This window comes from Pseudomonas frederiksbergensis (assembly GCF_001874645.1).
Lineage (GTDB): Bacteria > Pseudomonadota > Gammaproteobacteria > Pseudomonadales > Pseudomonadaceae > Aquipseudomonas > Aquipseudomonas frederiksbergensis_B.
Genome location: NZ_CP017886.1, coordinates 4009261 through 4124603, shown reverse-complemented (window position 1 = coordinate 4124603; position 115343 = coordinate 4009261). Strand labels below are relative to the sequence as shown.

At 58.7% G+C, this 115343-nt stretch carries 99 protein-coding genes and 3 pseudogenes (2 of these 102 only partly in view); 52 read left to right on the top strand and 50 right to left on the bottom strand.

The window, feature by feature from the left end; genetic code table 11:
* From BLL42_RS19780 to BLL42_RS19770, 3 genes are all read left to right on the top strand, one after another.
* On the top strand, window positions 1-350 hold the 3' portion of the coding sequence (locus BLL42_RS19780) for an Rnf-Nqr domain containing protein (protein WP_071553585.1). The gene continues 241 nt to the left of window position 1, outside the view; 350 of the gene's 591 nt are visible here — the last part of the coding sequence; the start codon falls outside the window, past its left edge; its stop codon occupies window positions 348-350.
* Window positions 351-374: 24 nt separating this feature from the next.
* Window positions 375-1013, top strand: a complete 639-nt coding sequence (gene nth / locus BLL42_RS19775) for an endonuclease III (RefSeq protein ID WP_071553584.1) — start codon at window positions 375-377, stop codon at window positions 1011-1013.
* 107 nt (window positions 1014-1120) lie between these two features.
* A complete protein-coding gene (locus BLL42_RS19770; protein ID WP_071553583.1) occupies window positions 1121-1303 on the top strand; it encodes a PA3496 family putative envelope integrity protein in 183 nt (60 codons plus the stop codon).
* A 186-nt stretch (window positions 1304-1489) separates the two neighbouring features.
* Here BLL42_RS19770 and BLL42_RS19765 read toward each other — a convergent pair whose 3' ends face one another.
* Entirely contained in the window at window positions 1490-2116 is a 627-nt protein-coding gene (locus BLL42_RS19765; protein WP_054593803.1) for a response regulator transcription factor, read from the bottom strand.
* Between the two features lie 484 nt (window positions 2117-2600).
* Here BLL42_RS19765 and BLL42_RS19760 point away from each other — a divergent pair, with 484 nt between their 5' ends.
* The gene (locus tag BLL42_RS19760) at window positions 2601-3308 is read left to right on the top strand and encodes a hypothetical protein (protein WP_071553582.1); all 708 of its coding nucleotides are present in this window, start codon (window positions 2601-2603) and stop codon (window positions 3306-3308) included.
* 197 nt (window positions 3309-3505) lie between these two features.
* Here the strand turns inward: BLL42_RS19760 and BLL42_RS19755 are convergent, their stop codons facing one another.
* Window positions 3506-4723, bottom strand: coding sequence for an argininosuccinate synthase (locus BLL42_RS19755; RefSeq protein WP_019693354.1), 1218 nt, complete (start codon window positions 4721-4723; stop codon window positions 3506-3508).
* 129 nt (window positions 4724-4852) lie between these two features.
* Entirely contained in the window at window positions 4853-5761 is a 909-nt protein-coding gene (locus BLL42_RS19750) for a flagellar protein MotY (protein WP_071553581.1), read from the bottom strand.
* 156 nt (window positions 5762-5917) lie between these two features.
* Here BLL42_RS19750 and pyrC point away from each other — a divergent pair, with 156 nt between their 5' ends.
* Window positions 5918-6964, top strand: a complete 1047-nt coding sequence (gene pyrC / locus BLL42_RS19745; RefSeq protein ID WP_054593806.1) for a dihydroorotase — start codon at window positions 5918-5920, stop codon at window positions 6962-6964.
* Window positions 6961-7635, top strand: a complete 675-nt coding sequence (gene rnt, locus BLL42_RS19740; protein WP_071553580.1) for a ribonuclease T — start codon at window positions 6961-6963, stop codon at window positions 7633-7635. The genes pyrC and rnt overlap by 4 nt, the downstream gene beginning before the upstream one ends.
* Window positions 7636-7707: 72 nt before the next feature.
* Here rnt and BLL42_RS19735 read toward each other — a convergent pair whose 3' ends face one another.
* Entirely contained in the window at window positions 7708-8310 is a 603-nt protein-coding gene (locus BLL42_RS19735; RefSeq protein WP_019693358.1) for a peroxiredoxin, read from the bottom strand.
* A gap of 316 nt (window positions 8311-8626) precedes the next feature.
* Here BLL42_RS19735 and BLL42_RS19730 point away from each other — a divergent pair, with 316 nt between their 5' ends.
* Complete coding sequence (locus BLL42_RS19730; RefSeq protein WP_071553579.1) at window positions 8627-8845, top strand: bacterioferritin-associated ferredoxin; 219 nt, start codon at window positions 8627-8629, stop codon at window positions 8843-8845.
* A 199-nt stretch (window positions 8846-9044) separates the two neighbouring features.
* Window positions 9045-9518, top strand: coding sequence for a bacterioferritin (gene bfr / locus BLL42_RS19725; protein ID WP_071553578.1), 474 nt, complete (start codon window positions 9045-9047; stop codon window positions 9516-9518).
* A 197-nt stretch (window positions 9519-9715) separates the two neighbouring features.
* Here bfr and grxD read toward each other — a convergent pair whose 3' ends face one another.
* The 3 genes from grxD to plzR all read right to left on the bottom strand — a co-directional run bounded on the left by grxD (window position 9716) and on the right by plzR (window position 12678).
* Window positions 9716-10057: a Grx4 family monothiol glutaredoxin gene (gene grxD / locus BLL42_RS19720; RefSeq protein ID WP_071553577.1), complete on the bottom strand. Its 342-nt coding sequence runs from the start codon at window positions 10055-10057 to the stop codon at window positions 9716-9718.
* A gap of 97 nt (window positions 10058-10154) precedes the next feature.
* Window positions 10155-12263 (bottom strand): molybdopterin oxidoreductase family protein, encoded by a 2109-nt coding sequence (locus BLL42_RS19715; protein WP_071553576.1) that lies wholly within the window; start codon window positions 12261-12263, stop codon window positions 10155-10157.
* 124 nt (window positions 12264-12387) lie between these two features.
* Window positions 12388-12678: a PlzR type 4 pili assembly inhibitor gene (gene plzR, locus BLL42_RS19710; protein ID WP_071553575.1), complete on the bottom strand. Its 291-nt coding sequence runs from the start codon at window positions 12676-12678 to the stop codon at window positions 12388-12390.
* Between the two features lie 414 nt (window positions 12679-13092).
* Between plzR and argF the strand changes: the two genes are divergently transcribed.
* Together argF and BLL42_RS19700 are read left to right on the top strand one after the other, a co-directional pair.
* A complete protein-coding gene (gene argF, locus BLL42_RS19705; protein ID WP_071553574.1) occupies window positions 13093-14013 on the top strand; it encodes an ornithine carbamoyltransferase in 921 nt (306 codons plus the stop codon).
* The gene (locus BLL42_RS19700) at window positions 14010-15119 is read left to right on the top strand and encodes an ABC transporter ATP-binding protein (RefSeq protein ID WP_071553573.1); all 1110 of its coding nucleotides are present in this window, start codon (window positions 14010-14012) and stop codon (window positions 15117-15119) included. The genes argF and BLL42_RS19700 overlap by 4 nt, the downstream gene beginning before the upstream one ends.
* Before the next feature lie 104 nt (window positions 15120-15223).
* On the opposite strand, the gene BLL42_RS19695 is transcribed toward BLL42_RS19700, so the two are convergent.
* Complete coding sequence (locus tag BLL42_RS19695; protein ID WP_071553572.1) at window positions 15224-16006, bottom strand: PhzF family phenazine biosynthesis protein; 783 nt, start codon at window positions 16004-16006, stop codon at window positions 15224-15226.
* A 98-nt stretch (window positions 16007-16104) separates the two neighbouring features.
* Window positions 16105-16575, bottom strand: coding sequence for a Cys-tRNA(Pro) deacylase (gene ybaK / locus BLL42_RS19690; RefSeq protein ID WP_071553571.1), 471 nt, complete (start codon window positions 16573-16575; stop codon window positions 16105-16107).
* 370 nt (window positions 16576-16945) lie between these two features.
* On the opposite strand from ybaK, the gene BLL42_RS19685 reads away from it, so the two are divergent.
* From BLL42_RS19685 to BLL42_RS19625, 13 genes are all read left to right on the top strand, one after another.
* Entirely contained in the window at window positions 16946-17797 is an 852-nt protein-coding gene (locus BLL42_RS19685) for an MIP/aquaporin family protein (RefSeq protein WP_071553570.1), read from the top strand.
* Window positions 17798-17874: 77 nt separating this feature from the next.
* Window positions 17875-19380 (top strand): glycerol kinase GlpK, encoded by a 1506-nt coding sequence (gene glpK, locus BLL42_RS19680; RefSeq protein ID WP_071553569.1) that lies wholly within the window; start codon window positions 17875-17877, stop codon window positions 19378-19380.
* Window positions 19381-19475: 95 nt separating this feature from the next.
* Window positions 19476-20231, top strand: coding sequence for a DeoR/GlpR family transcriptional regulator (locus BLL42_RS19675; protein WP_071553568.1), 756 nt, complete (start codon window positions 19476-19478; stop codon window positions 20229-20231).
* 241 nt (window positions 20232-20472) lie between these two features.
* Window positions 20473-22011, top strand: coding sequence for a glycerol-3-phosphate dehydrogenase (gene glpD / locus BLL42_RS19670; protein WP_071553567.1), 1539 nt, complete (start codon window positions 20473-20475; stop codon window positions 22009-22011).
* Between the two features lie 396 nt (window positions 22012-22407).
* Entirely contained in the window at window positions 22408-23322 is a 915-nt protein-coding gene (locus BLL42_RS19665; protein WP_071555801.1) for a glutamate/aspartate ABC transporter substrate-binding protein, read from the top strand.
* A 193-nt stretch (window positions 23323-23515) separates the two neighbouring features.
* On the top strand, window positions 23516-24262 hold the full coding sequence (locus BLL42_RS19660) for an amino acid ABC transporter permease (RefSeq protein WP_071553566.1): 747 nt from the start codon (window positions 23516-23518) through the stop codon (window positions 24260-24262).
* On the top strand, window positions 24262-24933 hold the full coding sequence (locus BLL42_RS19655) for an amino acid ABC transporter permease (RefSeq protein WP_071553565.1): 672 nt from the start codon (window positions 24262-24264) through the stop codon (window positions 24931-24933). The genes BLL42_RS19660 and BLL42_RS19655 overlap by 1 nt, the downstream gene beginning before the upstream one ends.
* Window positions 24930-25664, top strand: a complete 735-nt coding sequence (locus BLL42_RS19650) for an amino acid ABC transporter ATP-binding protein (RefSeq protein ID WP_071553564.1) — start codon at window positions 24930-24932, stop codon at window positions 25662-25664. Before BLL42_RS19655 ends, BLL42_RS19650 begins: the two co-directional genes overlap by 4 nt.
* Window positions 25665-25833: 169 nt before the next feature.
* On the top strand, window positions 25834-27735 hold the full coding sequence (aauS, locus tag BLL42_RS19645; RefSeq protein WP_071553563.1) for a two-component sensor histidine kinase AauS: 1902 nt from the start codon (window positions 25834-25836) through the stop codon (window positions 27733-27735).
* Complete coding sequence (gene aauR, locus BLL42_RS19640) at window positions 27732-29060, top strand: two-component response regulator AauR (protein ID WP_071553562.1); 1329 nt, start codon at window positions 27732-27734, stop codon at window positions 29058-29060. Before aauS ends, aauR begins: the two co-directional genes overlap by 4 nt.
* Window positions 29061-29219: 159 nt before the next feature.
* The gene (locus tag BLL42_RS19635; RefSeq protein ID WP_071555800.1) at window positions 29220-30140 is read left to right on the top strand and encodes an arginase family protein; all 921 of its coding nucleotides are present in this window, start codon (window positions 29220-29222) and stop codon (window positions 30138-30140) included.
* The gene (locus tag BLL42_RS19630; protein WP_071553561.1) at window positions 30137-30511 is read left to right on the top strand and encodes a DMT family transporter; all 375 of its coding nucleotides are present in this window, start codon (window positions 30137-30139) and stop codon (window positions 30509-30511) included. The genes BLL42_RS19635 and BLL42_RS19630 overlap by 4 nt, the downstream gene beginning before the upstream one ends.
* Window positions 30512-30521: 10 nt before the next feature.
* Entirely contained in the window at window positions 30522-30926 is a 405-nt protein-coding gene (locus tag BLL42_RS19625) for a DMT family transporter (protein WP_174553368.1), read from the top strand.
* 51 nt (window positions 30927-30977) lie between these two features.
* On the opposite strand, the gene BLL42_RS19620 is transcribed toward BLL42_RS19625, so the two are convergent.
* The gene (locus BLL42_RS19620) at window positions 30978-31748 is read right to left on the bottom strand and encodes a MipA/OmpV family protein (RefSeq protein ID WP_071553560.1); all 771 of its coding nucleotides are present in this window, start codon (window positions 31746-31748) and stop codon (window positions 30978-30980) included.
* A gap of 226 nt (window positions 31749-31974) precedes the next feature.
* Here BLL42_RS19620 and BLL42_RS19615 point away from each other — a divergent pair, with 226 nt between their 5' ends.
* The 6 genes from BLL42_RS19615 to BLL42_RS19590 are packed head-to-tail and all read left to right on the top strand — an operon-like array spanning window position 31975 to window position 39236.
* Complete coding sequence (locus BLL42_RS19615; RefSeq protein ID WP_071553559.1) at window positions 31975-32685, top strand: MtnX-like HAD-IB family phosphatase; 711 nt, start codon at window positions 31975-31977, stop codon at window positions 32683-32685.
* On the top strand, window positions 32678-34072 hold the full coding sequence (locus BLL42_RS19610; protein ID WP_071553558.1) for an aspartate aminotransferase family protein: 1395 nt from the start codon (window positions 32678-32680) through the stop codon (window positions 34070-34072). Before BLL42_RS19615 ends, BLL42_RS19610 begins: the two co-directional genes overlap by 8 nt.
* On the top strand, window positions 34069-34932 hold the full coding sequence (locus BLL42_RS19605; RefSeq protein ID WP_071553557.1) for an alpha/beta hydrolase: 864 nt from the start codon (window positions 34069-34071) through the stop codon (window positions 34930-34932). Before BLL42_RS19610 ends, BLL42_RS19605 begins: the two co-directional genes overlap by 4 nt.
* 14 nt (window positions 34933-34946) lie before the next feature.
* Window positions 34947-36071: a GNAT family N-acetyltransferase gene (locus BLL42_RS19600; RefSeq protein ID WP_071553556.1), complete on the top strand. Its 1125-nt coding sequence runs from the start codon at window positions 34947-34949 to the stop codon at window positions 36069-36071.
* Window positions 36071-37849 carry a sensor histidine kinase gene (locus BLL42_RS19595; protein ID WP_071553555.1) on the top strand — a complete coding sequence of 593 codons (1779 nt, stop codon included), beginning with the start codon at window positions 36071-36073 and terminating at the stop codon, window positions 37847-37849. The genes BLL42_RS19600 and BLL42_RS19595 overlap by 1 nt, the downstream gene beginning before the upstream one ends.
* Window positions 37839-39236 carry a sigma-54-dependent transcriptional regulator gene (locus BLL42_RS19590; RefSeq protein ID WP_071553554.1) on the top strand — a complete coding sequence of 466 codons (1398 nt, stop codon included), beginning with the start codon at window positions 37839-37841 and terminating at the stop codon, window positions 39234-39236. Before BLL42_RS19595 ends, BLL42_RS19590 begins: the two co-directional genes overlap by 11 nt.
* A gap of 123 nt (window positions 39237-39359) precedes the next feature.
* Here BLL42_RS19590 and BLL42_RS19585 read toward each other — a convergent pair whose 3' ends face one another.
* Complete coding sequence (locus tag BLL42_RS19585) at window positions 39360-40394, bottom strand: alpha/beta fold hydrolase (RefSeq protein WP_071553553.1); 1035 nt, start codon at window positions 40392-40394, stop codon at window positions 39360-39362.
* Between the two features lie 170 nt (window positions 40395-40564).
* The gene (gene metE / locus BLL42_RS19580; protein ID WP_071553552.1) at window positions 40565-42877 is read right to left on the bottom strand and encodes a 5-methyltetrahydropteroyltriglutamate--homocysteine S-methyltransferase; all 2313 of its coding nucleotides are present in this window, start codon (window positions 42875-42877) and stop codon (window positions 40565-40567) included.
* Between the two features lie 107 nt (window positions 42878-42984).
* Here metE and metR point away from each other — a divergent pair, with 107 nt between their 5' ends.
* Window positions 42985-43902: a transcriptional regulator MetR gene (gene metR / locus BLL42_RS19575; protein ID WP_071553551.1), complete on the top strand. Its 918-nt coding sequence runs from the start codon at window positions 42985-42987 to the stop codon at window positions 43900-43902.
* A gap of 116 nt (window positions 43903-44018) precedes the next feature.
* On the opposite strand, the gene BLL42_RS19570 is transcribed toward metR, so the two are convergent.
* Genes BLL42_RS19570 through nosR form a run of 3 tightly spaced genes read right to left on the bottom strand, consistent with a single transcriptional unit; the run spans window position 44019 to window position 46354 of the window.
* On the bottom strand, window positions 44019-44516 hold the full coding sequence (locus tag BLL42_RS19570) for a GNAT family N-acetyltransferase (protein WP_071553550.1): 498 nt from the start codon (window positions 44514-44516) through the stop codon (window positions 44019-44021).
* Between the two features lie 5 nt (window positions 44517-44521).
* A complete protein-coding gene (locus tag BLL42_RS19565; protein WP_071553549.1) occupies window positions 44522-44956 on the bottom strand; it encodes an NUDIX hydrolase in 435 nt (144 codons plus the stop codon).
* 57 nt (window positions 44957-45013) lie between these two features.
* The gene (gene nosR / locus BLL42_RS19560; protein ID WP_071553548.1) at window positions 45014-46354 is read right to left on the bottom strand and encodes a response regulator c-di-GMP phosphodiesterase, NosR family; all 1341 of its coding nucleotides are present in this window, start codon (window positions 46352-46354) and stop codon (window positions 45014-45016) included.
* A 263-nt stretch (window positions 46355-46617) separates the two neighbouring features.
* On the opposite strand from nosR, the gene BLL42_RS19555 reads away from it, so the two are divergent.
* The 7 genes and pseudogenes from BLL42_RS19555 (at window position 46618) to BLL42_RS19525 (ending at window position 57060) form a co-directional block, all read left to right on the top strand.
* Window positions 46618-48924, top strand: a complete 2307-nt coding sequence (locus BLL42_RS19555) for a GGDEF/EAL domain-containing response regulator (RefSeq protein WP_071555798.1) — start codon at window positions 46618-46620, stop codon at window positions 48922-48924.
* A complete protein-coding gene (locus tag BLL42_RS19550; protein ID WP_071553547.1) occupies window positions 48921-50798 on the top strand; it encodes a putative bifunctional diguanylate cyclase/phosphodiesterase in 1878 nt (625 codons plus the stop codon). The genes BLL42_RS19555 and BLL42_RS19550 overlap by 4 nt, the downstream gene beginning before the upstream one ends.
* A gap of 44 nt (window positions 50799-50842) precedes the next feature.
* A pseudogene (locus BLL42_RS19545) lies at window positions 50843-51801 on the top strand (cytochrome-c peroxidase).
* The gene (locus BLL42_RS19540; RefSeq protein ID WP_071553546.1) at window positions 51798-53609 is read left to right on the top strand and encodes a DAHL domain-containing sensor histidine kinase; all 1812 of its coding nucleotides are present in this window, start codon (window positions 51798-51800) and stop codon (window positions 53607-53609) included. The pseudogene BLL42_RS19545 and the gene BLL42_RS19540 overlap by 4 nt, the downstream one beginning before the upstream one ends.
* Entirely contained in the window at window positions 53606-54991 is a 1386-nt protein-coding gene (locus BLL42_RS19535; protein WP_071553545.1) for an ATP-binding protein, read from the top strand. The genes BLL42_RS19540 and BLL42_RS19535 overlap by 4 nt, the downstream gene beginning before the upstream one ends.
* Window positions 54992-55101: 110 nt before the next feature.
* The gene (locus BLL42_RS19530) at window positions 55102-56718 is read left to right on the top strand and encodes an FMN-binding glutamate synthase family protein (RefSeq protein WP_071553544.1); all 1617 of its coding nucleotides are present in this window, start codon (window positions 55102-55104) and stop codon (window positions 56716-56718) included.
* A gap of 57 nt (window positions 56719-56775) precedes the next feature.
* A complete protein-coding gene (locus tag BLL42_RS19525) occupies window positions 56776-57060 on the top strand; it encodes a putative quinol monooxygenase (RefSeq protein ID WP_071553543.1) in 285 nt (94 codons plus the stop codon).
* Window positions 57061-58249: 1189 nt separating this feature from the next.
* On the opposite strand, the pseudogene BLL42_RS31105 reads toward BLL42_RS19525, so the two are convergent.
* The 4 genes and pseudogenes from BLL42_RS31105 to BLL42_RS19505 form a co-directional block, all read right to left on the bottom strand.
* Window positions 58250-58852 (bottom strand): annotated as a pseudogene (locus BLL42_RS31105) (glycosyltransferase family 39 protein); the annotation flags it as partial.
* Between the two features lie 306 nt (window positions 58853-59158).
* Window positions 59159-60664, bottom strand: coding sequence for a glucosyltransferase domain-containing protein (locus tag BLL42_RS19515; protein WP_071553541.1), 1506 nt, complete (start codon window positions 60662-60664; stop codon window positions 59159-59161).
* 39 nt (window positions 60665-60703) lie between these two features.
* The gene (locus tag BLL42_RS19510) at window positions 60704-61645 is read right to left on the bottom strand and encodes a glycosyltransferase family 2 protein (RefSeq protein ID WP_071553540.1); all 942 of its coding nucleotides are present in this window, start codon (window positions 61643-61645) and stop codon (window positions 60704-60706) included.
* A complete protein-coding gene (locus tag BLL42_RS19505) occupies window positions 61642-62022 on the bottom strand; it encodes a GtrA family protein (protein ID WP_071553539.1) in 381 nt (126 codons plus the stop codon). The genes BLL42_RS19510 and BLL42_RS19505 overlap by 4 nt, the downstream gene beginning before the upstream one ends.
* Window positions 62023-62315: 293 nt before the next feature.
* On the opposite strand from BLL42_RS19505, the gene BLL42_RS19500 reads away from it, so the two are divergent.
* The gene (locus BLL42_RS19500; protein ID WP_071553538.1) at window positions 62316-63440 is read left to right on the top strand and encodes an OpgC family protein; all 1125 of its coding nucleotides are present in this window, start codon (window positions 62316-62318) and stop codon (window positions 63438-63440) included.
* Window positions 63441-63588: 148 nt separating this feature from the next.
* On the opposite strand, the gene BLL42_RS19495 is transcribed toward BLL42_RS19500, so the two are convergent.
* On the bottom strand, window positions 63589-65007 hold the full coding sequence (locus BLL42_RS19495) for an amino acid permease (protein WP_071553537.1): 1419 nt from the start codon (window positions 65005-65007) through the stop codon (window positions 63589-63591).
* A gap of 563 nt (window positions 65008-65570) precedes the next feature.
* On the opposite strand from BLL42_RS19495, the gene BLL42_RS19490 reads away from it, so the two are divergent.
* From BLL42_RS19490 to BLL42_RS19480, 3 genes are all read left to right on the top strand, one after another.
* Window positions 65571-68717, top strand: coding sequence for a transglycosylase domain-containing protein (locus tag BLL42_RS19490; protein ID WP_071553536.1), 3147 nt, complete (start codon window positions 65571-65573; stop codon window positions 68715-68717).
* Window positions 68718-68851: 134 nt separating this feature from the next.
* A complete protein-coding gene (locus BLL42_RS19485) occupies window positions 68852-69430 on the top strand; it encodes a PadR family transcriptional regulator (RefSeq protein ID WP_071553535.1) in 579 nt (192 codons plus the stop codon).
* Window positions 69427-70212 (top strand): siderophore-interacting protein, encoded by a 786-nt coding sequence (locus BLL42_RS19480; protein WP_071553534.1) that lies wholly within the window; start codon window positions 69427-69429, stop codon window positions 70210-70212. The genes BLL42_RS19485 and BLL42_RS19480 overlap by 4 nt, the downstream gene beginning before the upstream one ends.
* 171 nt (window positions 70213-70383) lie before the next feature.
* Here the strand turns inward: BLL42_RS19480 and BLL42_RS19475 are convergent, their stop codons facing one another.
* Window positions 70384-71004: a Pr6Pr family membrane protein gene (locus tag BLL42_RS19475; RefSeq protein WP_236721915.1), complete on the bottom strand. Its 621-nt coding sequence runs from the start codon at window positions 71002-71004 to the stop codon at window positions 70384-70386.
* A 42-nt stretch (window positions 71005-71046) separates the two neighbouring features.
* Window positions 71047-71277: a VF530 family protein gene (locus tag BLL42_RS19470; protein ID WP_071553532.1), complete on the bottom strand. Its 231-nt coding sequence runs from the start codon at window positions 71275-71277 to the stop codon at window positions 71047-71049.
* A gap of 350 nt (window positions 71278-71627) precedes the next feature.
* Between BLL42_RS19470 and BLL42_RS19465 the strand changes: the two genes are divergently transcribed.
* The 8 genes from BLL42_RS19465 (at window position 71628) to cmoB (ending at window position 82409) form a co-directional block, all read left to right on the top strand.
* Window positions 71628-73010 carry a carbohydrate porin gene (locus tag BLL42_RS19465; protein WP_071553531.1) on the top strand — a complete coding sequence of 461 codons (1383 nt, stop codon included), beginning with the start codon at window positions 71628-71630 and terminating at the stop codon, window positions 73008-73010.
* Between the two features lie 102 nt (window positions 73011-73112).
* Window positions 73113-75524, top strand: a complete 2412-nt coding sequence (locus BLL42_RS19460; protein ID WP_071553530.1) for a glucose/quinate/shikimate family membrane-bound PQQ-dependent dehydrogenase — start codon at window positions 73113-73115, stop codon at window positions 75522-75524.
* A 307-nt stretch (window positions 75525-75831) separates the two neighbouring features.
* Window positions 75832-76203: a DUF6124 family protein gene (locus BLL42_RS19455; protein ID WP_071553529.1), complete on the top strand. Its 372-nt coding sequence runs from the start codon at window positions 75832-75834 to the stop codon at window positions 76201-76203.
* 630 nt (window positions 76204-76833) lie between these two features.
* Entirely contained in the window at window positions 76834-79254 is a 2421-nt protein-coding gene (gene lon / locus BLL42_RS19450; RefSeq protein WP_071553528.1) for an endopeptidase La, read from the top strand.
* A 181-nt stretch (window positions 79255-79435) separates the two neighbouring features.
* Window positions 79436-79828, top strand: coding sequence for a protease inhibitor I42 family protein (locus BLL42_RS19445; RefSeq protein ID WP_071553527.1), 393 nt, complete (start codon window positions 79436-79438; stop codon window positions 79826-79828).
* 2 nt (window positions 79829-79830) lie between these two features.
* Window positions 79831-80466 carry a lysoplasmalogenase gene (locus BLL42_RS19440; RefSeq protein ID WP_071553526.1) on the top strand — a complete coding sequence of 212 codons (636 nt, stop codon included), beginning with the start codon at window positions 79831-79833 and terminating at the stop codon, window positions 80464-80466.
* A 246-nt stretch (window positions 80467-80712) separates the two neighbouring features.
* Window positions 80713-81456, top strand: a complete 744-nt coding sequence (cmoA, locus tag BLL42_RS19435; protein WP_071553525.1) for a carboxy-S-adenosyl-L-methionine synthase CmoA — start codon at window positions 80713-80715, stop codon at window positions 81454-81456.
* Window positions 81453-82409 carry a tRNA 5-methoxyuridine(34)/uridine 5-oxyacetic acid(34) synthase CmoB gene (gene cmoB, locus BLL42_RS19430; RefSeq protein WP_071553524.1) on the top strand — a complete coding sequence of 319 codons (957 nt, stop codon included), beginning with the start codon at window positions 81453-81455 and terminating at the stop codon, window positions 82407-82409. The genes cmoA and cmoB overlap by 4 nt, the downstream gene beginning before the upstream one ends.
* Window positions 82410-82489: 80 nt before the next feature.
* Here cmoB and tadA read toward each other — a convergent pair whose 3' ends face one another.
* The 7 genes from tadA to BLL42_RS19395 form a co-directional block, all read right to left on the bottom strand.
* The gene (gene tadA, locus BLL42_RS19425) at window positions 82490-82984 is read right to left on the bottom strand and encodes a tRNA adenosine(34) deaminase TadA (RefSeq protein ID WP_071553523.1); all 495 of its coding nucleotides are present in this window, start codon (window positions 82982-82984) and stop codon (window positions 82490-82492) included.
* Window positions 82984-84360: a multicopper oxidase family protein gene (locus BLL42_RS19420; protein ID WP_071553522.1), complete on the bottom strand. Its 1377-nt coding sequence runs from the start codon at window positions 84358-84360 to the stop codon at window positions 82984-82986. Before BLL42_RS19420 ends, tadA begins: the two co-directional genes overlap by 1 nt.
* Before the next feature lie 165 nt (window positions 84361-84525).
* Window positions 84526-87225, bottom strand: a complete 2700-nt coding sequence (locus BLL42_RS19415) for an AAA domain-containing protein (RefSeq protein ID WP_071553521.1) — start codon at window positions 87223-87225, stop codon at window positions 84526-84528.
* 200 nt (window positions 87226-87425) lie between these two features.
* On the bottom strand, window positions 87426-89003 hold the full coding sequence (guaA, locus tag BLL42_RS19410) for a glutamine-hydrolyzing GMP synthase (protein ID WP_071553520.1): 1578 nt from the start codon (window positions 89001-89003) through the stop codon (window positions 87426-87428).
* A 96-nt stretch (window positions 89004-89099) separates the two neighbouring features.
* Window positions 89100-90569 carry an IMP dehydrogenase gene (gene guaB, locus BLL42_RS19405; RefSeq protein ID WP_071553519.1) on the bottom strand — a complete coding sequence of 490 codons (1470 nt, stop codon included), beginning with the start codon at window positions 90567-90569 and terminating at the stop codon, window positions 89100-89102.
* Between the two features lie 264 nt (window positions 90570-90833).
* The gene (locus BLL42_RS19400; protein WP_071553518.1) at window positions 90834-91382 is read right to left on the bottom strand and encodes a sugar ABC transporter ATPase; all 549 of its coding nucleotides are present in this window, start codon (window positions 91380-91382) and stop codon (window positions 90834-90836) included.
* A 120-nt stretch (window positions 91383-91502) separates the two neighbouring features.
* Entirely contained in the window at window positions 91503-92270 is a 768-nt protein-coding gene (locus BLL42_RS19395; protein WP_071553517.1) for a sulfite exporter TauE/SafE family protein, read from the bottom strand.
* Window positions 92271-92477: 207 nt separating this feature from the next.
* Between BLL42_RS19395 and xseA the strand changes: the two genes are divergently transcribed.
* The 3 genes from xseA (at window position 92478) to leuA (ending at window position 96693) form a co-directional block, all read left to right on the top strand.
* A complete protein-coding gene (gene xseA, locus BLL42_RS19390) occupies window positions 92478-93857 on the top strand; it encodes an exodeoxyribonuclease VII large subunit (RefSeq protein ID WP_071553516.1) in 1380 nt (459 codons plus the stop codon).
* Window positions 93858-93860: 3 nt separating this feature from the next.
* Window positions 93861-94682: a M23 family metallopeptidase gene (locus BLL42_RS19385; RefSeq protein WP_071553515.1), complete on the top strand. Its 822-nt coding sequence runs from the start codon at window positions 93861-93863 to the stop codon at window positions 94680-94682.
* Window positions 94683-95013: 331 nt separating this feature from the next.
* Window positions 95014-96693, top strand: coding sequence for a 2-isopropylmalate synthase (leuA, locus tag BLL42_RS19375; protein ID WP_071553513.1), 1680 nt, complete (start codon window positions 95014-95016; stop codon window positions 96691-96693).
* Between the two features lie 161 nt (window positions 96694-96854).
* On the opposite strand, the gene BLL42_RS19370 is transcribed toward leuA, so the two are convergent.
* From BLL42_RS19370 to trmJ, 21 genes and pseudogenes are all read right to left on the bottom strand, one after another.
* On the bottom strand, window positions 96855-97646 hold the full coding sequence (locus tag BLL42_RS19370; RefSeq protein WP_071553512.1) for an amidohydrolase: 792 nt from the start codon (window positions 97644-97646) through the stop codon (window positions 96855-96857).
* Window positions 97634-98782 (bottom strand): pyridoxal phosphate-dependent aminotransferase, encoded by a 1149-nt coding sequence (locus tag BLL42_RS19365; protein ID WP_071553511.1) that lies wholly within the window; start codon window positions 98780-98782, stop codon window positions 97634-97636. Before BLL42_RS19365 ends, BLL42_RS19370 begins: the two co-directional genes overlap by 13 nt.
* A gap of 202 nt (window positions 98783-98984) precedes the next feature.
* On the bottom strand, window positions 98985-100454 hold the full coding sequence (der, locus tag BLL42_RS19360; protein ID WP_071553510.1) for a ribosome biogenesis GTPase Der: 1470 nt from the start codon (window positions 100452-100454) through the stop codon (window positions 98985-98987).
* Between the two features lie 260 nt (window positions 100455-100714).
* On the bottom strand, window positions 100715-101866 hold the full coding sequence (gene bamB / locus BLL42_RS19355) for an outer membrane protein assembly factor BamB (protein WP_071553509.1): 1152 nt from the start codon (window positions 101864-101866) through the stop codon (window positions 100715-100717).
* Window positions 101859-102500 carry a tetratricopeptide repeat protein gene (locus tag BLL42_RS19350; protein WP_071553508.1) on the bottom strand — a complete coding sequence of 214 codons (642 nt, stop codon included), beginning with the start codon at window positions 102498-102500 and terminating at the stop codon, window positions 101859-101861. The genes bamB and BLL42_RS19350 overlap by 8 nt, the downstream gene beginning before the upstream one ends.
* A gap of 40 nt (window positions 102501-102540) precedes the next feature.
* Complete coding sequence (hisS, locus tag BLL42_RS19345; protein WP_071553507.1) at window positions 102541-103830, bottom strand: histidine--tRNA ligase; 1290 nt, start codon at window positions 103828-103830, stop codon at window positions 102541-102543.
* Window positions 103831-103867: 37 nt separating this feature from the next.
* Window positions 103868-104977 carry a flavodoxin-dependent (E)-4-hydroxy-3-methylbut-2-enyl-diphosphate synthase gene (ispG, locus tag BLL42_RS19340; protein ID WP_019693460.1) on the bottom strand — a complete coding sequence of 370 codons (1110 nt, stop codon included), beginning with the start codon at window positions 104975-104977 and terminating at the stop codon, window positions 103868-103870.
* A 3-nt stretch (window positions 104978-104980) separates the two neighbouring features.
* Entirely contained in the window at window positions 104981-106015 is a 1035-nt protein-coding gene (locus tag BLL42_RS19335) for a RodZ domain-containing protein (RefSeq protein ID WP_071553506.1), read from the bottom strand.
* Window positions 106015-106773 (bottom strand): type IV pilus biogenesis/stability protein PilW, encoded by a 759-nt coding sequence (gene pilW, locus BLL42_RS19330; RefSeq protein WP_071553505.1) that lies wholly within the window; start codon window positions 106771-106773, stop codon window positions 106015-106017. Before pilW ends, BLL42_RS19335 begins: the two co-directional genes overlap by 1 nt.
* 12 nt (window positions 106774-106785) lie before the next feature.
* Window positions 106786-107934: a dual-specificity RNA methyltransferase RlmN gene (gene rlmN, locus BLL42_RS19325; RefSeq protein ID WP_071553504.1), complete on the bottom strand. Its 1149-nt coding sequence runs from the start codon at window positions 107932-107934 to the stop codon at window positions 106786-106788.
* Between the two features lie 28 nt (window positions 107935-107962).
* Window positions 107963-108388: a nucleoside-diphosphate kinase gene (gene ndk / locus BLL42_RS19320; RefSeq protein ID WP_007916882.1), complete on the bottom strand. Its 426-nt coding sequence runs from the start codon at window positions 108386-108388 to the stop codon at window positions 107963-107965.
* A 90-nt stretch (window positions 108389-108478) separates the two neighbouring features.
* Entirely contained in the window at window positions 108479-108679 is a 201-nt protein-coding gene (iscX, locus tag BLL42_RS19315; protein WP_071553503.1) for a Fe-S cluster assembly protein IscX, read from the bottom strand.
* 14 nt (window positions 108680-108693) lie between these two features.
* Entirely contained in the window at window positions 108694-109035 is a 342-nt protein-coding gene (fdx, locus tag BLL42_RS19310; protein ID WP_071553502.1) for an ISC system 2Fe-2S type ferredoxin, read from the bottom strand.
* A 3-nt stretch (window positions 109036-109038) separates the two neighbouring features.
* Window positions 109039-110901 (bottom strand): Fe-S protein assembly chaperone HscA, encoded by a 1863-nt coding sequence (hscA, locus tag BLL42_RS19305; RefSeq protein ID WP_071553501.1) that lies wholly within the window; start codon window positions 110899-110901, stop codon window positions 109039-109041.
* Window positions 110902-110952: 51 nt separating this feature from the next.
* Window positions 110953-111473, bottom strand: a pseudogene (hscB, locus tag BLL42_RS19300) (co-chaperone HscB).
* A gap of 8 nt (window positions 111474-111481) precedes the next feature.
* Window positions 111482-111805 (bottom strand): iron-sulfur cluster assembly protein IscA, encoded by a 324-nt coding sequence (iscA, locus tag BLL42_RS19295; RefSeq protein WP_019693468.1) that lies wholly within the window; start codon window positions 111803-111805, stop codon window positions 111482-111484.
* Window positions 111806-111839: 34 nt separating this feature from the next.
* Window positions 111840-112226: a Fe-S cluster assembly scaffold IscU gene (gene iscU / locus BLL42_RS19290; RefSeq protein WP_003443374.1), complete on the bottom strand. Its 387-nt coding sequence runs from the start codon at window positions 112224-112226 to the stop codon at window positions 111840-111842.
* 94 nt (window positions 112227-112320) lie between these two features.
* Window positions 112321-113535 (bottom strand): IscS subfamily cysteine desulfurase, encoded by a 1215-nt coding sequence (locus BLL42_RS19285; protein ID WP_071553500.1) that lies wholly within the window; start codon window positions 113533-113535, stop codon window positions 112321-112323.
* Window positions 113536-113585: 50 nt separating this feature from the next.
* Window positions 113586-114077: a Fe-S cluster assembly transcriptional regulator IscR gene (iscR, locus tag BLL42_RS19280; RefSeq protein ID WP_071553499.1), complete on the bottom strand. Its 492-nt coding sequence runs from the start codon at window positions 114075-114077 to the stop codon at window positions 113586-113588.
* 290 nt (window positions 114078-114367) lie between these two features.
* Entirely contained in the window at window positions 114368-115144 is a 777-nt protein-coding gene (cysE, locus tag BLL42_RS19275; RefSeq protein WP_071553498.1) for a serine O-acetyltransferase, read from the bottom strand.
* A gap of 2 nt (window positions 115145-115146) precedes the next feature.
* Window positions 115147-115343: the 3' portion of a tRNA (cytosine(32)/uridine(32)-2'-O)-methyltransferase TrmJ gene (gene trmJ, locus BLL42_RS19270; protein WP_071553497.1), read on the bottom strand. 574 nt of this gene lie beyond the right edge of the window; only the last 197 of its 771 coding nucleotides appear in the window; its start codon lies off the right edge, out of view — the gene reads right to left on this strand; the stop codon is at window positions 115147-115149.

Sequence of the window (115343 nt, the reverse complement as noted above, 5' to 3'; positions counted from 1 at the left end):
AACTGCATCAGCAGTTGGGAATTTATGCAGGCCTGATTGCTCTGCAATGCGTTGCGCTGGAGCACAGCGGCTTTTTCACCCAGGCAAGAATGATGGAGCGGGTTCGCCAGTCCGGCCTGTTTATTGGGCTAATGGTTGCTCTGGGTGTGTTGCGTGAAGGGATTGGCAATGGGTCATTCGCCAGCCATCTGTCCTGGTTGACCGGGTTTGCCGACGCTAACGGGCAAGGCTGGCTGTTTGCCGCTGACGGCGGCATACGACTGACCATCCTCGCCCCCGGTGGGTTTATCCTGCTGGGACTGCTCATAGCCGCCAAACAAGCCTGGCCTGGTGCCTCAACCTCACATTGACCGCCTCAAGGAACTGCTCTACTCATGAATGCCGCAAAACGCCTGGAAATTTTCCGCCGGCTTCACGAAGACAATCCAGAACCGAAAACCGAACTGGCCTACTCATCGCCCTTCGAATTGCTGATCGCCGTGATCCTTTCCGCGCAATCCACTGACGTGGGCGTCAACAAGGCCACCGCCAAGCTGTTTCCGGTGGCCAATACCCCGGCAGCGATTTATGCGCTGGGTGTAGAAGGATTGTCCGACTACATCAAGACCATCGGCCTGTTCAACAGCAAGGCCAGGAATGTCATCGAAACCTGCCGAATGCTGGAAGAACATCATGGTGGCGAAGTACCGCAAACCCGCGAGGAACTGGAAGCGCTGCCCGGGGTAGGTAGAAAGACCGCAAACGTGGTGCTCAACACGGCTTTTCGTCAGTTGACCATGGCCGTTGACACGCATATTTTCCGTGTCAGCAACCGCACAGGGTTAGCGCCAGGCAAGAATGTCGTCGAGGTGGAACAGAAACTGATGAAGTTTGTACCCAAAGAGTTTTTGCTCGACTCCCATCACTGGCTCATCCTCCACGGGCGCTATGTTTGCCTGGCTCGCAAGCCCCGCTGCGGCAGCTGTCGAATCGAAGACCTGTGCGAATACAAGCAAAAGACCTCTGACGATTGAGGTTCTATTGCTTTTATTGATTGACCGATTGAAAAAATCTTTTTTACCCGCCGGGAGAATGTCGATATAAGAGGCGCCAATGGCAGTCTTAGCCTGGAGTTAACCTTATGAGCACTGGCAAAGAACAACTGGACACAGAAGACGACTTCATCTCTGTTGAAGCCGATGATGCCGAGCCTGTGGTAGAGGTAGCGAAGACCAACCTGAGCAAACGTCGCACCATCGATAATCTCCTGGAGGAGCGCCGCTTGCAAAAGCAAATAGCCGACGATTACGATTTTGATCTTTAACACCTGAAAGCCTCCCGAAATGGAGGCTTTTCACCAAGCCCTCAGCCGCTGGGCAATGCCCTCTGATTCAATGAGTCCAGAGCGGCCGGGACATCAGGGCAAGCCATCCTGCGACTCAAAATCCGACCAGACTTCGCTTACCTTCAAGCGCTTTCCATGCGCAAAGCACTGCTCGCCCCGAGCGATTCAAACCAGACCATTACGCTGCGCAAGCTCGATCAGGTCTACCAGCGAGCGAGCATTGAGTTTTAATAGCAGACGCGTTTTGTAAGTACTGACGGTTTTATTGCTGAGGAACATTCCATCGGCAATTTCCTTGTTGGTCTTGCCTCGGGCCAACTGTTGTAAAACCATCATCTCCCTTCCAGACAGACGATCCACCATGTCTGCTTCACTCGCATTCCCCAAACTTGAGCGAACCGAGTGCAAGGCTTGATTCGGAAAATAGCTATACCCGGACAATACAGCCTTGATTGCACTGAGCAGCTCGGTGAGGTCCTGCTGCTTACAGACATACCCGGCTGCCCCTGCCTGCATGCAACGCATTGAAAAGTGACCGGGGGCCTGCGACGTCAAGACCAGCACTTTCAAAGGCATGGTGGTCGAGGTCAAGCGTGCAATAACTTCCAGGCCATCCAGTTTCGGAATACCAATATCCAGTATCACGATATCCGGCATCTGTTCGCGGGCAAGTTGCAGGGCATCTACACCATTGTCCGTTTCGGCAATGACTTCGTAGCCATGACGCTCCATTAGCATACGTACAGCAAGACGAATGACGGGGTGATCATCCACGATCAGCACTTTATTCATGGGCAAGTCCAATTTTCGCTGTTCGAATTTTTAGAGACCGCACAATAGCGTAGTCGTTTCGACCTTGGGATGCTGCCCACCCCAACCACCCGCACCGAGAGACAATCCCTACAAACAACAAGGATTCCCCCTACAGGTTTTCATAAAAAACAATGTCGCTTAAAGTTTACTCGAGGCTTTACCCTCCTCCGATCAACTGCTTTCTTCAGCGGACATCAAAAAAACACGCTGACAATACACACTCCATCCCGGCCAATCTGGAACATGAACCCACTGTCAAAAAACAACCAACTCTCGCCCCCCCTTACATAAATCACACCAAAAGAAAGCTATTGATCCGTTTAAAACAGTGATAAAACTGCAAAGCAGACCGATCTACAACTCCCTTACAAACAGCCATTGATTGATACCAGACAATAACTATTACTTAACATTTTCGCCCACAAGGAACCCACTATAGAACTCTACTTAACGAGCAATAAAAATGAAAAAAACTCAAAAAAAAATATCCAACCCGATGACCATAATTGCGATATTTGCGACACTCTCCGAAACCTCGGCGGCCCTATCGCTACCCTTCCTTGACAACGAGGAGCGCCAGACTTACATCTGGTTCCTGATCAGCTTCCCTTTTTACCTGCTCTTTCTATTTTTTATCACGCTAAACCTTAACTACAAATCACTGTATGCACCTTCTGACTTTCAAAAGAGCAAGCAATTTGTAAAAGTCATCGACGATGCTGCTCGACCCCAAAAAAACAGAAACACCGCCACCAACGACTCTGTTGAGGAGGACAATCAACCGATTTCAATCAAAGGCGGTAAACCCGACTATCTACTCCAGAGCGCGCCCGCGCCACCCGCCTATATAACACTCATCGCGAACCTGTCGAGCCAACACCAAGTGTCTTTACCTGCGTCGATATCGATATACGGCATGCAAATCATTGATACACGGTGGATTCGTAAAAAGAAAGATTTCGACAGTTTGATGAGCACTCTCTATTTAAGGAAACACCACCACCGTGACATGATCATCTTTCTGACGAGCGACGAGTCGGAACATCTGATTAACGAAAGAGCACTCAAAAAATCAGATGCAAAAGCCAAAGAGTCCAAAGAGTCCAAAGAGTCTTTTTACATGATTTATAACTTGAGCACGCTGGCGATGACCGTCGTCAGCCAGCACTGACACCCACCCTGTATCAGTGGCCGGGCAAATAGTCTCTGACACCGACAGAACAGAAAGGAGGTACAGACAATCCAGGAGGTCAAAGCCACCGGACTTAGTGACGCAGATTCAGGAGACAAACATCCACACACGATTTCTTCGATCACATTGTGGCCCCATTACAAACGGGGCCACAATGGCTGATCATGCCAACAGCATCAGAACAGCTTGCGGCCTTTGTTTGCGGCGATGCGCATACGCAGAGCGTTCAGCTTGATGAAGCCAGCGGCATCAGCCTGATTGTAGGCGCCGCCATCTTCTTCGAAGGTGGCAATGTTGGCGTCGAACAACGACTCATCAGACTTGCGACCGGTGACGATCACGTTGCCCTTGTACAGTTTCAGACGAACCACGCCGTTTACATGCGCCTGGGAAGCATCGATCATCTGTTGCAGCATCAGACGCTCAGGGCTCCACCAGTAACCGGTGTAGATCAGACTGGCGTATTTCGGCATCAGCTCGTCTTTGAGGTGAGCCACTTCGCGGTCCAGAGTGATCGATTCGATCGCCCGGTGAGCACGCAGCATGATGGTGCCGCCAGGTGTTTCGTAGCAACCACGGGACTTCATGCCCACGTAGCGGTTCTCGACAATATCCAGACGGCCGATACCGTGTTCGCCACCGATACGGTTCAGGGTCGCCAACACGGTAGCCGGGGTCATTTCGACGCCGTCCAGTGCAACGATATCGCCGTTGCGATAAGTCAGCTCCAGATACTGCGGCTTGTCGGGAGCGTTCTCCGGGGAGACCGTCCAGCGCCACATGTCTTCTTCGTGCTCGGTCCAGGTGTCTTCCAGCACGCCACCTTCATAAGAGATGTGCAGCAGGTTGGCATCCATCGAGTACGGAGATTTTTTCTTGCCGTGACGTTCGATCGGGATCGCGTGCTTCGCGGCATAATCCATCAGCTTCTCGCGGGACAGCAGGTCCCACTCGCGCCAAGGGGCGATTACTTTCACGCCTGGCTTGAGTGCATAAGCGCCCAGTTCGAAACGAACCTGGTCGTTGCCCTTGCCGGTCGCGCCGTGGGAAATGGCGTCAGCACCGGTTTCGTTGGCGATTTCGATCAGGCGTTTGGCGATCAACGGACGAGCGATGGAAGTACCCAGCAAGTACTCGCCTTCGTAAACGGTGTTGGCGCGGAACATCGGGAAAACGAAATCACGCACGAATTCTTCGCGCAGATCGTCGATGTAGATTTCTTTTACGCCCATGGCTTGTGCCTTGGCGCGGGCCGGCTCGACCTCTTCACCCTGACCCAGGTCAGCGGTAAAGGTCACCACTTCACAGTTATAAGTATCCTGCAGCCACTTGAGGATCACCGAAGTGTCCAGGCCGCCGGAATACGCCAGAACGACCTTGTTTACGTCCGCCATGCCATCACTCCACGGGGTTCTACGGAAAGCCAAGAAGTCTACCGCTGCGAGAGGATAAATTACAGAGGCGCGACAGCTTATGATGATGAAGCGACAGATTATGTCGAGCGAGCGACGATTTCAGCCGGTTCAGGAGGTCGTCGCGGCACCGCTTGCCGAGCTGACTTGCGGAGCCGGTTTGTCGGTAGGTGCAACGCGCTCGAGATGAACGTTGACCCGGCGATTCCTGGCCCGATTGGCGGTGTTGGTGTTAGGGGCCAACGGATAACGTTCGCCGTGAAAACGCATCGTGATCTGTGATTCTTGAACGCCATTGGCCTTGAAGAAGTCCATCACCGCCAGCGCTCTGCGCCGGGACAGATCACGATTGGTCAGGCGATTGCCGCTGTTATCGGAATGGCCGTCGAGTTCGATGTGATTGACCGTCGGGTCGGCCTTCATGAAGCTCAGCATGACCTGCAGCTTGGCTTTGGCTTGCGCGTCCAGATCGATACCACCACCAGGAAAACCAACCTCAGCCTGCTTCACCTGCTCGTAATTCATCGGCAACAACTTGGCGACACACGCCTGATAATCGGCGTAGGCCTTGCTGAAACTGACCGGCAGCAAACGAACTTCCGACACACCGCCATCGCGCGAATAATGGCGAATCAGCGGACTGCGACCGTCCATCAAACCACCGATAAGGCGTCCGGCCTGGAGTTGCGAACTGTTGAACAGCACATCACCGCTGCCGACTTTGACCGAACCCAGATTGATATCGCCGCGCCCCGGTTGCCAAGGCGCCTCGGCGGCCAGCAACGTCGCCGAACCACCGGCGATCATCGGGTTGTAGGCCTTCAGACGAAAGGTTGCCTGCTCGCCTGCTCGTCGCACGAACTCGCCCGAGCCGAAATCAGCAATCGGTTGGGTCAGGCGGCATTCGAACTTGTCGCCTTCGACCGTCCACTCGATGCTCTCCAGACGCGTCTGGAAAGTGAGCGCCATCGCAGGAAGGCTGGCAAACACGCTGAGCAAGGCTAAATAACGCTGGCGCACGGGAGGCTCCACTGGCTTCTACAACAAAAAGACCGATACATATAATTACGGCATACCTTTGTCATATCGGAAGCTTGCTGCAAAACTTGATAGCGAGTGCCTGGATGAGTCTTTTCCGGTAGCATTCCCTTGAGTTTGACCCGCCTGGAATCCCCAATGTCCGACCGCCTGACCCTGCTGCGTCCCGACGACTGGCATATTCATCTTCGCGATGGTGCTGTGTTGCCCAATACTGTCGCGGATGTCGCGCGCACCTTTGGTCGCGCCATCATCATGCCTAACCTGGTACCACCGGTGCGTAACGCCGCTGAAGCCGACGCCTATCGCCAGCGTATTCTCGCTGCGCGCCCGGCCGGCAGCCGTTTCGAACCGTTGATGGTGCTCTACCTGACCGACCGGACTACACCCGATGAAATTCGCGAGGCCAAGGCCAGCGGTTTCGTTCACGCCGCCAAGCTGTATCCGGCTGGCGCGACCACCAACTCGGATTCCGGTGTTACCAGCATCGACAAGATATTCCCTGCGATCGAGGCCATGGCCGAAGTCGGGATGCCCTTGCTGATTCACGGTGAAATCACCCGCGGCGACGTTGATGTCTTCGACCGCGAAAAAATCTTCATCGACGAGCACATGCGCCGGGTCGTGGAACGTTTCCCAACGCTCAAAGTGGTGTTCGAACACATCACCACCAGCGATGCCGTGCAGTTCGTCAACGAGGCTTCGGCCAACGTTGGCGCAACCATTACCGCTCACCACCTGCTGTATAACCGCAACCACATGCTGGTGGGCGGGATTCGTCCGCACTTCTATTGCCTGCCGATTCTCAAGCGCAATACCCATCAGGTCGCCCTGCTTGACGCCGCCACCAGCGGCAGCGAGAAGTTCTTCCTGGGCACAGACTCGGCCCCGCACGCCCAGCATGCCAAAGAAGCCGCGTGTGGCTGTGCCGGTTGCTATACCGCTTATGCAGCGATCGAGATGTACGCCGAGGCCTTTGAACAGCGTAATGCGCTGGACAAGCTCGAAGCCTTCGCCAGCCTCAACGGTCCGCGTTTCTACGGCCTGCCGGCGAACACCGATCGCATTACCCTGGTCCGCGAAGAATGGACCGCCCCAACCAGCCTGCCATTCGGCGAGCTGACTGTCATCCCGCTGCGCGCCGGTGAAAAACTGCGCTGGCGCCTGCTGGAGGAACACGCGTGAGTGAAGACCATTTCGACGACGAACAGGAAGGTTCAGGCGGAGGTGGTTCACGTCACCCGATGGCAGCCAGGTTCCGTGGATACTTGCCAGTTGTCGTCGACGTTGAAACCGGTGGTTTCAACTGTGCCACTGACGCCTTGCTGGAAATTGCCGCCACGACCATCAGCATGGACGAAAAAGGTTTTGTGTACCCTGATCACACCTACTTCTTCCGTGTAGAACCGTTCGAAGGCGCCAACATCGAAGCCGCTGCGCTGGAGTTCACCGGGATCAAGCTCGATCACCCCCTGCGCATGGCCGTCAGTGAAGAGACTGCCCTGACTGACATCTTCCGTGGTGTGCGCAAGGCTCTGAAGGCCAACGGCTGCAAACGGGCGATCCTGGTCGGCCACAACAGCAGCTTCGACCTGGGCTTCCTCAATGCCGCCGTTACGCGCCTGGACATGAAGCGCAATCCGTTTCACCCGTTCTCCAGCTTCGACACCGCGACACTGGCCGGTCTGGCTTATGGTCAAACTGTCCTGGCCAAGGCATGCCAGGCGGCCGACATCGACTTCGACGGTCGCGAGGCCCACTCGGCTCGCTACGACACCGAGAAGACTGCCGATCTGTTCTGCGGCATCGTCAATCGCTGGAAACAGATGGGCGGCTGGGAAGATTTCAACGACTGATTCAGTCGCAGGATTTATCCCACCCATAAAAAACCGGCCTCAGCAGCCGGTTTTTTATGCCTGACGCGTGGCTTACAGCTTGCCAGCGTTCTCGGTCAGGTAAGCGGCAACGCCTTCTGGCGAAGCAGTCATACCCTTGTCGCCTTTTTTCCAGTTGGCCGGGCAAACTTCGCCGTGCTCTTCGTGGAATTGCAGGGCATCGACCAGACGAATCAGCTCTTCCATGTTACGGCCCAGCGGCAGGTCGTTGACGATCTGCGAGCGAACAACACCTTTGTCGTCGATCAGGAATGCGCCACGGAACGCCACGCCGCCTTCGGACTCAACGTCGTAGGCCTTGGCGATGTCATGCTTCATGTCAGCAGCCATGATGTACTGAACCTGACCGATGCCGCCGGCATTGATCGGGGTGTTGCGCCAGGCGTTGTGGGTGAAGTGCGAGTCGATCGAAACAGCGATCACTTCAACGTTGCGTGCCTTGAAGTCAGCCATGCGGTGGTCCAGAGCGATCAGCTCGGACGGGCAGACGAAGGTGAAGTCCAGTGGGTAGAAGAACACCAGGCCGTATTTGCCTTTGATGGCCGAGGACAGGGTGAAGCTGTCAACGATTTCGCCATTGCCGAGTACGGCCGGTACGGTGAAGTCAGGGGCTTGTTTGCCTACGAGTACGCTCATTGGATATCTCCTGGTGTGGTGGCGTGAAGAACGGTATCGAACCAGTCTGTCGCGGATAAACGACAGGCTCATGAATCGAGTGCCGTTCGCAAGGACCGACCATCATACACCGCGTTTTTGAGCATTCCTTAGCGCTTTTTGCAACGACATCAAAAACCCCTGGGTAGATTTAATGACACGATCCCGGGCCGCCTTATGCCGTTCGTCTGGCAGTCGCCGCTCTGACGCAAAGCCTGCCGAAACCACTTTGACAATCATTCTCGTTAACATTAAGATCCGTCGCAATTGAGCCATAACCCACGACGGTTCTCACTTTATGTATGTCTGCCTCTGCACTGGTGTCACCGACGGAAAAATCCGCGATGCGATCTATGAAGGTTGCTGCAGCTACCGCGAGGTACGCCAAGCCACCGGCGTTGCCAGCCAATGCGGTAAATGCGCCTGCCTTGCCAAGCAAGTGGTACGCGAAACCCTGTCCGAATTGCAATTGGGCCAGGCGGCGATCCCCTACCCTGTAGAATTTTCGGCAGCGTAAATAGAACATTCCAAAGAACCGGACTTAGCGTCCGGTTTTTTTATACCCGTAATTCAATCGCTTAGCGCAAGGATGCGGAACACAAACATTCTTATTCCGATTAATTTTCATATACTATTCAATAACTTAGGTTTGACACTAACAACTGCTCAGCTCAAACTCCGCTGGATATAGGGCAATTAAAGGGCAGGACCCCATCATGAAAGGCGACATCACAGTCATCCAGCACCTCAACAAGATTCTTGCCAATGAGCTGGTCGCAATCAATCAGTATTTCCTGCATGCGCGCATGTATGAAGATTGGGGCCTGAACAAGCTCGGCAAGCACGAGTACCACGAGTCCATCGACGAGATGAAACACGCGGACAAGCTGATCAAGCGCATCCTGTTCCTCGAAGGCCTGCCAAACGTCCAGGACCTGGGCAAGCTGCACATCGGCGAGCACACCAAGGAAATGCTTGAGTGTGACCTGCGCATCGAGCGCACCGGCCATGCCGACCTCAAAGTGGCTATCGCTCATTGCGAAACAGTCGGTGACTTCGGCAGCCGTGAACTGCTCGAAGATATTCTCGAATCCGAAGAAGAACATATCGACTGGCTGGAAACTCAACTGAGCCTGATCGATAAAGTGGGTCTTGAGAACTATCTGCAATCGCAGATGGGCGACGAATAACTTCTACGGCGCTAATCTGGACTCAATAAAAAGCCCCGCTCTCTTACGAGAAGCGGGGCTTTTTGTTACCTGAAGATCAGAAGATCGTCCGATCGCGGCCCGAACCTGCGGCAGCTCCTACAGGAGTCGGATACATCCACGACTTTATTGTGAATGTCAGTCCGTAGGAATGGGTAATGCCTGCAAGCTTATCCTGATCAGGCTTCGGTCTTGCCAGCAGCGGCTTTTGCCGCAGCTTCTTTGATCAGGGCCTGCAACGAACCGTCAGCGGCCATTTCAGTCATGATGTCGCTACCACCGACCAGCTCACCAGCGACCCACAGTTGCGGGAAGGTTGGCCAGTTGGCGTATTTTGGCAGGTTGGCACGGATTTCCGGGTTCTGCAGGATGTCCACGTAAGCGAACTTCTCACCACAGCCCATGACGGCCTGAGCGGCTTTCGCGGAGAAGCCACACTGCGGGGCATTCGGCGAGCCTTTCATGTAAAGCAGAATAGTGTTGTTAGCAATCTGCTCTTTAATAGTTTCAATGATATCCATGGAGCACCTCGGCTGAACTTTCCGACTCAGTTGTCGGCACGGTGACGCATTGTAACGGAAAGCCAAGCGCCATGCTCGGTCTCCCCGACAGGCATTCTTACGCCGCCGCGACAGTCACCGGCACACCATTGAGCGCGGCATTTCCGGACAACTCATCGAGCTGGCGCTCATCAGTCAGGTCATTGGCGCTGGAGCCCGGCTGCCCCATGGCAATGGTCATCTGCACTCCCGGCCGGGCATGGCCCCAACCGTGCGGCAGGCTGACCACGCCTTTCATCATCTCGACGCTGCTCAGCACTTCGACTTCGATCACCCCGACCCGCGAGCTGACCCGCACCCGTTGCCCATCGCTGAGCCCACGACTGGAGAGATCGTCCGGGTGCATCAGCAACTGATGACGCGGCTTGCCTTTCACCAGTCGGTGGTAGTTGTGCATCCACGAGTTATTGCTGCGCACATGGCGACGGCCGATCATCAACAGCTCATCGGCAGGCGGTGCTTGCAACGCGGCAAATCGTGCCAGGTCGGCCAGGATCGCCGGTGGCGCCGCCTGCACGCGCTGGTTGGCGGTTTTCAGACGCGGTGCCAGATTTGCCTGAAGAGCCCCCAGGTCGACCCCGTGAGGATGATCGAACAAGCTCGCCACCGACAGCTTGTGCGGCGACGCATCTCCATAGCGTCCGGTTCGCAAACCAAGGTCGATCATCTTCGCCGGGGCCATCGTCGGTTTCAGCTCTTTGCCAGTCTTTGCCGCAAAGGCCTGCGCCAGGCCGACGAAAATTTCCCAATCGTGCAGCGCACCCTCGGGCTTGGGCAGGATTGCCCGATTGAAACGGCTGACATTGCGCACTGCGAACATATTGAACGTGGTGTCGTAGTGATCGTTTTCCAGCGCCGAAGTCGACGGCAGAATCAGGTCGGCGTAACGCGTGGTCTCGTTGATGTACAGGTCGATGCTGAGCATGAATTCCAGCCCGTCCAGCGCCTGCTCCAACTGTCGGCCATTGGGTGTCGACAACACCGGATTACCGGCCACGGTGATCAACGCCCGCACCTGCCCTTCGCCTTCGGTGAGCATCTCTTCGGCCAGCGCCGACACCGGCAACTCACCGGCGTATTCCGGACGGCCAGACACTCGGCTTTGCCAGAGATTGAAATGCCCGCCCGAGGTCGACGCCACCAGATCGACCGCCGGCTCGGTGCACAGCGCACCGCCGACCCGATCAAGATTGCCGGTAACCAGATTGATCAGTTGCACCAACCAATGACACAACGTGCCGAACGCCTGGGTAGAAACGCCCATACGGCCATAACACACGGCGGTCTTCGCCGCCGCGAAGTCCCGCGCCAGCTGACGAATCTGCTCGGCGGGCACAGCGCACAGCGGGCTCATGGCCTCGGCACTGAAGGATGCGACGGCCTGACGAACCTCCTCCAGCCCGTCGACCGGCAAATGACTGTCACGGGTCAAGCCTTCAGCGAACACCGTATTGAGCAACCCGAACAACAGAGCCGCGTCACCACCCGGACGGACAAATACATGTTGATCGGCAATCGCTGCCGTTTCGCTGCGACGCGGATCGACCACCACCACCTTGCCGCCTCGGACCTGAATCGCCTTCAAACGCTTTTCGACATCCGGCACGGTCATGATGCTGCCGTTGGAGGCCAGCGGATTGCCGCCCAGGATCAGCATGAAATCGGTGTGATCGATGTCCGGAATCGGCAACAGCAAACCATGGCCATACATCAAATGACTGGTGAGGTGATGGGGTAACTGGTCGACCGAAGTCGCAGAGAAACGATTGCGGGTTTTCAGCAAGCCGAGAAAGTAATTGCTGTGGGTCATCAACCCATAGTTGTGCACGCTGGGATTACCCTGATAAACCGCAACGGCGTTTTGGCCATGGCGCTGCTGAATCGCCGACAGGCGTTCAGCCACCAGAGCGAAAGCCTCGTCCCAGGCAATCGCTTGCCACTCGCTGCCGACCCGCAGCATCGGCTGTCGGAGGCGGTCGGGGTCGTTCTGGATATCTTGCAGCGCCACCGCTTTTGGGCAGATATGACCGCGACTGAAGCTGTCCTGCGGATCACCCTTGATCGAGGTGATTTGCACGCCAGCGTCGTCGGTTGCGGTGGTTTCGATGGTCAAGCCGCAAATGGCTTCACACAGGTGACAGGCACGGTGATGAAGAGTCTTGGTCATGGCCATTCTCAGTTTTATTCGAGGCAACCGGCATCAGGTTGCGGGAACAAAACTATGGGCCGTGACTGAGCGCTGCGCCAGCGATGTTCGTCTTGTGAATCGAGGGCCATCAGGCCCGCCGATATCAGCCCTGCGGAAGCCTGGGCGGCGCTTGCAGCTGGATTTCCTGGATGGTTTCGATCTGCTCCTGGGCAATGTGCACCCCCGTGAGCTCGCCGATCAGGCGCCAGTGCTCGTCGATTCCGGCGCTGATGGTGGCCATGCGGTCGATCATCCGTCGACCCGCTGCCTTGGTCACTTCGTCCTCGCTGCGCATCAACTCAAAGGACATAGAGGTCATGGAGGCGGTCAGGTGGGTCAGGGAGCGCGCCGTAAGGCCCAGCAACTCCACCAATAGCTGTTCTTTCGATTCCATTCCAAAGGCTTCCTGTCTTGCTCGTCACTTAGTTATAACCCAGCACTTTGCATTAGCAAATGTTTCAAGCGAAGGCTGGCGGGATCCTGCGGGCAAACACCCTGGCCGACAGGTCAGAAACCGACCGAGACTGTGCGTTGCCCGCCCCGCTTGATTGCCAAGGCGCGCGAGGGCAGTGTACAAAGAGGTCGCTGCTGTCAGGAAACAGGCTTCAAAAGCGCTACTGCGGTTATCCCGTAGCCCCTCTGAAATCCCCTAAAAACCGTAGCCTATTGGTAAGACGCGACATTTAATGTCAATATCGCGCCTCCCCCTATTTCGTCGCCCCGTGCGGCTTTCGCCGCAGGTCTCGCCCGTTTTTCAGTTAAACAAGGCTTTGAGTATCTGCGGTCTGTTGCAAAAAGGTAGTCAATGATGAGCGCAAGGCACTTTCTCTCCCTGATGGATTGCACGCCCGAAGAGCTGGTCAGCGTGATCCGTCGAGGCATTGAGCTCAAAAACCTGCGTAACCGCGGCGTACTGTTCGAGCCGTTGAAAAATCGTGTACTCGGGATGATCTTCGAGAAATCCTCGACGCGCACCCGGCTGTCGTTTGAAGCCGGCATGATCCAGCTTGGCGGCCAGGCGATTTTCCTGTCGCCCCGTGACACCCAACTGGGTCGTGGCGAACCGATCGGCGACTGCGCCATCGTCATGTCACGCATGCTCGATGCGGTGATGATCCGTACCTTTGCCCACAGCACCCTGACCGAATTCGCCGCCAACTCTCGCGTGCCAGTGATCAACGGCCTGTCCGATGACCTGCACCCGTGTCAGTTGCTGGCCGACATGCAGACCTTCCTCGAACATCGCGGCTCGATCCAGGGCAAGACCGTGGCCTGGATCGGCGACGGTAACAACATGTGCAATAGCTATATAGAAGCCGCCATCCAGTTCGACTTCCAGTTGCGTATCGCCTGCCCTGAGGGCTATGAGCCAAACCCTGAGTTCGTGGCCAAGGCCGGCGATCGCGTAACCATCGTCCGCGATCCTCGGGATGCGGTGCTCGGCGCTCATCTGGTCAGCACCGACGTCTGGACGTCCATGGGTCAGGAAGAAGAAACCGCCAAGCGCCTCAAATTGTTCGCGCCGTTTCAAGTCAATCGTGCCTTGCTCGATCTGGCCGCCGAGGATGTGTTGTTCATGCACTGCCTGCCCGCCCACCGCGGCGAAGAAATCAGCCTCGATCTGCTCGACGACCCCCGTTCGGTTGCCTGGGATCAGGCCGAGAACCGTCTTCATGCGCAAAAGGCCCTGCTCGAGTTTCTCGTTGAGCCTGCGTACCACCACGCATGAGTCATTCATTACTGCTGAACCTGCGTAATCTGGCCTGCGGGTATCAAGACCAGCGGGTCGTCCAGAACCTCAACCTGCACCTCAATGCCGGTGACATCGGTTGTCTGCTCGGCTCCTCCGGCTGCGGCAAGACCACCACCCTGCGTGCGATTGCAGGCTTTGAACCGGTTCACGAAGGGGAAATCCAGCTGGCCGGTGAAACCATCTCCAGCGCCGGTTTCACCCTCGCGCCGGAGAAACGCCGAATCGGCATGGTGTTCCAGGACTACGCGCTGTTCCCGCACCTGAGCGTGGCCGAGAACATCGCCTTTGGCATTCGCAAGCATCCACAGAAAGACCGGGTCACGGAAGAGATGCTTGAGCTGGTCAACCTGAAGCCCCTCGGCAAGCGCTTTCCCCACGAACTTTCCGGCGGCCAGCAACAGCGTGTTGCACTGGCCCGAGCGTTGGCACCGGAGCCGCAACTGCTGTTGCTCGACGAACCGTTCTCCAACCTCGATGGCGAATTACGCCGCAAGCTCAGTCATGAGGTCCGGGACATCCTCAAGGCCCGTGGCACCAGTGCGATTCTGGTGACTCACGACCAGGAAGAAGCCTTTGCCGTCAGTGATCAGGTCGGCGTGTTCAAGGAAGGTCGACTGGAGCAGTGGGACACGCCTTACAACCTGTACCACGAACCGCAAACACCGTTTGTGGCGAGCTTTATCGGTCAGGGTTATTTCATTCGCGGTCAGCTGCAGACCCCGGAATCGGTGCAGACCGAACTCGGTGTGCTACGCGGTAATCGCGCCTATACCTGGCCTACAGGTGGCGCAGTGGATGTATTGCTGCGCCCGGACGATATCGTTTACGCGCCCGACAGCCCACTGAAGGCACGGATTGTTGGCAAGATCTTTCTGGGTGCATCGACGTTGTATCGCCTGCAGTTGCCGACCGGCAGCCAACTGGAATCGATCTTCCCGAGCCATGCCGATCATCTGGTCGGCGCCGATGTCGGCATTCGCGTGGCCGCCGAACACCTGGTGCTGTTCCAGGCCTCCGGCAGCACGGCGGCGCATATTCCGGCGGTAGAGTCCGGGGTTCGTCGGTACAGCACCGCCAGTTGAACTACCGCTAAAAGATCGCAGCCTGCGGCAGCTCCTACAGAGACGGTGTACATCCGTAGGAGCTGCCGCAGGCTGCGATCTTTTAAGGTTCACGCAGCTTAACGTCAACCCAACATCAACGTTCCGCTGGCCACCAGCGTCGCATGACCCCCGATCTTCACCCGATCCCCTTCCAGACGGCAGAACAACGCCCCTCCCCGCGCCGAGCACTGATACGCCGTCAGACTTGATTTGCCCAATCGCTGCGACCAATAAGGGATCAGCAGGCAATGCGTCGAGCCGGTGACCGGGTCTTCATTGATACCGATGGCTGGCGCGAAGTAGCGCGAGACGAAATCATGCCGCGTACCGCGCGCCGTAATGATTGCGCCAAGCCAGGGCAGTTTCGCCAGCGCGGCCATGTCCGGCTGGCAATCGAGCACCGCCTGCTCCGACTCCAGCACCACGAACAACTCGTTGGAGCCCAGCACCTCAACCGCCCGCACGCCCAGCGCCCGCTCCACATCGAGGGTCACGTCCACTTCACGCGGTGTGATCGCCGGAAAATCCAGCCATAGCCGCTCGCCTTCCCGACTCACACTCAAAGGACCGGACTTGCTGATGAAGTCCAGGCGCTCGACCGGCTCTTTATAGACCTCGAACAACACATAGGCGCTGGCCAGTGTTGCATGGCCACACAACGGCACCTCGGTGGTCGGTGTGAACCAGCGGATATGCCAACCTTGCGCCTCACGTACCACAAACGCGGTTTCGGCGAGATTGTGTTCGGCGGCGATTTTTTGCATCAGCTCATCGGCGAGCCACGCATCGAGCCGATAGACCATTGCCGGATTGCCACTGAACGGTTGGTCGCTGAATGCATCGACCTGATGAAACGCTAGCTGCATGAGTGCTCTCCTTCTTGTTAGGCGAAGACGAGCATGCATCAGCCGTTACCTGGCAACCAGAGACAGACCCCACCGATTTTCACCATACAGCGCGGCGATCAGGCCCGACCGATATCGGCGAATTTGGCTTGGGTATGCTCGGCCAGCACCGTCGCCGCCAATTCGACCTCAAGACCACGTCGGCCCGCACTGACGTAAATGCTCGCGAAAGGTTGAGCCGTGTTATCGATAAAGGTGCGCAAACGCTTCTTCTGCCCTAACGGACTGATGCCTCCCAGCAAGTAACCAGTCGCCCGTTGCGCGGCTGCGGGATCAGCCATTTCGACTTTCTTCACCCCGGCGGCATGCGCCAGCGCTTTCAAATCCAGGCTTCCGACGACTGGCACGACCGCCACCAGCAACTCCCCCTTCTCACTCGCCGCCAGCAGCGTCTTGAACACTTGCGCCGGATCCAGGCCGAGCTTTTCCGCTGCCTCCAGACCGTAGGAGGCCGCCTTCGGATCATGTTCATAACTGTGCACGCGATGTTCGGCACGAACTTTTTTCAACAGATCCAATGCGGGGGTCATGGCAGCTCCAAGCCTGGCGATAGAAGAAAAATACTGCGCTGGATTCTAGGTCATCACAACGCAAAAGGCTCTATTACCGGGCCCTACTCACCTAAGGACAGGCAAACACAGGAGAAAATCCAGCGACCTCGCGAGGTCACTCAGATGATCATCCATCTGACTAATAGTTTAAATATGACCACTGGTTCACTTTCGACCTTTGACAGCAGTGTTTCTTGTCTATATTTTTTCGAATCTGAATAATGCGCAAACGTTTCTGCGCAGCACCCGGCAGCAGGCCGAGACCAGGATGGGGATCCTGCCTCGGTGAAAATCGCGCTCTGACCATTTCGAAAAGAGCGCCCAACAACAACAAAAAACGAGGTTTTCAATGACAACTGCATCACAACAACCATCGCTCTCGAGCCAATGCATGGCCGAATTCCTGGGTACTGCCTTATTGATCTTTTTTGGTACTGGCTGTGTTGCCGCGCTCAAAGTCGCTGGCGCCAGCTTTGGGCTATGGGAAATCAGCATTATCTGGGGGATCGGCGTCAGCATGGCGATCTATCTGACCGCGGGTGTTTCCGGCGCTCACCTGAATCCGGCCGTCAGTATCGCGCTGTGCATTTTCGCCGATTTCGAGAAGCGTAAACTGCCGTTCTATATCTTCTCCCAGGTCGCTGGCGCCTTCTGCGCAGCGTTGTTGGTTTACACGCTTTACAGCAACCTGTTCTTCGATTTCGAACAAACTCACCAGATGGTTCGCGGCACACAAGCCAGCCTTGAACTGGCCTCGGTGTTCTCCACGTTCCCGAACCCTGCCCTGTCGACGGGCCAGGCGTTTCTGGTGGAAGTGATCATCACCGCCATCCTGATGGGCGTGATCATGTCCCTGACCGACGACAACAATGGCCTGCCTAAAGGCCCACTGGCGCCGCTGTTGATCGGCCTGCTGATCGCCGTGATTGGTAGCTCGATGGGCCCGCTGACTGGTTTTGCGATGAACCCCGCACGAGACTTCGGTCCTAAACTGATGACTTTCTTCGCTGGCTGGGGTGAAATTTCCTTCACTGGCGGCCGTGATATTCCGTACTTCCTGATTCCGGTTTTTGCACCGATCGTCGGTGCCTGCCTCGGCGCGGCAGCTTACCGCGGGCTGATTGCCCGTCACCTGCCAAGCCCCGTAATTGCTACAAAGGATGCAGAACAGGCCATTGACGGCAAAGCACGAATTTCCTGAACGCGGTAGCGCGTGATCCTGCCCACCATTGATCACGCGCCCCAACCCACTCCTTTTTTTCGTCCAAGGCAATCGACATGACCGACACTCAGAATAAGAACTACATCATTGCCCTCGATCAGGGTACGACCAGCTCCCGGGCGATCATTTTCGACCGTGACGCCAACGTGGTCTGCACCGCACAACGTGAATTCGCCCAGCATTATCCACAGGCCGGCTGGGTCGAACACGACCCGATGGAAATCTTCGCCACCCAAAGCGCCGTAATGGTCGAGGCGCTGGCACAAGCCGGCCTGCATCACGATCAGGTGGCGGCCATCGGCATCACCAACCAGCGTGAAACCACCGTGGTCTGGGACAAGACCACCGGACGGCCGATCTACAACGCGATCGTCTGGCAGTGCCGCCGCAGCACCGAAATATGCCAGCAACTCAAGCGCGATGGCTTTGAGCAATACATCAGCGAAACTACCGGCCTGGTCACCGACCCGTACTTTTCGGGCACCAAGCTGAAGTGGATCCTCGACAACGTCGAAGGTAGCCGCGAACGCGCACGCAAAGGCGAACTGCTGTTCGGCACCATCGACAGCTGGCTGATCTGGAAATTTACTGGCGGCAAGACCCACGTCACCGACTACACCAACGCCTCGCGCACCATGCTCTTCAACATCCACACCCTGGAGTGGGACGCGAAGATGCTCGAGGTGCTGGACATCCCGCGCGAGATGCTCCCGGAGGTCAAGTCGTCCTCAGAAATCTATGGCCACACCAAGAGCGGCATCGCCATCGGCGGTATTGCCGGCGACCAGCAGGCTGCACTGTTCGGCCAGATGTGCGTGGAACCGGGCCAGGCGAAAAACACTTACGGCACCGGCTGCTTCCTGCTGATGAACACCGGCGACAAAGCGGTGAAATCCAGACACGGCATGCTCACCACCATCGCCTGTGGCCCACGCGGCGAAGTCGCTTATGCGCTGGAAGGCGCGGTGTTCAATGGCGGCTCCACCGTTCAGTGGTTGCGCGACGAACTGAAGATCATCAACGACGCTCACGACACCGAATACTTCGCCAACAAGGTCAAGGACAGCAACGGCGTGTACCTGGTGCCCGCCTTCACCGGCCTCGGCGCGCCGTACTGGGACCCGTATGCCCGTGGCGCACTGTTCGGCCTGACGCGCGGTGTACGCGTGGATCACATCATTCGCGCAGCACTGGAGTCGATTGCCTACCAGACCCGCGACGTACTCGACGCCATGCAACTGGACTCCGGCGAACGCCTCAAGGCCCTTCGCGTCGACGGCGGCGCAGTCGCGAACAACTTCCTGATGCAATTTCAGGCCGACATCCTCGGCACCAAGGTCGAACGCCCGCAAATGCGTGAAACCACCGCACTGGGCGCCGCCTACCTGGCCGGCCTGGCCTGCGGTTTCTGGGGCAGCCTGGAAGAGCTGCGCGGCAAGGCGGTGATCGAGCGCGAGTTCGACCCGCAACTGGACGAAGCCGCGAAGGAAAAACTCTACGCCGGTTGGAAAAAGGCCGTCAGCCGTACCCGCGACTGGGAACCGCACGAGGGCGCTGAATAAGCCAAGTACCGGATTCGTATCCGGTTGTAACTGGCAGGGAGCTGATTCGTACGGCATCATGGGCAAATTTTGCACGGCAGCCCAAAGGAAGCCCCATGAATCTGCCTCCCCGTCAGCAGCAAATCCTCGAACTGGTCCGCGAACGCGGCTACGTCAGCATCGAGGAAATGGCTCAGCTGTTCGTCGTTACACCGCAGACCATCCGCCGCGATATCAATCAATTGGCGGAAGTGAATTTGTTGCGCCGCTATCATGGCGGCGCAGCTTACGACTCCAGTGTCGAAAACACTGCCTACGCCATGCGTGCCGATCAAATGCGCGATGAGAAACAACGCATCGCCGAAGCCATCGCCGCACAGATCCCCGATCACGCCTCGCTGTTCATCAATATCGGCACCACCACCGAATCCATCGCCCGAGCGCTGCTCAATCACAGCCAGCTCAAGGTGATCACCAACAATCTGCACGTCGCCTCGATCCTCAGCGCCAAGGATGACTTCGAAGTCCTGCTGGCCGGTGGCAACGTACGCCGTGATGGCGGTGTAGTCGGTCAGGCCTGCGTCGACTTCATCAACCAGTTCAAGGTCGACTTTGCGCTGGTTGGTATCAGCGGTATCGATGAAGACGGCAGCCTGCTCGACTTTGACTACCAGGAAGTGCGGGTCTCCCAGGCGATCATCGCCAACGCCCGGCAAGTCTTGCTGGCAGCTGACTCCAGCAAGTTCGGCCGCAACGCCATGGTTCGCCTGGGACCGATCAGCCTGATCGACTGCCTGGTGACCGACCACGCGCCAGTGCCGGCATTGGCGCAACTGCTGAGCCAGCACAAGATTCGGCTGGAAGTGGTTTAACCCTCCACCCTCAAAAGATCGCAGCCTGCGGCAGCTCCTACAGTAGGTCATGTACCCGTAGGAGCTGCCGCAGGCTGCGATCTTTTCATTTCTGCCGTTCGAAAATGTTCGCTTCGCCCCCCCCTTCGATCAGTTTTTTCAATCGAAGCCGGCTGGTCGCGCCTGTATTTATGCGCTACCATTTTCGCAAATGAACATTAATGTTCGAATTCAAATATTAAAAGAACCCCGAGGCCAGCCGATGCCCACTTCAACCTTGCCCATGCCCCCTCTTGCCGAGGTCTACGATATCGCCGTCATTGGCGGTGGGATTAACGGCGTGGGGATTGCAGCAGATGCCGCCGGCCGCGGTCTTTCGGTGTTCCTTTGCGAAAAGGACGATCTGGCCAGTCACACCTCATCCGCCAGCAGCAAGCTGATCCACGGCGGCCTGCGCTACCTCGAACATTACGAATTCCGCTTGGTGCGTGAAGCCCTGGCCGAGCGTGAGGTGCTGCTGGCCAAGGCCCCGCACATCGTCAAGCAGATGCGCTTCGTGTTGCCGCACCGCCCGCACCTGCGCCCGGCGTGGATGATCCGCGCAGGCCTGTTCCTCTATGACAACCTTGGCAAACGGGAGAAACTCGCCGGCTCCAAAAGCCTGAAGTTCGGTGCCGACAGTGCGCTGAAAAGCGAAATCACCAAAGGCTTCGAGTACTCCGATTGCTGGGTCGACGACGCCCGCCTGGTGGTGCTCAATGCTATGGCCGCCCGCGAAAAAGGCGCCCACGTTCACACCCAGACCCGCTGCGTCAGTGCCCGTCGCAGCAAAGGCCTGTGGGAGCTGAACCTGGAACGCGCCGATGGCAGCCTGTTCTCGATCCGCGCCAAGGCGCTGGTGAATGCCGCCGGCCCATGGGTCGCCAAGTTCATTCGTGATGACCTGAAGATGGAATCGCCTTACGGTATCCGCCTGATCCAGGGCAGCCACCTGATCGTGCCGAAGCTGTACGAAGGCGAACACGCACATATCTTGCAGAACGAAGATCAGCGCATCGTGTTCACCATTCCGTACCTCAATCAATTCACTCTGATTGGCACCACGGACCGCGAGTACACCGGCGATCCAGCGAAAGTCGCGATCACCGAAGGCGAGACCGATTACCTGCTGAAAGTGGTCAACGCGCACTTCAAGAAACAAGTCAGCCGCAGCGACATCCTGCACACCTATTCCGGCGTTCGCCCGTTGTGCAACGACGAATCCGACAATCCTTCGGCCGTGACCCGTGATTACACCTTGGCGTTGTCTGGCAGCGCTGAAGAAGCCCCGCTGCTGTCGGTGTTCGGTGGCAAGCTGACCACCTACCGCAAACTGGCCGAGTCGGCCATGGCTCAGTTGGCGCCGTACTTCAAGGACATGAAGCCGAGCTGGACCGCGTACGCGACCCTGCCGGGCGGTGAAGGCATGACCACGCCGCAGGCGTTGAGTGCATTGATTCGCGACAAGTTCGACTGGGTGCCGACGGAAATTGCCCGACGCTGGGCCACCAGCTACGGCAACCGCACCTGGCGCATGCTCGAGGGTGTGCGGAGCCTGAACGACATGGGCGAACACCTGGGTGGCGGTCTCTACACCCGCGAAGTTGATTACCTGTGCAACGAAGAATGGGCAACCACCGCCCACGACATTCTCTGGCGTCGCAGCAAACTGGGCTTGTTCACCACCCAGGCGGAACAAGAGAACGTGCGGCTGTACCTGAACAAGGTCGAGCAGAACCGCAGCAAGATTGAAGCGGCCTGATCGGTAATCCGGCTCAACAAAAGCCCCTGAGTCGTGAGACTCAGGGGCTTTTGTTTAGAAGATCAAAAGATCGCAGTCTGCGGCAGCGCCTACAGGGGGTCGCATTCCAATGCAGGAGCTGCCGCAGGCTGCGATCTTTTGCATTCGGTTTTCCGAACACGACCCATCGGTCGATTCGGTAAACCGGATAATCTGCCCTGAAAGTCAACGCCATAAATATCTAATCTCTTTTAAAATCAGTAGCTTGATCAAGCAAGCCCGGCCTGGCACGACTCATGCTCTACACTTTGGGACGAATGTCCGATGTGCCAACACTTCAGGAGCCGTCAAGGCATTCCGCAGTACAAAAGGGCCGACGAACTGGCTCCATATAAAAACAATGTCGAGGAAAATTTGATGCGTATCGTTCCCCATATCCTGGGCGTAGCCATTGCTGCCGCACTGATCAGCACGCCAGTTTTCGCCGCCGAACTCACCGGCACCCTGAAGAAGATCAAAGAGTCCGGCACCATTACTCTGGGGCATCGCGACGCTTCTATTCCGTTTTCCTACATTGCAGATGCTTCCGGTGTACCGGTCGGCTACTCCCACGATATTCAGCTGAAAATCGTCGAAGCCATCAAAAAAGACCTGGACATGCCGAACCTGAAGGTCAAGTACAACCTGGTCACCTCGCAAACCCGTATTCCACTGGTGCAAAACGGCACCGTGGACGTCGAGTGCGGCTCCACCACCAACAACACCGAGCGTCAGCAACAAGTTGACTTCTCCGTTGGCATCTTCGAAATCGGCACCAAGCTGCTGTCGAAAAAAGACTCGACCTACAAAGACTTCGCTGACCTCAAAGGCAAGAACGTCGTGACCACCGCCGGCACCACGTCCGAGCGCATTCTGAAGTCTATGAACGCCGACAAGCAGATGGGCATGAACGTCATTTCCGCCAAAGACCACGGCGAATCCTTCCAGATGCTGGAATCGGGTCGTGCTGTCGCTTTCATGATGGACGACGCCTTGCTGGCCGGTGAAATGGCCAAGGCCAAGAAGCCGACTGACTGGGCCGTGACCGGTACTCCACAGTCCTACGAAATCTATGGCTGCATGGTCCGCAAGGGCGACGAGCCGTTCAAGAAGGCTGTCGACGACGCCATCGTTGCGACTTACAAGTCCGGCGAGATCAACAAGATCTACGAAAAGTGGTTCATGCAGCCAATCCCGCCAAAAGGCCTGAACCTGATGTTCCCGATGAGCGACGAGCTCAAGGCCCTGATCGCCAACCCGACCGACAAAGCGGCTGAAGAAAAGAAATCCTGATTTCTGACTAAGTCTTACCTCCTGACAGGGCCTGCGCCCTTTCAGGAGGCTGTCACTACCTGCTGGCATTTTCTGGAAACACTCGAACCGGTGGTTGTCGAGCCGATCGTGTGTGCCCGACTTTCAGTCGGGGCGGGAACGGAGTTTCCCCAGGCGGGCACTTGTACATCGATCGATCTGAGGGGAGACCCTAATGAATTACAACTGGGATTGGGGCGTGTTCTTCAAGTCCACCGGTGTGGGCAGCGAGACCTATCTCGACTGGTTCATTACCGGCCTGGGCTGGACCATTGCCATCGCCGTCGTGGCCTGGATCGTTGCGTTGCTGCTGGGCTCCGTGCTCGGCGTCATGCGCACCGTGCCGAATCGCCTGGTATCGGGTATCGCCACCTGCTACGTGGAACTCTTCCGTAACGTACCGCTGCTGGTTCAGCTGTTCATCTGGTACTTCCTGGTACCCGACCTGCTGCCCGAGAACCTGCAACAGTGGTACAAACAGGACCTTAACCCGACCACCTCGGCCTACCTGAGCGTTGTCGTGTGCCTGGGCCTGTTCACCGCCGCCCGAGTGTGCGAACAAGTGCGCACCGGCATCCAGGCACTGCCGCGTGGCCAGGAATCTGCCGCCCGCGCCATGGGCTTCAAGCTGCCGCAAATCTACTGGAACGTGCTGCTACCCCAGGCGTATCGGATCATCATTCCGCCGCTGACCTCGGAATTTCTCAACGTCTTCAAGAACTCGTCCGTCGCCTCGTTGATCGGCCTGATGGAACTGCTCGCGCAGACCAAACAGACCGCCGAGTTCTCCGCCAACCTGTTCGAAGCCTTCACCCTGGCGACCCTGATCTACTTCACCCTGAACATGAGCCTGATGTTGCTGATGCGCTTGGTCGAGAAGAAAGTCGCGGTGCCCGGCCTGATTTCTGTGGGAGGTAAATAATGGACCTCGATTTCAGTGGGATCGTCCAGGCCGTCCCCGGCATGTGGAACGGCATGGTCATGACCCTGCAACTGATGGTGCTCGGCATCATTGGCGGGCTCATCCTGGGCACTATCCTGGCGTTGATGCGTCTGTCTCACAGCAAGCTGCTGTCGAGCATTGCCGGCGCCTACGTGAATTACTTCCGCTCGATCCCGCTGCTGCTGGTGATCACCTGGTTCTACCTGGCAGTACCGTTCGTGCTGCGCTGGATCACTGGCGAAGACACACCGATCGGTGCCTTCACCTCGTGCATCGTGGCCTTCATGATGTTCGAAGCGGCGTACTTCTGCGAAATCGTCCGGGCCGGTGTGCAGTCGATTCCCAAAGGTCAGATGGGCGCAGCCCAGGCGTTGGGCATGAGCTACGGCCAGATGATGCGCCTGATCATCCTGCCGCAAGCGTTTCGCAAGATGACGCCGCTGCTGCTGCAACAAAGCATCATCCTGTTTCAGGACACCTCGCTGGTCTACACGGTCGGTCTGGTGGACTTCCTCAATGCTACGCGGGCCAGTGGCGACATCATCGGCCGCGCCAATGAGTTCCTGATCATCGCAGGTCTCGTGTACTTCACCATCAGCTTTGCCGCCTCGCGGCTGGTCAAGCGTCTGCAAAAAAGGTTCGCCGTATGATCTCTATCAAGAACATCAACAAGTGGTATGGGGACTTCCAGGTGCTGACTGATTGCAGCACCGAGGTCAAAAAAGGTGAAGTGGTTGTGGTGTGCGGACCGTCCGGCTCCGGCAAGTCGACCCTGATCAAATGCGTCAACGCCCTGGAACCGTTCCAGAAAGGTGACATCGTGGTTGACGGTACGTCCATCGCCGACCCGAAAACCAACCTGCCGAAACTGCGTTCGCGCGTCGGCATGGTGTTCCAGCATTTCGAACTGTTCCCGCACCTGACCATCACCGAAAACCTGACCATCGCGCAGATCAAGGTGTTGGGCCGCAGCAAGGAAGAAGCCACCAAGAAAGGCCTGCAACTGCTTGAGCGTGTCGGCCTCTCGGCCCACGCCCACAAGCACCCGGGCCAGCTCTCCGGTGGTCAGCAACAGCGCGTGGCAATTGCCCGTGCGCTGGCGATGGACCCGATCGTCATGCTGTTCGACGAACCGACCTCGGCGCTGGACCCGGAAATGGTCAATGAAGTACTCGACGTGATGGTGCAACTGGCCCACGAAGGCATGACCATGATGTGCGTGACCCACGAAATGGGCTTTGCCCGTAAAGTGGCAAACCGGGTGATCTTCATGGACCAGGGCAAGATCATCGAAGACTGCAACAAAGAAGAGTTCTTCGGCGACATCAACGCTCGCTCCGACCGTGCGCAGCATTTCCTCGAGAAGATTCTGCAGCACTAAAAGCTTCACGGCCGCCCCTGTAGGAGCTGCCGGAGGCCGCGATCTTTTGATACTGGCGCCAGTTCAGGCAACGATTTGCCTGCTGAACAGATCAAAAGATCGCGGCCTCCGGCAGCTCCTACACGGGATCCTCAGGGCTTGTAGTTGTGGTTGACCCAAGGCATCTGTGATGAAATGCGACCCCACTCTCTATCGCGCAGCGCCGCCATCACTCGCCGTGAAACCCCGTCTGATTCGCCATCTGTTTCTGCCGCCGCTGGTCATCTTGCTGATGGTCGGCCTGGGTTACGTTGGCTTCTGGGCCAGCGAGCACTACGGAATTCGCAGCCTCAGCGAGAACGGTCAACGTCAGCTGGAACTGCACGCTCGCGCGGTCGAAAGCGAGATCAGCAAATACACCTACCTGCCCAGCCTTCTGGAACTCGAGTCGAGTGTTTCCGAACTGCTGGCCGACCCGTCGCCAGAACACCGGCAAGCGGTCAATGATTACCTCGAAGGCCTGAACCGGCGCAGCCGCAGTCGGGCAATCTACGTGATGGACACCACCGGTCGGGTACTGGCGACCAGCAACTGGCGCGATGTCGACAGCTACCTCGGTGAAGACCTGTCCTTCCGTGCCTATTTCCAGAATGCCGTCCGTGGCCAGCCTGGACGTTTCTACGGCATCGGCAGCACCAACGGCGAACCCGGTTACTACCTGGCCCATGGCCTGGAAGAGCAAGGCAAAATCATCGGCGTCGCGGTGGTCAAAGTCCGCCTCGAAGCCATGGAAGAGCGTTGGCAGCGTGCCCGCCTGGAAGCCTTCGTCAGCGACGAGAATGGCATCATCATTCTGTCCAGCGACCCGGCGCGGCGGCTCAAATCGGTTCGTCCGCTCAGCGACGACACCAAAGAACGCCTGGCCCGCAGCCTGCAATATTACTGGTACCCACTCAACGAACTGGAACCGCTGGCACGCGAGCGGCTATCCGAAGGCGTGGAGAAAATCACCTTTCCGGCCAACGCCGAGCTGGTCTCCGATGAACAGGAAATCAGCTACCTGTCGCAGACCCGACCGCTCGCCGATACACCCTGGAACTTCACCCTGCTCACACCGCTCGAGGATTTGCGTCGTGAAGCCATCAACCAGGGCATTCTGGTCGCTGTAGCCTTCGCACTGTTGGCGTTCCTGCTGATCGCCTGGAACGAACGGCGCAAAGTCATCGCCACCCGTCTCGCCGCCCGTGAAGCGCTGCAAGAAGCCAACAACCAGCTGGAGCGCAAGATCACCGAGCGCACCACCGACCTGCGGGCCAGCAACGAGCGCCTGAAAAGCCAGATCCGCGAACGTCGCCAGGCCGAAGAAACACTGCGCCGGGCTCAGGATGAACTGGTACAGGCCGGCAAACTCGCGGCCATCGGTCAGATGTCCACCAGCATTGCCCATGAATTGAACCAGCCGCTGGCCGCGCTGCGTACCTTGTCCGGCAACACCGTGCGCTTTCTTGAGCGCGGTCAGTTGGACATCGCCAGCGCGAACCTGAAAACCATCAATGAACTGATCGACCGCATGGGCCGGATCACCGCCAGCCTGCGCTCCTTTGCCCGACGCGGCGACGACCAGGGCCAGGCCAGCCTCGGCAAAGCGGTAGACGCCGCCTTGCAGCTGCTCGGTGCACGCCTTGAAAGCGCTCGCTTACTGTTGCACCGCGCGTTCAGCGATGTGCAAGTACAGATCGACCAGACCCGCCTGGAACAGATCCTGGTCAACCTGATCGGCAACGCCCTGGACGCCATGCAAGCGCAGCCATTGCCCGAGCTGTGGCTGGAAGGTGACGTTGTCGAGGGCAAATATCGCCTGCGCGTACGCGACAACGGTCACGGTATTGACGCCGAAGCCCGCAAGCATTTGTTTGAACCTTTCTTTACCACCAAACCCGGCGAACAGGGCCTGGGCCTTGGCCTGACCCTGTCAGCGAGCCTGGCGGCCGCCACCGGCGGTCACCTCGGTGTCGAACACCCGGCCAGTGGTGGTACCGCTTTCGTCCTCAGTTTACCGTTGGTAAGCCCCCTTCCCGCCGAGCCGATATGAACAACGATCTTAGTGTGCTGATCGTCGAAGACGATCCCCATGTCCTGCTCGGTTGCCAGCAGGCCCTGGCTCTGGAAGACATCCCCTGCGAAGGCGTTGGCAGCGCTGAAGAGGCCCTGGCACGAGTCGGCGACAACTTTGCCGGGATCGTCATCAGCGACATTCGCCTGCCGGGCATCGATGGCCTGGAACTGCTAAGCCGCCTCAAAGCCCGTGACCGTAGTCTGCCGGTGGTGCTGATCACCGGCCATGGCGACATTTCAATGGCGGTCGGCGCGATGCAAAAAGGCGCCTACGACTTCATGGAAAAACCGTTCTCCCCCGAACGCCTGGTAGACGTCGCGCGCCGCGCCCTTGAACAACGCAGCCTGGCTCGCGAAGTGACCTTGCTGCGCCGGCAACTGGCCGAGCGTGATTCCCTTGAGGGGCGGATCATCGGCCGCTCGCCCGCCATGCAGCACCTGCGCGAGCTGATCGCCAACGTCGCCGACACCTCGGCCAACGTGCTGATCGAGGGCGAGACCGGCACCGGCAAGGAGTTGGTCGCGCGTTGCCTGCACGACTTCAGTCGCCGTCAGTCGCAGCCATTCGTCGCGCTGAATTGCGGTGGCCTGCCGGAGAACCTGTTCGAAAGCGAAATTTTCGGTCATGAAGCCAATGCTTTTACCGGCGCTGGAAAGCGACGGATCGGCAAGATCGAACACGCCAACGGCGGCACGTTGTTCCTCGATGAAGTGGAAAGCATGCCGCTGCCGTTGCAAATCAAATTGCTGCGGGTCTTGCAGGAACGCACGCTGGAGCGGCTCGGCTCGAACCAAAGCGTTGCGGTCGACTGCCGGGTGATCGCGGCGACCAAGTCCGATCTCGACGACTTGAGCCGCGCCGGCCAGTTTCGCAGCGACCTGTATTACCGCTTGAACGTAGTGACCCTGGAACTGCCGCCGTTGCGTGAGCGCCGCGAAGATATCCTGCAACTGTTCGAGCATTTCCTGCAGCAGTCGTCCCTGCGCTTTGACCGTGCGCTGCCTGAGCTGGACAACCAGACCCTGTCGAACCTGATGAGCCACGACTGGCCCGGCAATGTGCGCGAACTGCGCAACGTCGCCGAGCGTTTTGCCCTGGGTTTGCCGGCCTTCAAGAAATCCGGCAGCGGTGGCGCCGCCCAAGGCCTGGCGTTCTCCGAAGCGGTGGAAGCCTTCGAACGTAACCTGCTCAATGATGCCTTGCAGCGTAGCGGCGGCAACCTGACCCAAGCCAGCCTGGAACTGGGAATGGCCAAGACCACGCTGTTCGACAAGGTCAAAAAATACGGCCTGAGCCACTGACCCACCTGAATCGGGATTTGATCGTTCCCACGCTCCCGCGTGATAACGATCTGATCGCGGCTGGCCCGCCCCTTGCATTTACCCGCTAAAGCCCGCCCTGCCTGCGTTGGTGATTAATCGCACAGGCCTTGGAGGGGCGCTGCCATGGGTAAAATACGTTTGAATATTCTGGATCTCGACCACAGCCTGACAGCCCAGGCACCGATTGCCCGACTGCTGGAAAGCGGTCGCGCCAAGCGTCTGGACCTGCTCGACCTGGGCCCCAAACTGCGTTTGTGGTCCAGCGAGAAAAACTATCGACGCTTTTCCGAACGCCTGCGCGAACGGTCCCGCCATACGGGGCCGCAGCCGGAGATCTTCTTTATGGGTTCCGGCGACTACCACCACCTGACTCCGGCCCTCCTCGCCGAGATTACGGAGCCGGTCAGCCTGATCCATTTCGATAACCATCCCGACTGGGTACGCTTCGCACCGCGTCGGCATTGCGGTTCATGGGTCAATCGGGCGCTGAAGCTGCCGAACATCAAACGCATCATCACCCTCGGACCGTGCAGCGATGACCTGCACAACCCGCAACTGCGCGGTGGCAACCTCGGCGCGCTGAAGCGTGGTGACTTGCAACTGTTCCCCTGGCAGCACCCGCCGTCCCAGGTCTGGGGTTTGATCGGCGATGGTGCCGGGCATCAACAACTGGAAAACATGTTGCACTGGCGCAACTTGGCGGACCTCGATTGGCCAGTGTTTCTCAAGCAAATGATCGAGAGCCTGCCGACCGAAGCGGTGTGGATCACCATCGACAAGGATGTGTTGGCCAGTGAAGACGCCGCGACCAACTGGGATCAGGGTGGCATGCGTCTGACACACTTGCTGCAAGCCTTGCGTGCGCTGGCCGCGAGCAAACGGATCCTGGGCATCGATGTCTGCGGCGAGTTCGCCCAACCGGCCTTCAGCAACGCGCTCAAGCGCTGGGAAGCCAAGTCCGACCAACCGCCTCCCGATCGCTGGAGCGAAGACGATCTGCTGCGAAATGCAGCAACCAACCAGGCACTGATCAGCCTGTTCGAGGAGTTATTCCCGTGACCCTGACCGTGGTGTTACTGGTGGCGTTTTCGATTGTCCTGGACGTCATCGGTCAGCTCTGTTTCAAGCTGGGCCTGGACCGTTTACCAGAGCTCGAAGGTGGCTTTCGACTGAATGCATTCTGGGGCCAGGTGTTCAACGCGCCGTTGCTCTGGTGCGGGATCGGCGCCTACGCCATCGAATTCTTTGTATGGCTCGAAGCCCTGTCCCGCGCGCCACTGAGCCTGTTGTTTCCGGCGGCGGCATTGGCGTATTGCGGCGTGGTACTGGCGGGCAAAGTGGTGTTGGGCGAAACCGTCAGCCGCAGGCGCTGGCTCGGCACCCTGGTCATTACGGCGGGCGTGATGCTCGTGTGTGTCGCCCATGCCTGAAGCTCAATCGATGATGGAAAGGAACAACACGATGGGTTGGTTGCACGGACGTCTGGGCACCGTGGTGCTTTGGATACTGCTGATCGGTTTTGAAAGTAGCGGTCAGATCGCTACCAAAGTTGGCGGTGATCAACTGGGGCAGATGGACTTCAACCTCCAATGGCTGGCGGCTGTGGCCGGTAATCCTGGGGTGCTGACGGCCATCGCCTGCTACATCGGGGCATTTTTCGTCTGGATGTTGATACTGCGACGCAGCAGCCTGTCGCTGGCGTTCCCGCTGAGTTCGCTGGTGTTTGTCGGCGTGTTGCTCGGCTCGTGGCTCGGCCTCGGCGAACAGATCAGCCTGCTGCACTGGCTGGGTGTTGCGGTGATCGTGGGCGGGATAGCGTTACTGGCTGAAGGCGAAGAGACGTAGAACAAATAGCGTTCCCACGCTCTGCGTGGGAACGCTCGGACAACGCTCGACTCAATCAAACTTGTAGCTGATCGCCGCCTGAACCTGGCCCTGGTTCACGCGGCCCTCTTGTTTGACGATGCTGCTGTCCGCCGCGGAATTGGTCAGGTGAATCCAACTGGCACTGGTCACCACCGACCACTGTGCTGCCAGCGGGAACTCGAAGCTCTGGGTCAACGCCACATTCTGCAAGCCGCCACTGGCGTTGTACGGACGGAACCCCGACGCGCGGGAGTCTTTTTCAGAAACACCAAAGAACGTCTGAGTCTGCCGGTCATTGGCAAAATTCGCGGTCAGTTCGCTGCTGCCAATGATCCCCAGCCCGAGCGGATAACCGACTTCCCCACCCACACGACCGAGCACGCCGTCCTGGCGGCGATTACCGCCCACGGTCTGGCCGACGAAAGCGAAAATTCGCCAGAAATCAGCCGGGCTGTACTGGACGAAGCCACCGACCTCCCCCATGTCCGACACATTGCGCAGGCCCCGCAGTGTGCCATTGGAGTTGCGTCCCGGAATGTAGTTGAAAAACGGCCCGGCACTGAAACCATTGGTTTTCAAGGCGCTCCAGGTCAGGCCTTCGTCGGTGCTGAGGCTGACATCGCCCCAATCCAGATCAAAGTAAGGCACCGGCACGGCTTCATAACGACTACCCGTGGGCTCATAGGGCTGATAGCTCATGCCGAGACCGGCCTCACCGGTTATTCCGGTCGCCTGGGCGGTGGCACAAAAGCCGCCAAGGCACAGCAAGGCAGCGAATACAGCAGAGGTAATCCTGAACATAAAGCGATTCCTTATCAGTACAGGCGCGCATCAACCCCCAGGTCGATTTCCTGCGCAAGCACTCATGTTGTTTGTAGCGACCTACAAAATTTGTAGCTTCGCGAACACATTTCCCGCACAGCATACCTCAGAGCCCCAGCTTATAGGGTCTGAAACAACTTGGCACAATCCCTGCTCTACCTCGATGCAAGCGCATCAGCGCGCCCCTGCCCAATAGGTAATGCAGATGATTGATTGGCATATCGTGTGTGATTTCGACGGGACCATCACCCGAACCGACGTGATCGACAGCATTCTCCAACGTTTCGCCGACCCGAGCTGGGAAGCGATCGAAGACGAGTGGCTGAGCGGTGCTATCGGTTCGCGTGAATGCCTCAGCCGCCAGCTTTCGCTGGTCAAGGCAACCCCTAACGAGCTGCTCGGGTTCTTCGACAGCGTCGAAATCGATGCCGACTTCCCGGATTTTGTCGACCACGTAGTCGGCCTGGGCGCCTCCATCGAAGTGGTCAGTGACGGCATCGAGCAAGGCATTGCGCGGATTCTGGCGCGCAACTACGTAAGCCTCCTGCCGATCCTCGCCAACCGCCTGCGTCAGGTCGACCACAACAGCTGGCGCATCGACTTCCCGTATTCGAGCGACGCCTGCCGTGCGGCCTCCGGCAACTGCAAATGCAAATCCACCCCCAGCAGCAAGCGTGTGCTGGTGATCGGCGACGGCCAGTCCGACATGTGCGTGGCGTCCACCGCCGACTTCGTATTTGCCAAGGACCGCCTGGCCGAACACTGCGAACGCAATGGCATCGCCTACGCTCGCTTCGACAGCTTCGCCGAACTTCCGGCCTTGCTGGCCAAACTGCCTTCCGGCAGCGCGGCCAACGCCGCTGCCTTCGTGCTTGAAACCTCTTCTGAAACACAGGAACTCTTCCACCATGTCTGATATCCGAATTGCTACCCCAGAAGACCAGATCCTTCTGGAAAAAGAAGCCAAGTATTGCTCCTACGGCGACACCGTTCACTACATCGAACCACCGCGCATTTTCAGCCGTTGCGAAGGCTCGTACGTGTGGGACACCAGTGACCAGGCCTACCTTGACCTGCAAATGTGGTACTCGGCGGTCAACTTCGGTTACGCCAACCCGCGCCTGAACAACGCCCTGAAACAACAGATCGACACCCTGCCGCAAATCGCCAGCCAGTACCTGCACAAAGGCAAGATCGAGCTGTCGGAAATGATCGCGGTCGACGCCAAGAACAAATTCGGCCTCGACGGTCGCGTGCACTTCAACGTCGGCGGTTCGCAGTCGATCGAAGACTCGTTGAAAGTCGTCCGTAACGCCAGCAACGGCAAGAGCCTGATGTTCGCCTTCGAAGGCGGCTACCACGGCCGTACTCTGGGTGCATCGTCAATCACCTCGAGCTTCCGCTACCGTCGCCGCTACGGCCACTTTGGTGAGCGCGCCAACTTCATCCCGTTCCCGTACCACTTCCGCGGCCCGAAAGGCATGACCAAGGAAGAATACGGCAGCCACTGCGTGCAGCAGTTCGCCCGTCTGTTCGAAACCGAATACAACGGCGTCTGGGACCCGAAAACCGGCCAGTGTGAATACGCGGCCTTCTACGTCGAGCCGATCCAGGGCACCGGCGGCTACGTCATTCCGCCAATGAACTTCTACAGCGAACTCAAGCAAGTGCTGGATCAGCACGGCATCCTGATGGTCGTCGACGAAATCCAGATGGGTTTCTGGCGTACCGGCAAGCTGTGGTCGATCGAACACTTCGACGTCAAACCGGACGTGATCGTCTTCGGTAAAGCGCTGACCAACGGCCTCAACCCACTGGGCGGCATCTGGGCTCGCGAAGAGCTGATCAACCCGAAGGTCTTCCCGCCAGGTTCGACTCACTCCACCTTCGCGTCCAACCCGCTGGGTACTGCGGTCGGTCTGGAAATGTTCAAGATGACCAGCGAAGTCGACTACGGCGCCATGGTCATGGCCAAGGGCAAGTACTTCCTCGAAGGCCTGCAAGAGCTGCAGAAACGCTTCCCGATCATCGGCGACGTCGACGGCCTGGGCCTGGCCCTGCGCTGCGAAATCTGCACCACTGACGGCTTCACCCCGGACAAGGCCACCCTGGACTACATGGTCGAGGAAGGCATGAAGGGCGATATGGTGGTTGACGGTCAGAAACTGGGTCTGATCCTCGACGTGGGCGGCTACTACAAGAACGTCATCACCCTGGCTCCGTCGCTGGAAATCAGCTACGCAGAAATCGACCTGGGCCTGAAACTGCTCGAGCAGTTGCTGAACCGGGCCATGAAACGATGAACGAAACAGAGATCGATCTCGGCGAAGGTAGTACCGGTTTCGTTCTCGGCAGTGGCGAGGTCGCGGTGTTGTTGATCCACGGCCTGACCGGCACCCCGACGGAGTTGCGTCGGGTTGCCATCGGCTTGGCCAAATCGGGTTGCACGGTGTACGTGCCAACCCTGGCCGGGCACTGCGGTGACAACGCCGACCTGCAAGCCACTGGCTGGCAGGACTGGTACGAAGGTGTACGCAAGACATTCGTGGGCATCCGCCAGCGGCACGAACAGGTATTCGTCGGCGGTCTGTCCATGGGCGCGGTCATGTCCATGTATGTCGCGTCCGAGCATCCAGGACAGGTCGCCGGCCTGCTGATGTATTCAACCACCCTGCGCTACGACGGCTGGAGCATCAACAAGTTGGCGTTCCTGACGCCTTTGTTGATGAAGATTCCGTTCGGCGTGCACGTCTGCAGCTTCGAAGAGAAGCCACCTTATGGCATCAAGAACGAGCGTCTGCGGGCGATCGTCGAACGTCAGATGAAAGACGGCGAAAGCAGTAATGCCGGGCTGTTGACCATGGAAGGCGTCACCGTGCGCGAATTGCACCGGATGAATGCCGTGGTCAAGAAGCGCATGCCATCGATCAAGACACCGGCCCTGGTGCTGCACTCTATCGAGGACGACATCACCAGCCGTTGGAACGCCGATTACGTCGAACGCAATCTCGGCGGCCCGGTCACCAAGATCCTGCTGGACAACTGCTATCACATGATCACAGTTGACCTGGAATACCGCCGCGTCGTGGAGTTGAGCACGGACTTTGTCCACCAGCTGTCCATGAAGTCGAACGAGCGCGAAGAGTATCGACAGCTGGCGTAGTTTAAGGAAAAGACGTGATCACTGCCCGTGCCTACTCAACCATCAAGGCCATCGAACGCTGCGCCTGGAATGACTGCTTCCCCGCGGAATTGGAGGACTGGGATTATTACCGGGCTGTTGAACAGGCAGGGGTCGCCGACTTCCAGTGGCGCTACCTTGCACTCTATGAAGGCAGCACGTTGATTGCCGCGGCGGCGGCGTTTACCACCCAGTACTCGCTCGACACCACGGTGCAGGGCATCGGCAAACGCATCACCCAGCGCTTGCGCCATTGGCTGCCGGGTGTGCTGGATATTCGCTTGTACGCCTTGGGATCGCCAGTGACCGAGCAATGCCACGCAGGCACCGCCAGCCACATCACCGAGGAACAGCGTCCGGCGCTGCTGCGTCAGTTACTGACGTTGGCACGTAACGATGCCAACGAGGCGGGTATCGGCCTGTTGGCGGTCAAGGATGCACCCAGCCACGATCAGCAATGGATTGACGTCTGCCGCGAATCCGGGCTGCAAACCATGCCCGGTTTACCGAGTGCAATACTGCCGATCGCGTTCGGGTCACTCGATGCCTACCTCGGCACGCTGGGCAAATCTACCCGCAAAGATTTACGCCGCAAACTTCGGGCCCAAGGTCCGCGGATCGAGTGGCGTCGTTCGATCGACGATGTGTTGCCAGAAATGATGCGCTTGTATGAAGCCACCCTGGCGCGCAGTGATCTGGAGTTCGAACGCCTGTCAGCCGAGTATTTCACCAACATCCTCGAACACCTCGACCAACGCGCCGCGTGCGTGCTGTATTGGGTGGACGAGCAACTGGTGGCGTTCAACCTGGTGCTGCTGGATGAACATCGACTGGTGGACAAGTTTTTTGCCCACGACCTGGAACAGACGCGCGAGTACAACCTGTACTTCAGAAGCTGGCTGGCCAATGTCGACTACTGTATTCAACACAAAATCCCGCTGTATGAGTGTGGCCAGGCGGGCTATGCCAGTAAGCTGCGGCTCGGCTGCAAGTTCGAAGGCAATACGCTGTTTTTTCACCACCGTAACGCGCTGTTCAACGCCTTGCTCAAACTCGTGAAACTGTTTGTCCGACCGGATAAATCCGACCCTGCCATGGCTGCTGCGATAAGCGAAACCTGATGATCAAAGACCGACGCCGTAAAGCCCTGCCCTTCGCCATCTCCCGCTGGAGTGTCCAACGCAAGCTGGTACTGGCGTTCTGGCTGGTCAGCGTGATTCCGACCATGATTGCCGCCGAACTTGCGGCCACCACGCTCTCGCAGATTTTCGATAGCAACGTGCGGATCTGGTTGCAGGAATCGACCAAGATCGTCGAGGACGAAATTGGCGAGATCGTGCACGGCAACGCCCGGATCGCACATTTGTTCCTGCGCTTTACCCGGCCACCGACTGACCGCTTGGCCGCCAGGCGCGACAAAATGACCACCGAAATCGCTGATGCCATGGGCATTGATCTGGTGGCACTGGTTCGTCTCAGCGATAAGAAAGTCGTGTTCAGCACGGCAGACGAAAACATCGTCGAACAAATCAGCACTGCCCCGAATGCGGTGCTACAGACTATTCAGATGGGTGGGGTTTCGACCGGCACGGTGGTCTCGACCTTCCGCACCACGCTCGATGGCGTGGACTACCAGATGCTGATAGCGACCTATCTGGACAGCAGCTTCCTGACCAGCATTGCTGACGTCCACTCCCTGGACCTGCGCCTGTACCTGGCCAAGGGCGATACTTTCTCCGAGATTTTCTCCAGCCAGCGCTTCGATGAGCGTCCGGCTCACATGCCCGAGAATATCGAAGAAGCACTGAAACAGACCAAGCAGCCCATCGAGCAATTTACCAACAACTACAGTGGGCTCTATCGACCGATTCTCAATAACAACGGTGAGCTGCAAGGGGTTATTTTCAGCGGTTTGCTGCGCCACAACAGCCTGGTGGGTCTGGTCAACCAGACCAACCTGTTCCTGGCGATCTTCCTGCTGGGTTCGGCCCTGTCTCTGTGCGCCGGCTGGCTCGTCTCGCAACGCCTGACCCAACCCTTGCGCAACCTCTCCCAAGGCGTACGAGCGGTGATCGACGGTGATTATCGCCAGCGGATACCGGTCACCGGCAGCGATGAACTGGCCGAACTGAGCAGCACCTTCAACCACATGACCGAACGTCTCGGCGAGTTGCAACATCTGGAGTCGCAACTGCGCCGCCGCGATCGCTTGCACGCCCTTGGTGAAGTGGCCATGGGGCTGGCCCATGAAATCCGCAACCCGCTGGGCATCATCAAAACCGCGACCCAGTTACTGCACCGTCGCGCCGACCTGCCCGAGACCGACAAACGGCATCTGGAATACGTGGTCAGCGAGGTCAGCCGGATCAACGACCTGATCACAGAGTTTCTCGACTTTGCCAAGCCCAACGCACCGATGCGTTCGACACAATTGGTGCGACCGCTGGTCGATGAGCTGATCGGTTTCTGCGCCCCGGAACTGGCAACTCACAACATCGACGCGCGGATCGAAGACTACGCCCCCGCCGCGACCATGCATGCCGACGCACGACAGCTCAAACAGGCCTGCCTGAACCTGGTGCTCAATGCCATTGACGCGATGCCCGAGGGTGGTCGCCTGACCCTTGGCATTGCCAGCGACAAGGAATACACCGTCATCAGTGTTTCCGACACTGGCCAGGGCATCGAACCGGACATGCTCGAACGGATTTTTACACCGTTCGTCACCACAAAGGCTTCAGGTACAGGTCTTGGGCTAGCCAAAGTCTTCTCCATCATGGAAAACCACGACGGACGGGTCGAATGCGTCAGCGAAAAAGATGCTGGTGCAACATTCAGCCTGTACATTCCGGCCAACGGTGAAGACAACAGCGACGACGAGGACAGTGATGACGCATAACATTCTGGTGGTCGATGACGAGCCCAAGCTCTGTGACTTGTTGACGTCAGCCCTGAGCCAGAACGACCTCCAGGTGTTCACCGCCAGCAATGGCCTGCACGCGCTCAAGGTGCTGGAACAGGAAGACATTGACCTGGTGATCAGCGACTGGCGCATGCCCGGCATGGACGGGCCGCAGTTGCTGGCGGAAGTCAAAGTACGCTATCCGCAACTGCCGGTGATCGTCATGACGGCCTACAGCACGGTGAAAAACGCCGTGCAGTCGATGCGCAATGGCGCCTTCGACTACATTGCCAAGCCGTTCGACATTGATGAGTTGGACATCACCGTCAACAAGGCCCTGCAATTTCGCGACATTCTCAAAGACAACCAGCGCATGCGCGCCGAACTTGAAGAACACCAGCAGATCGACAGCCTGGTGGGCGACAGCCCGACCTTCCGCCAAGTGCTGCAAGCGGTGGATTCGGTACGCGAAAGCACTGCGACCATCCTGCTCACCGGAGAAAGTGGCACTGGCAAGGAAATGGTCGCCCGGGCCATCCACAAACACGGCAACCGTGCCGACAAACCCTTCGTCGCAGTGAACTGTGCGGCGATCCCCGAAGGGTTGCTGGAAAGTGAGATGTTCGGCCATCGCAAAGGCGCATTCACCGGCGCCGTGGCGGACCGGGTCGGGCGTTTCATGCAGGCCGACAAAGGCACGCTGTTTCTCGATGAGGTCGGCGACATGCCGCTGGCCTTACAGGCAAAAATCCTCCGTGCCTTGCAGGAGCGAGTGATCGAGCCGGTGGGCGACCCGCGCGAGCGCAAAGTCGATGTGCGAGTGATCGCCGCCACCAACAAGAACCTGCTGGAAGCGGTGGCTAACAAAGAGTTTCGCGAAGACCTTTACTATCGCCTCAACGTGTTCCCGATCCCCCTGCCCGCCCTGCGTGAACGGGTCGAAGACATCGCGCCATTGGCCCGACACTTCGCTCACACCCTGGGCGCGACCGCCGGCAAACGCATCACCGGTTTCAGCCCGGAAGCCTTGCAGGCCATGACCAGTTATTCGTGGCCGGGGAACATCCGCGAACTGCAGAACTGCGTTGAACGAGCCACCATCGTGGCCTCGGGTGCGGTGATCGAGGAAGACGACCTGCCGGCGTATCTGTTTGCCTCAAGACCCACCGTCGACGGCGCCAGCGCGGCCCTCAGCGAAGGCACTGGCGTGCCGCCGGACCTCGATGCCGCGCTGGTGGAAGTCGAAAAGTCCTACATTCTTGCCGCCCTGCAACAAAGCAATGGCGTGCAAGCGGCCGCCGCTCAACTGATCGGTATCTCGGAGCGCAGCTTCTGGTATCGGCTGAAGAAACTCGGGATTCATGTGGACAAAATCGTCCGCTGAACGCCACGTTTGAAAAAGATCGCAGGCTTCGCCAGCTCCTACGCCGACCGCGTACATCCGCGTAACTCCTGGGCACTCCTCCGTGTAGGAGCTGCCGCAGGCTGCGATCTTTTGATCCTCTCGTTACAACAGATTCGGCGCCTGCACCGGATCGATCTGCGCCCAATGCGAGGTGTCTTCACGGTGGGTTCGCAGGTACGGCAACACCGCCGCCAGTAATGGCGCCTTGAACGCTTCCTGAAAACGGTGGGCCAGCCCTGGAATCAGCTTCAACTGACTGCCCTGGATATGCGCCGCCAGGTGAATGCCATGCATCACCGGCAACAGCGGATCGGCGGTGCCGTGCACCACCAGAGTTGGCACTCGTAGCTGGTTGAGCAACGCCACCCGGCTCGGTTCGGCGAGGATCGCCATGATCTGGCGTTTCACACCGTCGGGATTGAACGCCCGGTCGTACGCCACCGCGGCCTGATGCAACAGCGCCTGACGATCATCAGTCACCTGCGGACTGCCCAACGCCGCCAACAGATCGGCCTGTTGTTCCAGTGCGACCTCACGATTCGGCGCACTGCGCCGTGAGAGCAATTGCACCAGCGCCGCGTTCGGCGCCGGCAGCCCTTCAGCGCCGGAGCTGGTCATGATCAGCGTCAGGCTCTCGATCCGCTGCGGTGCCATGGCAGCCAGGTGCTGGGCGATCATGCCGCCCATGCTCGCGCCCAGCACATGGAATTGCTCCACATGCAGCGCATTCATCAGGCCCAGCGCGTCGTCGGCCATATCGGTCAGGGTGTACGGCGCCGCTACGGGTAAACCGAGTTTGTAGCGCAGCACCTCAAAGGTCAGGTTGGCGTTGGCAGGTGCCTGACGCCAGGTCGACAGCCCGACATCGCGATTGTCGTAGCGAATCACCCGAAAACCCTGCTCGCACAGCGCAACCACCACCTCGTCTGGCCAGTGAATCAACTGCCCGCCCAGGCCCATCACCAGCAGCAATGCCGGATCGGACGCACGACCGATGCTCTGATACGCCAGGCTGACCTGCGCCAGATCGACACGTTCGGTCGGAACATTGACATCGCAACGCGACGCCGCCAAAGACGGGAGGCCGAACAGCAGCGCGGCCAGAAACACCGCAGTAGAAAAAAATCGTACCCGCATGAAAAACACCGAAACGCAGAACCCCAGTAGAGCGCGAGTCTGATGAAGTTTGTTCAAGCGCGCTGCCACAGTTACGTGACAGTTTGATGAAGAGTGCTCAACGGTCGATTTGCAGACCGCTGATCGTTCCCACGCAGACGGTTCGACGTGGGAACGATCAAGAAAATGGGTCAGGCCAACTGATTACGCAATTGGCGAGCAGCCGCCACCATGTTCACCAGCGCCGCTTCGGTCTCCGGCCAGGCGCGGGTTTTCAGGCCGCAGTCCGGGTTGACCCACAGCCGCTGCGCCGGGACCCGCTGCACCGCTTTGCTCATCAACTTGACCATCTCGGCCGTGTCCGGCACCCGTGGCGAATGGATGTCGTAGACCCCTGGACCGATATCGTTCGGGTAGTCGAAAGCCTTGAAGGCTTCCAGCAATTCCATGTCCGAACGCGAGGTCTCGAGGGTGATCACGTCAGCGTCCATGGCGGCGATCGACGTGATCACGTCGTTGAATTCGCTGTAGCACATGTGGGTGTGGATCTGGGTTTCATCCCGAACACCCGACGCGCTCAAACGGAACGCCTCCACCGCCCAGTCCAGGTACTCCTGCCATTGCGCCCGGCGCAGCGGTAAGCCTTCGCGGAACGCCGCTTCGTCGATCTGCACGATTTTGATCCCGGCCTGCTCCAGGTCGACCACTTCATCACGCAGGGCCAGCGCCAACTGTTGTGCCTGGACTTTGCGCGACACGTCTTCACGCGGGAACGACCACATCAGCATGGTCACCGGACCGGTCAGCATGCCCTTCATGACCTTGTCGGTCAGGCTCTGGGCGTAAGTAATCCAGTCGACGGTCATGGCCTTCGGACGGCTCAGGTCACCATAGATGATCGCCGGTTTCACACAGCGCGAACCGTAGCTCTGCACCCAGCCGAAACGCGTGAACAGGTAGCCGTCGAGTTGCTCGGCAAAGTATTCGACCATGTCGTTGCGCTCCGCTTCACCGTGCACCAGCACGTCGAGGCCAAGGCGTTCCTGGACTTGCACCGCGTGGCGGATTTCACTGTGCATGGCGTCGGTGTAATCGTTGACCGAGAGCTTGCCCTGCTTGTACGACTGGCGCGCCAGACGGATCGATGCAGTCTGCGGGAACGAGCCGATGGTGGTGGTCGGGAAGGCCGGCAGTTTCAGGCGTGCGCGTTGCAATTCGACACGCTTGGCAAACGCTGAATGGCGTTGGCTGTCGGTGTCGCGTATGGCCCTGACGCGCGCCTGCACCTCGGCTTTGTGGATGCGTGGCGATTGCGCACGGCTGGCCTGCACGGCGCGGCTCTGCGCCAGCGCAGCCTGGACCTTCGGCGCTTGCGGATCGTTGAGCGCATCACGCAACACGGCGATTTCACCGCACTTTTGTACGGCGAACGCCAGCCAGCTCTTCAGCTCGGCGTCGAGCGTGTCTTCACGGTCCAGGTCCACCGGACTGTGCAAAAGCGAGCACGAGCTGCTGACCCACAGGTTGTCGCCGTAACGCTCTTGCGCCGGTTTCAGCTGTGCCAGCGCCTGTTCCAGCTCGCAGCGCCAGACATTGCGGCCGTTGACCAGGCCAACCGACAGCACTTTGTACGTTGGCAGGCGATCGAGTACCTGGCCCAGTTGTTCCGGCGCTCGCACCGCGTCGATGTGCAAGCCGTCCACCGGCAGGCTCACGGCCAGCCCGAGGTTGTCTTCCAGGCCACTGAAGTAGGTGGCCACGAGTTTCTTCAGTGGCGAGTACTGGAGGATGTGATAGGCGCGTTCGAAAGCATTTTTCCAGGCTTGTGGCAGGTCGAGGGTCAGGATCGGTTCGTCGATCTGCACCCATTCCACGCCTTGGGCCTTGAGGCGATTGAGGATCTCGCCGTAGAGCGGCAGCAGACGCTCAAGCAGGTCGAGCTTGTCGAAGTCATTGCCTTTAGCCTTGCCCAGCCACAGATAAGTCAAAGGGCCGATGATCACCGGCTTGACGGTGTGACCCAGGGCGTGGGCTTCCTCGACTTCGTCGAACAGCTGTTCCCAGCTCAATTTGAACGGCTGGTCAGCGCTGAATTCCGGGACCAGATAGTGGTAGTTGGTGTCGAACCACTTGGTCAGTTCCTGCGCATATTGCGCCTTGGCCGGCTCACTGCCGCAGCACCCCGTACTGGCGCCACGGGCCATCGCGAACAACGTGTCGAGGGTCGGCAGACCCAGGGCATCCTTGGCGTTGTCGAAGCGTTCGGGGATCACGCCAAAGGTCAGCGAGTGCGTCAGCACCTGGTCGTACCAGGCGAAGTCGCCCACGGGCAGCAGGTCGATGCCGGCGTCTTTCTGCACTTGCCAGTGTTTGGCCCGCAGTTCACGGCCGACGATGTGCAACCCGGCCTGATCGAGGTCACCCTTCCAATAGGATTCGAGGGCTTTTTTCAGTTCGCGGTTGGCGCCGATGCGTGGAAAACCGAGTGTGTGGGCCAAGGCCATGGTCTGTTGCTCCCTGTAATTGATGGCCCTATTGTCGACAGCCAACCCAACATGAGACAAACTCAACCTTTTCGTGTTGAACACAAAATTTACTCATGGAGACCCCGGTGCTCGAAATCCGTCACCTGAAGACCCTGCACGCCTTGCGCGAGGCCGACAGCCTGGTCGAAGCCGCCGACCGCCTGCACCTGACCCAGTCCGCCCTGTCCCACCAGTTCAAAGAGCTGGAAGAGCGCATGGGCATGCCACTGTTCGTGCGCAAAACCAAACCGGTGCGTTTCACCAGCGCTGGCCTGCGCCTGCTGCAACTGGCCGATGCGACCCTGCCGCTGCTGCGCGGTGCCGAGCGCGACATCGCACGATTGGCCGGTGGCACCGCCGGACGGCTGCACATGGCAATCGAATGCCACAGCTGCTTTCAGTGGCTGATGCCAACCATCGACCAGTTCCGTGACGCCTGGCCGGAAGTCGAGCTGGACCTGGCGTCGGGCTTTTCCTTCGCCCCGCTGCCGGCCCTGGCCCGTGGCGACCTGGACCTGGTGGTGACATCCGACCCGTTGGAACTGGCCGGGATTACCTACGTGCCATTGTTCACCTATGAAGCAATGCTCGCGGTGGCCAACCAGCATCGGCTAGCAAGCAAGCCGTACATCGTCCCGGAAGACCTGCTCAGCGAAACCCTGATCACCTACCCGGTGGAACGGGATCGACTGGACATCTTCACCCGTTTCCTGGAACCGGCCGACATCGAACCGGCGCAGGTGCGCACGTCGGAACTGACGGTGATGATGATGCAACTGGTGGCCAGCGGTCGTGGTGTGTGTGGCATGCCGCATTGGGCGCTGCATGAGTACAGCTCACGGGGTTACGTGAAAGCCAAGCGCCTCGGCGAGAAAGGTTTGTTTGCCACGCTGTACGCCGGGATCCGCGCCGACATGCTCGATGCGCCGTACATGCGCGACTTCCTGCTGACGGCCAAGGACACCTCGTTCTCGACACTGGATGGTGTCAGCGCGGTGCGCTGAAGCCTGGTCGATTACAAATCCCCAAAAGATCGCAGCCTTCGGCAGCTCCTACATCGAGCAGTCGAATCTGTAGGAGCTGCCGAAGGCTGCGATCTTTTGGGTAAATCGCATGGGTTTCAGATCTCGCGCCACATGTGGATCTTGTCGAAGTACTCTTCGCCAACCCGCACCGCCAACGGTTCGAGCCCGAACTGCACGAAACCGCAACGCTGGTACAACGCCAATGCGGCGTCATTACCCGCGGTAACGGTCAATTGAATCAGTTTCAACCCTGGTCGGGCCCGCGCCTGAATGAAAAGCGCCTGAACCAGTTGATAGCCGAGCCCGCGCTGTCTGACCGTGTCTGACGCGTACAGGCCGAACAGCGTTGCCTTGTGCCGGGCTTTTTCCCGCGCCTCGAAGGCCAAGCCGACAATGCCCACCAGTTCGCCCTGTTCAAACGTGCCGAGCAGCACGTCCAGCGGGCTGGTCAATCGTGACTCCCACCAACTCAGCGGCATCACCGCCCGCTCGCGGACACTGGAAGTGAACGCCTGTGGATGGCGATCATAAGCCTCAAGCATCAGCGCCCGGTAAGCGAGTGCATGGCTGGCATCGAGTCGTTCGATCGTCATGGGTTTCAAGCCAAAGCCATTAGAGAGGCTCGATAAAACGGCAAGATCAGGTCCCGTGTCAATGGCGCCAGGATCACATCGACGACGTTGTGCGGATCAACCCACAGCACTTCTTCGATCTCTGCTGCCGGGGTGACAGGTTGCTGGATATTCAGCTGAAAAATCTCGGCCTCGACCACACACTCCGGCTCATTGGCGGCTGGCGCAGAAAACTGGCCCAGATAGCTCGCTTGAGTAGTGTCGATGACCAAGCCCAGTTCTTCTTCCAGCTCGCGGGCCAGCGCATCGACCGGTTGCTCACAGGCTTCAATCTTGCCACCCGGTTGCATGAAGGCCTGGGTTGCGCGCTTGCGCACCAGCAGGGTTCGGCCGTCCGGGCCGATCAGCAGGGCAGCGGCAATGCGGATAATGCGCGGTGAAACAGCGGATGAAAGCGTCATGGATCAACGATGGCCCTGGACAAAAGAGCCAAGGATCACATGAGCACAGGTTCCGCGTCACCACGAAAAGACCACCGCCGCTTCCGGCTCCTCGGGCACATGGACAAATACACTGTACTTGGCACCCTCCATGGCTTCGAAGGCGATGAGTTTTTCCACCAGCGGGCCGTTGAGCACCTTGCCGGCATTGAGCAGCAGCATGCCGTTGTCGGCATTAAGGTTGCGCGCCAGCACCATCCCGGCCACCAGATCGCGAGTGGTCAACACCTTGACCGTCGGATCGCCGAGTGTGATATCACGCAGGTACGTGGCGCAGACCTGAACGAAGTCCTCCACCAGTTCCGGGTCGTAAAGACGCCCGCTGTATTTGCGGATGAACAGCAGCGCTTCATCACTGTTCATGTGTCGCTCAAGAATCAGCCCGCGCTGCAATTCGACGAAGTCCACGGCCAGCTTCAGCAAGCGCGCCCCCAAAGGAATCGCCTCTCCCTTGAGGTGGTCGGGGAACCCGCTGCCGTCCCAGCGCTCCTGGTGGTGCAGGATCAGGCGTGCGGCATCTTTCATCGGCTCAAGGGTCATCAACAGCGATTCGCTCTGTTTCGGATAACCGCGATACAGCTCCCGTTCGGTGTGATGCAACAGGTCCGAAGGGGCCGTCATCATGCTGTCGGTCCAGCTCAGCTTGCCGATGTTGTAAAGCGCCGCCGCCATGGTCAGGTCTCGGCTGCTGGCCTCGTCCAGCCCATGGGTCTGGGAGTAGATACGCACCAGATCGATGATTTGTCGGTTGGTTTGCTTGGCGGCGGGCAGACGCAGGTTGGCCAACAGCGAAAACACCTCGGTGCCGGTGACATAGCTGTGCTTGAGCTCTTCGTAGGCCAGGTCGAGCATGTCGGCGGTCTGCTGCAGCTCGGCAGTGCGCGCCGCGACATGTTTTTCCAGGCTCGCATTGAGCTGCTTCAACTGCTCGTTCTGATCCCACACTAACTGCACCAGACGCAGCCGCTCGCGATCGGAGTGCTGATGCGCCAAGGACTGACGCAACGTCAGCAGCATTTCCTCGTCGCTCCAGGGTTTGCTGATGTAACGGTGGACCTGCCCCTCGTTGATCGCCTTGATGATTATCGACAGGTCGGCATAACCGGTCAGCAGGATGCGCACAGTGTCGGGATGCCGCTCGTGGATGTGCGCCAGCAGGGTCGCACCGTCCATGTTGGGCATGCGCGCATCGGTCATCACCAGATCAACCGGTTGCCGCCCCATGATTTCCAGCGCCTGGGCGCCAGTGGAGGCCAGCAGCACCTCATAGGGTTGACCACGCAACAGCCGGCGCAGGCTATTGAGGATTGATTCCTCATCATCGACCAGCAGCACTCGGGGTTTAAACCGCTCATCCATGGCATTACCTCAGCTGAAACAACCCCATCGTTTCGGGAGCGCCCAAGAGGATTTCCCCTGCTCCATGGGCCTGAATTACAGGCTAGACGGTTTTTCAGTACAGCTCGCAACAGATTTGCCACACAGCGGGCGGCGAACTCAAAAGCAGCGGACTATGCTCTGAGGACATGGATCCAGTATCTGCACCCGTAACACTCCGTGATCAGGAAAGGATGCCGCATGAACACAACGCAGCGAAGGGTCATCTGCAACGGTGCATTGCAATGAAGGCACCGTTTGCGCGGAACAACCGGCGGATCCTGATCGTCGATGACACCGCCTCAATCCATCAGGACTTTGCCAAGATCCTCAGCCCCCACGCGCTCGAAAACGATGCGTTGAGCAGCGCCGAAGAAGCTCTGTTCGGCACGCAAGTGGTGGCTTCGGACCTGGGTTTCGTGCTCGACAGCGCCTTTCAGGGCCTTGAAGCCTTGAACAAGGTCGAAGCCGCCCTGGCCAAGGACCTTCCCTATGCGATGGCCTTTATCGACATGCGTATGCCGCCTGGCTGGGACGGCCTGGAAACCATCGAACGGCTCTGGCAGGTCGATCCAAAGCTGCAAGTCGCACTGTGTACCGCGTATTCCGACTATTCCTGGGACGATATCGCCGAACGGCTGGAACTCGGCGATCGCCTGCTGATCCTGAAAAAACCCTTCGATGCCATCGAAATCCGTCAGATGGCCAGCACCCTGACCGTCAAATGGCAAATGACCGAAGAAGCCGCAATAAAGATGACCCTGCTGGAGCAGGCGGTCGAAGAACGAACCCGCGAGCTGTCCGACGCCAATATCATCGTGCAGAACAGCCCGACCATTTTGTACCGGCTGCGCGGCGAACCCTCATTCCCGTTGATGTACATCTCCCACAACATCACCAAGTTCGGTCACGTGGCAGCGCAATTGGTGGCATCGGCAAACTGGGCTCAGGAGCTGATTCACCCCGAGGACCAGGGCAAAGTCGACAACGCCATGGCGCGGATACTCGACCGGCACGCTGCCGGGGCGTCCATCGAGTTCCGTCTGCGAACCGGCACCGGCGACTGGCGCTGGGTCGAAAACCGCTACGTGCCGGTGCGCGACAGCGACGGACGCTTGCTGGAAGTCGAAGGCATCATCATCGACATCACCGAACGCAAGCAGGCCGAAGAGAATATCTCCCTGCTGGCCCGCACCGACGGGCTGACCGGGCTGGTCAATCACGCAACGCTCCTCGAACGTCTGCACCAGGCTTTCGCGGCCGCGCGTCGGGGTGCAGCGACATTTTCCGTGTTTTACCTGGACCTCGATCATTTCAAACGCATCAACGACACCCTTGGCCATCCCATCGGGGATTTGCTGTTGCAGGAGGTCGCCCGCCGCATCAAGGCCTGTGTCCGCGAAAACGACGTGGTGGCGCGTCCCGGTGGTGACGAGTTTGCAATCGTGCAGTTCGACGTTGGCGACCCGACACAGTCGGCGACCCTGGCGGGCAAGGTCCGTGATGAGCTGGTGCTGCCCTACACACTTGATGGCAACAATGTGCGGGTTTCCGTCAGCATCGGCATCAGCACTTACACCAATACCAGCGTGAGCGCCGAGAGTCTGTTGGCTCAAGCCGACATGGCGCTGTACCAATCCAAGGAAAAGGGCCGCAACCAGTACCACTTCCACTCCGAGGAGATCAATCAGGAAGTCCTCGACCGGGTGTCAATTGCCAACGATTTGAAACAAGCCATCGAGCGAAACCAGCTCGAACTGCACTACTTGCCCGAAGTCGACCTGAGCACCGGGAAAATCCTCGGCATGGAAGCTCAGGTTCGCTGGAGTCATCCAGAGCGAGGAATACTGGAACCCGATATGTTTCTTCCAGCAGCGGAAAAAACCGGTGTCATCATCGCGCTTGGGCACTGGTTGCTGGATCGGGCCTGTCAGCAAATGCATCAATGGCGCAACGAGGGCATGGCGCCACCGGTGATTGCGATCAAACTCTCGCTGGCCCAGCTCAAGAGTGGCCCGGACCTGATCTACGACGTGCTGCGCACCACAGCACTGTGGAATCTCCGCCTCTGTGACTTGCGCTTCGACGTCACCGAAGCGACGCTGGCGCAAACCAAATGGACCCACAACGATGTGCTGCCACGCTTGCGTGAACTGGGGGTAAAAATCGCCATCGATGACTTCGGCACCGAGTACTCCTCGTTCGATTACCTCAAGACCTATCGGGTCAATCACCTCAAGCTCGCCCAGGCCTTCATCGACACTGCCACCCGTGATCCCGCCAGCGCGACGACCCTGCGCGCGATCATCAATTTCGCCCGCGAAGTGGGAATCGGCATCATTGCCGAAGGCGTCGAGACCCAGGAACAGCGCAGCTCGCTGATCTCCACCGGCTCGCCGATGAACGCACAGGGCTACTACTTCAGCAAAGCCGTCAGCAGCCAGCAGGCCGCTGCGTTGCTGATGGCCGGCAGCATCGTGCCACCGACCTTCCCCGGCACAACGAACCCGATACTTGAAGACTCGCCCTATCCACCGGAGGACCGAGGATGAAACTATCCCTCGCCCCCACCAACCGGCGCATCCTGATCATCGATGACATGCCTTCGATCCATCAGGACTTTCGCAAGATCCTCAGCCCCGACGCGCCAAACGATCAGACGCTGGCCAGTACCGAAGAGGCGTTGTTTGGCAGCGAACGCCCCGTGCGCCCGACCTTTGACGTCGACTCCGCCTACCAGGGCCAAGAAGCGCTGGAACTGGTCAAACGCGCTCAAGCCGAAGGCCGGCCCTATGCCCTGGCGTTTACCGACATGCGCATGCCGCCGGGTTGGGACGGACTGGAAACCATTGAACGACTCTGGGAGGCCGACCCGCACCTGCAAATTGCTCTGTGCACCGCCTTCTCTGACTACACATGGGAAGCGATGGCCGAACGTCTGGCGTTCGGCGATCAGTTGCTGGTGCTGAAAAAACCTTTCGACAGCCTGGAAATCCGTCAGATGGCCAGTGCCCTGACCTGGAAATGGCAGATGGCCCAGGACGCCGCGATAAAAATGCTCAGCCTGGAGCGAACCATCGAGGACCGCGTTCAGGAGTTGCTCAAAGTCTCCCATCTACTGCAATACGACGTACTCACCGACCTGCCCAACAGCACCCTGCTGGGTGACCGGCTGACTCAGTCCCTGGCTATTTCACGGCGACACGACAAACAACTGGCGGTGATATTTCTGGGGCTGGACCGCTTCAAGCGCATCAACAACGCACTGGGCCATCCGGTGGGCGACGAAATGCTCAAACGAGTCGGCCAGAGCCTGGTGTCCACGGTGCGTGAGTCCGATTCGGTCTTTCGCTACGGTTCCGACGAGTTCGTGGTAATCCTCGCGGACATCCACCACCCCCAGCAAACCCAAGGGATTGCCGAAAAGCTGCTGAAAGCCGTCCGCACCCAGCAGCACATTGCCGGCCATGACCTGAGCGTGACCGCCAGCCTGGGCATCAGCATCTACCCGGACGACGGTTTCGATGCCGTGCCGCTCATCAAAAAAGCCGAAACCGCGATGCACAACGTCAAGGAAAGAGGCCTTAACGACTTCAGCTTTTTCATCGACGAGATGAATCAGCGCGCCCGTGAACAGCAAAGCACCGAATCCGGCATCCGCCTGGCGCTGGAACGCGACGAGTTCGTCGTGCATTACCAACCCAAACTTGATTTGCGCTCCGGCAAGGTGGTCGGTGCGGAAGCCTTGATTCGCTGGCTGAAACCCGGTCATGGCTGGGTGTATCCAACAGACTTCATCGGGGTGGCCGAAGACAGTGGGCTGATCATTCCCCTGAGCAAATGGGTGTTGACCCAGGCCTGCCGACAAGCCCACACCTGGCAGTTGGCCGGGTTACCCCCGATCAGTATGTCCGTCAACGTTTCCGCCATCGACTTCCGTCAACGCGATTTTGTCGACGGTATCGTGCAAATCCTCGAGCAGACCGGCTTTGATCCCACGCGGCTGGAACTCGAAATCACCGAAAGCGTGCTGATGCAGAACGTCGAGGCCACCGTGCAGACCTTGCACGCCATCAAGGCATTGGGCGTGCGCCTGGCAATCGATGACTTCGGCACCGGCTATTCCAGCCTGAGCTATCTGAGACGGTTCCCGGTCGATGTGCTGAAAATCGACCAGTCATTCATTCGCGGGCTGAACAGTGATAACAACGACAACGCACTGGTCAGCGCCATCATTAGCCTGGGCAAGAGCCTCAACCTCAATATCATCGCCGAAGGCGTGGAAACCCTGGAACAACTGGACTTTCTCAAGGCCCTTCAGTGTGAGGAAGGTCAGGGTTACTTTTTCAGCAAAGCCGTGCTCCCCCAGGAATTCGTACAGTTGCTCACCGACAGCCAACAGACACAGATACCACCGCGCACGTAGACCGACGCCCCAACAGTGCAGGCACCCGGTAAAGGAATCATCAGATGTCGCCCTATGGATTCACGCTGCTCACCGCACTGATGCTCGGACTCTGCCTGACGGCGAGCGCCGAGCTTTTGGACGAACCCCTCAAACCGCTGCCACCGGTACCTGCGCAAGACCCTCAGCGTGTCGAGCTGGGTCGGCAGCTGTTTAACGAAACACGGTTGTCGGTCAACAACAGCCTGTCCTGTGCCAGCTGCCATCACCTGGGAAAGGGCGGCGCCGATGACAAGCCATTTTCCATCGGTTTCAACGGCCAGCCGCTGAACATCAATACTCCCAGCGTGTTGAATGCCAGCCTGAACTTCAGACAGTTCTGGAACGGTCGCGCCGACACCCTGGAAGACCAGGTTCACGACGTGGTGCAAAGCCCTACTGGAATGGGCAGCAACTGGGAACACGTGGTGCAAACGCTGTCCACTGCCCCGGCCTACCACTCGGCGTTCGGTAACGCTTACCCCGACGGGGTGACCGCGGCCAATGTGCAAAACGCCTTGGCCACCTACGAGCGCACATTGCTCAGCACCCATTCGCGTTTCGACCAGTACCTGCAGGGCAACACCGACATTCTCAGCCTCGATGAAAATACGGTTACCAACGCTTCAAGGACTACGGCTGCATCGCCTGTCATCAAGGGGTCAACATCGGCGGCAACATGTTCCAGAAGTTCGGGGTGATGGACGATTACTTCCAGGCGCGGGGCCATCTGACTGAATCGGACCTGGGGCGTTACCTGGTGACCAACGACGAAGAGGACCGCAACGTGTTCAAGGTCCCCAGCCTGCGCAACGTCGCGGTGACCGCGCCGTACTTTCATGACGGATCGGCGAAAACCCTCGAAGAAGCCGTCGATGTGATGTTCAAGTTTCAACTGGGGCGCCCCCCTACCGAAGAAGACAAGGCCCTGATCATCACATTCCTCAGAACCCTGACTGGCGAATGGGGAGGCAAACCGTTATGAAAGTGTCCCGTCGCCTCAGCCTGCTGCTGCTCAGCGGCATGACCCTGTTGCTCGCTTCCGTACTGGTGTTCCTGTACATAAAGTCCAGCTCCGCCCCGGCCTCAAACTATCCCGACGCTCGAGACTTGATTGGCCGGATGAAGCAACTCAACGCGCAATGGGAAACCGAGATTCTCAAGGCCAGGATCGCCATCAGCCACGACTACGATCCACTGGTCGCGCCCCTGACCGAGATGACTCGCCTGTGGCAACAATTCGAGGTTATCGAACCCAGCCACGAGCGCAGTGACTCAGCCATCTGGCAGGCCCGTTATGACGCCTACCTCACTTTAATCAAGGAAAAGACCCGCCTGGTAGAGCAGTTCAAGTCCCACAATGCGGTATTGCGCAACTCCCTGGCCTTCTTGCCAGCCGCCGAAGACGACATCCAGAACCAGCTCGCCCACCTCCCGGATCACGACAAACTGCAACTGCAGAACATCGCCACCGACACTTACGACCTGTTGCTCAGCAGTCTGGAGTTCGCCCAGGTCGCCTCCGACGACAAGGCCGCCGACATTCTGGTAGGCCAGAACAAACTGGCGGTAAACAAACTGCGTCTGCCCGATGAGCTTCATGGGCAGGTGGATATGCTGAACAACCACATCGCGTTGATCCTGCGCGAACAACCGATCGTCAACCGCCTTCTGACGCGGATCGAAGCGATACCGCTGGCTGCACGCCTGGACGACATCACCGACCTGCTCAATAAAGATGAGCAACAAATCGATACGAACGAGCAGCGATATCACCTGTACATGCTGGTGTTTTCAGCGCTGCTGGTTCTTCTGCTGCTGGTTCTGACCCTCCGGCTGCTACGCAGTTTTGCGGAAATAAACCGCGTCAACAGGGACCTGCAAGCAGCCAATGAAGGCCTGGAACATCGGGTCGATGAGCGCACCCGCGAACTCAAGGACACCCAAAGCGAACTGCTCGACACCGCACGCCAGGCAGGGATGGCCGAGATCGCCACCAACGTGCTGCACAACGTTGGCAACGTGCTCAACAGCGTGAACATCTCCGCCGACCTGGTCACCCGCAAACTGCGCAACAGCAAGGCGCTGGGGTTGGGCAAGGCGATGCAACTGATCAACGAACACCAGGGCGACCTCGGCCACTTCATCACCGAAGACGAAAAGGGCAAATTGCTGCCCGGCTACCTGAATCAGCTGGTGGAGGCCATTGCCCTTGAGCAGCAGGGCATGACCGAAGAACTGGCGCAGTTGAGCAAAAGCGTCGACCACATCAAGGACATCGTTGCCACCCAACAGTCCTACGCCGGGGCCAACAGCCTGATGGAACCGCTACAGGTCAGCGAACTGCTCGAAGACGCCCTGCGCATGAACTCGGGCGCCCTGACCCGCCACCACGTAACCGTGGTCAAGGACTACGCCGAGGTGCCCAAGGTCATGGGCGATAAACACCGCATGTTGCTGATTCTGATCAACCTCATCAGCAACGCCAAATACGCCATGTCCGACCTCAGCGACCGCCCGCGGGAAATGACCCTCGGAGTCAAGGTAGTCGACGACACCACGCTGCAGGTCAGCGTCAAGGACGAAGGCGAAGGCATCTCTGCCGAAAACATGACCCGGATCTTTGCCCACGGTTTCACCACGCGCAAGGAAGGTCACGGTTTTGGTCTGCACAGCTGTGCCCTCGCCGCCATCGAAATGAATGGCCATCTGACGGCCTACAGTGACGGTCCGGGCAAAGGTGCGCTGTTCACCTTGAAAATCCCCTTGAAAATCGCCGTTGGTGAAACATGAGTGAGTCATCGAACCGACGCCTTCTGCTGATCGACGACACACCGTCGATCCATGACGACTTCCGCAAGATCCTTACGCCTGTGACGCCGCAACACGGCGAACTGGACGAGATGGAGTCAGCGCTGTTCGGCACGCAAGTCAAAGCGACGAGCACCCGCTTCGAACTGGATTCGGCCTATGCTGGCCAGGAAGGCTTGAGCAAACTTGTCCAGGCCCAACACGACAATCGCCCCTACGCCCTGGCATTCGTCGACATGCGCATGCCCCAGGGCTGGGACGGTGCCGAAACCATCGAGCATTTATGGCAAGCCGATCCGCGCTTGCAGGTGGTGGTCTGTACCGCGTATTCCGACTACTCCTGGGATGAATTGCTTAATCGCTTGCAGGCCCACGACCGGCTGCTGATCCTGAAAAAACCCTTCGACCACATCGAAGTCCAACAGATGGCCAATACCTTGACCAGCAAATGGGACTTGACCGAACGTGCCAGCGCCCAAATGCATCACCTGGAGCGCCTGGTGGCGCAACGCACCGCGGAACTGCAGCAGGAAATCGACGAGCGCAAGCAACTCGAAAGCCAGTTGGTCCAGTCAGAAAAACTCGCGTCCCTGGGGCAACTGGCGGCCGGTGTCGCCCATGAGATCAACAACCCCATCGGCTTCATATCTTCGAACCTCGGCACCCTGGAGGGCTACTTCAAGCAGTTCCAGGTGGTGCTCAACGCCTATCAGAGTGCCGAAGCAGCCATTGGCTCCATTGAGCTTCTCGAGCGGCTCCAAACGTTGCGTAAAGAAGTGGAACTGGACTTCCTGCGTGAAGACACTCCGCTGCTGATCAAGGAATCCAAGGACGGCATCAACCGGGTCGGGCAAATCGTCAGGGACCTGAAGGACTTCTCACGCGTAGACGCCAGCCAGGAGTGGCAGTGGGTCAACCTGCAAGTGGGTATTGATTCGACGCTGAACATTGTCGCCAACGAACTCAAGTACAAGGCCGATGTGATCAAGCACTATCAGACGCTTCCCGAGGTCGAGTGTCTGCCCTCGCAGATCAATCAGGTGATCATGAACCTGATCGTCAACGCCGCCCAGGCCATGGGGCCCGAACGTGGGACCATTACCCTGAGTAATGGCGTTGCCGGGGAAAAAGTCTGGGTCGAAGTGGCGGACACTGGCTCCGGCATCGCGCCCGAATGCCTGCAGAAAATCTTTGATCCCTTCTTCACCACCAAACCGGTGGGCCAAGGGACTGGATTAGGCCTGTCATTGTCTTATGGCATCGTTAAAAAGCATCGCGGGGACATTACGGTGCGCAGCGAAGTCGGGGCGGGAACCACCTTTCGGATCGAACTGCCCATTCGCCAGTCAAATCTCGCAACCTGAATCCGCAGAAAAGATCGCAGCCTTCGGCACAGCGCCTACACCTATCCCTTGTAGGAGCTGCCGAAGGCTGCGATCTTTAGAAAAACCGAGTCCGAACCCAAGGAAACCGTATGAGCCTGTCACTCCTGAGCCGCTACGCCTTCTTTGCCGTCTGTGTGATCTTCACCCTCGCCAGCCTGCCGTTTCTTGAATACGACTGGCTCTGGCCAATCTCCATCGTCACTGGCCTGCTGAGCCTGGTGGGTATTTTCGACCTGCTGCAAAGCCCCCACGCGGTCCGCCGCAACTACCCGATCCTGGGCAATATCCGTTATCTGGTGGAAGGCATTCGCCCGGAAATCCGCCAATACCTGCTCGAATCCGACAGCGACGCCCTGCCCTTCTCCCGGGCCCAGCGTTCGTTGGTCTATTCGCGGGCCAAGAACGAAAGCGCCGACAAACCCTTCGGCACGCTGATCGACGTGTACCAGTCGGGTTTCGAGTTCATCGGCCATTCGATGCGCCCGGCGCCCGTGAGTGACCCAAGCAGTTTCCGGGTAATCGTTGGAGGCCCGCAGTGCAGCCGTCCGTACTCGGCGTCGGTGTTCAACATCTCGGCCATGAGCTTCGGTTCGCTGAGCGCCAACGCGATCCGCGCCCTCAACCAGGGCGCCAAACTCGGTAACTTCGCCCATGACACCGGCGAAGGCAGCATCAGCCCCTACCACCGCGAACACGGTGGCGACCTGACCTGGGAACTGGGCAGCGGCTACTTCGGCTGCCGCACCGCCGACGGTCGTTTCGACCCGGAACGCTTCGCCGCCCAGGCCCAGGACCCGCAGGTACGGATGATCGAAATCAAAATGAGCCAGGGCGCCAAACCCGGCCACGGCGGCATCCTGCCCAAACACAAAGTGACCCGGGAAATCGCCGACACTCGCGGTGTTCCGATGGGCCAGGACTGCGTGTCGCCGTCACGCCACACTGCGTTTTCCACGCCGATCGAAATGATGCACTTCATCAAGCAACTGCGTGAGCTGTCGGGTGGTAAACCGGTGGGCTTCAAGTTCTGCCTCGGCCACCCGTGGGAGTTCATGGGCATTGCCAAGGCCATGCTGGAAACCGGCATCCTGCCGGACTTCATCGTGGTCGACGGCAAGGAAGGCGGCACCGGCGCCGCCCCCGTGGAGTTCACCGACCACATCGGCGTGCCGATGCGCGAAGGCCTGCTGTTTGTGCACAACACTCTGGTGGGCCTAAACCTGCGGGACAAGATCAAACTCGGTGCCAGCGGCAAAATCGTCAGCGCCTTCGACATCGCCAGCGTCCTGGCGATTGGCGCCGACTGGGCCAACTCGGCCCGTGGTTTCATGTTCGCCATCGGCTGCATCCAGTCGCAAAGCTGCCACACCAACAAGTGCCCGACCGGCGTCGCCACTCAGGACACTCTGCGCCAACGCGCGCTGGTGGTACCGGATAAAGCCCAGCGCGTGTTCAACTTCCATCGCAGCACCCTCAAGGCCCTGGCCGAAATGCTCGCCGCTGCCGGTCTCGAACACCCGTCACAGCTGTCGGCCAAACATCTGGTACGACGCATGTCAGCCACCGAGATCAAACTGTTTTCGCAACTGCATGTGTTCCTCAAACCCGGCGAGTTGCTCACAGGTGAAGTGAATGGCGAATTCTATTCACGGATGTGGCAGATGGCGCGGGCTGACAGTTTTGAGGCCAATGAAGTGGCTGCCTGACGATAGCTTGAACGCCAATCTCGTTATGAGGTTGGCGCATTTTCCAAGGAAGAAACCATGCTGAAAGTGATTGCCCAGGATTTCATCAAACCCGAACACATCGGAACCGTACGCCCGTGGTACACCGAACTGGTGGAAAAAACACGACAGGAGCCGGATTGCATCGCCTACGACCTGTTCGTCGACCAGAAAAACCCGGGGCATTTCATCTTCGTCGAACAATGGCCGAATCAGGCCGCGCTGGATGCTCATTGCCAGTCGGAGCACTTCAGAAGGTTGGTGCCGCAAATCAACCGCTATCAGGCCAAAGATTGCATTGTTGTGCTGATGGATGAGTTCTGATCCCCATGCGAGATACAAAAAACGGGACAATTAAATACACTCAACCGCCGCGCCCCTTTCCAGCAGGCGTCTGTAGGCACCAGACGAGGCATCCGTCTACTGTCAGAAATAACAGGTAGGCCGTAGCTTCCGACGAGCAATCCCATCGCGTACCAGGGAGTTGCTCACTGGAGAGGTCAATGGCGAGTGCTATTCACGGATGTGGCAGATGGCGCGGGCTGACCGTTTTGAGGCCAATGCCGTGTAACGCATACTCGTGACCATCAGGTGGCTGGGTAGAACAGCCGCCGGTGGTTTGGCCTGCGGAGGCCCGGGTCTCATAGAGTCGAAGCTCCATGTCCCCCACGCCTTGCGCGAACACGCACTGCCAATTGCCTGGAAAATGGTTTTCATCATCCACCAGACGCGTCGATGTCACCCACCACACTCGCTTGATATCAGGCGGTACGCTAACAAGATTATCGAGAAAGACTTTATCTCGATCCTGGTAAATCAACGTGGACGCACCATAACCGTTGGGTCGGTTAGCCGTGCTGTTATCCCAAGGCGCCTGATACAACCAGGGTTGAATGTCGGAACGATTGTAGTAAGCCACGCTGTAATACCAGTACGCACCATCCACAATGATGTTATCCCCGGCGATAGCGTTCTTATTGATACGCGACACAATATCGTCAAGCGGATACAGGGACTCATTGCGCGGATCATCCAGATCATCCTGTTGTTTATAGATTGTATTCAGCCCGATGAGTTGAACGCCGACAATCAACAGGACAAACGTCCACGCCAAGGCAAGCGTCCGACGTGCAATCCGCTTGACAGCCAACGCCGCTATCATCGGCAAGCCCAGCGCCGCAAATGCCATGTAGCGTTCAACAAATATGGGAAAACCGAATGACACCATAAAAACAACCAACACCGGCAACAGCACGTAGATAACCAGCAATAACTCAAGTTTCAACCGGCTTCTTGCCTTGAGCCCGACCCACACCATCGATGCCAGCACCAACGCTGGAAGCATGACATAAACAGGGCTTGAAAACTCCAGCCCACTCTTCACCGTTAAAAACTTCCAGACCGCTGAAGGCAACGTATACATCGTCAATTCAGGTATCCAGAAAATATCCCCTCCCGCCTTTAGTTTCTCGGTATTTAAGAACAGTTCATCGCCCAGGCTGATCAACCAAGGGCTATAAAGAAGAACAATCGCCACAGTCGCGACCCACCACATCGGTCGCGAAAGGTAATGAACCGTTTCATCTCGCTGGAAGCGCAAGACAACGAGGTACAACCAGTGAGACAGCAAACATAAAACAGCCAGGTAATGGGTGTATAACGCAGCGGTCATGAGCACGACATAACTCGCCAGGTAGCGGTTGCGAACGCTTTTAAGCCAATAGACCAAGGCGATGGTTGCCCCCAGCAGCCACACCCCCTCCAGCGTATACATCCGGGCTTCCTGGCTGTAGCGAACAGAGATCGGCAACAAGGCAAGAAAGAGCCCGGCCAACAAGGCCACCCTGGGTGTGGTGATCAATCGCATCAACCACATACCCAGCGCGACGGTTGCAACACCCGCGAGTGCACTCATGGCCCGAATCGCAAACACACCCTCACCAAAAACAGCCATCCAGACATGGAGAAATAAAAAATACAGCGGCGGATGAACGTCATGCCCCAAGTGAAACCAGATACGCCCCGGCGCCTGAACCCCCACCAACGCCGAGAACGCTTCATCGGTCCAGAAATAAGGCAGGCTGATGTTGTAAAACCGAACAACGATCGCGAGCATCATGACAAGCACCCACCCACCGCTGTCTAGCGATGAGCCCAGGGACACAAACCCCGAATTGTCACGATGCTGAAAGCCCATATTGCCTTCCTGAAAACGTAACCCTGATAGAAACAGGTGCCTACCCACGGGCTGCTCACCGTTATCGTGGGTCCGTGCTTACGCTAGGCTCTGTAAACGGCCTGCAGCCATGAATAAAGGCTAGCTAACACGGCTACTCAGGTCGGTTTTTTTTACGCGGCCATTGACTGCGATCCTCTGAGCGCCGCCTCAACTCAGTGCTGGCGCTCGACCTGCTGATTCCTCTTACCACTTATCCTCTCCGGAAGACGGCACCTCCTTCATAACGATGAAGCCATAATCGCCAATCAGATAAATAGAATAGAACTTGCTGTCCACCAGCGGCGCGTACCTTCGATAACCTGCCAGCGTCGCATTTCTCCGTTCCTTTTCTGGAACGACATTGGTGATACCGACCCTGGGCAGGTTTTCGGCCAACATGAAAAAATCCACGTTCAAGATGTAAGCCAGCACCGGCATCAACTCGAAAGAACCCGTCGCACCCGACAGCCAGTGATTGGAGTAGCTGATCGACAGGTAGATGCGTTTGGCCTCGCGCAGTGGCTGATGTGAAGCGATGTCATGTCCAAGCGAAAACAACGCGCTGGTGGCAAACTCCTTCTGCACATTCAGAACACGCCCATAGGCATACGACAGCGACAGCATGCTCAGCAGAGGTATCGCCAGCAGTAGACCCGCCCGTGGCTGAACAGCCTCCAGCCAGCGGTGGCTCAGATAGAACAACAACACCAGCAGCACTGCAAACCCCATCAAGGTTCGTGCGCCTTCATTGAAATCCCTGAACAACAGCGCAGCGCCCGACACCAGTAATAGCAATACAGGCAATGTCAGCAGGCACACCACCGCTAACACCACTCGGTGCAACACACTGTCTTTTCTCTTGTACAGCGCGATCCCGACCTGCACGGCCCCGGCCGCGGCGCAAAACAGCACAGCCCACATCAACCAACGATTGGTTCCATGAAATAACAGGATCGCTTTACTCGCCACGAGCCCGATATTATCGCCCATCCGGGCAAGCCCATTAGCACTCCACTCCTGCAACGGCAAGCGTTCTGGAATAATTGCCTGATACGCCGTGACGTAGTAAACAACTCCGCCCACGACCAACTGTGCAAACTTCACTCCCAGTAACGAACACCCTGATTTCCAGGGCGCACTGTCACTGGCCACTCTGACCAACTCGACACCGACAAGACCCAGAAACACGTTAATACTGATTTGATATAACCCCACCGCCATGGCTATCAACACGCCGGGCAAGACAATGTGCAGCACTGCAGATTTCGCGCGAAAGACAATTGCATACATAACAGCGACCAGACTCAACGTCATGACCGATCCGTCGTATTGATAAGACAGATTTTGCAGAAAAAACGGGTTGTACCAAAGGGGTAATAAAACCAGACAGCCTGAAACAGTGGGTTGTTTGTAGTAATGCAGTGTCAGGCGAGTCAGGGCCAGGGCCATGGCAACTACCGCAATCAAAAGGGGTAACGGGAAAATATTGGGCGCGCCCGAGGTAAAGGTCAAAGCGTTGTACAACAGCTCGGCAAACAGGCGCCCCTGCCCTGCCCAGGCAGTGCCGGCCTCCAAAGACCGCCAGTTATCGTCAATGTAGTAGTAATCAACCAGTATCAGAGGAATCACATAAACAAACGTGGCCAGTAAAAAAAACGCAAACACTTCACGACCGAGCAGTTCTTTAGTCAAAAAATTCGCCACCTTCATTTTGGTGCTCCTTTCTCAGCCCGAACGTCACAGACGGCTTTACAGCTCGCGCTTACCTTGACCACCCACAATATCTTTCACCACATACCTCGGCCGGTGTTTCGATTCAATATAAATTCGACCCACATACTCACCCAATATGCCAATACCGATCAGTTGAACACCGCCCAAAAATAAAACAGCGGTCATCAACGAAGGATAACCCGGCACGTTATTACCAAAGAAAATCTTGTCCAGCACCATGTAAATGGCATAGACAATTGCAAACAGTGAAATGGCGCTACCGACATACGTCCACAACTGTAAGGGCACCGTACTAAAAGACGTAATACCTTCCAGCGCCAGATTCCACAGTTTCCAGACGTTAAACTTGGTGGTGCCCGCCACGCGTTGGGCCCGTTCATACTCGACGACGGCGGTATTGAAACCCGCCCACGAAAGGATGCCCTTCATGAACAGCCGGTGCTCCGGGAGCGTGCGAATCACGTTCACGACCTTGCGATCCATCAATCGAAAATCACCAACGTTCTCTTCTATCCGGGTATAAGCGATTCGGTTCAACAGGTGATAGAACAGTGCCGCGCTGTGCCGTTTCATATAACCGTCGGCGGTGCGATCGTGGCGCTTGGCAAGCACCACATCAGCCCCGTTCTTCCACTCCCGAATCAACAAAGGGATCACATTGATCGGGTCCTGCAAGTCGACATCCATCGGGATCACCGCGTCGCCAGTGGCGTACTCCAACCCGGCAAATAACGCGGGTTCCTTGCCGAAATTGCGCGAAAAGTTGATGACCAGCACATGCTCGTCAGCCAACGCGAGGGCTTTGGCCTGCGCTGCAGTCTGGTCGGAACTGCCGTCATTGATGAACACGATCTCGATGTCACAATCAGCGATCGACAGTTCCTGACGAACAGCCTGATAAAACAGGTTAATCGCCTGTTCTTCATTGAACACGGGAACAATCAGCGAGATCTTCACTGCTCACGCCCCCGAAAAATGAAATATTTCGAGTAAAAAAAACCGCAGACCAGACTGATACCCGAGAAGACCACCAACGTCATCCACCCCGGCAGCAGTAACTGATCCGCCACAGACCCCACGCCATAACTCAATATGCCCATGAACCCGACAAACAGCAGATAGCGTGAAACACTGGTTTTTTGTTTGAAGGTGTATCGCGCATTGGCATAAAAGGAAAATGAAACGGCCAGACAAAAACCCACAAAGTTACTGGATGCCTGACGAAAACTCATGACCGTGTTCAGAACAAAAAACGTCGTCCAGTGGATCAACGTATTAAGAAGGCCAACCGACACGAATCTGGGGAAACCGTGAAATGCGGCTCTGATGTCCATTGCATTTGTTTCCAGTCTGAACGCGTGCACAGGAGCAAGCTTGGCACCCTTGGCCCACTTGTCTACTTTCCGGCCAACGAATAGACCAGTGGCCAAAACCCTGTTCTAAAGGCTCGCGTCAACCCTCAACACGGTGTCCCGCCCCTGCTGCTTCTGCGGCCGAGACATCCAGTAATATCCGACCTTTGCAATTGCCGCCAATTCACGCCACCCTGCGCGCCGCCGATGTGCGGCGCACAATCTTTTGCGCTGCCGACCACTCTTTACTCACCCCTGTCCAAGAGCCCGTTGTCATGACCCAAGGACGCGACCTTCGCATCGATTTCTTTCGCGGACTGGCACTGATCTTCATTTTCTGGGATCACGTACCACACAACCCTCTCGCCCATTTCACGGTGCGCAATTTCGGTTTCAGCGATGCGGCAGAGATCTTCGTGTTTCTGGCGGGCTACGCGGCGGTGCTGGCCTACGGCAAGATTGCCCGACGCGATGGTTGGCTGGTGGCCACGGTGAAAATCCTGCGCCGCGCCTGGGTGCTGTACGTGGTGCATATCTTTCTGTTGGCGATGCTGATGGGCATCGTGTTTTTCGCCAATAGCCACGTGGAAACCCGTGATCTGGTACAGGAAATGGGCCTGCACTACTTCCTCAGCAACCCGCAGCAAGCATTGGTCGATGAGCTGCTGCTGCGCTTCAAACCCAACCTGATGGACCCGTTGCCGCTGTACATTCTGCTGTTGCTCGGGCTGCCGCTGGTGCTGCCGATGTTGTTGCGCAAGGCCGAGTACGTGGTGGGGTTGTCGGTGGTGCTGTACATGCTGGCGCCGTGGTTTCAATGGAACCTGGCGGCAACCGACGGTGGCGTGTGGTTCTTCAATCCTATGGCCTGGCAGTTGCTGTTTATCCTGGGGGGAGCAGCGGCGATTCACGGTCAGCGACCGCTTGTACCGGACGCCCGCACCTTGCCGCGTCAGCCGCTGTTTGTCGCGGCAGCGGCCTATCTGCTGATTGCCGGACTGATCGCCCTGTCGTGGAAATGGCCGACGGTGCATGACGCGTTCATGCCCCGGATGCTGGGTGAATGGCTGTATCCAATCAGCAAGACCAACCTGTCACCGGCGCGACTGCTGCACTTTTTGGCGCTGGCGTACGTCATTGCCAAGCTCTTGCCCAACAGCGGCTGGACGCAAAACTGGCTCGCGCGGCAAAGCTGCCGAATGGGGCGTTACTCGCTGGAGGTATTTTGTTTGGGTGTGCTGCTGGCGCCGCTGGCGGACATGCTCAATGCGCTGGCAGACGATGCGTTGGCGATGCAGATTTTCAGCGCCCTGTTGGGGGCGGGTTTGATGGCGGTACTGGCGGCGTGGCTGGACTGGAACAAGCGGCTGAACCGGCCGGCACACGTGGCCGCCGCTTAAGATCAAAGGATCGCAGCCTTCGGCAGCTCCTACGGAGAACGGTTATCACACCGCTTTTGTAGGAGCTGCCGAAGGCTGCGATCCTTTGACTTTCAAACCCCAAAAAAAGCCCCGGTCTTGCGACCGGGGCTTTTACTGCGCTGCGCCTTTACGAAGCCGAGCGCGCTGCACCTTGCGAGACACTGACCGGTTGCAGCTTGAACACATAAAACAGCACCGTCAGCAGCACCAGGAACGCAGGTCCCACGTACAGCGCAACGCGTGTGTCCGGGAAGTAGGCCATCAGGCCAACCACCAACACCAGGAACGCCAGCGCCAGGTAGGAGCTCACCGGGTACAGCCACAGGCGGTACTTGAGAGCGGCACGTTCGGCCGGGGTCAGACCTTTGCGGAATTTGAGCTGTGCCAGCAGGATCATCACCCACGTCCAGATCGCACCGAAGGTAGCGATTGCAGTGACCCAGACAAAGACTTTTTCCGGTACCAGATAGTTGAGCAATACGCCCAGCAGCAGCGCGCTGATCGATAGCAACAAGGCGCGACGCGGCACACCGTTCGAGGTTTTGGCGAAAGCGGCAGGGGCCTGGCCGTTCTGCGCCAGACTGTAGAGCATGCGTCCGGTACTAAAGATGCCGCCGTTGCAGGACGACAGCGCGGCGGTGATCACCACGAAATTGATGATGCCGGCTGCGGTCTTGATGCCCAGACGCTCGAAGGTCATCACAAACGGACTGCCCTGAGTGCCGATTTCGTTCCACGGGTAGATCGACAGAATCACAAACAGCGCGCCGACGTAGAACAGCAGAATGCGCCAGAACACCGAGCCGATTGCATTCGGAATAGTCTTCTGCGGATTCTTTGCTTCACCGGCAGTCAGGCCGATCATCTCGACACCCAGGTAGGCGAACATCACCATTTGCAGGGACATCAACACGCCCTGCACGCCATTGGGCATGAAACCGCCATGGCTCCACAGGTTGGAAATCCCCAGCGCAACGCCGTCGTTGCCGAAGCCGAATGCGATCACGCCGATACCACCGACCACCATCGCAATGATGGTGACGATCTTGATCAGGGCGAACCAGAATTCGAATTCACCGAAGGCCTTGACCGCGATCAGATTGATCGAGCCCATGCTCAGCAACGCCGCCAGCGCCCAGATCCAGCGCGGCACATCGGGGAACCAGATGCCCATGTACACCGCCACCGCGGTAATTTCCGCGACGCAGGTCACCAGCCACAGGAACCAGTAGTTCCACCCCGTGAGGAAGCCTGCCAACGGACCGAGATAATCTTGTGCATAACGACTGAACGAGCCGGCGACCGGGTTGTGCACAGCCATTTCGCCGAGGGCGCGCATGATCACCAGGATCGCCAGACCACCGATGATGTAAGACAGCATGATGGCCGGGCCGGCCATTTCGATGGCCTTGGCTGAACCGAGGAACAGACCGACACCGATACAGGCGCCGAGCGCCATCAAGCGAATATGCCGTTCGCCGAGTTCGCGTTTGAGCGGGCCGCCCTGAGCGGTCTCGCCGTGGGGCTGGTGATTGCCGACTGGCATAGGGATACAACCTCCGTATTGTTATTGGATATGACCACCGAGTGTCGAAGCACAGACCGATAAGCCTGAACTTCCCGATACCGGATCCACTTCGTGGGTCGATCCGTCTTGTAGGACAAAACCTGCAAGATCAGCGGGGCGTGCAGTATAAAAAGCTCACTCCAGGGCTTTTCACTCTATAAACGACAAGATTCAGCGAGAACTCTCGGCAAAAGCGGCATTTGTGGAGGGGCATTACCTGGAATTCTGGCCTCAACTCGCCAGCGAAGCGGCGCCGAGTATTGCACAGCAAGGGTGCAGCGTCATGCCCCTAGCCAGGCTGTATTTACCGGCCTGAAGGCTCTAATTCAGCACTTACGACCCCATCACCCTCGGTAGGAGCTGCCGCAGGCTCGGGCCGCGTTCGGACGATCTTTACCCGTAAAAGATCGCAGCCTGCGGCAGCTCCTACGCAAAGGCAGCTTTGTTCGTCGACGAAGTCATTCACAAAGTTTTCACCCTTTCCAACCAGCGTCTAAGCTTCAGACAAGTCCGATAAATCTGCGTGAATGGATCAATCGACTATGGGCGCTTTATGGCAATCCGATTCGAGTAAAACTGTGGAACCAACTGATCGCGTGGAAGAAGCGCCTTTACCGAAAAAAACTCGTCGCCCCCGTTATGCCTGGCGGTTGTTCTGGTTACTGTTACTGATCATTCTGGTCGCGCTCGGTTTGGCAGCCTCCAAGGAAATGCGCACCTCGAAACTGCAGGCGCGCGAATTCAGCCAATTTGCCGCTTCGCTGAATTATTCGATGCAATCCGGTCCCAGCGATTCGATTTTCTATCCGGGCGAAGGGCCTTTCGACAAGCGCCTGGGCTACAGTTCTCTGGGTGAGTTCTTGCCACGCTTGCTCAAGCGCAACTACATGATCGCCGCGCAAACCCGATTTTCGCCGAAACTGTTCAACTACAGCGAGAAGGGTTTCTTCGTGCCCTACGCGGAGAAAATCCAGGCCGGTTTAACCATTACCGACTGCCGCGCGTTGCCGTTGTATCAGTACAACTATCCGCAGCAACTGTATTCGAGCTTTGCGGCGATCCCTCCGCTGGTGGTGCACAGCCTGCTGTTCATCGAGAACCGCGACCTGCTCGATCCCAAACAACCCTTGGCCAACCCCGCCGTGGACTGGCCGCGTTTTGGCAAGGCCGCCTGGTCGCAAGTCGCCAAACTGTTCCACATGCCGGGTCAGACTGCCGGCGGCAGCACCCTCGCCACTCAGCTGGAAAAATACCGCCACTCGCCCGATGGTCTCACGGTGTCAGGCAGTGAAAAAATCCGCCAGATGATTTCCGCCAGCGTGCGCGCTTATCAAGATGGCCCGCAAACCTTCACGGCTCGTCAGAACATCGTGCGCGATTACCTCAACAGTGTGCCGCTGTCGGCGGTGCCCGGTCACGGTGAAGTGCATGGCATGGCCGAAGGGTTGCGCGTGTGGTACGGCGCCGACTTCAATCAGGTCAATAAAACCCTGACAAGTGTTGCCAGCGACCCGCTGAGTCTGTCTCAACGCGGTCTGGCCCTGCGTCAGGTGCTATCGCTGATGATCGCCCAGCGCCGACCTTCACACTATTTGTTCAAGGGTCATGACGAACTGGCAGATCTCACCGACAGCCACATCCGCCTGCTCGCACAGAACGCCGTGATCGACACCCCACTGGCTGACGCCGCACTGGCCAGCAAGGTGACCTACCGCGACTGGCAACAACAACCGACCCTTCAGCCGATTGAATCCAACAAGGGCATCAGCGTTGCGCGCAGTCGACTGGCCGCCCTGCTCAATCGCCCTTTGTATGACCTCGATCGCCTCGACCTGTCGGCCACCAGCACCTTGCAGTACGACCTGCAAACCAAGGCCACCGAGTACCTCAAGCATCTGGCCGACCCAACCTACGCGGCGCAATTGGGCCTGCTTGGCGAACACTTGCTGACGCCTACCAGCACGACTCAGGTGCGCTACAGTTTCACCCTGTTCGAGCGCACCCCCGATGGCTCGCGCGTGCGCGTGCAAACCGACAGCACCGATCAGCCCTTCGACATCAACGAAGGCAGCAAACTGGAACTGGGCTCCACCGCCAAACTGCGGGTGTTGACCAGCTACCTGCAGATCATCTCCGAACTGCATGACCGCTATGGCGCCAAGACACCCGCCGAGCTGAAAAAAACCGACGTCCCCGACCAGGACCGGATTACCCGCTGGGCCGTCGACTACCTGATCCAGAACACTGACCGCAGCCTGCCGAAAATGCTCGATGCGGCGCTCAACCGTACGTACTCGGCCAACCCCGGCGAGTCATTTTTCACTGGCGGCGGCCTGCACACCTTTCACAACTTCCGCAAGGAAGACAACGGCCGCAGCCCAACCCTGCGCGATGCCCTGCGCGAATCGATCAACCTGCCGTTCATTCGGCTGATGCGCGACCTGGTGCGCTACAGCACTTACTCGGGGCCCAACAGCAGCGGCCAATTGCTCAATGATGACGAGAACCCGCGGCGTCAGGAATATCTGGCGCAATTTGCCGACCACGAGGGCACCGCGTTTTTGCTGCGCTTCTGGAAGAAGTACCAGAAGAAGGACACCCAGGCTCGCCTCGAGACCTTCCTCGACGGCATGCACCCGACGGCAATTCGTCTCGCGGCGGTGCACCGCTACCTGCTGCCCGAGGCCAGCCAGGAAAGCTTCAACAGCTTTGTGCGGGCGCATCTGAAAGCGGCCAAAAGCACCGATAAAAATATCGACAGAACCACCGGTAAGCTCAACGAAAAACTCACTGACGAGCGCCTCGAAAGACTCTATAAAACCTACGGTCCGGGCGCCTTTGACCTGCCCGACCAGGGGTTTATCGCCAAGGTCCACCCACTGGACCTGTGGCTGATGGGCTACTTGCTGAACAACCCCGACGCCAAGTTCAGCCAGATCGTCAAAGCCAGTGAATTCGAGCGTCAGGAAGTCTACAGCTGGCTGTTCAAGAGCCGGCACAAGAGTGCCCGCGACAGCCGCATCCGGACCATGCTGGAGATCGAAGCATTCCTCGACATTCACCAACGCTGGCAAGCCGTCGGCTACCCGTTCGATCATCTGGTACCGTCATTGGCCACTGCCATCGGCAGCTCCGGCGATCGGCCAGCGGCTCTGGCCGAGCTGATCGGTACGATCCTCAACGATGGCGTGCGTATGCCGACCCTGCGCATCGACAGCCTGCATTTCGCCGCCGACACGCCGTATGAAACAAAGGTGATCAACGACCCGGACAAAGGCAAGCGAGTCATGCCGTCCGAAGTGGCAACGGCGATGCGCGAAGCGTTGTCGCAAGTGGTGGATGCCGGCACCGCCAAACGGGTCGCCGGTACGTTCAAACTGCCGGACGGCACTCCACTGGCCATGGGCGGCAAGACCGGCACCGGCGATAACCGCATTGAAGCCTTCGGTACCGGCGGAAGGGTTCTGAGCTCGAAATCGATCAACCGCACCGCGACCTTCGTGTTCTACATTGGCGAGCATCACTTCGGCACCCTGACTGCCTTCGTGCCTGGCGTCTCGGCCCAAGCCTTCAAATTCACCTCGGCGTTGCCGGTGCAAGTACTCAAGGGCATGGCGCCGATTCTCACACCGTATCTGCAACCGGGGAACAACACGCTATGTCAGCCTGCCGAGGTAGCGCGACGCTAATCCGGGGTCGGCACGATAATTGTTCGAGATAACCTCCCCCTCTTCTCCGTGAGTTGACCGCCGGTCTCAAGGTCTTGCATTTTCATTAAGATATATCTTAAGTTGTATCTAAATACGACGAGAGAACGCAAAAAATGAGAGACCATCATTCCCACCGCGAACACACTGACGGCCGCGACGGCTTCGAAAAACGCCCCGGCCCCGCTCGAGAACGCGGCGGACGCGGCCCCCGGGTATTCGCCCCAGGCGATCTGAAACTGCTGCTGCTGGCGCTGATCGCCGAGCAGCCGTGCCACGGCTACGACCTGATCCGCCAGATCGAAAGCATGTTCGATGGCGCCTACTGCCCCAGTCCCGGCGTGATCTATCCGACCCTGACCTTCCTTGAAGAAAGCGAAATGATCCTCGGTGACGCCGATGGCGGAAAAAAACGCTACAGCATTACCGATGCCGGTCGTCTGTCGTTAAGCGAGCAGGCGATTGCCCTGGACGGCGTGCGCATGCGCATCGAGGTCAGCAAGCGTTCGTTGCGCGGGCAAGACCGCCCGGCCGAGATCCACGAAGCAGTGCACAACCTGCGTCATGCCTTGCAAATGCATCACGGTCGCTGGAGCCCGGAAGAAATCCTGCGGGTGCGCGACCTGCTCAACAACACCGCCAAAGCCATCGTCGATGGCCCTGTCGTTCAACCCTTTCAGGAGAAGGCCGAATGACTGAAGTCATCGTGCAAACCATTCACCGTGTCAGCCACGCACTCAAACGCCGTCGTCTAGAAGTGCTGCGGGTGGTCGACCTGACCCCGCGCATGCGCCGGATTACCCTGGGTGGACCGGAGCTGGCCGGCTTTGTCAGTCTCGGAACGGACGACCACGTAAAGCTGTTTTTCCCACAAAGCGCAGCGGAACACGCCACGCTGGAAACCCTGGTGCTGGGCGCCGGCAAGGACAACGGGCCGCTGCTGGCGATGCGCGACTACACGCCCCGCCGTTACGACCTGAACACGCTGGAACTGGACATCGACTTCGTGCTGCACGGCGATGGCCCTGCCGCGACCTGGGCAGCGCAGGCCACACCCGGCCAGTTCCTGCACATTGGCGGGCCACGGGGTTCGATGGTCGTGCCGGATATCTTCGACAGCTACCTGCTGATCGGTGACGAGACCGCCCTGCCCGCCATCGCCCGCCGCCTTGAAGGCCTGGCGGCCAACCGTCGCGCACTGGTGGTGGTGGAAATCGAGAACGGTGCCGAACAGCAAATCCTCGAGAGTCAGGCAAACGTCAACGTGATCTGGGTCTTGCGCGAAAGTGGCCAGAACCACCTGCTGACCACCGTGCAACAACTGCACATACCGAGCGGCGAGTTGTATGCGTGGATCGCGACAGAATCCAAAGTCTCACGACAGATCCGCCGCGTGTTGCTGGATGAGAAGGGCGTGAATCAGGATCAGGTGAAAGCCGTGGGTTACTGGAAACTGGACGACAGCGACGAGGAGTAATCACCACATTCCGTAGCAGTTGCCGAGCCCGCGAGGCTGCGTTCGGCCGCAGAGCGGTCGTAAAATCAGGCAGCGCGTTCCTCCAGGCAAACCGCGTATGCAGGATTTGCGAGGCCTTCGGCCTCGAACGCAGCCTCGCGGGCTCGGCAGCTGCTACGGGGGTCAAAACAGTTACTTATGTCCGCGCCACCGATCCAGCCCGACCACTACCAGCGCAATCAGCACAAACCCCAGCAATATCCCGCTGGCATTGATGAACACCTGGGGATAACCGAGTTTTTCGACATCAATAAAGGGATAAGGGTAGAGCCCCAGCGAGTGCCCACGCAGCAAGGCATAAGCGAAGTACACCACCGGGTAAGTCACCCACAAACCGATGTGGCCAAGGCGCAAGGTGCCTTTAGGCACACACCGCCACCAATAGAACAGAAACAACAGCGGCATGACGTCATGCAGCAGCTCGTCGGCGATGAATTGCCAGCCCTGCGGGTGCCACAAATGCCGCAACAGCAGGTTATACGCCAGGCCGACCAGGGCAATGCTCACGGCGATCCCGCTGCTGACCCATGGCTGTAAAAAGAACGCGTGGCCCTTCGACTCGCGCGAAGTCACGGCACAGGTCAGCACCGTCGCCACCAGCGTGTTGGTCAGGACCGTAAAATAGCTGAAGTAGCTCACCAGCCCACCCAGTTGGCTGGCGCTGACACTCCAGCGGCCGTACAACACCAGGTACAGCTGAATACTCAATCCCAGCCAGCCCAGCACGGCAGCCGAGCGTATAAAACGTCTCATGACGGGCGAAGGTCGAGTTGGCTCGGCGGGCATTGCGATTCCTTAGAGCGGACGTTTGGTGCGCATCAACTTGACGTAGAGTTTTTCGACTTTCTCGCGGGCCCACGGGGTTTTGCGCAGGAAGGTCAGGCTCGACTTGATACTCGGATCGCTCTTGAAGCAGCGAATGTCGATGCGCTCGGCCAGCCCCGACCATTCGTAGTGTTGAACCAGTGCGTTGAGGATCTGTTCCAGGGTCACGCCGTGCAGCGGGTTGGGGTTCTGTTCGGTCATGCCGGGCCTTTGAACAAAGAAAGTAAAGGAAGCCGCGCACCTTAGCCGAGGGTGTCGTGCGGTGGAAGGACTCTGTGCGCTATCCGTTAAATGTAGGTGAACTCTGAAAGATCGCAGCCAGCGGCAACGCCTACAGGTGCACACCTTCTGATGTGAGCTGCCGCAGGCTGCGGTCCTTTCCTCGGGACTATTACCAAATCCGAAAGGATCCATGTCAAGAAAAGCCCTTTCTCTCTGTGTAACAGATCATTATCCTTGCCCCCCTTAACGCTGAATCGTTTCATCTGCCCGATTGACCCTCGCAGCGTTCAGCTCCCTCCCCCCCCTAAAAGACCAAGAACTCCTTCTCTATGCCCGACATTCAGACTTTGCGAGACAGCGCTGTCTTCCCTGCTGTTGCTGCCCGAAAAGCCATCAACCTGATCGGTGGACTCAGCGCCCTGAGCCTTGCCAGCTGCGCTCAGGCTGCCCCTGCATTCGATAGCGACTCACCGTGGATGCTCGGCGACTGGAACGGCACACGTACGGAACTCGCGGAAAAGGGCTACGACTTCAAAGTCGACTACACCGGCGAAATGGGCAGCAACCTGCACGGCGGCTACGACCACGATCGCACGGCGCGCTACAGCGACCAGTTCGGCCTCGGTACGCACCTGGACCTGCAAAAGATCCTCGGCTGGCACGACGCTGAATTTCAGCTGACCCTCACCGAACGCAGCGGCAACAACATCAGCAACGACCGGATCAACGATCCACGCGTCGGCGGTTTCACCTCGGCCCAGGAAGTCTGGGGCCGTGGCCAGACCACGCGGCTGACACAGATGTGGTATCAGCAGAAATTCTTCGATCAGAAGCTCGACATCAAGGCCGGCCGCTTTGGTGAAGGCGAAGACTTCAACAGCTTCCCCTGCGATTTCCAGAACCTGGCGTTCTGCGGTTCTCAGGTCGGCAACTGGGTGGGCGGCATCTGGTACAACTGGCCGGTCAGCCAATGGGCGCTGCGGGTCAAATATCACCTGACACCTGAGCTCTACGCACAGATGGGTGCCTACGAGCAAAACCCGTCGAACCTGGACCGCGACAACGGCTTCAAGCTCAGTGGCAGCGGCACCCAAGGCGCGGTGCTGCCGGTGGAACTGGTGTGGACACCAAAACTCAATGGCCTGCCGGGCGAATACCGCGCCGGTTACTACTACAGCAGCGCCAACGCCACCGACGTCTATAAGGACAGCAACGGCCAGCCGGCCGCCCTGAGTGGCGAGGCCTATCGCAGCGCATCAAGCAAGCACGGCGTCTGGCTCGGCGTGCAGCAACAGCTGACCCGTCGCGCCAGTGATAACTCGCGGGGCTTGAGTGTGTTTGCCAACGGCACGATGCACGACAAAAAGACCAACGCCATCGACAACTATGTCCAGGCCGGCGTCGTCTACAAAGGCCTGTTCGATGCCCGCAGCAAGGACGATCTCGGCTTCGCCATGGCCCGGGTTCACGTCAACCCGGCCTACCGCAAGAACGCCGAGGCGACCAACCAGGCGCACGCGGTCTTCGACTACAACGACCCAACCTACCTGCCGCCGCAAGACACCGAATACAGCGCTGAACTCTATTACGGCGTGCACCTGACCCATTGGCTGACCGTGCGCCCGAACCTGCAATACATCCGCCACCCTGGTGGCGTGAACGAGGTCGATGACGCGCTGATCGGCGGGATCAAGGTGCAGTCGTCGTTCTGAAACTCTTTCTGATCCCTCTTTTTACTGAAACCTGCCTCCACCTGTTCGTCATCAACGGTGAACAGGCGCGGGACTACTTGAAACATCACGGAGAACCACACTATGAGCACTGAGGGTGCTTTGAGTCGAAGCCGTCTGCTGCCGAGCCTGCTCGGTATCGTGCTTCTGTTAATGGGCCTGGCCTTGCTGGCCGGGGGGATCAAGCTGAGCCTGCTCGGCGGCTCGCTGTATTACCTGCTGGCCGGTATCGGCCTGGTGCTGACCGGGATTTTGCTGCTGGCTGCTCGCCGTGCGGCGCTGGGTCTGTACGCGCTGGTGCTGTTCGCCAGTACGGTGTGGGCGCTGTGGGAAATCGGCCTCGACTGGTGGCAGTTGGTGCCGCGTCTGTCGCTGTGGTTCGCCCTTGGCGTGGTCCTGCTGTTGCCGTGGTTCCGCCGTCCGCTGCTGCGTGATGGTGCCGCTCCGCTGGGTACCGCTGCGCTGAGCGTGGCCGTGGTTCTGGCCGGTGCCACCGCCATCGCCAGCCAGTTCACCCACCCGGGTGAAATCATCGGCGAGTTGGACCGCGACACTGCCGACATGACCAGCACCGCGCCAGCCATGCCCGAAGGCGAGTGGCAGGCCTATGGCCGCACCGAGTTCGGCGACCGCTACTCGCCGCTGAAGCAGATCACCCCGGCCAACGTCGGCAAGCTGCAAGAAGCCTGGCGCATCCGCACCGGCGACCTGCCGACCGCTGACGACCCGGTGGAACTGACCAACGAGAACACCCCGTTGAAGGTCAACGGCATGCTCTATGCGTGCACCGCACACAGCAAGGTGCTGGCGCTGGACCCGGACACCGGCAAGGAACGCTGGCGCTTCGACCCGCAGATCAAGAGCCCCGTGGGTTTCAAGGGCTTTGCCCACATGACCTGCCGTGGCGTTTCTTACTACGACGAGAACGCCTACGCCAAGGCTGACAACGCTTCGGCCGCAGTCATCTCCGAAGCTGGCAAAGCCGTCGCCCAAGCCTGCCCGCGTCGTCTGTACCTGCCCACCGCCGATGCTCGTTTGATCGCACTGAACGCCGACACTGGCAAGCTCTGCGAAGGCTTCGGCGATCACGGCGTGGTTGACCTGACCCAAGGTATCGGCCCGTTCACCCCCGGTGGCTACTACGCCACCTCGCCGGCGGCGATCACCCGTGATCTGGTGATCATGGGCGGTCACGTCACCGACAACGAGTCGACCAACGAGCCGTCCGGCGTGATCCGCGCCTTCGACATCCGCGACGGTCACCTGGTCTGGAACTGGGACAGCGGCAACCCTGAGGCGACCGAGCCTTTGGCTCCGGGCAAGGTCTACACCCGCAACTCGCCGAACATGTGGTCGCTGGCCAGTGTCGACGAGAAACTGGGCATGGTTTACCTGCCGCTGGGCAACCAGATGCCTGACCAGTGGGGTGCCGACCGCACGCCGGGTGCTGAAAAATTCAGCGCTGGCCTGGTGGCTCTGGACCTGGCCACCGGCAAGGTGCGCTGGAATTACCAGTTCACCCACCACGACTTGTGGGACATGGACGTCGGCAGCCAGCCGACCCTGCTCGACCTGAAAACCGCTGACGGCATCAAACCGGCGCTGATCGCACCGACCAAACAGGGCAGCCTGTATGTGCTCGACCGTCGCGATGGCACACCGATCGTGCCGATTCGCGAAATCCCGGTACCGCAAGGCGCAGTTCCAGGCGACCGTACCGCCCCGACCCAGGCGCGCTCGGACCTCAACCTGCTCGGCCCGGATCTGACCGAGAAGGCCATGTGGGGTGCCAGCCCGTTCGACCAGATGCTCTGCCGCATCCAGTTCAAAGAACTGCGCTACGAAGGCCAGTACACCCCGCCGTCGTTGCAGGGCAGCTTGATCTATCCGGGTAACGTCGGTGTGTTCAACTGGGGCGGCGTGTCGATCGATCCGGTTCGTCAGATGCTGTTCACCAGCCCGAACTACATGGCGTTCGTTTCGAAAATGATCCCCCGCGCCGACGTGGCTGCCGACAGCAAGCGCGAAAGCGAGACCGCTGGCGTGCAGCCCAACACTGGCGCGCCGTACGCGGTGACCATGCACCCGTTCATGTCGCCGTTCGGCGTACCGTGCCAAGCCCCGGCCTGGGGCTATGTGGCCGGTATCGACCTGACCACCAACAAGGTGGTCTGGAAGCACAAGAACGGCACCAGCCGCGACAGCTCGCCACTCCCTATCGGCCTGCCGATCGGTGTACCAAGCATGGGCGGTTCAATCGTCACCGCCGGTGGCGTCGGCTTCCTCAGCGGAACCCTGGACCAGTACCTGCGTGCCTATGACGTCAACAACGGCAAAGAACTCTGGAAATCGCGCCTGCCGGCCGGCGGCCAGGCCACACCGATGACCTACACCGGCAAGGACGGCAAACAGTACGTACTGCTCGTCGTCGGCGGCCATGGTTCGCTGGGCACCAAAATGGGCGACTATGTGATCGCTTACACACTGTCGGAATAAGCGTTAGCGGCAGTTAAGAAAAAGGCGACTACCGAGGGGTAGTCGCCTTTTTTGTGTCCCAAAAGATCGCAGCCTGCGGCAGCTCCTACGGGACTTGCGCACGGCTTCGACCGCCCGGCGTAGGAGCTGCCGCAGGCTGCGATCTTTAGAAAATTATTAGTTCTAAACGTAGGACCCGGAGAAGCTTCCGACATGGTTTTCAGGTTGTCGGTGGGAAGCCGCATAACTAGTCTTTGGTGGTCGCTGCCAATTCAGCGACCGGGTTTGACCGTCCGAGCACACTCCAGGCGCACTCAGGAGCGTCACCATGCACAAAGTCACCCCCAATTCACCAGAAACCCCAAGCACTTCCCCTTACGCCTCCAACGACTCCAAAAAACTCCACGACGCCGCCGAGCGGGCGCTGGATCACTACTTCAAACCGCCGTTCGACAAGGGCAACCTGCCCGACAAACGTCCCTCCAACATCTTCGCGGTCATCCCCGACCTGGACAACGAAACCCTGCTGGCGCACGCCTCGGAAACCCTCGCCTCATTGAATGTGCTGGCCAGCGACCTGGCCTTCGAGCTCGAAGGCACGCGCCGGCATGTGGCATTGGCGATTCAGCAGATGGTCTCGTTGGGGGAACTGTTGGTGAATCGAGCGCTGGATAGCTTCGATCAACCGGAAGAGCGGTAACACCGCACTGTGGGAGCGCCGCCCGGCCGTCCCACAGTTTTGATTGATGTACATCCAGTCAGGCCGCCAAAATCAAAAGATCGCAGCCTTCGGCAGCTCCTACGGATATCACCCATGGCTCGTCCGCCCCCAACCACTCAACAGGCCGAGCGTTAGCTCGCCTGCCGCTGTTGATCTTGATCCACCCGCCCCTTCGGAAGGCCGAGTGGAGGTGTTCATCAGGGGGTTGGCGCGCAGCGCCGTACGGCGCAGCCGGACACATCGAGAGGAGGTCGTCGCGCAGCAGACCGTAGGCGATGCCCCCTGATGGACACCGGAGTGAGGGGACGCCGAGCCTAGGCGAGGTGCCGTACGCTTGGGGCGAAGCCTTTTGCTTCCTTTGGGGCGTTTGCCAAAGGGAGGCGCTGTAAAAGCGAAACCGCCAGCAGCCGTTACCGCAGAAATGGATATGTACACCTGCAAAAGATTGGTCGGCTGTCAGGCCGCCAAGATCAAAAGATCGCAGCCTGCGGCAGCTCCTACCGTTGAACGAAGTCACTCCTTCTGAAACACCCGCTAACAACCACCCCCCATTGAAACCACCCACCACCTGCCCCATCTAACTGACATACCCCATTGCGCAGGTGCCCCATGAGCGACCAGCAAGAATTCCCGGAAAACCCGAGCGAATACGCCGACCCCGAAAACGCCGAACACCCCACCTCCGCAGGCAAGGGCCTGGCCCTGCCCGGCCAGAACCTGCCGGACAAGGTCTACATCATCCCGATTCACAATCGCCCATTCTTCCCGGCGCAAGTCTTGCCGGTGATCGTCAATGAAGAACCCTGGGCCGAAACCCTGGACCTGGTGGCCAAATCCGAGCATCACTCGCTGGCGCTGTTCTTCCTGGACACCCCGCAGGAAGATCCACGGCATTTCGACACCTCCGCCCTGCCGCTCTACGGCACCCTGGTGAAGGTCCATCACGCCAGCCGCGAAAACGGCAAACTGCAATTCGTCGCCCAGGGCCTGACCCGCGTGCGCATCCGCACCTGGCTCAAGCACCATCGTCCGCCGTATCTGGTGGAAGTCGAATACCCGCACCAGCCGAGCGAGCCGACCGATGAGGTCAAGGCCTACGGCATGGCGCTGATCAATGCGATCAAGGAACTGCTGCCGCTCAACCCGCTGTACAGCGAAGAGCTGAAAAACTACCTCAACCGCTTCAGCCCCAACGACCCGTCGCCGCTGACCGACTTCGCCGCCGCCCTGACCTCGGCCACCGGCAACGAGCTGCAAGAAGTGCTCGACTGCGTACCCATGCTCAAGCGCATGGAAAAAGTCCTGCCAATGCTGCGCAAGGAAGTCGAAGTCGCGCGTTTGCAGAAAGAAATCTCCGCCGAAGTGAACCGCAAGATCGGCGAGCACCAGCGCGAGTTTTTCCTCAAGGAACAGCTCAAGGTCATCCAGCAGGAGCTGGGGCTGACCAAGGACGACCGCAGCGCCGACGTCGAGCAGTTCGAGCAACGACTGGTGGGCAAAGTCCTGCCGCCACAGGCGCAGAAACGCATCGAAGAGGAACTGAACAAGCTGTCGATCCTCGAAACCGGCTCACCGGAATACGCGGTCACCCGCAACTACCTGGAATGGGCGACAGCGGTGCCGTGGGGCGTTTACGGCGAGGACAAACTCGACCTCAAACACGCGCGCAAAGTCCTCGACAAACACCACGCCGGGCTCGACGACATCAAGGACCGGATCCTCGAGTTCCTCGCGGTCGGCGCTTACAAAGGCGAAATCTCCGGCTCCATCGTGCTGCTCGTCGGTCCTCCGGGCGTGGGCAAAACCAGCGTCGGCAAATCCATCGCCGAGTCGCTGGGGCGGCCGTTCTATCGCTTCAGCGTCGGCGGCATGCGCGATGAAGCCGAGATCAAGGGCCACCGCCGCACCTACATCGGCGCGCTGCCGGGCAAACTGGTTCAGGCGTTGAAAGACGTTGAAGTGATGAACCCGGTGATCATGCTCGACGAAATCGACAAGATGGGCCAAAGCTACCAGGGCGACCCAGCCTCGGCGCTGCTGGAAACCCTGGACCCGGAACAGAACGTCGAATTCCTCGACCATTACCTCGACCTGCGTCTGGACCTGTCGAAAGTGCTGTTCGTCTGCACCGCCAACACCCTGGACTCGATTCCAGGCCCCTTGCTCGACCGGATGGAAGTGATTCGTCTGTCGGGTTACATCACCGAGGAAAAGGTCGCCATCGCCAAGCGTCACCTGTGGCCAAAACAGCTTGAGAAAGCCGGGGTGTCGAAAACCAGCCTGTCCATCAGCGACAGCGCGCTGAAAGCCTTGATCGATGGTTACGCCCGCGAGGCAGGGGTGCGGCAGTTGGAAAAACAACTGGGCAAACTGGTGCGCAAAGCGGTGGTCAAGCTGATCGACGAGCCGCAAAGCGTGATCAAGATCAGCCCCAAAGACCTCGAAGCCTCACTCGGCATGCCGGTGTTTCGTAACGAACAAGTGCTGTCCGGCACCGGCGTCATCACGGGCCTGGCCTGGACCAGCATGGGCGGCGCGACCTTGCCGATCGAAGCCACGCGCATTCACACCCTCAATCGCGGCTTCAAACTCACCGGGCAACTGGGTGACGTGATGAAGGAATCGGCCGAGATCGCTTACAGCTACGTCAGTTCGCACCTCAAGCAGTTTGGTGGCGACGCGAAGTTCTTCGACGAAGCCTTCATCCACCTCCACGTCCCTGAAGGCGCGACCCCGAAAGACGGCCCGAGCGCCGGCGTGACCATGGCCAGCGCCCTGCTCTCGCTGGCACGCAATCAGCCGCCGAAAAAAGGTGTGGCCATGACCGGTGAACTGACGCTGACCGGGCATGTGCTGCCGATTGGCGGGGTACGCGAAAAGGTCATCGCGGCGCGGCGGCAGAAGATCTTCGAGCTGATTTTGCCAGAGCCTAACCGTGGCAGTTTCGAGGAATTGCCGGATTACCTGAAGGAAGGGATTACCGTGCACTTCGCCAAGCGTTTTGCGGATGTGGCGAAGGTGTTGTTTTAACCTGACCACTTGAATCGGTTGCGCTCCTGAAAAGATCGCAGCCTGCGGCAGCTCCTACGCTGCGCCCCTTGTAGGAGCTGCCGGAGGTTGCGATCTTTTGATCCTGGTCTCGCCCGTCACACTTTGATTCATCTTCGGTTATGCTCGCCGTTCGTCGTGAATGACCGGAGCTTACTGACCAATGTCCCCCATCCGCCTGTTTGTCCCCCTGAGCCTCGCCCTGCTGGCCGCCTGTGCCACTCAACCGAAACAGAACGTGACGGTAGAAAAACAGAGCGAATGCCCAGTGCAGTTGAACAACAGGCAACACCTGATTCTGACCCTGCCGAGCAACCCGACCACCGGTTATCGCTGGGCGATCCAGGATTCGGCCGGCGGCGTGCTGCGGGCGATCAGCCCTGAGGTATACACCAACCCGGAGAACACCGGGCTGGTGGGCAGTGGCGGGCAATCGACCTGGCGCTTTCAAGCGTTTGCCGCGGGCAACGGGCGTTTGCGTCTGACCTATCAACAGCCGTGGGAGCCGGAAGTAGAACCGGCACAAACCTTCGACTGCGCAATTTCGGTTAACTGATCATGGGCTGGCTGATTCTGGCGCTGATGGGCGCGGTGACCTTTCTCTATGGGGTAAGCGTTCACGCTGAGTTGCTCTGCCTGTTGGTCAAGCCGTTGCCAGTGTTGGCGCTGCTCGGCTGGTTGCACGACGCACCGCCCGGCGACTATCGGCGCTGGGTCAGCCTGGGGCTGATCTTTTCCCTGCTCGGCGATGTGCTGCTGGCGTGGCCGGGGGACTTGTTCGTATTTGGCCTCGGCGCGTTTCTGGTGGCGCATCTGGCGTACTTGAAGGCGTATTTAAGCGATTGCCGACGATTGGCGCTGTTGCCGCTGATCCTGGCGCTCGGAGTTGGTGCGCTGCTGCTGGGAATCTTGATTGCCCACGGACTTGGGCCATTGCTGATCCCGGTGATCGTCTACGGCCTGGCCATCAGCGCCATGCTCTGGCGAGCGCTGGCCCGACTCGGCACCGATGTGCCGAAGCGCTCGGCGCTGCTGGCGGCCGGTGGCGCGCTGGCGTTTGTGTTCTCCGACAGCGTGATTGGTATCAGCCGCTTTGTGGTGCCGTTCGAGGCGGCGCCTTATGTGATCATCCTCAGCTATTGGCTGGGGCAGTGGGGGATTGCGGCGTCGGCGTTCCACCAACAACGCGGCTAACGACACTACCCGTAGCAGCTGGCGAAGCCTGCGTTCGAGCGCGCAGCGCTCGCCAAACCTGACACCGCGAATCGTCAGATACACCGCAAACACCGGTTTTGCGAGGACTCCGTCCTCGAACGCAGCCTTCGGCAGCTGCTACAGGGGCCGCGTACGTCGCCGGAGCGGTTTATCAGACAACCCGCGCATCCGCGCGCCAAGTTGGCTAAAATGCCGGCCTTTTCCACATCCGCCGCTGGAACCGCCGTGAGCAAAGAACCCGATCGCCTTTTCGCCCAGCCCCTGGCCCAGGTGCCCGACTTCGCCTTTAACGAGGACGTGGTGCGGGTGTTCCCGGACATGATCAAGCGCTCGGTGCCGGGTTACCCGACCATTGTCGAAAACCTCGGCGTACTCGCGGCGCAGTTCGCCCAGCCGGGCAGCGTGCTCTACGACCTCGGCTCGTCCCTCGGCGCGGTGACCCAAGCCCTGCGCCGTCACGTGCGCACCGACGGTTGCCGGGTAATCGCGGTGGATAACTCGGCAGCGATGGTCGAGCGCTGCCGCGAATACCTCAACGCTCAGGACTCGATGTTCCAGGAGCTGCTGCCGGTTGAAGTGATCGAGGGCGACATTCTCGCGCTGGCGTTCAAGCCGGCCTCGGTGGTGGCGCTGAATTTCACCCTGCAATTCATCGCCCCGGAGCAACGCCTGGCACTGCTCGGGCGCATCCGTCAGTCGCTGTTGCCGGGCGGTGCACTTATTCTTTCGGAGAAGCTGCGCTTCAACGATCCTGAAGAACACGCACTGCTCACCGACCTGCACGTCGCGTTCAAACGCGCCAACGGCTACAGCGAACTGGAAATTGCCCAGAAGCGCAGCGCCATCGAAAACGTCATGAAGCCCGACAGCCTCGAAGAACACCGCGAACGCCTGCTGGCCGCCGGGTTTTCGACAGTCGTGCCGTGGTTCCAGTGTCTTAACTTTGCCTCGTTGATTGCCTTGCCATGATTGATCTGTCTCCCCTCGCCCGCCGTCTGGCCGGCACGCCGCTGGCCGACTGGGCCAACACCCTGCAAGCGCAACTCGATGCAAAAATGGAAAAGGGTCACGGCGACCTGGAGCGCTGGCAGAGCGCGCTGGACGCCTTGCCGAAGATCCAGCCGAGTGAAGTCGACTTGCTTGACGGCCTGATGCTCGACACCGACTGCGACGATGAAACCCGCGCGCAAATGCGCACCGCACTGATGGGGTTGTCACCTTGGCGCAAAGGTCCGTTCGACCTGTTCGGCGTGCACGTCGACACCGAATGGCGCTCGGACTGGAAGTGGTCGCGGGTCGCCCCGCACCTGGACCTCAAAGGCAAACGCATCCTCGATGTCGGCTGCGGCAATGGCTACTACATGTGGCGCATGCTCGGCGCGGGCGCGGACAGCGTGATTGGCGTCGACCCGAACTGGTTGTTCTTCTGCCAGTTCCAGGCGGTGCAGCGCTACCTGTCGGAGCCCAATGCCTGGCACTTGCCGTTTCCCTTTGAGGATCTTCCTCCCGATCTCGAAGGCTTCGACACGGTGTTTTCCATGGGCGTGTTCTACCATCGCCGCTCGCCGATCGAACATTTGCTGGCGCTGAAGGATTGCCTGGTCAAGGGCGGTGAGCTGGTGCTGGAAACGTTGGTGATCGAAGGTGACGAGCAGCAAGTGCTGGTGCCTGAAGACCGTTATGCGCAGATGCGCAACGTCTGGTTCCTGCCGTCAGTGCCGGCGCTGATGCTCTGGCTGCGCCGTGCCGGATTCAGCGATGTGCGCTGCGTGGATGTGAGCGTGACCACAGTTGAAGAACAACGCGGGACCGAGTGGATGAAGTATCAGTCGTTGAGCGACTTCCTTGATCCGGACGATCACCGCAAGACGATTGAAGGTCTGCCGGCGCCGATGCGCGCGGTGATCGTCGCCCGTAAATAAAAAAGATCGCAGCCTGCGGCAGCTCCTACGGGTGTTTGCGGCTCCTGTAGGAGCTGCCGCAGGCTGCAATCTTTGCGGTATCAGTCTCGTTTGGCGCGCCGCGCCTTGAAAAACTCGCTCAGCACCGTGCCGCACTCTTCGGCCAATACCCCGCCTTCGACCAGCACCCGGTGGTTGAGAAAGCCCTGGGTGAAGAACTGCCCCTGGCTTTGCACGATCCCGGCCTTGGGTTCCAGTGCGCCGTAAACCACCCGCGCAATCCGCGAATGCACGATCAAACCGGCGCACATGCTGCACGGTTCCAGCGTAACGTACAGCGTGCTGCCCGGCAGACGATAGTTGCTCACGGCCTGCGCTGCGGCGCGGATCGCGACCATTTCGGCGTGGGCGCTGGGGTCACTGCCACTGATCGGGCAATTGAAGCCGCGACCAATGATTTCGCCGTCCTGCACCAGCACCGCGCCCACTGGCACTTCGCCGAGGACCGCACCTTGCGCGGCCAGCGCCAGGGCCTCACGCATGAAGTCCTGATCGCGGCTACGGTCGATGATTTGCGCGGGGCGTATCTGACGCATCAGGCCACCTCGATAGCGGCCATCAGGCCGGTTTCCATATGGTCGATCACATGGCAGTGGAACATCCACACCCCCGGGTTATCCGCCACCAGCGCCACATGAGCGCGCTCGTTCTTGCCCAACAGGTAGGTGTCGGTGAAGTACGGGATGATCTTTTTGCGGTTCGAGGCAATGACCTTGAAGCTCATGCCGTGCAAGTGAACCGGGTGCTGGTACTGAGTCATGTTCTTCAATTCGAAAATGTAGCTTTTGCCTTTCTTCAGAGCAGCAATCGGGCGGTCGGCGCAGGTTTTGTCAGTGATGTCCCAGGCCTTACCGTTGATCTGCCAGAGGCTCGGGGGCTTGCCATTATCGACGTTAACCGAGACCGAACCGACCCACTCGAAATTGAAGTTGAGCTTCTCGGCGTTGGCCAGGTCCGGCTCGGATATCGGGTTGGGCGGCAGCGCTGGCGGCCACTGGCTCGGCGCATCGGTGTTGGCCACCGAGCGCAACGTGCCAATGCGCACCGGCCCGTTACGCAGCGACAATTCTTCACCGGCCTTTGGTGCCTTGATCGCCAGGCAAATGCGCATGCCGGGGCCCAGCCAGTATTCCTTGCCCAGCGGACGCGGCTCGATCGGGTTGCCATCGAGTGCATAGATCTGCGCTTCGACGCCCGGAATGTTGATCCGGTAGGTCAGCGTATTATCGAGATTGAGCAGGCGTACCCGGGTGATCTGCCCGGCCGGTAACTCGATCACCGCCTGCGGCACGCCATTGATGGTCGCCAGACGACCGGCCGTACCACCACGCGCCGCTTCACGAGGAACGCTGAACGGCACGAAAGCGCCCTCTTCATCGACGTGCCAGCTCTTGAGGCTGAGCGTCTGCTCGTAGTTGAAACCGGTGAGCTCGCGTTCTTCGACGATCAGTGGCCCGACCAGCCCGCGACCCAGCTCTTGGCTGCTGTTTACATGCGGGTGATACCAGTAGCTGCCTGCGTCCGGCACGCGAAACTTGTAGTCGAAATACTCGCCGGGCAGCACCGGCAGTTGCGAGACGTACGGCACGCCGTCCATCTCCAGCGGCAAACGGATGCCATGCCAGTGAATGGTGGTGGGCACCGGCAGGTGGTTGATGAAACGCACCCGCAGCCATTCGCCCTGGCGTACCCGCAGTTCCGTCCCCGGTGCCGACGGACCAAAAGCCCACGCCTCGGTTTTGTGCCCCGGCACCAGCTCGACATCCAGCGGCGCGGCAATCAACTCATAATCGTGACCCGCATTGGCGTCTGCCATTTTCCCCAGCCAGTAACGCGTTGCACCACCGGCCCCGACGCCCACCACTGCCAGACCGGCCAGACCACCCAGTATTTGTCGACGGGTAAAGGACATGAACTCAACAACCTCACGTATCAGCGGCAGGCCTGTGCCCGCAAAAGGCGAATACGATACACCTGCGGTTGAGAAAGATTAAGTAAAGGATTGTCGCGGCCATCCTCTCGATCGAACGACCGTCTGTTATCACCAAGGCGCCTCACGGCGCCCCTGCAGCCCAAACTACGCCATCGAAACGCCGGTTGCCCACTGACTCACAAATGCAGCGACCCGCTCCTCATTGAGACTTTCGACGGTTCGCAAACGTAGCAAGGGGATACCGCTCTTGTTCAGGATGCTGTCTTTCAAAGCATCACGCTCCGCCTGCTCCGGCGTGTCATGGCTACCGCCGTCGACCTCTATCACCCCCAGCGGGGTTTTCCCGACTTTGTAATAGAGCACGAAATCACAACTGGCGGCGTTCCTCATGAATTCGCGCTCACGAGGCGTCAGGTTTGTATTGTTGGTCGAAACCAACTGGTTCAGTTCGATCTGCGGTTGGAACTTGAGCCCCCGGCACGTCTCTTGATCCAGCGTATCACGCAGTATCTGCGCCACGATCTGCTCGGATTTGAACTCGGAGTCTTCTCTGCGCAATCGGGTATTGAGCCGTTCAAGCGACTGGTCGTATTCCGTGTAGAGCAGATCGAAAGCCGAAATCAACGGCGCGCGGTGCAGCTGTCCTTTCTCCGCGTAGTATTCGATGTAGCGCACCAGCGCCGCGATATGCCCTTTGTTCTTCGTGAAGACGTCGTCTCCTGTGACCAGAGTGAAACGATGCTTGGCGCGCGATATCGCCACATTGACCATGCGTGCATCATCGACGAAATCCAGTCGATCCTGAGCGTTGCTTTTTTTGTCCAGTACGGTGGAAAAGACGATCTCGTCGCACTCGCGCCCTTGGAATTTGTGCACGGTCTCGTTGACGAAGTCCGCCGGTAGAAGCTTGCGCGAGAGCGCGACCTGATCCTTGTAAGGTGCAATGAACCCCCTGCCGCCCGCGTCCTCCCAAACACTCTCACCCTGCCCTTCAAACATCGCCAACAGCGAGTCGAGTTCGCGCTGGTTGGTATTCTCGCGTGCGTGATTGCCCTTGGCGGTGACGAGCAACGACAACGGTTTTTCTCCGCTGTCCTGAGTCATCGGAACCAGTTGGTTGTCGTAGAACTGCTGATTGCAGAACTGAATGATTCGCGGGTGGCAGCGATAGTGTTCTTTGAGCAAGGTCGTCGGGATTACTCCATTGAACACACTGACGCACGAATCGAGCAGGCTATGCTTCTCACAATCGTAATGGTCCTTGGGCGCCGGCATGTCCAGCTTTGCCGGAATGTGCGCCAACTGTTTTCTATCGCCAACGATGATCAGGTTCTTCGCGCAACCCAGCGCCAGAACTCCCGGAACGATGTCTTGTTGGGAGGCCTCGTCGATGATCACGTAATCAAGCACCGTGCCGCGTTTGAGCGAATTGATGATCGAATGCGTACTGCTTGAAATGATTGGATAACGCTTCAAGAACCCGTCGAACAGGTCTCGGTAATTTTCCGCCGTAAAGGCTCCAGGGTTGGGTACATGCTGATGCAGATGCTGTTTCAGGCACTTCATCGAAGCACTCGTCAGCTCATCCAGCAATGCCTGGTAATTACCCATGTGCAACGCTTGCTGATGGCTGGCCAGTGCCGCTCTTTTTTCCTGCAACGCCTTGTCGTAGTAGTGAAGCTGAAGGCCATAGAAAGCCGACTTGCGCTTCTCCCAGTTATCAAATGGCCGGGTGCGCAGAATCCTGAAGTTGAACAGCAGCTCGATTCTGTCCTTGATCCTGACGCGACCGCCGGCAAGATGTGTCAGGTATGCCATCAGGTCCGTGGTCTTTTGCGGGGAGAGCTTGTACTTGTCCAGGTTGGCTATCTGTACGCCGTTATCCTGCTGCCATTGCTGCAGATAGCGCTGTTCCACCTCAAGCTCATCGATTTCAATCTGCAGCTGCGCCACGGCGTTGCGCGCACTCAGAAGAACCTTGAGCTGTTGCAAGACGAACTGAATGCGCTCCATCGAAGGTGCGGCGTCAGGCTCCGTCGAAGGCCGAGGGCGCGGATTGGCGAAGAATGCCTCGCGGTTCTCTCTGCTGCCCAATGTGGCGACAAGATAATCCAGCCCGGACTTGCCCAGTTTTTCACAGACATTCGCAACGGCAGAATTGTTGTTGGACACCACTGCCACGTTTTTTCCACGCATCAGGATGTTGGCGACAATGTTCAAAATCGTCTGCGTCTTGCCGGTGCCAGGCGGCCCTTCGATCAGACTGATCTGGGAGGTGAAGGCCTGCTCGACGGCTTGAAGCTGGCTTTCATTGATACCAAAAGGAAAGATGAAGCCCGCCGTCTGCTCATACCGTCCATTCTGCCCGGTGCAGTAGGCGTTCAGTGCGGTGTCCGCGCTTGCAATGATTGCATCCACCTGGCGCAACACATTCTCGGCGATCGGCCTCTCCTCCGGCTCGGCATGATCTATCCGGGCGTTGGCTACCGAATGAAAATAGCGGAATACCGGTTCGTCCTTCATTTGCGTTGCCGTGACGAACTCGATATCGCCCAGCTTGTACGCGTACTTTTTCCTGCCTGCGGAATACTGAATGACGGCATATTTCTCGCCGTAGATTGCAGCTGTCTCGAAGGGGGCTGCCACCGAACTGCCCTTTTTGCGCAGAAGCTGGCCTTTTACCTCGCGGGTAGGAACGACCTTGCAGTCCTCCAGGGGGCTAAAAAACTTCTTGCCGGAGAGAAAGTGGCAAACCAGTGACAGACCGTCACCGTTGGCTGTTTTTATCTCCCAATCAGTGATCTGTCGGGTCTTGTCTTCGCCGCGCACGTAAATAGAAACCATATATACCCTATGCAGGCTGGTTCACAGCCTGTCCACATCCATGTTGTCGAAACCCAAATCCAGCGACCCGGTGAGGCTGACACTATTTTGACATCACTTTTCGTCCGAGCACCAGCTTCCAGCCAGTACGCGGAGTAAACAGATGTAAACGTTTCCTCCAGATGCAACAAGGGCGCTTCACAGCGCCCTTGTTGTTCAACTCATTCCCACTCGATCGTCGCTGGCGGCTTGCTCGACACGTCGTAGGTGACGCGGGAGATGCCTTCGATTTCATTGATGATGCGGCCGCTGACGGTTTCCAGCAGCTCGTAAGGCAGGTGAGCCCAACGTGCGGTCATGAAGTCGATGGTTTCTACCGCACGCAGGGCGACGACCCAGGCGTAACGACGGCCGTCACCGACCACACCCACCGATTTCACTGGCTGGAACACCACGAATGCCTGGCTGACCTTGTGATACCAGTCGGCTTTACGCAGCTCTTCGATGAAGATGTGGTCGGCGCGACGCAGCAGGTCGGCGTATTCCTTCTTCACTTCACCGAGGATCCGCACACCCAGGCCCGGGCCCGGGAACGGGTGACGGTAGACCATGTCGTACGGCAGGCCGAGTTCCAGACCCAGACGACGGACTTCGTCCTTGAACAGCTCACGCAGCGGTTCAACCAGCTTGAGGTTCATTTCTTCCGGCAGGCCACCCACGTTGTGGTGCGACTTGATCACGTGAGCCTTGCCGCTTTTCGCGCCAGCCGACTCGATCACGTCCGGGTAAATGGTGCCTTGGGCCAGGTACTTGATGTTGTCCAGCGTGTTGGACTGGGCATCGAACACGTCAATGAAGGTACGGCCGATGATCTTGCGTTTTTTCTCAGGGTCCGACTCGCCGGCCAGGTTGTTCAGGAACTGGTCTTCAGCGTTGGCGCGGATCACCTTGACGCCCATGTTCTCGGCGAACATGGCCATCACTTGTTCGCCTTCGTGCAGACGCAGCAGACCGTTGTCGACGAAGACACAGGTCAGCTGGTCGCCGATGGCTTTGTGCAACAGCGCAGCAACCACCGAAGAATCCACACCGCCGGACAGGCCGAGCAGTACGTTGTCGGTGCCAACCTGGGCGCGAACCTGAGCGATGGCGTCTTCAGCGATCTTCGATGGAGTCCACAGGGCTTCACACTCGCAGATGTCGAGGATGAAACGCGACAGGATGCGACCGCCTTGCTTGGTGTGGGTCACTTCCGGGTGGAACTGCACGCCGTAGTAACGACGCTCGTCGCTGAACATGCCAGCAATCGGGCAGCTCGGGGTGCTGGCCAGGACGTGGAAGTCTTCCGGCATCCTGGTGACCTTGTCACCGTGGCTCATCCACACATCGAGGCCGAACAGGCCGTCGGCGTCGATGTGATCTTCGATGCCGTCCAGCAGGCGGCTCTTGCCGACCACGTCGACACGGGCGTAACCAAACTCACGCAGCTCGGAACCTTCAACCTTGCCGCCCAGTTGCTCGGCCATGGTTTGCATGCCGTAGCAAATACCGAAAACCGGTACGCCCAGGTCCCAGACCGCTTGCGGCGCGCGAGGGCTGTTGGCTTCGTGCACGGACTCGGGGCCGCCGGCGAGGATGATCCCTTTCGGTGCGAATTCGCGAATCGCTTCGTCGTCCATGTCGAACGGGTGCAGTTCGCAGTAAACACCGATTTCACGCACGCGACGGGCGATCAGCTGGGTGTACTGGGAACCGAAGTCGAGGATCAGGATGCGGTGAGCGTGAATGTCGAGGGCCATGATTCAGTCTCGTCTAAGTAATTCAAAAACAGTCGTGATTCAGAAACAACTCGGGGCTGAAAACAGCCCCGGTTACTTAACTTTTTGCTGGAAGCATCAACCTACGCGGTAGTTTGGCGCTTCTTTGGTGATCTGCACGTCGTGGACGTGAGATTCCGCCATGCCGGCGCCGGTGATGCGCACGAACTCTGGCTTGGTGCGCATTTCTTCGATATCGGCGCTACCGGTGTAGCCCATGGAAGAACGCAGGCCGCCCATCAGTTGATGGATGATAGCGCTCAGGGTGCCCTTGTACGGAACACGCCCTTCGATGCCTTCCGGAACCAGCTTCTCGGCACCCGCGGAGGAGTCCTGGAAGTAACGGTCGGAAGAGCCTTGCGCCTGGGACATGGCGCCCAGCGAACCCATGCCACGGTAAGCCTTGTACGAACGGCCCTGGAACAGTTCGATCTCGCCCGGCGCTTCTTCAGTACCGGCGAACATCGAGCCCATCATCACGCAGGAAGCACCGGCAACGATGGCCTTGGACAGGTCACCGGAAAAACGGATGCCGCCGTCGGCGATCAACGGAACGCCAGTGCCCTCAAGGGCAGCGGCGACGTTGGCGATGGCGCTGATTTGCGGCACGCCGACACCGGCAACGATACGGGTGGTGCAGATCGAGCCAGGGCCGATGCCGACCTTGACGGCGTCAGCGCCCGCTTCGGCCAGCGCCTTGGCGGCAGCGCCGGTGGCGATGTTGCCGCCGATCACCTGGACTTCAGGGAAGTTCTGTTTGACCCAACGAACGCGGTCGATCACGCCTTTGGAGTGACCGTGGGCAGTGTCGACCACCACCACGTCAACGCCGGCAGCAACCAGTGCGGCAACGCGATCGCCGGTGTCTTTACCGGTACCGACCGCAGCGCCGACACGCAGACGACCCTGGTCGTCCTTGCTGGCCAACGGGTAAGCCTTGGCTTTTTCGATGTCGTTGACGGTCATCATGCCTTTGAGGGCAAACTTGTCGTCGACGATCAGTACGCGTTCGATGCGGTTTTTGTGCAACAACTCGCGGACGTCGTTTTTGTTGGCGCCTTCACGGACGGTCACCAGACGCTCTTTAGGCGTCATGACTTCACGAACGGTGGCTTCCAGACGGTTTTCAAAACGCACGTCACGGGAAGTGACGATGCCGACCAGGTCGCCATCGTGCAGTACCGGAACGCCGGAGATGTTGTGCAGGCGGGTCAGTTCGAACAGTTCACGAACCGTGGCGTCAGCCTCGATGGTGATCGGGTCCTTGACCACGCCGGCCTCGTAACGCTTGACCTTGCGCACTTCGGCAGCTTGCTGCTCGATGGTCATGTTCTTGTGGATGATGCCGATGCCACCTTCCTGAGCCATGGCAATGGCCAGACGGGCTTCAGTGACGGTGTCCATGGCAGCAGAAACCAGTGGAATATTCAGCTCGATGCCACGGGTAAGGCGGGTTTTGAGACTGACTTCGTTAGGAAGCACCTCGGAATAACCGGGCACTAAAAGAATGTCGTCGAAGGTCAGAGCTTCTTGGCTGATACGCAGCATCGCGGGGGCTCCCGAGCGGGAAAATGGAAGCGCGCCATTATACTCAGACACCCCCGTGGGCTCAATGTAAAACTCAGCCTATTATCGGATGGGTTTATTTTGGCCTGACGCGGTCTCTGTAGCAGTTGCCGAAGGCGACGTCCGGCCGCGAAGCGGTCGCTACTCGATCATCCCGTTTTTCCTGTTGAATCGCGTTATGCGGATTTACGGCTGCTTCGCAACCGGACGTCGCCTGCGGCAACTGCTACAGGAACTGCGGCAGTCTTACAGCTCTACTTTCACCCAACTCACCGGCAGGTCCAGCCATTCGGCGAATTCGTCGATGAAGCTCTGCTTGAACCCGGCCTCAGCCCAGTTATTGAAGATAAACCCCAGGTTCGAGAAGCCGCATTCCTGCAGGAACAGAAAGCCGTTGATGTCGTCTTCATGCCCGCATTCCGGGCAGATGAAGTTGTCAGTGCGCCCCGGCATCCAGTCTTCCAGGCTTTCGAACAGCGCTTCGCCAATCTCTTTGCGGCACTCGGCACAACCGGCCTCTTCGAGAAATCCCTTGGCCGGTGTATAGATGCAGCGCTTGGTGATGATCTCCAGTCCATTGATCGGCTCACCAAACGGCAGCGCTTCGGGATGCAACACCACCGCCCGCGCACCGGGTGCGATAGCGTGGGCCATGCGATTGCCGGTACGACCGCAAGTGGTGAGCTCTTCTTCAATGATGTTCTTGCGCACCAGCCACCGCACAATCGCCCGCGCCCGGGGTTCGTGCACCGGCAGTGTGGAGATTTTCGGGACGAGGATGCTTTGCGAGTTCATGGGTACAGCCCTGAAGCATTTAATGAGAGATCGGCATTAACCGGCCTGGCGTCATCGCGGGCAGGCCTTGCCCGCGAAAGCGATATGAGGCGCGGCAGCTTAATCCCTGACAGGCTCAGGTCAAGTGCTCAGATACCTGCCAATCAAGGCAATCCCACTGGCCAGCACCAGCCAGGTCACCAGCCGCACAAAGGCCTCGCGGGACATCTTCATGGTCAACCGTCGACCGATCCACAGCCCCAGCGCCATGGCCGGCAACAAACACACCGCCAGTACCCACAAGGGTAGCTCGGCATAGACCCCGGCGATCACGAACAGACTCAAACGCACCACCGTGCTGCAACTGATCAACGCACTTTGCGTGGCTCGGGCCGCGTCCTTGGGCAAGCGGCTGTTCAGATAGATGGCATATAAAAAGCCGCCACTGCCGAACAGCGCCCCAAACATTCCGCCCACCGTACCCATCGGGATCGCCCACGCGGCAGCCAACTGTGTCGGCCGGGCTTTGACCCACAGGCTATAAATCGCATACGCGCTGATAAACAGCCCCATTAACAGCAGCAACAGATCAGATTTGAGGTTCAGCAGAAAGATCACCCCCAACGTGCAACCCACCGCCATGCACGGCAGCAACCGCAATAATTCGGGTTTGACCACGTCCCGCCGCGACGGCAGCAAATTGCCGAACGCTGCGACAAAATCCAGCAACACCAGCAAGGGCACGATTTTCGACAGTGGCATGAACAGAATCAGGATCGGACCTGCCACCAGCGCCGTGCCAAAGCCGGCGATGCCAAAAACGATATAGGCCAGGCTGATGCCCAGCCCGATCACCAGCCAATCCGTGGGGCCGAAGGACCATTGATTTAACAGCTCCAGCACATCCATTGGCATACCGTCCGTTTTCCCTGCGATGTTTTTAGTCCGCTGCGAGCAATATCCCACAGCAATGGCGCAAATACCTGTAGGAGCTGCCGCAGGCTGCGATCTTTTCCAATAGATATGACGCCGAAGATCAAAAGATCGCAGCCTTCGGCAGCGCCTACGCCTAGGCGATCGTGCATTCATCCGGAGAATGCCATTAAACTGCGCCCCATGATTAAAGATCCCTTTGCAAGACTCGGCCTGGACCGAGAAGTCCTGACGGTCAGCCAGCTCAACGGCCGCGCGCGGGTGTTGCTTGAAGACGTGTTCAGCAACATCTGGGTCGAAGGCGAAATCTCCAACCTCGCCCGCCCGGCGTCCGGCCACCTCTATTTCACCCTCAAGGACAGCGGCGCCCAGGTACGTTGCGCACTGTTCCGGCAGAACGCTGCACGGGTCCGTCAGGCCTTGAAGGATGGCCTGGCCGTTAAGGTTCGGGGCAAGGTTTCGCTGTTTGAAGGGCGTGGCGACTATCAGCTGATTCTCGACACCGTGGAACCTGCCGGTGACGGTGCGTTGCGCCTGGCGTTCGATGCACTGAAGGAAAAACTCAGCGCCGAAGGCCTGTTCAGTGCCGAACGTAAAGTGCCGCTGCCAGCACACCCGCAACGCATCGGCATCATCAGTTCGCCAACCGGCGCGGTGATTCGCGACATCATCAGCGTATTCCGTCGCCGTGCGCCGCAAGTGGTGTTGACCCTGATCCCCACCGCCGTGCAAGGCCGCGAAGCCACCGCACAGATTGTCCGCGCACTGAAACTGGCCGACGCCCGTGGTTTCGATGCGCTGATCCTCGCGCGTGGCGGCGGTTCGCTGGAAGACCTCTGGTGCTTCAACGAAGAAGCCGTGGCCCGTGCGGTGGATGCCTGCGTCACGCCGATTGTCAGCGCCGTGGGTCATGAAACCGATGTGTCGATCAGCGACTTCGTGGCCGACGTCCGCGCACCGACACCGTCGGCCGCCGCTGAACTGCTGGCACCGGATTCCAGCGATCTGGTGCGCCGGGTCGAAAGCCTGCATCGGCGATTGGTGATGCGCATCCGCGACCGCTTGATGCGTGATCGCCTGCGCCTGGAAGGCATGTCGCGTCGCTTGCGCCATCCCGGCGAACGCCTGCGTCAGCAAGCGCAACGTCTGGACGACCTGGACATGCGTATGCGCCGAGCGTTCGAGCGCAGCCTAAATACCCGTCGCGAACGACTGATTCGCCTCGAAACCCGCCTCGCCGGGCAACATCCGGGACGGCAACTGGCACTGCTTCGCCAGCGCCTCGACAGCCTCGCCGAACGCCTGCCGCGCTCGATGCGCGAAGGTCTGAAGGCCCGTCGCCTGCAACTGCAAACCCAGGTGCAAACCCTGCACGTGGTCAGCCCTTTGGCGACACTCGGCCGTGGCTACAGCATTTTGCTCGATGAGCGCGGTAACGCGATCCGCAGTGCCGCGCAGACTCAAAACGGCCAACGCCTGAAAGCCAGACTCGGCGAAGGCGAATTGCAGGTCCGGGTTGAAGACAACCATCTGACGCCTGTCACCCTTTCTTTACTGGATTGATCCATGCCGCGCTTTCTTGCACCGTTGCTGCTGCTTTGCCTGACCTTCAACGCCCACGCCGACAGCTACCTCACGCGCCTGCTGAACAAACCGGTGCCGGGAGGTGTGGCAGTCGTCGACCTGGGTACTTCGGCTCAGGCCCCCAAGGCCAGCTATCAAGGCAAACCGGTGCTGGTAGTCAAGGAACAGAACAACTGGCTGGCGATTGTCGGCGTGCCCCTGACCGTCAAACCGGGCAACCAGCAGATCAGTAGCGGTGGCCGTAACCTGACGTTCATGGTCGGCAACAAGAAGTACCCGGAACAGCACATCACCTTGAAGAATCAGCGTCAGGTGAATCCGAACCCGGCCGACCTGAAACGCATTGAAGCCGAATTGGACGAACAGGTTCGCGCCTACCGCAGTTTCAGCCCGGTGACGCCGAGCAACCTGCTGCTGGACAAGCCAGTCAATGGTCCGCTGTCGAGCAAGTTCGGTGTGCGCCGATTCTTCAACGGCGAAGAGCGCAACCCCCACGCGGGCCTGGACTTCGCGGTGCCGGCGGGCACGCCGATCAAGACACCGGCGGCCGGCAAAGTGATTCTGATCGGCAACTACTTCTTTAACGGCAACACCGTATTCGTCGACCACGGCCAGGGCTTTATCAGCATGTTCTGCCACCTGTCGAAAATCGACGTCAACGTCGGCCAGCAACTGGCGCGCGGTGGCGTGGTCGGCAAAGTCGGCTCCACCGGTCGCGCCACCGGGCCGCACATGCACTGGAACGTCAGCCTGAACGATGCCCGTGTGGACCCGGCGATTTTCATCGGCGCATTTCAGCCATAAACGCCCCGACATGGATTGCGCATGACGAACGGTCTGCGCAATCGCCACAAACAATTTCAACTAAACCGAAGATAAAATCTCGCCAAAAAAGGTTTTTCGGGTATTTCTCTCAAAGTTTTTCGACTGCTTGCCATCTTCCACCCTCGCGGTTAGGGTTGAAGGCATGAAAACTTCTCACACCCTCATTCAGCTCCGCCAGCACCGCAGCCTGTGCCTCGTCAGCGCACGACTGCCGGGCTGAATCGCGGTGCCTCGCCCCACGCTTTATCCAACGCATTTTTGATTCACCGGCAGGCCGCCTCTTTTCGGCCACAACCATAAGGATTTCCTGATGAGCATGCTCAAAGACCCGTCTTCGAAATACCGCGCTTTCCCGACTATCGACATTCCGGATCGCACCTGGCCATCGAAGACCATCACTGCCGCGCCGATCTGGTGCAGCTCCGACTTGCGCGATGGTAACCAGTCGCTGATCGAGCCAATGGACGCAGTGAAAAAGCTGCGTTTCTGGAAAACCCTGGTCGCTGTGGGCGTGAAAGAAATCGAAGCCTCCTTCCCGGCGGCTTCGCAAACCGACTTCGACTTCGTGCGGACCCTGATCGAAGGCGGCCACATCCCGGACGACACCACCATTCAGGTGCTGACCCAGGGCCGTGAAGACCTGATCGAACGGACTTTCGAATCCCTTCGTGGCGCGAAAAAAGCCATCGTTCACCTCTACAACGCGACCTCCCCTTCCTTCCGCCGGATTGTCTTCAATCAGGACAAGGACGGGATCAAGGCCATCGCCGTGAACGCCGCCAAGCTGTTCGTCAAATATGCCGCCAAGCAGCCGCAAACCGAGTGGACCTTCGAATACTCGCCAGAGACCTTCAGCGCCACTGAGCTGGAATTCGCCAAGGAAGTCTGCGACGCGGTGATCGAGGTCTGGAACCCGACGCCTGCGCACAAGGTGATCCTCAACCTGCCGGCCACCGTCGAATGCGCCACACCAAACATCTACGCTGACCAGATCGAGTGGTTCGGCCGTCACATCAATCGTCGTGACAGCGTGATCATCAGCCTGCACACCCACAACGACCGTGGCACTGGCGTTGCGGCCACCGAGCTGGGCCTGATGGCTGGCGCCGACCGCGTCGAAGGCTGCCTGTTCGGCAACGGCGAGCGTACCGGTAACGTCGACCTGGTCACCGTGGCCTTGAACCTCTACACCCAGGGTGTTGACCCTGAGCTGGATTTCTCCGACATCGACGGCGTGCGTAAAGTCGTTGAAGAGTGCAACCAGATTCCGGTGCACCCACGTCACCCGTACGTCGGGGACCTGGTTCACACCGCGTTCTCCGGCTCGCACCAGGACGCCATCCGCAAGGGCTTCGCCCAGCAGAAACCGGACGAGCTGTGGGAAGTGCCGTACTTGCCGATCGACCCGGCCGACATCGGCCGCAGCTACGAGGCGGTGATTCGCGTCAACAGCCAGTCGGGCAAGGGCGGTATCGCTTACCTGCTGGAACAGGAATACGGCATCAACTTGCCGCGTCGCATGCAGATCGAGTTCAGCCAGGTGGTACAACGCGAGACCGATCGCCTGGGCCTCGAGATGACTGCCCAGCAGATCCACGCGCTGCTTCACAGCGAGTACTTGCAGGCCAACACGCCGTACGCACTGGTCAGCCACCGTCTGCAGGAAGAAAACGGTCACAGCGCCGTCGAAGTGGAAGTCTCCAGCAAAGGCCAAGGCGAAACCAATCTGCACTGGCGTGGCAAGGGCAACGGCGCCCTGGAAGCACTGGTGGCCGGCCTGCCAATCCCGGTAGAAATCATGGACTACAACGAACACGCGATCGGCGCAGGCACCAATGCCAAGGCTGCGGCCTACATTGAACTGCGAGTGAACGGTGAACGTGCGGTGCATGGCGTGGGTATCGATGAAAACATCACCACCGCCAGCTTCAAGGCCCTGTTCAGTGCGCTGAACCGCTCCTTGAGCCAGCCGGAAGCGAAAGCGGCGTAACGCGTGCACAACGCAAAAGGCCCCGAGGTGCAAACCTCGGGGCCTTTTTTGTGGGTGCTATTGGAGGATCAAAAGATCGCAGCCTGCGGCAGCTCCTACGGGGGATTGCATTCCAATGCAGGAGCTGCCGCAGGCTGCGATCTTTTCGGACCACCCGGATTTCAGGTGAGTTCGAAGGTATCGGCATCCAGATTCGCCGGGAACCGTGTGCGATACGCCGCCAACTCCGCAGCGTTCAGAACAACCTGAAACACCCCATCAGCCTCACCGGCACTGAGCAACGTCTCGCCCTGGAAATCCAGCACCTGGCTATCGCCGGTATAAGCAAAGCCCTTGCCGTCGGTGCCAATCCGGTTCACCGCGGCGACATAGCAAAGGTTTTCGATGGCCCGCGCCGGCAGCAAACGGTTCCAGTGCTGACGCCGGGCACCCGGCCAGTTAGCGGTGTACAGCAGCAGGTCGGTGTCTTGCGCATCGCGGCTCCACACCGGGAAGCGCAGGTCGTAGCAAATCAGCGGGCGCACCCGCCAACCCTTGAGCTCGAACTGCACCTGACACTCACCTGCAGTGTAATGTTTGTGCTCGCCAGCCATGCGAAACAGGTGACGCTTGTCGTAATGCAAGACCTCACCGTCCGGGCGCGCCCACAACAGTCGATTACGATGGCTGCCATCGGCGGCCTGGACAATCACGCTGCCGGTAATCACCGCATCAAGTTTGGCGGCCTGCACTCGCAACCATTTGCTGGTCGGGCCGTTTTCCGCTTCGGCGAGGGTTTGCGACTCCATGGAAAAACCGGTGGTGAACATCTCCGGCAGGATGATCAGGTCCGAGCCCCGCGCCTGTTCCAGCAACAGCTCGAAATGCTTGAGGTTGGTCTGACGGTCATGCCAGGCCAACGTGGTCTGGATCAACGCAATGTTCAGATTGGGCAAGGCGGTCAGATCGCGCATAGTTTTTCCGCTGCCTGACGCAGCGTCTCCTCACGCTTGGCAAAACACAGGCGTACCAGACGCTGTTCCTGTAGCGGGTTCTGGTAGAACACCGAAATCGGGATCGCCGCCACGCCATGCTCGCGAGTCATCCACCTGGCCATCTCGACATCGTTCAGGTCCGGGCGGATCTGCGAATAGTCGAGCAACTGGAAATAGGTCCCGGTGACCTTGGTAAAGCTGAACCGCGAAGGCGCCAGCAAATCGCAGAACAGATCACGCTTGGCCTGATAGAAACCCGGCAACTCTTCGACATGTTCCGGATGCTCGGCCATGAAGTCGGCCAGCGCGTACTGCAACGGGGTCACACCGCAGAAACTGACGTATTGATGCACCTTGCGCAGCTCTTCTGTCAGCGCCGGTGGCGCGACCACGTAGCCGGTCTTCCAGCCAGTGACGTGATAGGTCTTGCCAAAGGAACTGACCACGAAGGCGCGCCGATACAGCTCTTCATGGGCCAACACGCTGGCATGCGCTACGCCGTCAAACACCAGGTGTTCATACACCTCGTCGCTGATCACATAGATATCGCGGTCTCGAATCAATGCCGCCAACTGATCCAGCTCGGCGCGCGAGATCAGCGCACCACTCGGGTTGTGCGGCGAGTTGAGGATGATCATTCGCGTGCGCGGGCTTAGCGCTTCGCCGAGCTTCTGGAAGTCGATGGCGAAATCCTTCCCCCCCAACGGCACATGCACGCAACGACCGCCGGCCAGCGCCACCGAAGGCTCATAACTGTCGTAGGCCGGATCGAAGACAATCACTTCGTCACCGCTGTGGATAACCGCTTGAATGGCGCAGAAGATTGCCTGGGTCGCGCCGGGCGTGATGGTCACCTCGGTATCGGCATTGACGCTCACCCCATAACTGCGAGCGATCTTCGCCGCCACTTGCTGGCGCAGCGCCGGCAGGCCGGTCATCGGTGAGTACTGGTTATGGCCATTGGCAATGTGCCGACCGACCGCATCGCACAAGGCTTGCGGAGCATCGAAATCGGGGAAACCCTGGGACAGGTTGAGCGCGCCGCTCGAAGCCGCGAGCTGAGACATTTGGGTGAAGATAGTGATGCCGACATTCGGCAGCTTGCTGGTGATCATCGGTGATTCCCTACTGAACACCCGGCTCTAACGGCGGCGCGGGAGAACCCGAGGATAGCTCAAACGCCAGACACGAAAAAGGGCGCTCTGTTGAGCACCCTTTTTATGACCTACCCCTGTAGGAGCTGCCGCAGGCTGCGATCTTTCCAGCGATCACACCGCCCCGAAATCAAAAGATCGCAGGCTCCTACAAAAGCAACAATCAACGCTTGTCGCGGCGCTTCTTGTCGGCTTTCTTGTGGTGCGTCATCAAGCGGCGCTTCTTGTTGACCTGACGGTCGGTGAGCGTGTTCTTGTTGCCTTCGTACGGGTTCTCACCGCCTTTGAACTCGATGCGGATCGGCGTACCGACCAGCTTCAAGACGCGACGGTAAGTGTTTTCCAGGTAACGGACGTAAGACTTTGGAACCTTCTCGACCTGGTTACCGTGGATCACGATGATCGGCGGGTTCGCGCCACCCAAGTGGGCATAACGCAGCTTGATCCGGCGGTTGTTGACCATCGGTGGCGCGTGCTCACCGACCGCATCTTCCAGAATCTGGGTCAGGCGGTTGGTCGGCCAGCGGGTGACTGCGGACTTGAACGAGTTCTGCACCGACGCGTAGAGGTTGCCCACGCCCGTACCGTGCAGGGCCGAGATGAAGTGGATATCAGCGAAGTCGACGAAGAACAGCCGACGTTGCAGCTCGACCTTCACGAAGTCGCGCTCGCTCGGCGTCATGCCATCCCACTTGTTGATCGCGATCACCAACGCACGACCCGCTTCCAGGGCGAAGCCCAGCAGGTTGAGGTCGTGGTCCACCACACCTTCGCGGGCGTCCATCACGAAGATCACCACGTTGGCGTCTTTGATTGCTTGCAGGGTTTTGACCACGGAGAATTTTTCGACTTCTTCGTGGATCTTGCCGCGCTTGCGCACACCCGCGGTGTCGATCAGCGTGTACTTCTCGTCGTTACGTTCGAACGGGATGTAGATACTGTCGCGGGTGGTGCCGGGTTGGTCATAGACGATTACCCGGTCTTCACCGAGCATGCGGTTGACCAAGGTCGACTTGCCGACGTTCGGGCGGCCAATGATAGCGATCTTGATACCGTCTTTTTCGCTCGGACCAGGAATGCGCTTGGCTTCCTCGCCTTCGGCAACGATCTCTTCTTCGCCGTCTTCCGGCTCTTCGTTGTCTTTAGGGAAGTCGCTCAGGGCGATTTCCAGCATCTGGGTGATGCCACGACCGTGGGCACCGGCGATCGGGATCGCGTGCCCCATGCCCAGCGGGGCGAACTCGGCGCGGGCCATTTCAGGGTCGATGTTGTCGACCTTGTTGGCAACCACGTAAGAACGCTTGTTACGCTTGCGCAAGTGCTCGGCGATCATCTGGTCGGCCGCGGTGAAACCGGCTTTGGCATCTACCAGGAACAGAACGACATCCGCTTCTTCAATGGCCAGCAGCGACTGCTCGGCCATTTTTTCGTCCATACCGTGTTCGTCACCGGAGATACCGCCGGTGTCGACCAAAATGTAGGAACGCCCTTGCCACTTGGCCTCACCGTATTGGCGATCACGGGTCAGACCGGACAAGTCGCCAACGATGGCGTCACGAGTCCTGGTCAGGCGGTTGAACAAGGTGGACTTGCCGACGTTCGGTCGGCCCACCAGGGCGATTACGGGAACCATGCGGCTCTCCACTTCGTTATTTCAGAAAATACAAAAGCCGCTGCGAGGCAGCGGCTGGTGCTCGGGGCAGCGCCTGTAAGCGCTGCGAGCCCCGTAGAACGGGGCCGCTTGGGGAACTAACCCCAAGCATAGCTAAAGGGCCTGCGCTCGATCATGCTGCGTTAAAAATCAGCTCGAGATGCTCATTGACTAAAGTCAACTCCGCTCTCTCGCTGATTTTTGCCTTGCCTGATCTTCGCTCGGCTCCTTTAGGGAAAATGTTACTTGATGGTCAGGGCTTCCAGTTTGCCACTGTTGCCAAACACGTAAATCATGTCACCCACCACCAGCGGACGGGCACGAAGGCCGTCGCTGTCGATGCGCTCACGGCCAACGAATCGACCGTCCACCTGACTCAGCAGGTGCAGGTAACCTTCCAGGTCACCGACTGCAACGTAGCTGGAGAACACTTCCGGTGCCGACAGTTGACGGCGGGCCAGCGAGTCGTTACTCCACAAAGAGGTGGTCGAACGCTCGTCGATGCCTTCAACAGTACCCGAAGACAGGCTGATGTAGACGCTGCCGAAACCTTGAGCGACACCGGCATAGCTGGAAGCATCACGCTGCCAGAGCTGACGACCGCTTTGCAGGTCCAGGGCCGCAACGCGCCCCTGATAGCTGGCGACATAAATCTTGTCGCCAGACAGCAGCAGGCCGCCGTCGATATCGACCACGCGTTCCAGCTCCGAGCGACCCTGTGGAATCGCAATGCGCTGTTCCCAGACCGGCACGCCGTTGGAAATATCCAGCGCTACCACTTTACCGGTCGACAGACCGGCAATCGCCAGGCGGTTGGTGACGATCGGCGCACTGGTGCCGCGCAGGGTCAGTACCGCTGGAGTGCTGTCATACAACCAGCGCTGGTTGCCGGTGGAGGCATCCAGGCCGATCAGACGATCGTCCTGGGTTTGCACCACCACCACATCACCGTTGTTCGCAGGCGGTGCGAGCACTTCGCTGGACACGCGAGCGCGCCATTTCTCTTCACCGGAGCTTGCATCCAGTGCAATCACTTCGCCTTTGAGCGTACCGATCATGACCAGACCGTAACCCACGCCAACGGCGCCGGAGACAGGCAACTCAAGATCTTTCTTCCATTTGACGTCGCCGTTCATGCGATCCAGCGCCATCACGATGCCTTTGGAGTCGGCAGCATAGAGGGTGTTGCCATCGATGGCTGGCACCAGCATGTTGTAGATATCGCCCTGACCGTTACCGACCGAACGACTCCACTGCTTTTGCAGGACCACTTCTTCTTTGAAGTTGACCAGTTCAGCCGGCGGCAATTCTTTTTTGCTGTTGCTGCTGCAACCCGCGGCCAGAATGGCCAGAGCCAGCAATGCTGCATGTTTCCAACGGATCACGTCACGCATCCCCTTTGGCCAGGTCGTCCAGCTTGATTTGTAAGCCACCGACCGCCGCTTCATCCGACAGCGCAGCCTTGGCTTTTTGATAAGCAGCATGGGCTTCATCGGTACGACCCAACTGGACCAGCAGGTCACCCTTGAGTTCTTCGCGAGTGGCCAGGAATGCCTGATCGGCATCACCTTCGAGCAGTTTCAGAGCTTCGTCAGCCTTGTTCTGTGCGGCCAGGACCTGAGCCAGACGTTGACGCGCCACTTCGCCCAGAGCCGGATTGACGGGTTTGTCAGCCACCGCCTTGAGCTCGCTTGCAGCGTCATCCAGCTTGCCGCTGTCGACCGCAACTTTCGCCACGAACAGGCTGCCATATTGTGCGTAAGCCGTGCCACCGAACTCGCTGTTGAGCTTGCTGGCGAGGTCCGCTACACGGGCCGTGTCAGGCTTGCCATCCGGGGTCAGCGTGGTTTCCAGCAGTTGCTGATAAAGCATCGAGGCGCCTTGCGACTGATTGCTCTGATACTTGTGAAACGCCTGCCAGCCGAACACGATGACCAGCGCCAACAGGCCGCCGGTTACGAGAGGTTTGCCGTTACGCTGCCACCAGTCTTTGAATTCCGCCAGATGTTCGTCTTCGGTACTCGACACCCCAATACTCCTTATTCGCTAAATCGGCTGTTTGACAGCTTCAACCCTGCACGACGCAGGTGGCCAGGTGAGCGGCAAGCGCATCCCAGGCAATGCTTTGTTGTTCGCCCTGGCCACGCAGAGGTTTGAAACCTACCACTTGCTGGGCCATTTCGTCGTCACCGAGGATCAATGCGTACAGCGCACCGCTCTTGTCGGCCTTCTTGAACTGACTTTTGAAGCTGCCCGCGCCGGCATTGATCTGCAGACGCAGGTTTGGCAGCTGATCACGAACCCGCTCGCTCAGTGTCAGCGCTGCCAACTCGGCGGCTTCACCGAAGGCGCAGAGGTAGACATCGACCTGCCGGGAGATTTCTTCCGGGATCTGCTCCAGGGTTTCGAGCAGCAGCACCAGACGCTCGATGCCCATGGCGAAACCAACGCCCGGGGTCGGCTTGCCGCCCATCTGCTCGACCAGACCATCGTAACGGCCGCCCGCGCAGACAGTGCCCTGGGCGCCGAGCTTGTCGGTGACCCATTCGAATACGGTCTTGCTGTAGTAATCCAGCCCACGCACCAGCTTCGGGTTGATCACATAAGGAATGCCGGCAGCATCCAGACGCGCCTTCAGGCCCTCGAAGTGAGTGCGGGACTCTTCGTCGAGGTAGTCAGCCATCTTCGGTGCATCGACCAGCGCCGCCTGGGTATCGGCGTTCTTGGTATCCAGCACCCGCAGCGGGTTGGTTTTCAGGCGGCGCTGGCTGTCTTCGTCCAGTTGGTCCAGACGTGCCGTCAGGTACTCCACCAGCGCTTCGCGATAACGACCGCGAGATTCGCTGGTGCCCAGGCTGTTGAGTTCGAGCTTGACCGCGTCACGGATGCCCAGCTCGCCCCACAGGCGCCAGGTCAGCACGATCAGTTCGGCATCGATGTCCGGACCATCAAGGTTGAAGACTTCGCAACCGATCTGATGGAACTGACGATAACGGCCTTTTTGCGGACGTTCGTGGCGGAACATCGGGCCGATGTACCAGAGTTTTTGCACCTGGCCACCGCCGGTGATGCCGTGCTCAAGCACTGCACGCACACACGCCGCCGTGCCTTCAGGGCGCAGGGTCAGCGAGTCGCCGTTACGGTCGTCGAAGGTGTACATCTCTTTTTCGACGATGTCGGTCACTTCACCGATGGAGCGTTTGAACAGCTCGGTGAACTCGACGATCGGCATGCGAATCTGCTTGTAACCGTAGTTATCCAGCAGACGCGAAACGGTGCCCTCGAAATGACGCCACAGCGGGGTCTGTTCGGGCAGGATGTCGTTCATGCCACGAATGGCTTGCAGAGACTTGCTCACTATAAATCCTTAAATTCGTTCGGCTCTTTAGTCGGGCTCAGCCACGCGCGATAACGGCGGCGTCGGCTTCGACCTTTTCGGCCGCTTTCTGGCGGATCAGCCTTTCCAGCTCATCCACCAGATTGTCATTCGTCAGTTTCTGCGACGGCTTGCCGTCGATGTAAATCAGGTTCGGCGTACCGCCAGTCAGGCCGATATGGGCCTCTTTGGCTTCGCCGGGGCCGTTGACCACGCAACCGATCACTGCAACATCCAGCGGCACCAGCAGATCTTCGAGGCGCCCTTCCAGTTCGTTCATGGTTTTCACCACATCGAAGTTCTGCCGCGAGCAGCTCGGGCAGGCGATGAAGTTGATGCCACGGGAACGCAGGTGCAGGGATTTGAGAATGTCGTAGCCGACTTTCACTTCCTCGACCGGGTCAGCCGCCAACGAGATGCGAATAGTATCGCCAATCCCTTCGGCGAGCAGCATACCGAGGCCCACGGCGGATTTCACTGTGCCTGAACGCAAACCACCGGCTTCAGTGATGCCCAGGTGCAATGGCTGCACGATTTCCTTGGCCAGCAGACGATAGGCTTCGACAGCCATGAACACGTCGGAAGCCTTCACGCTGACCTTGAAGTCCTGGAAGTTCAGGCGCTCAAGGTGCTCGACATGGCGCAGGGCCGACTCGACCAGCGCGGCCGGTGTCGGTTCGCCGTATTTCTTTTGCAGGTCTTTTTCCAGGGAACCGGCGTTGACGCCGATACGGATCGGAATCCCGCGATCACGGGCGGCATCGACTACCGCGCGCACACGGTCTTCACGACCGATGTTACCCGGGTTGATCCGCAGGCAATCGACGCCCAGTTCGGCCACGCGCAGAGCGATCTTGTAGTCGAAATGAATGTCGGCAACCAACGGCACCTTGACCAGTTGCTTGATCCGACCGAAGGCTTCGGCAGCGTCCATATCCGGAACGGAGATCCGCACGATATCGACACCGGCCGCTTCCAGACGATTGATCTGGGCCACGGTGGCGGCAACGTCATTGGTGTCGCTGTTGGTCATGCTCTGTACAGCAATAGGCGCATCACCGCCCACCGGTACCGAACCAACCCAGATCTTGCGGGATTCGCGACGTTTGATTGGAGATTCGCCGTGCATGACTTATTGACCCAACTTCAGGCGAGCAGTCTCGCCACTGGTGAACGGAGCTACATCGACCACTTGCCCGTTGTAGCTGACCTGCGCGCCACGGGCATAGCCCAGGCGTACTGCAAACGGTGGTTTGCCACTGACGTCGGCGGTTTCGCCTTTACGCTTGAGACCGCTCAACAGCACTTTGCCGTTGCCATCGGTGACTTGCGTCCAGCAGTTGGCAGAGAACTGAATCCGCACCTGGCCCGCGCCGGCAACCGGAGCGGCCGGAGTGGCGGATGCAGCAACCGGAGCGGCGGCCACGACCGGCGCTGGCGCAACAGCCGCGACCGGTGCCGCAGGTGTTGCAACAATGGGGGCTGGAGCAGTGCGCGCTGTCGGCACAACGACGGGGGCCATTGGCGCAACCACAGGGGCTACCGGAGCGGCCGGAGTCGGCGCTTCAACATTTGCCTGAACTTCGGCAGTGGCCGGGCCTTCAGGCAATGCCAGAGGCGTCGCGGCTTCGTTCTGACCTTCTACAACGGCCTGATCTTCCGGCTCGTCGAGCGGATGGATCTGCGTGGTGCCATCGGCGCCTTCGACTTCAACGTGTTCAGGGCTCAGACCAATCAGGTCCTTGGTGCGCAACGAGGTTTGATCCTGCCACCAGACAAAACCGCCACCCACCACGGCAATCAGCAGCAACAGGCTGACGATTCGCAAAATGGTGTGGGAAACCCGCGATGGCTCTTCGATACGCCCAAGGCTGTGCACGTTGCTGCCCTGGGAATCGGTGCCGGTGTGCTGGTCGAACTGCTGAACCAGAACGGCCTGGTCCATGCCAAGCAATTTGGCGTAAGCGCGGATATAGCCGCGAGCAAAGGTATGCCCTGGCAACTTGTCGAAAGCGCCGTTTTCCAGATTGCTCAGGGAATTCACGGTGAGATTGAGCTTGAGCGCCACTTCCGCCAGCGACCAACCATTGCCTTCGCGGGCCTGACGCAGGGTCTCTCCGGGGTTTACGCGAGTCGCTGCTACAACTTCTGGATGCGCCGCTTTCATCATTGCTCCGACAGGTATTGCTGATATTCCGGCGTACCGGGATAGAGTCGTTTTAATTGCAGGCCCAAACTGGCAGCCTTGTCGCGATCTTCGAACACGCCTGCCAGCCGAACGCCGAGCAATAGACTACGTGCATTTTGCTCGGCGAGCAGGCTAAAACGATCGTAATAGTCACGCGCGGGCACATAATGCCTGTCTTCGTACGACAACTCAGCCATTTCCAGCAACGCTCGTGGCTGTTGGCGGTTCAGGCGCAGGGCTTTTTCCAGCTGCTGGCGAGCCAAATCACGCTGACCGAGCATCGAAGCCGTCATGCCGAGATTCTCGAAAACCCGTGAACGCTCAGGATAAAGGCTATCGGCAGCCGCTTGTTCAAAGCGCTCGTACGCTTCCTTGTAACGTTTCTCTTCAAAGAGAAAACTGCCGTAGTTGTTCAGAATGCGTGCATCGCCGGGACGACCGGACAGTGCCTTGCGAAAATGCTGATCAGCGAGCTCGGGTTCCATCTCGGCCTGAAACACCAGGCCCAACGCTGCGTTGGCATCCGGGTCGGAGCTATCCAGTTCGAGGGCCTTCTTCAGCGGGACTTTCGCCCGCTCGGTCATGCCTTGCTGCAGATACCCTACACCCAGCTGCACATAAGCAGCACGCGCCTCATCGCGCCCCTTGCTGGTTTTCATCGGATTGAAATCACCCGACAGAACACAGCCAGCCGACAGACTGGCGAACAGCAGAAGCAGCGCTAGGCGCAGTGACATAGAGATCCTCTCTTACGTACGATTCGCAGCGTCTTGCGGCATATCGTTGTCGGCGCTCAACTCACGCACGGCGATATAACGTTCGCTACGACGGGTGCGATCCAGCACCTGTCCTACCAATTGGCCACACGCGGCGTCGATATCTTCGCCACGGGTGGTGCGCACGGTGACATTGAAGCCAGCGTGATGAAGTTGATCCTGGAAACGACGGATGGCGTTGTTGCTCGGCCGCTCGTAACCGGAATGGGGGAACGGGTTGAACGGGATCAGGTTGATCTTGCAAGGCGTGTCCTTGAGCAACTCGATCATTTCAACCGCATGCTCGACCTTGTCATTGATGTCCTTGAGCAAGGTGTACTCGATGGTCAGCACGCGCTTTTCGCCCAGGGACGACATGTAGCGGCGGCAGGATTCGAGGAGCATTTTCAGCGGGTACTTCTTGTTGATCGGTACCAGCTGGTTACGCAGCGCATCGTTCGGTGCGTGCAGGGACAACGCCAGGGAAACGTCGATGTGCTTGGACAGCTCATCGATCATCGGCACCACGCCGGAGGTCGACAGGGTCACACGGCGCTTGGAGATGCCATAGCCCAGGTCGTCCATCATCAGGTGCATGGCGGCAACGACGTTGTCGAAGTTCAGCAGCGGCTCACCCATGCCCATCATCACCACGTTGGTGATGGCACGGTCGGCGGTTGCCGGGATGCTGCCGAACGATTTATTGGCAATCCACACCTGGCCGATGACTTCGGCGGCGGTAAGGTTGCTGTTGAAACCTTGCTTGCCGGTGGAGCAGAAACTGCAATCCAGGGCACAGCCTGCCTGGGACGAAACGCACAAAGTGCCGCGCTTGCCCTGGGGAATGTAGACGGTCTCGACGCAGCTGCCGGACGCCACGCGCACCACCCACTTACGGGTGCCGTCGCTGGAGATGTCCTCGCTGACCACTTCGGGGCCGCGAACTTCGGCAATAACCTTGAGCTTGTCGCGCAAGGCCTTGCTGACGTTCGTCATGGCGTCGAAATCATCGACGCCAAGGTGGTGAATCCACTTCATTACCTGACCGGCACGGAAACGCTTCTCCCCGATTGAGTCGAAGAATTTTTCCATTTCCAGCTGAGTCAGACCCAGCAGGTTAGTTTTAACAGTCGATGTAGTCATGGATTCACCTTCACTCTCAAGCCAATGCTTAGCGAGTGGTTACTTCAGTAGCTGCGAAGAAGTACGAGATTTCGCGAGCAGCAGCGGCTTCGGAGTCCGAACCGTGCACAGCGTTGGCGTCGATGGAATCAGCGAAGTCAGCGCGGATGGTGCCGGCAGCAGCTTCTTTAGGGTTGGTAGCGCCCATCAGCTCACGGTTCAGAGCGATAGCGTTTTCGCCTTCCAGAACCTGAACAACAACCGGACCGGAGATCATGAAAGCAACCAGGTCGCCGAAGAAACCACGAGCGCTGTGCTCAGCGTAGAAGCCTTCAGCTTCGGCTTTGGACAGTTGCTTCAGTTTCGAAGCTACAACGCGCAGGCCAGCTTTTTCGAAACGAGTGGTGATCTCGCCGATAACGTTTTTTGCAACTGCGTCAGGCTTGATGATGGAGAAAGTACGTTGAACAGCCATGGTGTAACTCCAGAAACGGTAATTTGCGAAAAATTAAACCCGCGAATTATACGCGGGTTCTTTGGTATTGCCTAACGGCGTACGGTGCGTTCAGTCGGCTTCTTCGATCCAGGCCGCTTGAATGGCTTCAAGCACCTTCTCGCCACCGCGAGCAGCGTCATCATTGAACTCCGGCAACGCCAGCACCCATTGGTGCAGATCGACGAAGTTCACGTAACGCGGATCCACATCCGGCTTGCTTTCAGCCAGCTGGATCGCGATTTCCAGCACATCAACCCATTTAAGACTCATGACAGTTCCTTGAATCAATGCGGCGCTTCGGCTGCATGGTTGAGCGAGTATTTAGGAATTTCGACGGTCAGGTCTTCAGTCCCGACGACTGCCTGGCAGGTCAGGCGCGATTGAGCTTCCAGACCCCAGGCCCGATCAAGATAGTCCTCTTCCAGCTCATCGGCCTCATTCAGCGAGTCGAAGCCTTCGCGAATGATGCAGTGACAGGTGGTGCAGGCACAAACGCCGCCGCAGGCGCTCTCGATCTCGATATGGTTGTCGTGGGCCACTTCAAGAATGGACTTGCCGGTCTCAGCCTCTACAACCATACCGTCCGGGCAATGCTCGGCGTGTGGCAGAAAAATGATCTGCGGCATCAGTTATTCCTCGATTTCATTCAGGTTGCGCCCCGCCAGAGCGGCTTTCACCGTCGAGTCCAGGCGGCGGGCAGCAAAGGCATCGGTCACTTGCGACAGACGCTTGGTCTGCTGCTCGATGGCGTAGCCATCGGTGCCTTTCATCAATTCGGTCAGTTCCTGCATCTGCAACTCGATGACCATGCGCTCTTCGGCGTCGAGCAGACGCTCGCCGTCGACATCGAGGGCGCCCTGCACCGCTTCGATCAAACGCTGGGCATCGACTTGCTGCTCACGCAGTACACGGGCGACCTTGTCGTCGTTGGCGTGCTGGAACGAATCCTTGAGCATGCGGGCGATTTCGCCGTCGGTCAGACCGTAGGACGGCTTGACCTGGATACTGGCTTCAACGCCCGAACCCAGTTCACGGGCCGCAACACTGAGCAGACCGTCAGCATCGACCTGGAAGGTCACGCGAATCTTCGCCGCACCCGCCACCATGGCTGGAATGCCGCGCAATTCGAAGCGCGCCAGGGAACGGCAATCGCTGATCAGCTCGCGCTCGCCCTGCAGCACATGAATCATCATGGCCGACTGACCATCTTTATAGGTCGTGAAGTCTTGAGCGCGGGCGACAGGGATCGTGGTGTTACGCGGAATCACCTTCTCCATCAGGCCACCCATGGTTTCCAGCCCCAGGGACAACGGAATCACGTCGAGCAGCAGCAACTCGCCGCCATCGCGCTTGTTGCCCGCCAAGGTATCGGCCTGGATCGCAGCGCCAATCGCCACCACTTGATCCGGATCGATCTCGGTCAACGGCTGACGACCAAAGGCCTCAGCTACGGCGTCGCGAACACGCGGCACGCGGGTCGAACCGCCGACCATCACCACCGCTTTCACGTCTTCCAACTCGATACCGGAATCACGCACAGCGCGACGGCAGGCTTTCAGGCTGCGAGCAACCATCGGCTCGATCAGCGCATCAAAGGCTTCGCGGGTCAGCGCGGATTTCCAGTCACCATAGGCAACTTCAACCGTCGCCGCATGAGTCAGGGCTTCTTTGGCCGCGCAGGCGGTTTGCAGCAGATGACGTTGCGCACCTGGATCGAGATCAGCGGACAAACCCGCGCTCTCGATGATCCAGCCAGCAATCGCGTGATCGAAGTCATCACCGCCCAGGGCGCTGTCGCCACCGGTTGCCAGCACTTCAAATACGCCGCCGGTCAGACGCAGAATCGAAATATCGAAGGTGCCGCCGCCCAGGTCGTAAATGGCAACCAGCCCTTCGGCGTGTTGGTCCAGACCATAAGCCACCGCCGCAGCGGTTGGCTCATTGAGCAAACGCAGCACGTTCAGGCCGGCCAGCTTGGCCGCATCCTTGGTTGCCTGGCGCTGTGCGTCATCGAAATAAGCCGGAACGGTGATCACCGCGCCAACCAGTTCGCCGCCCAGCGTCAACTCGGCGCGCTGACGCAGCACCTTGAGGATATCGGCGGACACTTCGACCGGACTTTTCGGCCCTTGCACGGTGTCGATGAACGGCATGTGCGACTCGCCATCGACAAAGCGGTACGGCAACTGCTCGCCCAATTGCTTGACGTCGGACAGACCACGACCCATCAAGCGCTTGACCGACAACACCGTGTTCAGCGGATCGGTAGCCGCTGCCAGTTTGGCGGACTCGCCGACCTCGACACGGTCAGCGTGATAGCGCACCGCAGACGGCAGAATGACCTGCCCGTCAGCGTCGGCCAGTGGCTCGGAAAGACCACTGCGCAGCGCAGCGACCAGCGAATTGGTAGTGCCCAAGTCGATCCCCACAGCCAGACGACGCTGGTGCGGTTGAGGACTTTGGCCGGGTTCGGCGATCTGCAGTAGGGCCATCGTTATCAGGACTTATCTGTATATCAGGCGTGCGACCGAGGCGGCACTGGGTTAATCGTCGAGGCGCTCTTCTAACTGGCGCACTTCGTAGGTGAGCTTGTCGAGGAACTGCATGCGCCGCATCAGGCGTTCAGCCTGTTCACGTTGCGCCGCATCATTCCAGCAAGCTGCGAAGCTTTCGTTCAGTTCATCCTGAGCGACCTTCAGGCGGCGCTTGAATACCACAATCCCGGCCAGATCGGCACTGTCTTGCAGGTCTTCGAGCTCTTCACGCCATTGCATCTGCTGCAGAAGAAATTCCGGATCATGCACCGTGACCTCCAGCGGCAGCTCGCGCCCCCCATGGCGAGCAGGTAACGCGCGCGTTTGGGGGGATTTTTGAGCGTCTGGTAGGCCTCGTTGAGGCTCGCGGATTGCTCTAGCGCCAGCCGTTGCTCACGCTCGGAAGCATCAGCAAAGCGGTCTGGATGAACGCCGCGCGCCAACTCACGGTAGCGCGTAGCCAGCTGATCGAGATCCAGAGTGAAGCTCGGTTGCAGCTCAAATAAAGCGAAATGACAAGGAGTACCCACGAGCAGCCTCAGATGTTGAAGCTTTCGCCGCAGCCACACTCACCGCGCACGTTGGGATTATTGAACTTGAAGCCTTCGTTCAACCCTTCCTTGACGAAATCGAGCTCGGTGCCGTCCAGGTAAGCCAGGCTTTTCGGATCGATGATCACTTTCTCGCCGTGACTGACGAATACCTGATCGTCCGCCCCTACCTCATCGACAAACTCCAGCACGTAGGCAAGGCCGGAACAGCCCGTGGTGCGAACACCCAGACGAATCCCATCACCCTTGCCGCGCCCGTCGAGGGAGCGTCGCACGTGCTGAGCAGCCGCTTCTGTCATGCTGATAGCCATCGGTGACTCCTTACTCGTCGCCAAATCTTGAAAGTCAGATCAAGCCTTTTTTCTGCTTGTAATCGCGAACGGCCGCCTTGATGGCGTCTTCCGCGAGTACCGAGCAGTGGATTTTCACTGGCGGCAAGGCCAGTTCTTCAGCCAGCTGGGTGTTCTTGATGGTCTCTGCTTCATCCAGAGTCTTGCCCTTCATCCACTCGGTAGCGAGGGAGCTGGAAGCAATGGCAGAGCCGCAGCCGTAGGTCTTGAACTTGGCGTCTTCGATGATGCCCTGCTCGTTGACCTTGATTTGCAGGCGCATAACGTCGCCGCACGCCGGAGCGCCGACCATGCCGGTGCCGACATCAGGATCTTCCGCGTCCATCTTGCCGACGTTACGCGGGTTCTCGTAGTGGTCGATGACCTTTTCGCTGTAAGCCATGATTATTCCTCACTCATCAGATAGTCGCTCTTTGGGCTCTGCAAGCCAACTTTTCAATACACCTTGCAGAGCCCGTGTGCGGCGACTTAATTCGTTAGTGTGCCGCCCACTCGATCTTCGAAATGTCGACGCCGTCTTTGTACATGTCCCACAGCGGCGACAGAGCGCGCAGCTTGGTGACGGCCTCGCAGACTTTCTGCGCGGCATAATCGATTTCTTCTTCAGTGGAGAAGCGGCCGAAGGTAAAGCGAATCGAGCTGTGTGCCAGTTCGTCGTTGCGGCCCAGGGCGCGCAGTACGTACGAAGGCTCAAGGGACGCCGAGGTGCAGGCCGAACCGGATGATACCGCCAGATCCTTGAGCGCCATGATCAGCGACTCGCCTTCAACGTAGTTGAAGCTCAGGTTCAGGTTGTGCGGAACGCGGGCCGTCAGGCTGCCGTTGACGTACAGCTCTTCGAGGCCTTCGACCTGCTTGAAGAAACGGTCGCTCAAGGCTTTGATACGGACGTTTTCGGCAGCCATGTCTTCCTTGGCCACACGGAACGCTTCGCCCATGCCAACGATCTGGTGGGTGGCCAGGGTGCCGGAACGCATGCCGCGCTCGTGACCGCCGCCGTGCATGGTCGCTTCAAGGCGAACACGCGGCTTGCGGCTTACGTACAGCGCGCCGATGCCTTTAGGGCCGTAGGTTTTGTGAGCCGAGAAGGACATCAGATCGACCTTCAGCTTTTGCAGGTCGATCTCGACCTTGCCGGTGGACTGCGCAGCGTCGACGTGAAACAGGATGCCCTTGGAGCGGGTCAGCTCGCCGATGGCTGCGATGTCGTTGATCGTGCCGATTTCGTTGTTCACGTGCATGACCGACACCAGGATGGTGTCATCGCGCAGTGCAGCTTCGATCATCTCAGGCGTCACCAGACCGTCTTCACGAGGATCGAGGTAGGTGACTTCAAAACCTTCGCGCTCCAGTTGGCGCATGGTGTCGAGGACAGCCTTGTGTTCGATCTTGGTGGTGATCAGGTGCTTGCCTTTGGTGCTATAGAAATGCGCGACACCCTTGATTGCCAGGTTGTCGGACTCGGTGGCACCGGAGGTCCAGACGATTTCACGCGGGTCGGCGTTGACCAGGTCAGCGACCTGGCGGCGAGCGTTTTCGACCGATTCTTCGGCTTTCCAGCCGAACACGTGGGAGCGGGACGCCGGGTTACCGAAGTTTCCGTCGACCAGCAGGCATTCACTCATCTTTTGCGCGACACGCGGATCAACCGGGGTGGTCGCAGAGTAATCAAGGTAAATCGGCAATTTCATGGACTCTCTCCTAAATCAGGCTGGCTGGCGTGCCGCTAGCTCTTTGGCTGTCATTCGACGGCGGACGCTTCAATCTTGTCCAGACTCGGTGTCTTGCTGTTGCAACGACGCTGGTCCTGACGCTGGGCTACTTCTTGTACCTCACGGCGAGTGACAAGGTCAGCCAAGCTGATACCGCTCAGAAATTCGTGGATTTGCAGGCTTAGATCACACCACAAGTGGTGGGTCAGGCAGGTGTCGCCACCATGGCAATCACCCAGGCCCTGGCATTTGGTTGCATCGACCGATTCGTTGACCGCATCGATCACCTGAGCGACCTGGATGCCCTGCATGTCACGCGATAGCTGGTAGCCACCGCCTGGTCCACGGACACTGGAAACCAGATTGCTGCGGCGCAACTTGGCGAAAAGCTGTTCAAGGTAGGACAGGGAAATGCCTTGGCGCTCAGAGATATCGGCCAGGGACACCGGCCCGTGCTGCGCGTGCAACGCCAGATCAAGCATGGCGGTGACCGCGTATCGGCCTTTAGTAGTCAGTCGCATGGACAATTACCACGGAGTTTCGGAATGGAGGCGAGTATGCAATTCCCGAGTATTTAAGTCAACTTTAAGACCTAGTACTTTAGTCAGGTTTACCCGCAAAAGAGCGCGCAAATGATAGCAGCATCTGTGGCGCAATAGCACACCCGCCGCACGCAGTTCGATATGCCGGCCGGATCTGGATCTGGATCTGGATCTGGATCTGGATCTGTAGGAGCTGCCGAAGGCTGCGATCTTTTCAAGATTTAGAAGATCAAAAGATCGCAGCCTTCGGCAGCTCCTACGCCGGGCACTCAGTTGGCCTGGCTTTCATCCTTGTCTTTTACACAGGCGAAGTCTTCTTCGCGCAGCTCAGGCAAGTCTTTGGCACAGTAAGGGCTGCCCAGATCCTTGAGCGCACCGCACATGCCTTCCAGTCGACTATCGACCGCTTGCAAGTGATCCAGCAACTGACCGATGGCACGCGCCACCGGGTCCGGCATGTCTTCACCGACACCATAGGCATCAAAACCAATCTTCTCGGCCATGGCCTTGCGCTTGGCCTCCAGCTCATCATCGGACTTGACGATAATCCGCCCGGGAATCCCGACCACTGTCGCCCCTGCCGGCACAGCCTTGGTCACCACCGCATTGGAACCCACCTTGGCACCAGCACCCACAGTGAACGGACCCAACACCTTGGCGCCCGCCCCGACCACCACACCGTCTTCCAGCGTCGGATGGCGCTTGCCTTTGTTCCAACTGGTACCGCCAAGGGTCACGCCCTGATACAGCGTCACGTCATTGCCGATTTCAGCGGTTTCGCCGATGACAATGCCCATGCCGTGGTCAATAAAGAAACGCCGCCCCACCTTGGCGCCCGGATGAATCTCGATCCCGGTCAACCAGCGACCGAAGTTCGACACCAACCGCGCCAGCCATTTCCAGCCCATGCCCCATAGAGCAGCAGACAGTCGATGAATCCAGATGGCGTGCATGCCCGGATAGCAGGTCAGCACCTCAAACGCATTACGTGCCGCCGGGTCACGGTGGAAAACGCTCTGGATATCTTCACGCAAACGCTCGAACATCATTAATCCTTCCGCTTAAGAAGCTCACCACGGGCCGCTTTTTGGGTTTCCGTGAGGATGCCACGCAAAATATTCATTTCCGCCCGGCTGACCGAGCTTCGTCCGTACAACCGACGCAGGCGCGCCATCAAGTGCCGTGGTTTTTCCGGATCAAGAAACTCGATGGCCACCAGCGTTTGCTCCAGGTGCTCATAGAATC

What these genes read in the sequence shown, in the direction of transcription:
- BLL42_RS19515 (WP_071553541.1), bottom strand. Translation starts at nt 60,664, where the DNA reads ATGAAGGTGGCGAATTTTTTGACTAAAGAACTGCTCGGTCGTGAAGTG.
- BLL42_RS19735 (WP_019693358.1), bottom strand. Translation starts at nt 8,310, where the DNA reads ATGAGCGTACTCGTAGGCAAACAAGCCCCTGACTTCACCGTACCGGCC.
- pyrC (WP_054593806.1), top strand. Translation starts at nt 5,918, where the DNA reads ATGTCCGACCGCCTGACCCTGCTGCGTCCCGACGACTGGCATATTCAT.
- BLL42_RS19455 (WP_071553529.1), top strand. Translation starts at nt 75,832, where the DNA reads ATGCACAAAGTCACCCCCAATTCACCAGAAACCCCAAGCACTTCCCCT.
- grxD (WP_071553577.1), bottom strand. Translation starts at nt 10,057, where the DNA reads ATGGATATCATTGAAACTATTAAAGAGCAGATTGCTAACAACACTATT.
- BLL42_RS19565 (WP_071553549.1), bottom strand. Translation starts at nt 44,956, where the DNA reads ATGACGCTTTCATCCGCTGTTTCACCGCGCATTATCCGCATTGCCGCT.
- BLL42_RS19585 (WP_071553553.1), bottom strand. Translation starts at nt 40,394, where the DNA reads ATGCGGGTACGATTTTTTTCTACTGCGGTGTTTCTGGCCGCGCTGCTG.
- aauS (WP_071553563.1), top strand. Translation starts at nt 25,834, where the DNA reads ATGAAATGCGACCCCACTCTCTATCGCGCAGCGCCGCCATCACTCGCC.
- BLL42_RS19395 (WP_071553517.1), bottom strand. Translation starts at nt 92,270, where the DNA reads ATGGATGTGCTGGAGCTGTTAAATCAATGGTCCTTCGGCCCCACGGAT.
- BLL42_RS19495 (WP_071553537.1), bottom strand. Translation starts at nt 65,007, where the DNA reads ATGCCAGTCGGCAATCACCAGCCCCACGGCGAGACCGCTCAGGGCGGC.
- iscX (WP_071553503.1), bottom strand. Translation starts at nt 108,679, where the DNA reads ATGAGTCTTAAATGGGTTGATGTGCTGGAAATCGCGATCCAGCTGGCT.
- ndk (WP_007916882.1), bottom strand. Translation starts at nt 108,388, where the DNA reads ATGGCTGTTCAACGTACTTTCTCCATCATCAAGCCTGACGCAGTTGCA.
- tadA (WP_071553523.1), bottom strand. Translation starts at nt 82,984, where the DNA reads ATGCGTCAGATACGCCCCGCGCAAATCATCGACCGTAGCCGCGATCAG.
- BLL42_RS19615 (WP_071553559.1), top strand. Translation starts at nt 31,975, where the DNA reads ATGATTGATTGGCATATCGTGTGTGATTTCGACGGGACCATCACCCGA.
- nosR (WP_071553548.1), bottom strand. Translation starts at nt 46,354, where the DNA reads ATGGATGAGCGGTTTAAACCCCGAGTGCTGCTGGTCGATGATGAGGAA.
- BLL42_RS19440 (WP_071553526.1), top strand. Translation starts at nt 79,831, where the DNA reads ATGGGCTGGCTGATTCTGGCGCTGATGGGCGCGGTGACCTTTCTCTAT.
- BLL42_RS19530 (WP_071553544.1), top strand. Translation starts at nt 55,102, where the DNA reads ATGAGCCTGTCACTCCTGAGCCGCTACGCCTTCTTTGCCGTCTGTGTG.
- pilW (WP_071553505.1), bottom strand. Translation starts at nt 106,773, where the DNA reads ATGTCACTGCGCCTAGCGCTGCTTCTGCTGTTCGCCAGTCTGTCGGCT.
- lon (WP_071553528.1), top strand. Translation starts at nt 76,834, where the DNA reads ATGAGCGACCAGCAAGAATTCCCGGAAAACCCGAGCGAATACGCCGAC.
- BLL42_RS19760 (WP_071553582.1), top strand. Translation starts at nt 2,601, where the DNA reads ATGAAAAAAACTCAAAAAAAAATATCCAACCCGATGACCATAATTGCG.
- cysE (WP_071553498.1), bottom strand. Translation starts at nt 115,144, where the DNA reads ATGTTCGAGCGTTTGCGTGAAGATATCCAGAGCGTTTTCCACCGTGAC.
- BLL42_RS19685 (WP_071553570.1), top strand. Translation starts at nt 16,946, where the DNA reads ATGACAACTGCATCACAACAACCATCGCTCTCGAGCCAATGCATGGCC.
- BLL42_RS19400 (WP_071553518.1), bottom strand. Translation starts at nt 91,382, where the DNA reads ATGAACTCGCAAAGCATCCTCGTCCCGAAAATCTCCACACTGCCGGTG.
- BLL42_RS19555 (WP_071555798.1), top strand. Translation starts at nt 46,618, where the DNA reads ATGAAGGCACCGTTTGCGCGGAACAACCGGCGGATCCTGATCGTCGAT.
- BLL42_RS19370 (WP_071553512.1), bottom strand. Translation starts at nt 97,646, where the DNA reads ATGCGCGATCTGACCGCCTTGCCCAATCTGAACATTGCGTTGATCCAG.
- BLL42_RS19570 (WP_071553550.1), bottom strand. Translation starts at nt 44,516, where the DNA reads ATGACGATCGAACGACTCGATGCCAGCCATGCACTCGCTTACCGGGCG.
- BLL42_RS19525 (WP_071553543.1), top strand. Translation starts at nt 56,776, where the DNA reads ATGCTGAAAGTGATTGCCCAGGATTTCATCAAACCCGAACACATCGGA.
- BLL42_RS19550 (WP_071553547.1), top strand. Translation starts at nt 48,921, where the DNA reads ATGAAACTATCCCTCGCCCCCACCAACCGGCGCATCCTGATCATCGAT.
- BLL42_RS19335 (WP_071553506.1), bottom strand. Translation starts at nt 106,015, where the DNA reads ATGAAAGCGGCGCATCCAGAAGTTGTAGCAGCGACTCGCGTAAACCCC.
- BLL42_RS19595 (WP_071553555.1), top strand. Translation starts at nt 36,071, where the DNA reads ATGATCAAAGACCGACGCCGTAAAGCCCTGCCCTTCGCCATCTCCCGC.
- BLL42_RS19470 (WP_071553532.1), bottom strand. Translation starts at nt 71,277, where the DNA reads ATGACCGAACAGAACCCCAACCCGCTGCACGGCGTGACCCTGGAACAG.
- glpD (WP_071553567.1), top strand. Translation starts at nt 20,473, where the DNA reads ATGCCCACTTCAACCTTGCCCATGCCCCCTCTTGCCGAGGTCTACGAT.
- BLL42_RS19660 (WP_071553566.1), top strand. Translation starts at nt 23,516, where the DNA reads ATGAATTACAACTGGGATTGGGGCGTGTTCTTCAAGTCCACCGGTGTG.
- metE (WP_071553552.1), bottom strand. Translation starts at nt 42,877, where the DNA reads ATGGCCTTGGCCCACACACTCGGTTTTCCACGCATCGGCGCCAACCGC.
- BLL42_RS19610 (WP_071553558.1), top strand. Translation starts at nt 32,678, where the DNA reads ATGTCTGATATCCGAATTGCTACCCCAGAAGACCAGATCCTTCTGGAA.
- glpK (WP_071553569.1), top strand. Translation starts at nt 17,875, where the DNA reads ATGACCGACACTCAGAATAAGAACTACATCATTGCCCTCGATCAGGGT.
- BLL42_RS19730 (WP_071553579.1), top strand. Translation starts at nt 8,627, where the DNA reads ATGTATGTCTGCCTCTGCACTGGTGTCACCGACGGAAAAATCCGCGAT.
- BLL42_RS19490 (WP_071553536.1), top strand. Translation starts at nt 65,571, where the DNA reads ATGGGCGCTTTATGGCAATCCGATTCGAGTAAAACTGTGGAACCAACT.
- fdx (WP_071553502.1), bottom strand. Translation starts at nt 109,035, where the DNA reads ATGCCGCAGATCATTTTTCTGCCACACGCCGAGCATTGCCCGGACGGT.
- BLL42_RS19625 (WP_174553368.1), top strand. Translation starts at nt 30,522, where the DNA reads ATGATGGAAAGGAACAACACGATGGGTTGGTTGCACGGACGTCTGGGC.
- BLL42_RS19770 (WP_071553583.1), top strand. Translation starts at nt 1,121, where the DNA reads ATGAGCACTGGCAAAGAACAACTGGACACAGAAGACGACTTCATCTCT.
- der (WP_071553510.1), bottom strand. Translation starts at nt 100,454, where the DNA reads ATGGTTCCCGTAATCGCCCTGGTGGGCCGACCGAACGTCGGCAAGTCC.
- cmoB (WP_071553524.1), top strand. Translation starts at nt 81,453, where the DNA reads ATGATTGATCTGTCTCCCCTCGCCCGCCGTCTGGCCGGCACGCCGCTG.
- BLL42_RS19365 (WP_071553511.1), bottom strand. Translation starts at nt 98,782, where the DNA reads ATGATCACCAGCAAGCTGCCGAATGTCGGCATCACTATCTTCACCCAA.
- xseA (WP_071553516.1), top strand. Translation starts at nt 92,478, where the DNA reads ATGATTAAAGATCCCTTTGCAAGACTCGGCCTGGACCGAGAAGTCCTG.
- BLL42_RS19540 (WP_071553546.1), top strand. Translation starts at nt 51,798, where the DNA reads ATGAAAGTGTCCCGTCGCCTCAGCCTGCTGCTGCTCAGCGGCATGACC.
- guaB (WP_071553519.1), bottom strand. Translation starts at nt 90,569, where the DNA reads ATGCTGCGTATCAGCCAAGAAGCTCTGACCTTCGACGACATTCTTTTA.
- ybaK (WP_071553571.1), bottom strand. Translation starts at nt 16,575, where the DNA reads ATGACCCCCGCATTGGATCTGTTGAAAAAAGTTCGTGCCGAACATCGC.
- hscA (WP_071553501.1), bottom strand. Translation starts at nt 110,901, where the DNA reads ATGGCCCTACTGCAGATCGCCGAACCCGGCCAAAGTCCTCAACCGCAC.
- BLL42_RS19590 (WP_071553554.1), top strand. Translation starts at nt 37,839, where the DNA reads ATGACGCATAACATTCTGGTGGTCGATGACGAGCCCAAGCTCTGTGAC.
- BLL42_RS19655 (WP_071553565.1), top strand. Translation starts at nt 24,262, where the DNA reads ATGGACCTCGATTTCAGTGGGATCGTCCAGGCCGTCCCCGGCATGTGG.
- iscU (WP_003443374.1), bottom strand. Translation starts at nt 112,226, where the DNA reads ATGGCTTACAGCGAAAAGGTCATCGACCACTACGAGAACCCGCGTAAC.
- BLL42_RS19605 (WP_071553557.1), top strand. Translation starts at nt 34,069, where the DNA reads ATGAACGAAACAGAGATCGATCTCGGCGAAGGTAGTACCGGTTTCGTT.
- bfr (WP_071553578.1), top strand. Translation starts at nt 9,045, where the DNA reads ATGAAAGGCGACATCACAGTCATCCAGCACCTCAACAAGATTCTTGCC.
- BLL42_RS19480 (WP_071553534.1), top strand. Translation starts at nt 69,427, where the DNA reads ATGACTGAAGTCATCGTGCAAACCATTCACCGTGTCAGCCACGCACTC.
- BLL42_RS19665 (WP_071555801.1), top strand. Translation starts at nt 22,408, where the DNA reads ATGCGTATCGTTCCCCATATCCTGGGCGTAGCCATTGCTGCCGCACTG.
- nth (WP_071553584.1), top strand. Translation starts at nt 375, where the DNA reads ATGAATGCCGCAAAACGCCTGGAAATTTTCCGCCGGCTTCACGAAGAC.
- BLL42_RS19620 (WP_071553560.1), bottom strand. Translation starts at nt 31,748, where the DNA reads ATGTTCAGGATTACCTCTGCTGTATTCGCTGCCTTGCTGTGCCTTGGC.
- BLL42_RS19535 (WP_071553545.1), top strand. Translation starts at nt 53,606, where the DNA reads ATGAGTGAGTCATCGAACCGACGCCTTCTGCTGATCGACGACACACCG.
- BLL42_RS19460 (WP_071553530.1), top strand. Translation starts at nt 73,113, where the DNA reads ATGAGCACTGAGGGTGCTTTGAGTCGAAGCCGTCTGCTGCCGAGCCTG.
- BLL42_RS19465 (WP_071553531.1), top strand. Translation starts at nt 71,628, where the DNA reads ATGCCCGACATTCAGACTTTGCGAGACAGCGCTGTCTTCCCTGCTGTT.
- BLL42_RS19475 (WP_236721915.1), bottom strand. Translation starts at nt 71,004, where the DNA reads ATGAGACGTTTTATACGCTCGGCTGCCGTGCTGGGCTGGCTGGGATTG.
- BLL42_RS19285 (WP_071553500.1), bottom strand. Translation starts at nt 113,535, where the DNA reads ATGAAATTGCCGATTTACCTTGATTACTCTGCGACCACCCCGGTTGAT.
- argF (WP_071553574.1), top strand. Translation starts at nt 13,093, where the DNA reads ATGAGCGCAAGGCACTTTCTCTCCCTGATGGATTGCACGCCCGAAGAG.
- BLL42_RS19755 (WP_019693354.1), bottom strand. Translation starts at nt 4,723, where the DNA reads ATGGCGGACGTAAACAAGGTCGTTCTGGCGTATTCCGGCGGCCTGGAC.
- BLL42_RS19500 (WP_071553538.1), top strand. Translation starts at nt 62,316, where the DNA reads ATGACCCAAGGACGCGACCTTCGCATCGATTTCTTTCGCGGACTGGCA.
- iscA (WP_019693468.1), bottom strand. Translation starts at nt 111,805, where the DNA reads ATGGCTATCAGCATGACAGAAGCGGCTGCTCAGCACGTGCGACGCTCC.
- BLL42_RS19505 (WP_071553539.1), bottom strand. Translation starts at nt 62,022, where the DNA reads ATGGACATCAGAGCCGCATTTCACGGTTTCCCCAGATTCGTGTCGGTT.
- BLL42_RS19675 (WP_071553568.1), top strand. Translation starts at nt 19,476, where the DNA reads ATGAATCTGCCTCCCCGTCAGCAGCAAATCCTCGAACTGGTCCGCGAA.
- BLL42_RS19485 (WP_071553535.1), top strand. Translation starts at nt 68,852, where the DNA reads ATGAGAGACCATCATTCCCACCGCGAACACACTGACGGCCGCGACGGC.
- BLL42_RS19420 (WP_071553522.1), bottom strand. Translation starts at nt 84,360, where the DNA reads ATGTCCTTTACCCGTCGACAAATACTGGGTGGTCTGGCCGGTCTGGCA.
- BLL42_RS19700 (WP_071553573.1), top strand. Translation starts at nt 14,010, where the DNA reads ATGAGTCATTCATTACTGCTGAACCTGCGTAATCTGGCCTGCGGGTAT.
- leuA (WP_071553513.1), top strand. Translation starts at nt 95,014, where the DNA reads ATGAGCATGCTCAAAGACCCGTCTTCGAAATACCGCGCTTTCCCGACT.
- BLL42_RS19715 (WP_071553576.1), bottom strand. Translation starts at nt 12,263, where the DNA reads ATGACCAAGACTCTTCATCACCGTGCCTGTCACCTGTGTGAAGCCATT.
- BLL42_RS19695 (WP_071553572.1), bottom strand. Translation starts at nt 16,006, where the DNA reads ATGCAGCTAGCGTTTCATCAGGTCGATGCATTCAGCGACCAACCGTTC.
- BLL42_RS19765 (WP_054593803.1), bottom strand. Translation starts at nt 2,116, where the DNA reads ATGAATAAAGTGCTGATCGTGGATGATCACCCCGTCATTCGTCTTGCT.
- bamB (WP_071553509.1), bottom strand. Translation starts at nt 101,866, where the DNA reads ATGCGTGACGTGATCCGTTGGAAACATGCAGCATTGCTGGCTCTGGCC.
- rlmN (WP_071553504.1), bottom strand. Translation starts at nt 107,934, where the DNA reads ATGACTACATCGACTGTTAAAACTAACCTGCTGGGTCTGACTCAGCTG.
- guaA (WP_071553520.1), bottom strand. Translation starts at nt 89,003, where the DNA reads ATGGCCCTCGACATTCACGCTCACCGCATCCTGATCCTCGACTTCGGT.
- ispG (WP_019693460.1), bottom strand. Translation starts at nt 104,977, where the DNA reads ATGCACGGCGAATCTCCAATCAAACGTCGCGAATCCCGCAAGATCTGG.
- iscR (WP_071553499.1), bottom strand. Translation starts at nt 114,077, where the DNA reads ATGCGACTGACTACTAAAGGCCGATACGCGGTCACCGCCATGCTTGAT.
- aauR (WP_071553562.1), top strand. Translation starts at nt 27,732, where the DNA reads ATGAACAACGATCTTAGTGTGCTGATCGTCGAAGACGATCCCCATGTC.
- BLL42_RS19445 (WP_071553527.1), top strand. Translation starts at nt 79,436, where the DNA reads ATGTCCCCCATCCGCCTGTTTGTCCCCCTGAGCCTCGCCCTGCTGGCC.
- BLL42_RS19385 (WP_071553515.1), top strand. Translation starts at nt 93,861, where the DNA reads ATGCCGCGCTTTCTTGCACCGTTGCTGCTGCTTTGCCTGACCTTCAAC.
- BLL42_RS19415 (WP_071553521.1), bottom strand. Translation starts at nt 87,225, where the DNA reads ATGGTTTCTATTTACGTGCGCGGCGAAGACAAGACCCGACAGATCACT.
- plzR (WP_071553575.1), bottom strand. Translation starts at nt 12,678, where the DNA reads ATGGAATCGAAAGAACAGCTATTGGTGGAGTTGCTGGGCCTTACGGCG.
- BLL42_RS19650 (WP_071553564.1), top strand. Translation starts at nt 24,930, where the DNA reads ATGATCTCTATCAAGAACATCAACAAGTGGTATGGGGACTTCCAGGTG.